The sequence below is a fragment of the Rhodococcus sp. ARC_M12 genome (assembly GCF_022810385.1).
GTDB classification, from domain to species: Bacteria; Actinomycetota; Actinomycetes; order Mycobacteriales; family Mycobacteriaceae; genus Rhodococcoides; species Rhodococcoides navarretei.
The window spans coordinates 1-112845 of the sequence record NZ_JALGQI010000015.1; the positions used below are offsets into that span (position 1 = coordinate 1).

The following is a 112845-nucleotide window of genomic DNA, read 5'->3' on the forward strand; positions in this document are numbered from 1 at the left end:
CGCTTCCGAACTCGGATACAGCGACCTCGCCAACTTCTCTCATGCCTTCAAACGCTGGACCGGGCGCTCTCCGAAAGATTTCCGAAACCCACGACTCTCGGACGACCCGGATTCGACGTAGACCACAGACGGGGTCAGATCGATGCCTCGTTCGTTCGCGGCCTGGTCGATCTTCATCTCGGAGATGTCGGAGACGTCACCGCCTCCCTGCCGTGAGAAGAAGAGTGTGTGCAAACCCGAGTACCAACCACTTGTCACTCGACGGTGTCGGCCGGCACGCGTGCGGTCTCCGATTCGAGAAAGTCGACGAGAGCTTCCAACAGGCTGTCCGCGCGGGTTTCGACATCGGCGAGGACGGAGTCCACTTCGTCGAGAAGACCGTGGGCGTGTCTACGCGCAAGCGTTCCGCGTTCGTAGTAGCCGGGGTCGAGTAGGACCCGCGGTACTGGATCCGGTGCCGCGATCTGCTCCGGATGTTGTGACCGCGCAGTGGGCTGCAGGTGGGTGGGTGCCCGTCCGTCCAGGTGCATTCGCACGATGCCCGCTACCGCACGGGCGGTCAGCGGGGTCGCAGCCAACGGGGTGTGGCCCCACCGGTCGATAGGAGTCGACAGCGGCTGTCGATCGGCCGGATCGAAATACCGGTCGTATCCGCCGAGCCCGGTACCGTCCACGGCATCGAGAGCGTCGGCGAGCATTCGGGTGCTCGCATACCGGGTCTGATGGCCGAGCACCTCACACCAGCGCTGGAACACCGTGCGCGGAGAAATGCCCGTCCCCGCCAGCGCGAGGGAGGTGAGGGTACGAACGCCGCGGCCTGTCTCGACGCGAAAGGCGTCGAGACCCGCATCGGCGGTGACATCGCATGCCCGCAGGGCCGCGATCTGCGTGTACGGCATCCGCAGGTGCCCCAAATCCTCAATGGACGACTCGGCGGGTTCTTCGCCACTTCCTGTCTATGCGGTCATCGCCTCACCATTCCTCGATGTCGCTGAAGACCGGCGTGGCGGTGCCGCCGTCCGCTCGAGGCTCCACCGGCGGGTGGATCGCCGGGATCGGTGCACACGCGGCGGCACCGGTGAGATGCATGCGGCGGGCACGGTTGCGCCGGGCTTTGCGGGTGGCTTTCTGCGAGCGGTCGGTGACCTCGCGCATCTGCTCGATCATCGAAAACAGAGCGCTCTCATCGACGTTCGACCGACCTTGTTCGCGGAGACGGGCGATAGCAGCTCGGTGCTCCCACAGTGTCACCGCGGGATGTGACATCGTCCGGTACGGCACCTCGACATAGCCGGCACCGTCTGGTTCGAGGACCCAGATTCTGCTCAAATCGCGTGGGTCACGTCGTATCACGAACCGCCCCAAATCCTCTCGCCGCGCAACCCACGGTTTGAGCGCGTTCGAGAAGTAGTGCACGTGATCGAGAACGAAGCCCGTCCGCGTCAGACGTCGCCGGATGACGGGAAGAAAGTCCACCAAGAACGCGGTTTCGCCGAGCACCACACGAGGGGCATGACCAACTGCGGCGACCCCACCGGCCCACACGGCGGCCGGAGTGTTCCCGATCCCTGCGTGAACGCTCGCGTGATACGAGGCTATAGCCAGGACCAGCCAACGCTCCAACTCACGCAATGTCAACGCCGCGTGCTTGTCCGAGTCGTAACTTCCTCGGTCCGCTGGGTTCGAGAAGGTGGTCCCAGGCAGCTCGTGCACCGCCGTCATCGCCGTTCCGATGATGCGTTCGACGATCCCGCCGTAGTGCGGTCGGCCCGGAGGACGGTACTCGAGGGTGATGGCGTGCTGGGCGCATCCGCGGCGCAGCGCTTCGCTTTTGAACTCGGAGGCGTTGTCGAGATACAACTGCTTCGGCTTCCCCGCCATCGGCCACTGCACCTGCTCCGCCAGCTCGCATGCCTCCAGCCACGTCTGCTTCCCGCAGCACACGCGGCCCAGGCACAACCCGACCGATATCGACGACGGCGGCTCCAGAGTGACGACGAACCCGAGTACGGAACGGCTGAAGACATCAACGGCGATCGTCAGGTAGGGGCGGCCGATCGGTTACCGCTCTTACTCGTCAACGACCATCAGATCGACGACGGTGTGGTCGATCTGGACCTGATCGAGAATCCCCGAAACCGTCGGTGGAACGTCGCCGGCGGACTGACGTGGGCGGGCGGCATCGGGTCCTCCGCCTGACCTGGCCACCGATGCCGGAGGGAGCGCGGCGATACGCGCAGTGACGGTATTTCTGGCCGGCACCGGCAAACCCGCGCGATGACACGCCAGTGCTATACGTCGGTGCAGCGCAGCGACACTCAGCTTCTGGCGGTGAAGAAAATAGCGGGTGAGATGATCGCCGATCACTTCCTCGACCTCAGCCGCTACTCGGCTGCGGCCACGCCCTCCCGACGAGACCTTCGTCAGAAGATCGGTGACTGTCCCCGTCCCGTTCCTGAGCCTGCCGACCAACGTGTAGACCTGCCGCCTGGACAATCCCAACCGTTGCGCGGCATCGTCGACCGCTTCCGAACGCACCGAATGCATCTCCAGCAAGGGAGCCAGGACAGCGAAACGGGCCTCGGCCTGGGACCACCGCTCCCCCGACGCTGTCAGCACACCGGTCTCCACGACGTCGAGCTTGTCGGGGTCCACCACAAGCCTCCCTGTCACCGAGAGCCGAACGTGCGACCGTGCACCGCACTTCTGACATCAGAATGTCAGAAGACACGTGCACTCACCCTCGAAACGCCTGCAAAGAGTGCAGCCGTCTTCTGAAGTTGACACCTCGGGACAAACAGGGTCGTTCGACGGTCTAGTCGACGTTCATGACTGCCGTGCAGCCCCACCCCCTACTGCAACCCGTACGCGACCCCAGCGGCGGCGACGCGGCAGCGGCGTGGGCGGCGATCGTGCGCGAGGAACCGCGGTATCCGCGAGTGTCGGTATCGGCGAACGTTCGTATCCCGATGAGCGACGGCACAGCGCTGCGCGCGTACGTCGTCCGCCCCGCCGACGCATCGGGTAAGGCGGTGACGGGGAGTTTTCCCACCGTCCTGAATCTGACGCCGTACAACAAGCTGCTGATCAAGAGCATCGACACGATCCTCGAGACCCCTGTTCTCGGTCGTGCGATCAGAGCCTTCTCGTCCGCGTTCGACCTCACCGGAACCCGTTTCGACGGCATCACCGAGATCACCCGAGTGGTTGCAGGCGGGGCGGCGGACCTGCTGTCGGTCAACCGGCACCTCGTCCGCAGCGGGTACGTTCAGATGATCGTCGATGTCCGCGGCACCGGCAGTTCCTCGGGCACCTGGGACGTGCTGGGCACCCGCGAACAACTCGATTCCCTCGAGGTGATCGACTGGGCCCGACGCCAGTACTGGTGCAACGGCAGGGTGGGAATGGCCGGCATCTCGTACTCGGCGATCAATGCGCTGCAGGCCGCAGCCAAGCAACCCGCCGGGCTCGACGCGATCTTCGCCGTCGAGGGCTCGGTGGACATCGTCCGCGAGATCTTCGCAACCGGAGGGGCCACCTCGGCGTTCATCCCGCTGTGGCTCACCGCCGTCAACGCATTGAAGTGGGCACCGGCCATCGGCGGCATCGACACGTTCACCTGGCTCCGCGATCGCACCCTGTCCCCCGCCACCAACCTGTTCGATCTGGCCAAAGGCTTTGTCACAGGACGAGATTCACGAATCTACGACGACGAGTACTACGACACCATCGACGCCGCCATCGAGGACATCGCGGTGCCGACATTCTTGTACGGCTGCTGGCACGACATCTTCGGCGGCTCCGCCCCCGACATCTACAACCGGCTGTCCCTCGAACGCGGATCGAAGCAGTTGCTCGTCGGTGACGGGTACCACGGCAACCCCGGAATCGGGTTCGGCGAACCGGGCTTTCCACCGCGTCTCGATATGCTCGAGCGAGCCTGGTTCGACAAGTGGCTACGCGACATCGACAACGGAATCGAGAACTACGGCCCCGTCACGTTGCGTCAACAGGGCGGCAATTGGACTGCGCACGGCCGCTTTCCGGCTCCGCGGGCGCAACCACGCAGGCTGTACCTGTCGGCGACGCCCTCAGGAACGGCAGCCCACGCCGTAGCCGACGGCAGCCTCACGACCGAACCGGCCACGTCCCGCGACATCCTGACGGTGCGGCCCTCGTTGCGGGCCGTCGTCTCGCGTGACACCACCCAGGTACTCGCCGGCGTGACGGCAGTGTTGGGGGGCGGATTCACCTACGACAACCGGTTCGCCGAAGGTGCCGCAGTCACCTTCACCACCGGTCCGGCCGAGTCGGACGCCGTTCTGTCCGGTCCGATGAATCTGCATCTTCGAGTGGTCTGCCACGCACGGGAAGCGTTGTGGGCCATCATGATCTGCGACGTCGCTCCCGACGGGACCTCGACGGTGCTCAGCAACGGCGCTCTTCTGGCCTCGCGTCGAGCCGTGGACGACGAACGTTCCTTGTTCGCGCCGAACGGCGACTACACCCGGCCCTACCACCCGCTCACCGAAGCGGCGCTGCTTCCGGTACCCATCGGCGAACCCATCGTTCTCGATATCGACATTCTCACCACCGAGGCCGTCATCGCATCCGGGCACCGTCTTCGCGTCAGCGTATTCGCAACCGACACACCACGGTTCATCCCGATCCTGCCGGATCTGGTGCGTACACGACTGCGCAGACAGGACATCGCCATCGACCCACAGAATCCGAGTTACCTGGTGGTTCCGGTACTCGGCGAGCCCGGCTGGTAGGAACGAGAACATGAGAATCGAACAAGGTGTCGCGCCGACGAATTCCGTCGAGATCGCGTACGAGGACATGGGATCGGTCGACGATCCCGCAGTACTGCTCATCATGGGCCTGTCCGCGCAATTGACGTTGTGGCCCATGGACTTCTGCACCCGCCTCGTCGATGCCGGCTACCGAGTGATCCGGATCGACAATCGAGACATCGGGTTGTCCACCAAGATGACCGGACAGAAGGTGCGAGGTTCTCAGATTCTTCGCCTCATCCGGCACGAGTTCGGGATGTCCTCGGACGTGCCGTACACGATCACGGACATGGCGGCCGACGCCGTCGGCGTGCTCGACCATCTCGACATCGACTCGGTGCACGTCGTCGGTGCCTCGATGGGCGGGATGATCACCCAGGTCTTCGCCGGACGCTATCCCGAACGAACGATGTCGGTGGGCATTCTCTTCTCGAGCACCAACGAGCCGTTTCTACCGCCACCCGACCCACGCGCGCTGCTGCCGCTCATCGGCGGCGTCGGGAAGGACGCCACCAAGGACGAGATCATCGCGCACTCGGCGAAGACTCTCGCCGCGATCGGCTCCCCCGGCTACCGCACACCGCCCGAAGAGCAGCTCGAGATCGCGCAGGTGATGTACGAGCGGAACTACAACCCGTCCGGCGTCGTCCGACAGATGGCTGCGATCACCGGCACCGGCAGTCTGCGGCCCTATGCGAAGAAGATCACCGCACCCACCACCGTCATCCACGGCACCGCCGACAAACTGGTGCGGCCGTCGGGCGGGAAGGCCATCGCCCGGGCCGTCCCCGACGCCGAACTGACGCTGATCGACGGTATGGCACACGACCTGCCTGCGGCCTTGCTCGACCGCATCAGCGGCATCATCCTGGCGAACTTCGCTCGGGCAAAGGCTGCCTAGATCCTCGGTCGAGCACGACGAAGGCCGGCCTCCCCAGGGAGACCGGCCTTCGTCAGTAGCTGTCGAATTACGCGTTCGCGTCGTCCTCGAGGAGGTTGCGCGTACGGTTCGGATCGACCTGGACGCCGGGTCCGGTGGTGGTCGAGACGGTGACCTTCTTGACGTAACGGCCCTTGGCCGACGACGGCTTCGCACGCAGGATCTCGTCCAGCGCTGCGCCGTAGTTCTCCACCAGCTTGGTCTCGTCGAACGAGGCCTTGCCGATGACGAAGTGCAGGTTGGCCTGCTTGTCGACGCGGAAGTTGATCTTGCCGCCCTTGATGTCGTTGACGGCCTTGGTCACGTCGTTGGTGACCGTGCCCGTCTTCGGGTTCGGCATCAGGCCACGCGGTCCGAGGACGCGGGCGATACGGCCGACCTTGGCCATCTGATCCGGGGTGGCGATCGCTGCGTCGAAGTCCAGGAATCCGCCCTGGATGCGCTCGATCAGATCTTCTGCACCGACGACGTCGGCTCCTGCTGCCTCGGCCTCTGCAGCCTTCTCACCTGCGGCGAAAACAATAACCCGAGCGGTCTTGCCGGTGCCGTGGGGAAGGTTGACGGTGCCGCGCACCATCTGGTCGGCCTTGCGAGGGTCGACGCCGAGACGCACTGCGACCTCGACGGTGGGGTCGAACTTGCTCGACGCGGTCTCCTTGGCCAGCTTTGCGGCTTCGAGAGGCGAGTAGAGGTTGTCCTGGTCGATCTTTGCGGCCTGCTCGAGGTAGGCCTTGCTGCGCTTTGCCATGTCTTACTGTCCTTCGTTCGAGTTCAGTGTGGTTGACGAGCCTGGCCGGCTCTCCCACGTTCTGTGTCTTTGGTCGCTCCGCAGGCTCCGCTCCTGCTGGAACGGTCGCTCCGCAGGCTCCGCTCCTGCTGGGCGGGTAAATCAGCCTTCGACGGTGATACCCATCGAGCGAGCAGTGCCGGCGATGATCTTCGCGGCCTGATCGATGTCGTTGGCGTTGAGGTCTTCCTGCTTGGTCTTGGCGATCTCGCGCACCTGATCCATGGTCACCTTGGCGACCTTGGTCTTGTGCGGCTCGCCGGAACCCTTGGCCACGCCTGCGGCCTTGAGCAGCAGCTTGGCAGCGGGAGGAGTCTTCAGCTTGAAGTCGAACGTGCGGTCTTCGTAGACCGAGATCTCGACCGGCACGACGTTGCCGCGCTGCGACTCGGTCGCGGCGTTGTACGCCTTGCAGAACTCCATGATGTTGACGCCGTGCTGGCCCAGTGCGGGGCCGACGGGCGGTGCCGGGTTGGCGGCACCGGCCTGGATCTGAAGCTTGATGATCCCGGCTAGCTTCTTCTTCTTCGGGGGCATTTCTTTTTCCTTGTATTCGCTCGGGTTTCTTGCGGTTGCTACTGCAAGTCTGTGCGGTCGGCTTCTAGATCTTGGAGACCTGAGTGAAGCCGAGCTCGACCGGTGTTTCACGGCCGAAGATCGATACCAGCACCTTGAGCTTCTGCTGCTCTGCGTTGACCTCGCTGATGCTGGCGGGGAGGGTGGCGAACGGGCCGTCCATGACGGTGACCGACTCGCCGACCTCGAAGTCGACCTCGATGGTGGGCTTCGACGTGGTCTCGCCGCCCTGCTCGGTCGCGCCTGCGGTCGCTTTCGCGTCCTTCTTGGCACCTTCCTGGGGCATGAGGAACTTGACGACCTCGTTGATGGTCAGCGGCGACGGACGCGAGGTGGCTCCGACGAAACCGGTGACACCGGGGGTGTTACGAACAGCACCCCAGGACTCGTCGTTCAATTCCATACGCACCAGGATGTAGCCGGGCAGAACTTTGCGGTTGACCTGCTTGCGCTGGCCGTTCTTGATCTCGGTGACCTCTTCGATGGGAACTTCCACCTGGAAGATGTAGTCGCCGACGTCGAGGTTCTGCACGCGGGTCTCGAGGTTGGCCTTGACCTTGTTCTCGTAACCGGCGTAGCTGTGGATGACGTACCAGTCGCCCGGAGCGCGGCGGAGAGCCGCCTTCATCTCGGCGACGGGGTCCTCGGGCTCGGCAGTGACATCGGCGTCATCGCCTGTGGCGACCTCGCCGTCTTCGGTGGTCACGTCCTCGCCGGTAGCGGCTGCGACATCGGCCTTGATGGCTTCGTCGGTCTCGCGGTCCTGAGCGGCCTGCTCCGCTTCGAGGCCCTGCTTGGTCGCCTCGACATCGGCGTCGAATGCGGCCACTTCGGTGGCGTCGTTGTGCGGCGTGCTCACGTCAGCACCCTTTCTCTAGTTTCCTGCTCGGTTCGATCGTCGATATGTCACGCAGCTGCGACCGGTCAGCCGAACAACCAGCCGACGCCCTGGATGAAGAGCAAATCGAGGCCACTGATGTACGCGACCATGAACGTCAGGAAGACGAGCACGACGCTGGTGTAGGTGACCATCTGCTTCTTGTTGGGCCAGATGACCTTGCGAAGCTCGGCGACGACCTCGCGGAAGAACTGCAGCAAACGCATGAACACGTTCGGTCGCTTGTCTGCCTTGACGGAGCCCGATCGAGTCCGACCGGGCTTGGCCTTCGCCGATGCGGTGGATGCAGCCGCGGGCTTCGACATCGACACGCCTGCGGCGCTACCGCGGGACCTGCTCGACGATCGCTTACCGGTCGGTACCACTGCGCCTGCAGCAGGCTCACCGGCGGACGTATCAGCATCGGAAGGACGGCCCTCGGAGCCAGGTGCGACGTCGTCTGGAACCGAGGAGTTCTCGAACTCCTCCGATCGACCGTCGCGCTTACCGCGCTCCTCGCTCACGTCGTTCCTCTCAGTTGCTGACACCTTGGGCAGGGGCGACAGGACTTGAACCTGCAACCTACGGTTTTGGAGACCGTTGCTCTACCAATTGAGCTACGCCCCTTCGGCCGAAACTTCTCGGCCGCTCTGGTGTCCATTCGGAACGTACACACGGCCCACACACCCCACGAGAGAGGATGCGGGCAGCGCGGAGCGCCGAATTACCCCAGAAATCTCAGTGTACTGCACACCCTTCGGAACAGATAAATCCCGTCGTCCCGGCCGTGAGCCGGCTCGACCGGATCGATCATGCTCGAGCCAAGCGCACCGTTGCGGTGGCTCGCCCGAAAATCTTCTTGCCCTCGAACTTCGCGACGATGGCGATCGTCGCGGTTCGCTTCTCGGCGTCCATCGACTTGACCTTGCCGGTGAACTCGACCGCCGCCGCAGCGTCCGCGGGGACGTACACCGAACTGGTGAAGCGCACGTTGTACTCGGTGACCGCACCCGGGTCGCCGAGCCACGAGGTGACGAACCCGGCACCGAGGCCCATCGTCAGCATGCCGTGGGCGATCACGTTGTTCAGTCCGGCCAGTTCGACGACTTCGTCGCTCCAGTGGATGGGGTTGGGATCGCCGGACACGCCCGCGTAGTTCACCAGGTCACCGCGGGTCAGAGACACCACTCGCTCGGGCAACTCGTCACCGACCGACACGTCGTCGAAGTTACGAAGCGCCATGCATGATCACTTCCTTGACCGCGTGCGCGATGTTCTCGTCGACCTCGCCACCGGTACGGGCGACGATCGTCGTCCACGTGGTCTGCACGACCTCGCCGTTCTGATCGGTGACGATGTTCTTGGTGGTCATGATGTCGCTGCCGCTCATCTGCCGGAACGACTCGAGGTGCACATCGCAGATCAGCCGATCGCCGACCTGGATCGGACGGTGGAATTCCAACCGCTGATCCGTCTGCAGAATCTGGCTGGGGTCGTAGCCGGTGATGACCTCTTTGAACATCCGCGTCTGAGCGATGATGCCGACCAGTGAAATGAAGGTCAAGGGCGCGAGGAGACCGTCGTATCCGAGGCCCTTCGCTGCGTCCTCGTCGTGGTGCGCGGGATGAAAATCTTGGACTGCACGCGCGTACTCACGAACCTTCTCACGACCGACCTCGTAGAAATCGTCGACGCGATAATGAAAACCGACCATGGATGCCGCGTGAGCGGATACATCCATGGTCGGATCGCCTGATGGTGCTGCAGACACTGTGAAGCCAACCTTTTCTACCCTGGACGCAAGGACCGTTAGGGAGAGAAGTAGAACCTAACGCGAGGCGTCGACCCTGTCGGAAACCTGTGAGTCAGCCGGCCGGACGGACTAGCGAGACTCGCGGTGCGAACGGTGAGTACCGCAGTTGGAGCAGAACTTCTTCAGCTCGATGCGGTCGGGATCGTTCCGACGGTTCTTCTTGGTGATGTAGTTGCGGTGCTTGCAAACCTCGCAGGCCAAGGTGATCTTGGGCCGCACATCGGTGGAGGAGGCCACTGGACGCCTACTTTCGGGTAAATCTGATCAGGGTCAATCAGGACTGTTCGTGGGTGCTGCGGGTCGTGCTTGCCTACTGTGTAGCGGTGACCGGACTTGAACCGGCGACGCAACGATTATGAGTCGTTTGCTCTACCAACTGAGCTACACCGCCTCAGGTGCTCATCGTCCACCATCCCACGAAGGGAACGCGGCGTCGAGCCATCCAATCCAGCGAGCCCCCTAACGGAATCGAACCGTTGACCTTTTCCTTACCATGGAAACGCTCTACCGACTGAGCTAAGGGGGCGTGCAACTGCGCTTGCTGCCGTGCGCTGAAGCCCTCAAGAGGTTACACATTCGGAGCGCCGACTACCAAATTGCGTGGTCAGCGAGCCGTTCATGTCCCTCTCACATGGAAACCCCAGCGAGAGAAATCCTCGCCGGGGTTCCAGGTGTGGCAGATGTAGGATTCGAACCTACGTAGGCATAAGCCGACGGATTTACAGTCCGCTCCCATTGGCCGCTCGGGCAATCTGCCGTGTTGCGATCGAAGTCCGTGCTGGTCTTCGGTGCGGTGAGAAGAATACAACGAACGTCCCCCCGGAACGCAAACCGGGTGGATACGGTCGGTAGCGGGCCGATAAAGTCCCAGCGGGATGTGGACCGACACGAGCGCCACATCAAAGAATCGATTCGACTGGAGAGTGTGAGAAGTGGCTGATTCGTCCTTCGACGTAGTGAGCAAGGTCGACCGACAGGAAGTGGACAACGCTGTCGGGCAGGCCGCGAAGGAGCTGGCAACCCGTTTCGACTTCCGCGGTTCCGACACCAGCATCGAATGGTCCGGCAGCGGCGAGTCGGAGACCATCGTCATCACCTCCGAATCCGAGGAGAAGGTCAAGGCCGCCCTCGACGTGTTCAAGGAAAAGCTGATCCGACGGGACGTCTCGCTCAAGGCCTTCGAGACCAACGATCCCGCCGCGTCCGGCAAGGTCTACAAGGTCACCGGGAAGCTCGTCCAGGGCATCACGACCGAGAACGCCAAGAAGATCTCCAAGAAGATCCGCGACGACGGACCCAAGGGCGTCAAGGCCCAGATCCAGGGCGACGAACTGCGCGTGAGCAGCAAGAAGCGCGACGACCTGCAGGCCATCCAGCAGTTGCTCAAGAACGAGGACTTCGGTATCGCGCTGCAGTTCGTCAACTACCGGTAGAGCGGCTTCTCACCTGGGTCGTTCCGCAGGCTCCACTCCTGCGCCGCATGTGCACGGAAATTCGTAGCCCACTACGAATTTCCGTGCACATGCCGCAGGCTCAATAGGGCCGGTGGCCGGCCATGCGTTCGAGTCGCTCGATCCGGTCGGCCATCGGCGGGTGGGTGGCGAACAGCTTTCCCGCTTTGTCGCCGATGCGGAACGGGTTGGCGATCATCAGATGCGACTCCGCCGCCAGGCGAGGCTCGGGCGGCAACGGTGCCAACTGCACCCCCTGCTCGAGTTTGCGAAGCGCCGACGCCAGCGCCAACGGATCACCGGTCAGCTCGGCTCCGGACTGATCCGCCTGGTACTCACGCGAGCGGGAGACCGCGAGGCGAACCAGGCTTGCCGCAATGGGCCCCAGCATCGACACCAGCAGTAGCGCGAGCGGGTTCGGTCCCCCGCTGCCGCGTCCGCCGAAGACGTTGGCGAAGAAGGCCAGGTTCGCCAGACCCGAGACGACCGACGCCATGGCACCGGCAACCGACGAGATCAGGATGTCCCGGTTGTAGACGTGCGACAGCTCGTGGCCGAGCACCGCTCGCAGTTCGCGCTCGTCGAGGATGCGCAGAATGCCCTCGGTGCAGCACACCGCAGCGTTGCGCGGATTTCGCCCGGTGGCGAACGCGTTGGGATTCTCGGTAGGGCTGACGTACAGCGCGGGCATCGGCTGATGAGCCGTCGTCGCCAACTCCCGCACGATCCGATACATCGCCGGCTGTTCGAGCTCGCTCACCGGCACGGCGTGCATCGACCGTAGAGCCATCTTGGCGCTGTTGAAGTACGCGTAGCCGTTGACACCGACCGCCAGCACGATCGACCCGATCAGAATCATCGAGTTGCCGAACAACGAACCGATGAAGACGATGAGGGCCGACATCCCGACCAGCAGGCCGAAAGTCTTCGCGCCGTTCGCGTAACCGTTCATCCGAAGGTGCCTCCTCGTACCGGGTATTACTACCCGATTCAACGAAAACACCCCGAGCTGCGGTTCCCGGGTTGTCAGCCCACGCGTTCGACGGTGTAGTTCACCAACCGGCCGAGCGCATCGTTGGCCGGACCCTGTGGCAGCAGTGCGAGTTCTGCGTGGGCCCGAGCGGCGTATTCGCCGAGTGTCTTCTTGGCCGAGACCATCCCGGGTGAGCGCTGCAGCAGCTCCAGAGCCTCGGTCACCAGGGCGTCCTCGGTGACCGGCCCGTCCAGGATCTCGCGGAGTCGATCCCCGTCGGCACCCTCTTCGCGCAGCGCGAACAGCACCGGAAGAGTGTGCACGCCCTCACGGAGGTCGGTGCCGGGTGTCTTGCCGGACTGCTCGGTGGCCGAGGAGATGTCGATGATGTCATCGGAGATCTGGAACGCAGTTCCGACGGCGTCACCCAGTCGCTCGAGACGTCCCACGTGCTCGGCGTCGCCGCCGCTGAACGTTCCACCGAAGCGTCCGCACGACGCGATGAGCGACCCGGTCTTCTCCCACACGACCTTCAGGTAGTGCGCGATGGGATCGTCGGTGCTCTTGGCTCCGATGGTTTCTCGCATCTGCCCGGTGACGAGCTCGGCGAAGGTCTCGGCGATGATGCGGACGGCGTCGGGTCCGAGGGTGGACACCAGACGCGACGCGTGAGCGAAGAGGTAATCGCCCGCGAGAATGGCCACACTGTTGCCCCAGCGTGAGTTCGCGCTCTCCGCACCTCGGCGCATCGACGCCTCGTCCATGACGTCGTCGTGATAGAGCGTCGCCAGGTGAACGAGCTCCACGACGGTGGCGGCGGTGACGATCGCCGGGTCGGTCGGCGACGGCCCCAGCTGGCCGGTGAGCACTGTGAACAGGGGCCGAAATCGCTTGCCGCCCGCCTTGGCCAGGTGCAGCGCGGCCTCGGTCAGGAACTCTTCGCCGTCGGAGAGTTCACTGATCATCAGCTCTTCGACGCGTGCGAGGCCGTCCGCGACGGATCGCGCGAGCTCCGGGTCACCCAGGTCGACTCCGGCAACGACCGTTGCTACGGCAGCGTCGTCTGTACTCACGATGTTGGTCCCTGTCCTGTCGTCGACATGCCGGCAGTAGCGGCATCAGCGCCGCTGCTCGCCTCTACCGTAGTGAACCTAGCGTGCACACCGACGGGACGGTGGCACCGACCACAGGTGACGCTTCACTCACCGAGGTTGCCGGACATGACTTGCAGCGTGGCGGCCTTTGTTGCCGACGCCGTGTCACCCACCGCGTCGGTCCGGGCAGCCATCGGCCCCTCGAGCACGATCACAAGCGGAATTCGGCCTGTTCACGCTGGAAACCGAGAACTCGCATGCCCATCACCACGCGTTCGCACAGCGTCGACCGGAGGCCCTCGATGCACCCGCACTCGAAATCGGGATACTGGAGGACGTGAGCACTCCTCTCCCCGCCCCACCCACCTCGACCGACGTTCTGGTCGTGGGCGCGGGTCCCGCTGGATCGTCCGCTGCGGCATGGGCCGCGCGATCGGGCCGCGACGTCGTCCTGGTGGACGCGGCCGTGTTCCCCCGCGACAAGACGTGCGGCGACGGATTGACGCCACGTGCCGTTGCCGAACTCGACCACCTGGGGCTGGGCGAGTGGGTTCGCGGTAAGGCGCGCAATCGAGGACTGCGACTGAGCGGATTCGGCCAGGAACTGCAGCTCGAATGGCCGAGCAGGTCACTGCCGACCGTCGGAAGCGCCGTTCCCCGAACCGAATTGGACGACAGGATTCGCGTCGCCGCGGTCGAATCCGGGGCCGTCATGGCCGAGGGAGCCAAGGCTGTCGGCGTCACCCGCGACGGAAATTCGGTGCGCTCCGTGACCCTCCAGACCGCCGGTGGAACGCACGAGATCTCCTGCCGCACCCTGATCGTCGCCGACGGTGTTCGCTCCACTCTGGGCAAGCAACTCGGGCGTGAGTGGCATCGCGACACCGCCTTCGGCGTCGCCGCGCGCGCCTACATCACCTCCGGCCGCAGCGACGACGAGTGGATCAGCTCGCACCTCGAATTACGAGACGCCGCAGGCACTCTGCAGCCCGGCTACGGCTGGGTCTTCCCGCTGAACGACGGCACCATCAACATCGGCGTCGGCACCTTGGCCACCGCCAAGAGGCCCGCACCGGGAGCCTTGCGACCACTGCTCGACCTCTACACCCAGCAGCGCCGCGGCGAATGGGACCTCAGCGGAGAACTGCGTGCGGTGGCGTCGGCGTTGCTGCCGATGGGCGGCGCGGTCTCCGGAGTGGCGGGCACCAACTGGGCCATCATCGGCGACGCCGCAGCGTGCGTGAACCCACTCAACGGCGAGGGCATCGACTACGGACTCGAGGGCGGCCGCATGGTCGTCGACCTGCTCGATCACCCCGACCTCACCGAGGCCTGGCCGGCCCTGCTGCGCGAGCACTACGGGCAGGCGTTCTCCATCGCTCGACGCCTCGCCGGACTGCTGACCGTGCCGAGATTCCTGCCCGCGGCGGGGCCGGTGGGTATGCGGTCACGGGCACTGATGAAAGTCGCCGTCCGCTGCATGGGCAACCTGATCACCGAGGCAGACAGCGACCTGGTCGCCCGTACCTGGCGGGCATCGGGATCCGGGTCACTGAAAATCGATTCCCGGCCGCCTTTTTCCTGATAGCCGTCAGGCCTCAGGGTCGAGTGGCCTTGTGCAGAGCCACGATTCCACCGGTGAGGTTGCGCCACTGCACGTCCGTCCAGCCGGCGTCGGCGATGCGCTGTGCCAGTTCTTCCTGCGTGGGCCAGGCACGGATGGACTCGGCGAGGTAGACGTACGCGTCGGGGTTACTGCTCACGGCGCGAGCGACTTTCGGTAGCGCCTTCATCAGGTACTCCATGTACACGGTGCGGAACGGGCCGAACACCGGCGTGGAGAACTCCGAAACAACAAGGCGTCCGCCAGGTTTGGTGACTCGGGCGATCTCGCGCAGCCCGGCGTCGAAATCCGAGACGTTACGGAGGCCGAACGAGATGGTGGCGGCATCGAAGCTGGCGTCGACATAGGGCAGGGCCATCGCGTCACCTGCGACCATCGGAACTCCGCGTTGCAGGCCGGCCTGCAACATTCCCTTGGAGAAGTCGGTGGCCACACACCACGCTCCGCTACGACCGAGTTCGACGGTCGAGACGCCGGTGCCTGCGGCGAGGTCGAGTACGCGCTCGCCGGGTTTGAGATCGAGGGCCCGACGAGTCAGCTTGCGCCAACTCCGGTCCTGCCCGAACGACAGAACCGTATTGGTGATGTCGTACCGCCGCGCGACGCCGTCGAACATCGACGCCACCTCGTGGGGCTCTTTTTCCAGGGTTGCGCGCGATGTCGTGGCCACGTGGACCAGCTTACTCAGGCTGCTCTCTGCACCCGTGGTGCTGTGATGCCTTGCACGTCGTAGTAGTGCGAGATCAGCTCGTCGCAGATGGCCGGCCAGGTGCGGTGCAGTACCGACTTGCGGGCTGCGTCACCGAAGCGGGCGCGGGTGGTGGGTTCGGCGAGAGCTCCGACGGCCATGGGAAGCAGTTCGGTGAACTTGTCCACCGGCAGCAGATAACCGTTGCGGCAGTGCGAGACCAGATCGCGCGGGCCGCCTGCGTCGGGTCCGATGACGGGAACGCCGCTGGCGAGGGCCTCCTGAACTGCCTGGCAGAACGTCTCGTGTTCGCCGGGGTGAACGAAGATGTCGAAGCTGGCGTACGCCTGCGCGAGCTCGTCGCCGCCGAGTTGGCCGGTGAAGACGGCGTTCGGCATCAACGCCTGCAGTGCTGCCGTATCGGGTCCGCCGCCGACGATCACCAGCTGGATCGACGGATCTGCGGCCAGCACGGCGAGCCGCTCGACGTGCTTCTCCGGGGCAAGCCTTCCGACGAATCCGACGATCAGCTTCTCGCCGGCTCCCCATCGGCCGCGAAGGGTGGCCGACGCGGCCGAGGGCGCGAACCGAACGGCGTCCACTCCCCTGGCCCAGCGGTGCACGCGGGGAATCCCGTGCAATTCCAACGCGTCGACGGCCGAGGTGGACGGGGCCAGGGTGCGGGCCGCGCCGCGGTGCAGCCTCCTGGTCCACCGCCAGGCCGCCTTCGAGGTGAGACCGAGGCCGTAACTGGCGGCGAAACCGGCGACATCGGTCTGATAGACGGCGACGGCGGGCACGTCGATCCGATTGGCCGCGGCAAGGCCGCCCGCCCCGAGCAGGAACGGGGACGCCAGATGCACGACGTCGGGGGCGAAGGCGCGCATCGCCGACACCATGCCGAGACCGGGGACGCCGACGGGCAGTGAACTGACCTTGGGGACCATGATCGACGGCACCCGGTGCACCGGAACGTTGTCGTGCCACGTCGCGGCTCTGGGGCCCGACGGATTGTCCGGGGCGATCACGATGGCGTCGTGCCCGGTCCTGTCCAGATGTTCGAGGACACGGATCACCGAGTGGGTGACGCCGTTCATGCTGGGCAAGAACGATTCCGCAACGATGGCTACTCGCACGATCCTCAGTGTGGGCGGCCCTGCAGTCGGTCAGGTATGGACAACGTTACGTGTGGGCCAACGTCACACGAATTGCGCGAGCACCCACGACGGATTCGGATTGGTGCGGTGTTCGGAGCCGACGAACACCGTCGGAACCGTCTCGTTGCCGTCGTTGACCGATCGCACTCTGGTCGCCGCAGCGGGATCCTTGCGGATGCTCGTCCACACTGCATTCTTTCCGCGCACCAGCAGCGCCACCCGCAGACGGAGGCAGAAGATGCATCCCGGACGCCAGTAGATCAGCGGCACCGACTTCTCGATCGCCCGCGCTCGTGAGGCGTCGTCGGACAGGGAACGCGGATACAGCACCGGAGTGGTCAGGACGAGCAGGAACACCACCACGAGCACCATCACCACGACCGAGGACGCGATGTTGCCGAAGTTCACCAACGCGAACCCGGCCACTGCGGCGAGAGCGGCGATGCCCCATTGCTTGGCATTACGCACTCCGGGCCTCCTTTCGACGCAACCAGTACAACACGGGGCCTGCGATCAACCACGTGACGACGATGACCGATCCGGCCGGAACGATCGCGACCGCGGCATCACGACCGGCGACTCGAACCAGTTCGACGTCCGGGTCCGCTTTGTAGTACTCGACTTCGATGCGCTGACCCGCGATGAGATTGGTGGGATACAGGACACCGAGCGCCGGGTTGTGCGTCACGCCGTCCGGGGTGATGAAGCTGACGGCCGAACGCAATTTGCCCGCCGAGAGCACCTCGGCCGTGGCGGTGCCCTTGTCGGAGTCGATGGTGACGTCGTTTCGCCAGGCACCCACGACGAGAAGTACGGCCAGGACCGAGATCGCGATGGCCACCACGAGCACGACCAGCCGGGTTCTGTGCAGGGTTCGGCTGCCGCGGGCGGTGTCGGTCACCTCGACAGGTTACTTCGCAGCCGATCCGACTCGGCTCGGGTAGCGTCTGCTGTCATGTCTCGCAGCTTCGAACACACACTCCGCGCGTCCAATCCGCCTTCTGAAGTGCACGCAGCATTGACCAGTGAGGACCAGTGGATGGCACGCTTCGCCAAAGCGAAGAAGACGGACGGGTACGAGCTGACCAAGCACGCCGACGGCGGCCTGACGGTCGACATCTCCGAAGAGGTCGGCACCAACGAGCTCCCCGGATTCGTCACCAAGGTCATCAAAGGCAAGCTGATCGTCTCCCGCACCGATTACTGGGGCCCGCTCGAGGGCGACCACGCCGAAGGAACGCTGACCGGTAGCACCACCGGCCTACCGGCCAAGATCACCGGCACGTTGTCACTACAGCCCGACGGCACCGGCGCGAAGTTGCTCATCAAGGGTGAATCGACGGTCAAGATCCCACTCGTCGGCGGCAAGATCGAGGACCTGATCAACAAGATGATCAAGGACATGATCGATCAGGAAACCGGCGAAACCCTGGAATGGGTTGCCGCGCAGAAGAGTTAGAGACGGGCCCGGATCGCGGCATGTAGGTCGCGCAGGCCGGACCGTTCCGTGGTCACTTCCAGGACTCTGATTCCGGTGGCATGGCCGGTGAGTTCGGTTGCCAGATCGGCCAAGTCGACCAGTCGATGCTCGACGCGATAGGCCCCGCACAACGCCCCGAGATCCATCCCGTGGGGTGTACCGAATACTCGCTCGAACACTCCCGCGTACTGCGGGTCGCCCTGTTCGAGGAGCTCGAAGATGCCGCCACCGTCGTCGTTGGCGACCACGATCGTCAGGTCGTCGGGGCGCGGCTCGCCGGTGCCGATGAGCAGGCCGGCCGCGTCGTGCAGGAACGTCAGATCCCCCAGAAGCGCTATGGTGCGGCGCTTTCCGGCCATCGCAGCACCGATGGCCGTCGAGACGGTGCCGTCGATGCCGGCCACGCCGCGATTGGACAGAACCTTCACACCCGGGATCGGAGTCGAGACCAGGGCCGCGTCGCGCACGGGGTTGGAGGCTCCGAGCACAAGTTGATCTCCGGGCTGCAGCGCGGACATCACCGCGTCGGCAACGTGCAGCCCTGTCGGCTTGGGATGCTCGCGAAGTTGTTGGTGCACAGCCATTTCGGCGCGTTCCGATACGGTGGCACAGCGTGCGATCCACGCGGGATCGGGTGCGCCGGTGGTCACGGCGCGAGTGCCGGTCGCCAGGACGTTGCCCGAGACGTCGGGCCAACGCGGGCCGGTGGTGAGCGCGATGACATCCACCGCCGGATCCGCGAGCAGCGCCGAGACCTGACGATGCAACGTCGGCCGCCCGGTGATGACGGCCTGACGCGGCTTCAACTGCGCAAGAGCCAAGGGATGCAATGCAATTCCGTGCAGAGGTGCCGTCGGCTCGGCGACGGTGGGCAGTCCCGCCAGCTCGGGACGCACAGCGCCGCCATGGCCGGAGACGACCACGGTGTCGATCGTCAGATCCAGTTCCACGGGGACGTCGAGGGTCGCCTGGGTGGTCGAGGTCCACGGCAATCCATCGGGCCGACCCTCCGGACGCGCGCCGGGGTCGCCGATCGCGGGCACCAACGGTTCCCGCAGCGGAATGTCGAAGTGCACCGGCCCGGCGTTGCCGGATCGGGCACCGCGCGCTGCGGCGATGACCCGCGAGACCGCGCTGCGCCACTGACTGTTCTGCTTCGGTCCTTCTTCGGCGAGCCCGAGGCTGATTGTCGCGCGGACCTGCGACCCGAAGAGGCCCAACTGCTCGATGGTCTGGTTGGCACCGGTGCCGAGCATCTCGTAGGGCCGGTTGGCACTGATGACGATCAGCGGGATGCGGGCGTAATTCGCTTCGAGGACCGCGGGCCCGAGGTTCGCCACTGCAGTACCCGAGGTCATCACCACCGGAACGGGCTGGCCGCTGCCCAGGCTCAGGCCGATTGCCAGAAAGCCGGCGGTCCGCTCGTCGATCCGCATGTGCAGCCGCAGGCGCCCGGCCACATCGGCTTCCTGCAACGCGAAGGCCAACGGGGCGTTGCGCGAGCCGGGGCAGAGCACGACGTCTTCGATCCCGCTGCGCGCCAGTTCGTCGACGACTGCGGTGGCCTGGGCGGTGGACGGATTCACAGATTCCAGAGTGTCAGATGCTCCGGTCGGCCGCCGCAACCGGGCTTTGACAGTATTGAGGTGTGCGTACAGTCTTCCGACCCGATGAGGTCACCCCACGTCGCTTCTACCAGCTGCTGACCGCGTCGGTCGTACCCAGGCCCATCGCGTGGGTCTCCACGGTCTCTGCCGACGGTGTGGCGAACCTCGCGCCCTACAGCTTCTTCACGGTGTCCTCCGTGGAGCCGCCGGTCGTGCAGTTCACGTCGGTGACCCGCAAGGACAGTCTGCGCAACATCGAGGCCACCGGCGAGTTCGTCGTCAACCTGGCCACTGCACCGTTGGTCGATCAGGTCAACGGCAGCTCCGCGAGCTTCGACCACGGGGTCAGCGAGTTCGAGGCCGTCGGCATCGAGAGCGAACCCAGTTCGATCGTGACGCCGCCGCGGGTAGCCGCTGCCCCGATCGCCATCGAAGCCACGCTGCACCGCGTCGTCGAAGTGGGTAACTGCTTTGTCGTCATGGGCAGCGTCGTCGCGGTGTCGGTTCGACCCGAATTTCTCGCCGAGGACGGCCTGCCCGAGTTCGAGACCATCGCACCGCTCAGTCGACTCGGCCGTACCGAGTGGGGACTGCCGCCCGAGGTTCGCGAGATCGAGCGACCTTCTTGATTCGCTGGCTGCTGCTGGTTCTCGTCACGGTCGCACTGACCGTCGGGGCCGATGCACTCGGTGTGCCGTCGGCTGCGTTGTTCGTCGCACTTCTGGTGGCGATCGTGTTCGCGCTCGCCGGGTGGGCTCCGACGACCGGAACCGAAAGAGCACCGCTGCCACGCCGACTCGGCATGGCGGCGCAGGCGATACTCGGCGTCGAGATCGGGACGCTGGTGCAGCGCGAGACCCTGAGCTCACTCGGCGATACCTGGCTGCCGGTACTACTGGCGTGCATCGGAACCCTGCTGCTGTCGATCGCGGCCGGCGCGCTGCTCGGGCTACGCAAAGACATCGATTCACTGACCGGCTCCCTCGCCCTCGTGGCAGGCGGAGCGTCGGGACTGGTGGCGATCACGCAGGAGCTCGGCGGCGACGAACGCGTGGTGGCGGTGGTGCAGTACCTCCGCGTCGTGCTGGTGACCACCACGTTGCCACTGGTTGCGACCCTGGTGTTCCAAGCGCAGCCCGGACAATCGCCGGTCACCGCCGATGTGCACGAGGCGCTCTGGATAGATCTCGCCTTCGTCCTGATCTGCGGCGTCATCGGGGTGATGCTGGCGAAGGTGATCCGACTGCCCGCCCCCGCCCTGCTCGGCCCGCTGATCATTGCCACGCTCGCCGACGTGCTCGGGTGGTCGTTCGACGCGTCCGTACCGACCCTGCTGCTGTGGGCGGCCTACATCGTCATCGGCTGGCAGGCCGGTCTGCGCTTCACCGTCGCCAGTTTGAAGTCGATCTCGCGCGTGCTGCCTGCGTCACTGATGTTGATCGTCGCCGTCACGGTCGGCTGCGCGATGCTCGGATTGTGGTTGGCGTCCGCGACGGGGACGAGCGGCTACGAGGGGTACCTCGCGACCACTCCCGGCGGGGTCTACGCGGTGTTGGCCATCGCGGCGTCGACCGGGGCGAACGTCACCTTCGTTGTGGCCGCCCAGGTGATCCGCGTGTTCATGATGTTGTTCGCAGTACCCGTTGGAGCCAAGCTGGTCCAGCGCTATCGACGCGGTAGGTCCGAGTGAGAAAACGACACGACCCCACAGCTACTTGGAGGACAAGGCACGTACGGGGACGGCCCGGAGCTGGATGTGGACTTCGTCGTGCATGGGAGTGGAGCCGGCGGAGCGCCTGGTCACAGTGGTCCGGCGTCGGCGTGGGCTGCTCGGGCGGTTCCAGGCGACCGCGTCGCAATCTTCGACGAAGGACGCATCTACACGTTCGACGGACGATCTAGCTGGCAGTTGCTGGTCGGCGACGAGAGCGCGGCCCCGGCCATACTCGGCATTCTGCGGTCGTCACCGGAGGACGTTCGAGTCAGGGCCTTCATCGAAGTCCCGACCGAGGCCGACATCCAGAAGCAGAACATGCACGCAGGCGTCGAGCCGAACTAGATTGTGCGGCCAATCAGGGACTGGCGACGGGCCTGCGTGGATACCTGGTGAACGAGCGTTCGGTACCCAAGTCGCAGATCTGCTTCACCGGATACTGGAAGTTCGGTAAAGCCGCCCCGTAACGCTCGATTAGTGTCATCTCACATGCCCGGCTTCGGAAAAGGTCACACGGTCGTCACCGACTCGGTCGAGGTCGACGGGGCGGCATTCGCCTCCCTGCGCGCCCGCCCTCTCCCCCGCGCCGAACGCTACGAACTGGGTCGACGCCTGCGCGACAAGGTCCCGCTCGCCTCACTGGGCGAGTGGACGCCGCCGCCGGACCGGCCCGACCCGGTCAAGCAGATCGAGTACTCGCACCAGGGCCGCATCGAATGGCTGATTCCGACGCGCCTCGAGCGCATGATCGAGTCCCCGTACGGATTCCTGCGCGGCACCGCCATCGTCATGGCTCGGGATGTGGCGATGCTGCCGTCGACCGGTATCAATCCGGTGATCAGCGGCGACGCCCACCTGGGCAATTTCGGGTTCTACGCCTCCCCCGAACGCGACCTCGTCATCGACCTGAACGACTTCGACGAGGCACACCCGGGGGCCTGGGAATGGGATCTCCGACGCCTCGCCGCGAGCATCTGGGTGGCGGGGCGGCAGAACGGCCGCAGCGAGGATCAGTGTCGCGATGCCGTCACGGCCTGTGTGTCCGCCTATCGCATCGAGGTGGCCAGACTTGCCGACGAGCCGCTGATGTCCCGGTCGTTCCAGCGACTGACGGCCGAGAAGCTGCAGCGTGACGCCACCGAGGGCTCGCTGCGCAAGGAAATCAAACGCGCCACCAGGAAGGCGCGTCGACGCACCAGTGACCGCGTTCTTCCGCGATTCACCGAGAAGCACGAGGGCAAGCGCAGAATCGTCGAGGAACCGCCGATCACCACGCGTATCTCGGCCGAGGACGAGGACCTTCTCGCCGTCGGACTGGACGAGTACCTGCTCACCCTCACTCCACACTGGCGTCGAGTGCTCGGCGGCTACACCCTGATCGACGTGGCACACCGTGTCGTCGGGGTCGGCAGTGTCGGGCTTCGGGCGTACGTGGCACTACTCGAGGGCACCAGCGAGGACGATGTGGTGTTTCTGCAGCTCAAGCAGGCCAGACGATCGGTACTCGCGCCGTACGTGCACGGCGAATCCGCGTGGCACGACCATCAGGGACAACGCGTCGTCGAGTATCAGCAGGATCTGCAAACCGTGAGCGATCCGCTGCTGGGCTGGACCACCATCGACGGACGGCAGTACTACGTGCGCCAGTTCCGCAACATGAAGGGGACGATCGACCTCTCGTCGATCAATGCGGCGGCTCTGGTGGACTACGCACGCGTGGTGGGCCGACTCCTGGCCAAGGGACACGCGCGAACGAGTGGCGCGTCGATGATCTCGGGATACACCGGCGATTCCGACGCCCTCGAGGTGGCGTTGTGCCGCTTCGCGCAGCTGTACGCGGATCAGACGGAAGCCGACTGGGAGCGATTGAGCGCTACGCGCATGTGAGCGGAAATTCGTAGCAGGCTACGAACTTCCGCGCACATGCGGCGAAGCCGCTCAGGCGTGCTTGGCGACCAGATCGCCGACGCGCGGCAGTGCCTCGGTGACGTTCTTCTTCGCCGAACCACGCAGGCTGCCGTAGAACTTCTTGACGACGGACTTGTCGGTCTCCTCGATGCGAGCATCGGTGACCGAGAGCAACGCGTCGGACGCGGCGTCACCGTTGGCGACGAGGTAGTCACCGAACGTGCCCTGAGGAGCAGCGTTGTACGACTGCCAGAACGGGTCGAGCTTGTCGACGAAATCGGGCCACAGAGCCGAGACCGCATTGTCGATGTACGACGGTCCGACCTTCTTCACCGCGCCGTATCCCCCCTTGACCGCGAGTCCGCTCGCGCCCTTCTTGTCCGCGACCTCGGCGTCGATCAGAGCCAGAACATCGACGCGCAGAGCGTCGGCCTTCGACTCGTCGAGTAGCGAATCCTTGAGTGCAGCAACCACTTCGAGTTTCCTCCCAGATATGTCAGCGGCCCCACGCGGACCGGGCGCAAGACTACCGCAGAAGGGCGTGGCAACGCCGAACTCGTTCGATCCACCACTGTGTGCGATCGGCGTCGGCATCGAGCTCGATCAGCGCTTGCGCATCGGGTTCGAGGATGTCGACCGGGTACGTTCCGTCGATCACCTCGGGCGAGGGTGCGACGTCTCGAACGAACAGTGCGCCCGTTCCGAGACCGCAGGCGAATTCGAGATGCGGCAGCGCAGCAGCTGCGGCCAGCCCCGACGAGATGCCGACCGCCGAGTCCAGAGCACTCGACACCACCACCGGAACGCCGTACTCGCCCAGCTCGCCTGCCAGCTCGAGTACCGCCCGCATCCCGCCGAGCGGGGCAACCTTGAGCACCGCGATATCCGCTCCGCCGGCCCGGACGACCTTCATCGGATCCTCGGCCCGGCGAATGCTCTCGTCGGCAGCGATCCGCACCCCGGGCACCCGACGCCGAACTTCCACCAACTCCGGCACCGAGGCGCACGGCTGCTCCGCGTACTCGAGGGGGCCGTCGGCAGTCAGGGCCGCCAGCGCCGCCACCGCCTCGTCGACGCTCCAGCCGCCGTTGGCGTCTATTCGGACCCGCGGCACCAGCTCGCGAACCGCGCGGACGCGAGCGACGTCGTCGGCCAGGCTCTGCCCCTTCTCTGCCACCTTCACCTTGGCGGTTTCGGCACCGGGAGACCGGCTCAACACCGATGCCACCTCCGAGGCGGCCACGGCGGGAACGGTCGCGTTCACCGGGATGCGTCGACGCTGCGGACTGGGCGGGCCGTCCCACGCGGCCTCGATCGCCGACGCCAGCCACGGGGCCGACTCGACGTCGTCGTACTCGGGAAACGGTGAGAACTCACCCCATCCGGCCGGTCCGCGAACGAGCATCACCTCACGGGTGGTGATCCCGCGAAACCTGGTCCGCATCGGCAACGAGAGCACATGCGCACCGTCCAGGATGTCGTCGATCGCGGGGATCATTGTTGCCCCGGGAGCAGCTGCACCATCAACGCCTCGCAGTCGGCCAACAGGTTGCCGTCCAGATCCGTGAGCCGAGCGTTGATGAACGTCTTGCGTCCCTCGACCCGATCCACCGCGCCCTCGACGATCAGCTCGGTGTTCAGCGGCGTCACCTTGCGGTAGTTGATGTGCAGGTATGCCGTCCGGCTGATGGGCCTGCCGTACGCGTGCTGGACCAGGCCGAAGAGGTCGTCGAACAGCAGCGGCAGCGTGCCGCCGTGTGCGGCGGAGTTTCCACCGAGGTGAAAGCGGCGGAACACGCCTCTGCTTCGCACGCCCTCGGCGTCGATCTTCTCGATGACCCACGGCAGCAACAACAGTGAACCCCGACCGGGTAGCCGCGGAAGTCGTCCGGCGGTCTGCTTCCCCTCCGCGACCACGTGCGGCTCCAACAACTCGATCAATTCCCGAGTCTTGCTCACGGCTGCCTCGGTGACGTCGGCGGGCAACGAGGTCGACACGGCGAGATCCTGCACGGTGCGCAATGCCTCGAGCAACTGTCCGTACTCCGGCCCCACCTTCGCCGGCACGAAACGCGGGAAGCCGCCGTGGTGGTCGTAATCGGGGTCGGATTCGCGGTCGAGCTGCATCGGATCGGTCATGACCTGCACGCTAGCCGTACCGACCGGCCGCCACTGATCCAGCCCTCGCCACCGTTAAGGTGGCGTACGTGACCTTCACTCCTGCACTGTGGCGTCCCGTTCCCGGCTTCGAGGATCTGACCGACATCACCTATCACCGTCACGTGTCCGACGCGACCGTGCGAGTTGCGTTCGATCGTCCCGAGATTCGCAATGCTTTTCGGCCGCACACCGTCGACGAGCTCTACCGCGCCCTCGAGCACGCGCGGGTGAGCTCCGACGTGGGCACGGTGCTGCTCACCGGAAACGGACCGAGCAGCAAGGACGGCGGCTGGGCCTTCTGCTCCGGCGGCGATCAGCGCATTCGCGGACGAAGCGGCTACCAGTACGCAGAGGGTGAAACGGCCGACACCGTCGACAAGGCCCGCGCAGGCCGCCTGCACATCCTCGAGGTGCAACGACTCATTCGGTTCATGCCGAAGGTCGTCATCTGCCTCGTCAACGGCTGGGCAGCGGGCGGCGGCCACAGCCTGCACGTGGTGTGCGATCTGACGCTCGCCAGTCGCGAGCACGCGCGGTTCAAGCAGACCGATGCAGACGTCGGCAGCTTCGACGGTGGATACGGCAGTGCGTATCTGGCGAAGATGGTCGGTCAGAAGTTCGCCCGCGAGATATTCTTCCTCGGCGAGACCTACTCTGCCGAGGAGATGCACCGCATGGGCGCAGTGAACAAGGTGGTCGATCACGCGGAGCTGGAGAACACGGCCATCGAGTGGGCTGCGAAGATCAACGCGAAATCGCCTCAGGCACAACGCATGCTGAAGTACGCGTTCAACTTACAGGACGACGGCCTGGTGGGCCAGCAACTGTTCGCCGGTGAGGCAACGCGTCTGGCCTACATGACCGACGAGGCAGTGGAGGGGCGCGACTCCTTCCTGGAAAAGCGCGAGCCCGACTGGTCACCGTTCCCCCGATACTTCTGATCCACTGGTGAATTCGACGTCGCATCGCACCGGCGGTTCCGCGGGTGCGATGCGGGCCTGGTTCACCGAGCCCTTCGACTACCGCTGGATGGCGGACTTCCTGAACTCCCGTCCCGCCGGAAAGCTCATCCGGTGGGTCATGGCCTGCCTGACGCTCAATTACGGCGTGCTGGCTGTGGTGTCGCTGTTCTCTGCGGATGCCTCACGCAGTCCGGTCGCTGTCGCCTGGAAAGCCTGCCTGGTCGTCTCGGTCGTGGCCGTCAGCGCGGCATGGATCACGAGACCGTTTCCCGGCCGCCTCGGTGTGGTGGCATTCGCCGTCTTCGCAGACCTGGGCACGGCATCGTCTCTGCTGATCAACCCGCTCGTCGACGCACTCCTGACGTGCGCGCTGTTTGCCATGATCGGGACGTTCTGCACGTTCTGCGTCAGTCCGCGCTGGCTGGTGGCGCACCTGATGTTCGCGGTGGCCTGCACTGTCGTTGCCGCGGCGGCCACGTACTCCAGCGGCGGGGTGGACACCGCATCGGTGATCTTCCGGACGAACGTCGTGCTGCTCGCGATCGCCGGAGTTCCACTCGTCTCGCACCTGCTGATCACCCTGCTGACCGACGATGCCCGCAGCTCCTTCCTCGATCCACTCACCGGCCTGCTCAATCGGCGCGGTCTCGACGCGGCCATCGGCGACGTGTGGCCTCGGGGACGAGAGAAGGATCGATGCTCGGCGGCGGTCATGATCGACATCGATCGCTTCAAATCGGTCAACGATCTCTACGGGCACGAGGAAGGCGACGCGGTGATCCGACGTGTCGCCGACCGTCTTCGCACGCACATGGGCCAGTACGGGGTGATCGGCCGCACCGGCGGAGAAGAGTATGTAGCCGTGGTGTCCACCTCACGACTGCACATCGATGCGCTGGTGCACGGGGTACGACGAGCGTTGCGTGATCCCGAGGACACCGTCGCGGTGACGGTCAGTGTGGGAGCTGCGATCGTGCTCGCGGATTCACCGGCGTGGGCCGAGAACACCGACATCGACCTCGTCACGCGAGCAACGCGAGTGGCGGACTCGATGATGTACGAGGCGAAGGCCGCGGGCGGTAACCGAATCGCGACGACCGAACTGTGAGAGGCGCAGGAGTGGAGCCTGCGAAACGACCGGGTGGCAGGAGTGGAGCCTGCGAAACGACCCTTCGGCAGCGTGGAGCCTGCGGAACGACCCTTCGGCAGCGTGGTATCCATGCGGGGTGGACATCCTTGCTTCCAGGACGATTCTCCGCCCGGCCGACTACGAGAAGACTCTTGCGTTCTATCGTGACGGTCTCTCGCTCGCGGTGTGCCGGGAGTATCCCGGCGGCACGGTGTTCTTCGCGGGCCAGGGTCTGCTGGAGGTCGCGGCGCACCATCGCGGCGACGGGCCGGGTTCGTTCTCCGGTGCACTGTGGTTGCAGGTGCGCGACATCGATTCTGCTACCGAGGAATTGACGGCCGCCGGCATCGGAATCGTGCGCGAGGCCAGGACGGAGCCGTGGGGTCTGATCGAGATGTGGATCGAGGATCCGGATTCGATTCCCATCGTGCTGGTGCAGATCCCGCAGGATCATCCGCTGCGACGGGACAACCGCTAGCTGTCCTTCGAGCTGTCGGCGATCGTGCGTAGCACCGCTGTCGCCGACTGAGGACGCGACCACAGGTAGCCCTGTGCAAGGGTGCAGCCCAGCTCGAGCGCAGCGTCGGCTTGTTCGCGGTTCTCGATGCCTTCGACGATCATCGTCAGATCGAGGTCCTTCGCCACTCCGGCCAACGACCTGATCATCGCTCGTCCGGCGACGGTGTCGATGAACCGGGTCAGATGCCCGTCGATCTTGATGCCGTCGGGCTGCAGTGTCACCAGTCGTTCGAGTGAGGACCAGCCCGAACCGAAGTCGTCCAGCAAGACCCGAAAGCCCAGCCGGTGCACGTCGTCGATGTGCCGACGCAGCAGCGGACCCGGCGTCACAGCAGTGGTTTCGGTGAGCTCCAGCGAGATCGACGACGGCGACACCCCGGAGGACGCGATGGCACGCTGGAGCTGACTGACGCCGTCGGGATGCGCGAGGTGGCGTCCCGAAATGTTGACGGTCAGCCGCAGCTCCGGACGATGGATGTGCCACTTTTTCATTTCGGCCGCGGCCTGCGTGAGCACACTGAGGTCGACGTCGATGATCAGTTCGCTGGCTTCGGCGAACGGGACGAAGTCCGCCGGCACCACCATCCCGCGGGTGGGGTGGTGCCAACGCGCCAGTGCCTCGAAGCCGACGATCTCCTCGGTCCGCAGATCCACGATGGACTGGAACCAGGGCACGATGTGACCGTCGGCGATGGAGTCGGCGATGTCGTTGTCGCTGCCCAGCCTGGTGACGCCAGATCCGACGCGGCGATGCAGGTCGAGTTGCTCCTCGAGAACGGACGCGAACTGTTCGAGTTCCTGCATCTGCTCGCCCGAGAGTGGGCGGGGCGTGCGATCGAGTAGGCACAGGGTGCCGATGACCAGCCCCTCTCGCCCGCGCAGAGGAACCGACGCGTACGACGCGATGCCGTTGTCGTCGAGCATGGCACGCTGCCGAGTGGTGGCGCGGATGCGGCCGTGCGCCACGACCGCGGGCTCACCGGAGCGCACCACGTCGTCGCACAGGGTGTCGGCTCGCACGACGGTGGACACCGGCGGCCCACCGACGTTGACCAGCGTGTACTGGGTGTCCTCGTCGAGCACGTTGAGTTGGGCGATGGCGAATCCGACGCTGCGGGCGGCGAATTCGACCGTGGAGCGCAGGGCAGGCGTGGTCGCCTCGACATCGAGGTATCGACGAGCGGAGTCACTCTGACGGCGAGACTGGGAGCGCGCGGTGTCCACGACCTCACCGTCCACCTGTATCTCCTCGCCACGAACGGCCGGGCCCGTACTGGAACCGGTTCCAGGTGAGCTTAACCGTGCCGGATCCTCGGTTTCGACCGATAGCACGTCTCGGCGCGGTCATACCGACGGATAGCGAGTGTGCAGAAGCCGATGCCGCAGCACCGCAGCGGCGAGCCGCTTGCCCTCCTCTGTCGCAACGGCACCGGACACCTCCGTCGCCGACGCGCGGTTCGGTTCCGACTCGAACGCTCCGAGCGCGCTCAGCTCGGCCACCAGCGTCCGGGCCAACGGCTCGGCGTGCTCGGGCGCAGGCTCCTCTCCGGCATGGGTCCATCCTTCGGCCCGCAGCAGCCGCGCCAGGTCGTCGGCCGTCGATTCCACGTCGGCAACATCGTGACCGACGATCATGCGGGCCAGAACCACCTCCGCCGCAATCGTGTCGGGGTGATATTCGGTCCCGACGATGCTTCCGGTGAGCACTCGCCAGAGCCCGTCGGAGCTGAGTTGCCGAGTTCGGGTGGTCGGCACCAACCGCCCGGCGGAACGGCGCAGCAGACGCACTCTCATCAGGAGGCGTCGGACAGTCAGTATCTTCTCGGTGTCGAGTTCGCGACCGACATACGAGGGACGCTCGGCCGGGGGAAAGACCGTGTTGGCGATACTCGCCACCAGCTCGTCCGGTAGGTACCCGGCATCGGTCAACGTGACACCGTCCCCGATGCATCCGATGAAGCTCTCGAGTCTGCGCACGCAGCCGTACACAGGATTCACGGCCTCGTGCAACGCCTCGCGTAGCCCCAGGTAAAGCTCGGCCCGCGGACTGCTGTAGCCGCTCCACAATTCGATGCGGTGGTCGAGAAGCTGCTCGAGCAGCACTGCTTCCGAGTCGTCCCTGCCTCGATCGGATGTCAGTACCGCGTCGGTGACGCCACGTCGACGCATGGCCTGCGCGTTGACACCGAGCGGGCGACCACCGGGCTTCGACGGCTCGAACTCGCCGGCGATGGTCGCCACTTCCAGTGTCTCGCCGATCTTTTCGACGATGGCGCGCTCGACCCCGGTCGGGGCGTCCTGCCAGGTGACGAGCTCGGTGTCGACGGCACCGATGCCCGATTCTTCGGTAGCGGCGCGATAGTGCTGCAGCCACGCGGCGTCGTCCGGTATCCGTAGAAGTTCCGCGGTGACGGCGCTTCGAGCGATCTCCGCGTATCCGACGCGTCCGAGCCGTTCGAGTAGTTCGCCGAGTGCACGGGCGATGTCGACCGCGCGATCGGGCCCCTCGGCGACGTGGCGCAGATGTACCCAGAGGTAGGTCTGCACAGAATGTTGGGTCGGGCCCGCGGGCGGAGACACCTCGACCAGACCGTCCCACCCCAGACGCGCGTCGGCGGCGAGCGCGGGATCGACGGAATCGAAGTACGACAGAGCTGCCCACACCGCGTCGTCCATTCCCGATCCCTTCACGATGTTCCACTGTTCCACAGTGACTCGATGTCGGGTGACGACCGCGGGCGCAGTAGGTCCACCGGTCCGCGATCTAGCCCGGGGACTAGCCTCGAGTCCGTGCTCGAGAGCGTATCCATTCCACCGGGACCCGCCGCGGCAGACATCATGCCGCGGCTGAGCCGCATGCTCGCCGGCGACGGCCCGGCTCTGCTGCCCGTGCCCGCGAACGATCCGCGCGAGACCGAGCGCCTGCACGACGCCTTGGCACCGGGAACCCCGATCGACGACGGCATCGCCCTGGTGGTCGCGACCTCCGGAACGACGGGTGTCCCCAAAGGTGCCATGCTCTCCGCGCCTGCGCTGGTGGCGTCTGCGACGGGCACCGAGGAGCGACTCGGTGGACCCGGGTCGTGGCTGCTGGCGTTGCCTGCGCACCACATCGCCGGGATGCAGGTGCTGCTGCGCAGTGTGCTCGCCGGAACTTCGCCCGTCGTCATGGACGTGTCCGACGGCTTCGACCCCATCGCTCTGATCGAAGCGGTGGGCACGATGTCCGGCCCCCTGCGCTACACGTCATTGGTACCCGGACAGTTGGTGAAGGCATTCGAGATCCCCGAGGCGGTCGCTGCCCTGGCCTCACTGGACGCAGTGTTGCTCGGCGGGGCCGCGACGCCGATTCCGTTGCGAGAGAAGGCACGTGACGCGGGAATCCGGTTGGTGCGAACGTACGGGATGAGCGAAACGGCCGGCGGCTGCGTGTACGACGGAGTTCCACTGCGCGACACGGTAATTCGCATCGACGACGGCCGGGTCGTGTTGGGCGGCAGAACCCTGGCCTCGGGATACCGCGGGCTGCCCGACCACCCGGCATTCGCCGAGCCGGGCTGGTTTCGCACCGACGACGCCGGAGCCGTCGCCGACGGGGTGCTGAGCATTTCGGGACGACTCGACGAGGCCATCTCGACCGGCGGACTGACCGTCGTACCGCAGGTTGTCGAAGCTGCGCTGGCAACGCACCCCGCAGTCCGTGAGTGCGCCGTCGTGGGATTGCCCGACGAGCGACTGGGGCAGAAGGTGGTGGTCGCCGTTGTCGCCTCGACTCCGGTGACGTTGGCGGAGTTGCGCACCCACGTTGCGGCCTCGCTGGACATCACCGCGGCACCCCGAGAGTTGTTCCTACTCGACTTCCTGCCCACCCGAGGTCCGGGAAAACTGAATCGAGCGCAATTGCGGGCGATACTGGGGAAGCGCTGAGCGGTGCCCGTTCGGCGCTGCGGACCTGGTTCGGCGCTGCGGTCCCCGTCGGTTCGGCGCAAACGCGCGCGCATTCGTCAGACGCGAGCGGAATAGATAGCGAGGTCGCGCCGCTTTGGCAAACGCGCGCGCGTTTGCGGACGGTCACCTCAGCGGCGTGCCTTGATGGTGCACCAGTTCCCATCCCGATTCGATGCGACGCCACAGCGATGTTCGACGGGCCAGGATGTCCACAGTTCTCGAAGTCCACTGCACCAGAACAAACTCCGAGCTGAGCCATCGTCCATCGAGCTCTAGTACCTCGATCTCCATGGATTTTTCGCGGCCGAGCAGGTCGAGTATCGACGGCTTGTCCCACACCGCGCCCGAGGCTCCGACTTCGGCGAAGTCGTCGGCGAGCAAGCCTGCGAGTCTCTCGTTGTCGCGTCGACAATCCGACGTTTGCATTTCCCGCTCGAGCTCGAGAACAGTTGCCAGATCACTGTCTTCTTCGAGTCGACGACCGGCCGAGGAAGTTCCCATAGCTCACCGTCTCACGAACAAACGCGCGCGCATTCGTCAGACACGAGCGGAATAGGTGGCGAGGTCGCGCCGCTTTGGCAAACGCGCGCGCGTTTGCGGCAGATCGGGATCGCCTCAGCCCGCCATCTTCTCGTACAACCGTTCCACGTCCGCGTCTGTCCAGTCCGGTGGCTCGAGGATGTCGGCCCACATGTTCACCGCGTCGGCTCCGTAGCTGTGGCCGTGGCCGTCGTCGACGTCCGTGGAGAAGACCTGATCGAACGTCAACTGCCAGAAGGTCACGAACGGGAACCACTGCACTCCTGGATCGACGTCGGCCCCTCGAGGTTCACGTAGCCAGTCGGGGCGATTGAGCACCAGGTCCGGTGACCACCACACGATCGGGTCGGATGCGTGCTGCCAGTACACGATCCGCGGCGCTTCCCATGGCCCGCCGATGTCGAGGTCGCCGGACGAACTCGCGAAGCGAACGTGCTCTCCGCCGTCGACCACGGGCAGGATCTCGCGAGAACCGGCGTCGCGTCCGGCAGTGATGCGCGCCCACTGAGGCGTGAAATTCGGGTTGCCGACCCACAGGGCACCGTCGATGCGCGCGATCATGTCCTGCGCTCCGCTGAACGCGTCCTGCCCGCCGTAGGCTCCGAGACTTTCGCCGAACAACACCAGCTTCGGCCGGGAGTCCTCCGGGAGTTCGCTCCACACCTCGTACACCGCCTCGAACAGGGCCCGCCCGGCATCCTGCGGAGTCTGACGGTCGGCCAGAAATGCCATCGGGCTCGGCAGGAACGAGTACTGCATCGACGCGATGGCCGAATTCCCGTCGTACAGGTATTCCAAAGGGCGAGCGACGTTCTCGTTCACCCACCCCCGTCCGGTGGTGGTCGCGACGCCGAGTACCGCGCGGGAGAATGCGCCGGTGCGGTCGAGTTCGGCCACCACCCGCTCGGCCACACCCTCGACGGTCTCAGCGGACTCGACGCCGGCATACGCGCGGATCGGTTGCACCGCCGGCCTTCCCGTGAAGTCACTGATCTCGTCGGGCGATGCTCCGGAGACGACGAAGCGTCGACCCTCCTGCCCCAGCGATTCCCATTCCTCGTTCGAGGCGTCCGAACCCGAGAGCTCTGCCGCGGTGGGCTTCTCGACGCCCTCGTGATTGCCACGGTCGGCGGTCGAGGCCGACGTCTCCGCGACCGCCACGATGCCGCGAATCAGAGCGCCGTTGACGGCGAACACCACAAGGAGGGCTACGACGATCACGCTGGCGATCCGTGCGACCGGCCGGGGAACGTACTGCTTGCCCCATCTCGTCAATGCCCGAGTCGCCTTCCGCAGCAGACGGGCCAGTGCGAGGACAGCCACCGCAACCACGATCGAGACCACCAACACAGCGACGTAGAGGGGTCGACCCGGATCCTCGACGCCGACGAGTTTCCGCACGATCTGCTGCCACCACGATCCCAGGATCAGAAACAGCGGAATCACCACTGCCGCCACAACGGCCAAAGCCCACCATCCGCGTCGACGCCACTGCTCGGACCAGTCCGGCGACACCCCGCAGAGTCGAATCACCCACGCAACGAGACATCCGACGCCGTATCCGATCGCAACGCTGATTCCGGTGGCGACCGCCTGCAGATACCAGACGCGGGGCAACAGAGACGGGGTCATCGACAGTGCGAAGAACACCACGGCGAACAACAGCCCGACCGGATGCAATGCGCGGCAGTACCGATCCGCTCGTGAACCCTGCCAATACGAACGAACCGAGGCCGACCGCTGTGTGGTCACTCGCAGATCGTATTGGCCCGCCGACTGCGCCGCACCCACTTCGACGTGCAAGCATTCAACGCATGAGTGTTCTGGTCTGCTTCCACGCACATCCCGACGACGAAGTGTTCGGCACCGGCGGAGTGATGCGCCTCGCCGCAGATGCCGGCCATCGCGTCGTCCTGGTCACCGCCACCGACGGCGCTCTCGGCGAGTACCCCGACGGAATTCTCACCGACGGCGAATCGTTGGCCCAGCGCCGACGCGTCGAGCTGGATCGTTCGGCCGCCGCTCTCGGGGTCTCCCGCATCGTTCGGTTGCACTACGCCGATTCCGGCATGGCGGGCACTCCGGAGAACTCCAACCCGGACGCGTTCTGCAACGTCGACGTCGACACCGCAGCGCAACGCCTGGCCGACGTGTTGCTCGAGGAGCGGGCCGATGTCGTGACCATCTACGACCCGAACGGTGGCTACGGGCATCCGGACCACATCCAGGTCCACGTCGTCGGCAAGCGCGCCACCGAGATCGCCGAGACTCGTTTCGTGTACGAGACCACGACCAATCGCGATCACATGCGCCGACTGATGGAGGCAAACCCCCACTGGGGCGAAGAGGCATCACCGCCGGACATGGAGACGTTCGGACTGCCGGAAACCGAGATCACGACGGTGGTCGACGTGTCGAGCGTCATCGCTGCGAAGCGGGCGGCGATGGAAGCGCACGAAACTCAGGTCGGCGATTTCGGACCGTTTCTGAAGATGCCCATCGATCAACTCACCACCGCCTTCGGAACCGAATGGTTCAGGAAGTTGCGCGGTACCGGTGGCGTCGGCCTGACGGAAACTTCGCTCCCACTCTGACCTGGTACGACAGCGGACGCACGCGTCGTGCACGCGATGGGAGCGAGATGGCTGTCGATTCGATTCATCGAACTGACCATCAGATTGTTTTGAGCCTCTAACCAAACCATGAGACGGTACAGTGATCACGTCGCCCGTCCTTGCAGGGCGTGTTCCGTGGACCTGAACACCGTCACCGACATGGAGAGGCCGGAGAAGCGATGCGTTCGTCAGTGGGTCTGTCTCTGGGTACGTGCGGCATTCGCACGGCGCGGACCACAGAAGACGGAGCATGGACCGACGGGCCCCGGTTCGACGACTGGCAACTCTCCCCCACCGCGCAGGACGTCGCGCGGGTCGTTCGGGGCATCGTCGACACTCCGGACGCACCCGAGTCACTCGGCGTCGCCTGCCGTTCCCCCGAAGAACGTACCGAAATCTCCGACGCGCTCGCCGAGGAGTACGTCTCCGACGTCCACCTCATCGACGAGACCGGCGCGGCACTGGCATATCTCCGCCCTGGGCTGCCGTCACACCTCAGGACGATCGCAGTGTTCGACGCGGGCGATTCCGGGGTGGACGTGAACATCGTGGACGTCGAATCCGGTCGCTCCTACGGTTCGACGCGGACCACCGCCATGAGCGGTGCCGCGTTCGACGTGGTGGTCCGCGAGCACATACTCGGTCTCGGCATCGTGCGAGCGCCTCAATCACGAGACGAAGACTCTGCGCTCACCGCCTTCTGCCGCGGAATAAAGGAAGCGCTCTCCTCACACCTGACCACCAGCACACCCGATGGCGAGCACATCCTCCTCGAGCGACACATCTTCGAGTTGTCCATCGCTCGCTCCACGGAGGAAGCAGCCGAGACGGTGCGCCGACTGGGCCTGGAGGCCGAGTTCTATCCCGACGCGGTCGTCGCCATCGGAGGCACGTCCAACATCCCGTTGGTCCGGTCCACCCTCGAACGCTTCCTGCAACTGCCGGTCATCGTCCCGGACAAACCCGAACTCGTCGTCGCCGGTGGTGCCGCGGTGCATGCCACTCACATCGATGCGACGCGCGTGCCGCCTCTCGTGTCGCACCGTCCGGCGTTGGCGCGGTTGGGCATGATCGCGCTGCCGATCGCAGGGGTCATCGCCGCCATCGGGCTGTTCACCGCCCTCGGATCCAGCGACGCGAACCAGCCCTCCAGCACTCCTGCCAACGTCGGTGAGGCTGCGCCGTCGACCATGACACCGGCCACCACCAGCACCACGACTGCGACGGTGTCACCGTTACCCGATATCCCACCGCCCCCGCCGACGACCACCGCGCCTGCACCCGCTGTCGCCGATTCGGTGCCCTATGTGCAGTACCAGCAGCCGCACTACTACCCGCCGCCCCCTCCACCGCCGCCCACCGTGCCACTGCCACAGATTCCCGGTGTCCAGATGCCCGTCATACCGTTGCCGGTGTTGCCGCGCCTGCCGTTCTGACCGGCCGCGTTCTCACCCGTCGGACAGATACGGAAAGATCGTCGCTCATGGCCACCACTGCGCAATGGATCGAAGGTGCGCGACCGCGCACGCTCCCGAATGCGATCGCCCCTGTCCTCGTCGGCACCGGTGCGGCCGTGTCGCTGGACGCAGGCGTGTGGTGGAAGGCACTGCTGGCGTTGATCGTCTCGCTGGCCCTGATCATCGGCGTGAATTTCGCCAACGACTACTCCGACGGAATCCGCGGCACCGACGACGATCGAGTCGGACCCCTGAGACTGGTCGGCTCCAAGGCCGCCTCCGCCGGCGCAGTCAAGAAGGCAGCCATCGCATGCTTTGCCGTCGGTGCCGTGGCCGGTCTGGTACTGGCCGCGACCAGCGCCTGGTGGTTGGTCGTCGTCGGACTCGTGTGCATCGCCGGTGCGTGGTACTACACCGGCGGCTCGAAGCCGTACGGGTACAGCGGTTTCGGCGAGATCGCCGTGTTCGTGTTCTTCGGTCTCGTGGCAGTTCTCGGCACTCAGTTCGTGCAGGCCGGGGAGATCGACTGGGCAGGCGTGCTGGCAGCGATAGCCGTCGGATCGTTCTCCAGCGCGGTTCTGGTCGCCAACAATCTGCGCGACATCCCCACCGACACCGAATCCGGAAAGCTCACGCTCGCAGTGCGATTGGGCGATACCCGCACGCGCTACCTGCATCTTGCGCTACTGGTGATGCCCTTCGCGATGACCGTCGTTCTGATCGCCCGCACCCCGTGGGCACTCGTCGGACTGCTAGCACTTCCCTTCGCCGCCCGCGCGAACTCCCCGGTACGCAAGGGAGCCCACGGCTTCGAACTGATTCCCGCACTTCGTGATTCGGGCTTGGCGATGCTCGTCTGGGGAGCGAGTACCGGACTGGCGTTGGCCTTCGCCTAACGCTTGTCGGGAACGAACGCTCCGAGCAGAAAGTTCACGATCGAGATGATGATCGCGCCCCAGAATGCGGCTGCGAACCCCACGATCTCGAGGCCGTAACCGGTCTGCGACGACAGCCAGCCCGTCAACAAGAGCATCAGCGCATTGATCACGAGAGTGAACAAGCCGAGAGTCAGAATCAGCAACGGCAGCGACAGCAGCTTCACCATCGGCTTGATGAACGCATTGACGATCGTCAACACCGCCGCGATACCGAGCAGAACCACGATGTCCCAGCCGTCGCCGCGCCCCGAGCTGGTGACGGTGATGCCATCGACGAATTCCTTGGCGACCCAGATGGCAACGGCGTTGATTACGAGCCGAATCAAAAAGTTCATGGCGCCATCGTAGGGTCGTGGACGGCTGAGGGCTACGACGTCCGAACGAGGGAGACCATCGATCGCAACTGCTGCAGCGAACAATGCTGCTGCACGAGTTCGGTGAACGTCGGATCGGCACCGCGGACGAGACCGAGAAGGACATGCTCGACGCCTATCTCGCGGTCCCGTCGTTCGACGGCTTCCTCGAGGGACAGCTTCAGCACTTCCTTGGCCGATGCGGCGAACGGGAGGTGACGCGGCAGTGAGGTGTGCGCGCCTTCCAGTGCGCCCGGGCCGAGCGTGGAGTCGATCGTCGACACGATGGTGTCCAGATCGATTCCGAGTGACTTCAGTGCACGCTCGTCTTGTGATCGGACATCCGCAAGAACCCCGTCGACGGTGAATCCGGCTGCCGCCAGGGCCTTCTTCAGAGGTTCGTCGGCATGATCGAGGGCACCGAGAAACAGGTGGACGGGCTCGATCCGGTGCGAATGCAACGCCCGCGCGTGGCCCTGAGCGCCGACGACGACAGCTCTGGCCGACTTGGTGAATCGCTCGAACATGATTGTCTACCTTCCCTTTCCGCCGTGCTTCTTGTGGACGGCCTGCCTGCTGACTCCCAGCGAGTCGGCAATCGCCTGCCAGGCCCAGCCGTTGCGTCGCGCATTGGCGACCTGAACGGCCTCCAGGCGCTCGAGCAACCGACGAAGAGCCGCCACCGCACGCAGCCCCTCCCCCGGATCGGGACTGGCGGCTGCGGCAGCAAGTACGGTCGCTTCGGTCATGATGTCAATTTAGGTTGACAAAGACCCTGTTGTCAACGCGGGTTCACACGTTGAGTGTTCAGCGGGTCAAGGCAATGTCCACGGTGACCCGCCCACGGTCGTCACGAGTGGCCACGGCGTGCCCGGCGTGGTGGACGCCGCCGAGATCGAGGTCGACTCGACCACCGTCGTTCTCGAAATTTCTCCACCAGCTCTTCTTGTCCGGCACAGCCACAGCAACTTTCACGTGATTGCCCGTTCGCCTGTAGGCCACCGGAAGAGAGAACTCCTTGCCGGACTTTCGGCCGGTGTAGGTCACGATTCCCATCGACCGCCCGAGCGCACGGTCTAGCACCGGTGCCTTCATGACGACCATGAAAACCCTGTTGAACGCCGCCGCCGATTTCTGGAAGGTGTTCACTGTGCCGCCTCCGGGGTTGCCCTGCACGTGATGCCGAGCCTAGCGCCGTCGCCGCTCGCCGGAGTCGTCACTGCGAGGACACACCGTCCTCCATCGACTCGGCCAATACGCGCAACGTCCCGAGGATGCGTTCCCGCCATGTGCCCAGTGCGTAGAACATCGTTCCGTGAGCGGAGATCGACATCGATCACCACCTGCTGGCTCTCGATGTCGCCTTGGCTGTTCACTCAGACTGAGTGCCTCGACCAGGGCGGCAGAACTTGTCGGTGGTCGGTTCTACACTTCTCGGCAATGGGGTTGAATACGTGTTCGGCCCTTCGTCGCTGGGGGGTGACATGGGGTTACGCGAGTCGACGTGGATCGCCGACGACCACTCTGCACTCGCCGACGTCCTCGGCGCGCGCCGACGGATCAACGCTGCTGTCGCGTCGGAGCTGGCGCTCATGGACGACTACGTTCGCGGGCGAACGGCGTGCGCCTCGCCGTGGGACAGAGGAGTGACCGAGAAAGACCTCTACAGCTCGGCGATCTGCGAATTGGCCGCGGCTCTGTCGTCCACCTTCGCAGCCGTCAACAACAAGGTACAGATGTGGCGCCGATCGCGGCCCCTGGTGAAGCGTCGGTTCGTCGATGGTTCGCTCGATTTGGAGCGGGTCAGGACGATTCACGATCACCTACTCCATGCCAGGCCGGATACGATCGTCGACATCGAAGCCGAGGTTCTCAAGGCCGCCGCAGAAATGGCTCCGGGCGCTCTGGGTCGCGAAATCGATCGGCTGCTCACCGAAGCCGATCCGGATTGGGACCGGAACGTGCGCGACCGTGCCGCGCGCACGGAGAAGCGAATCCGGGTTCGGAGACGAGCGCGGGGGCTGTCCAGCCTCACCGTGGTGATGACCGATGGCGAAGCCGACGAACAGATTTCACGAATAGACGCCGAGATCGCGCGCCTACACCCGGAGGACCCTCGATCCCCCGATCAACAACGAGGCGAAGCGCACAATGCACTGATGCGCGGGGAGACAGTGGACTGCCAGTGCGCGGCGTGCCTGACCGCTCGTGGTGACGTCGAGGCTCCCGAGGCCGAGACACCGCAGCCGCCCAGCACGACCGCCCGGCCGAATGACGGCGCAGCCACAACGGACGAGACATCCACCGCGAGTTCGGAATCCGAGCCGCAGGGGCCGGCTCGGCCGACCAGGCAACCGCCACCGGCCACGGAACCACCCGAGGACACACCACCACCCGACGTGCCACCGGCGCGATCGCGACCGGGAGGAGGGACGCTGATCGAGCGCTGGCGGGGCATCGTCGAGCGCAATCCTCTCGGTGTGCACGCCCTACACCCCGACGGACACGGAGGTACGACGCTCCCGCCGCCGGGGGCGCTGTCCTACAAACCCAGTAGGTCACTCGCGGCACGAGTGCGCGCCGACCATCCGTATTGCCTCCATCCTGGATGCGACGTGCCATCGGACCGGTGCGACCTCGACCACATCGTCGAGTTCGATCGACAGAATCCGGAGCGAGGGGGCTGGACGATCCCGACGAACATCGGCCCGCGCTGTCGGCTTCACCACAACCTCAAAACGCGCAAACTCTGGCGCACCGAACTGCTACCCGAAGGGGTGATGCACACCGTCGATCCACTCGGACGCCACTACTTCACTGCGCCGACCCTGTGACGTCTCGATCGCATAGGGTTGGTTCGGTGAGCACCGCAAATCTGACCCGTACCGAAACTCGCCGGAGGTCGCGCCACATCGCCGGCGTGAGCTATCGCGTCCACCTGGATCTTCTGCACGCAGAGGACTCCGACGTCGACACTTTCGAGACGGTCACGACCATCGAATTCGATGCAAGCACGGCTGCGACGTGGGTGGACTTCATCGGTGCCGCAGTCGACGAGGTCACCGTCAACGGTGTTGACACACCGATCGACTACGACGGCTCACGCATTCAATTGGTCGGACTCACCGAGCACAACATCGTCCGGATTCGCGCGCACGGAAAGTACAGCCGGTCGGGTGAAGGACTACATCGGTTCGTCGATCCCGTCGATGACAACGTCTATCTCTACACGCAGTACGAACCGGCCGATGCACGACGGGTATTCGCGAATTTCGAGCAACCGGACCTCAAGGCCCCCTTCACTCTGACGGTCACAGCTCCGCCGACGTGGACCGTGTTGTCCAACCGTGAGGGTGTCACCGACGACACGGTCACCACCTTCGCGCCGACTCTGCCGATCTCGACCTACATCACCGCGGTTGCGGCCGGTCCGTATCACCGCGTCCAATCGTCCTGGACGCGAGGAGAACTCACCGTCCCCCTCGGCGCATACTGCCGAGCCTCCCTTGCCGAGTATTTCGATGCCGAGGACATCTTCGACACCACGAAGCGGGGCTTGGACTTCTTTCACGACAAGTTCGACTACCCGTACCCGTTCGGGAAGTACGACCAGATCTTCGTTCCCGAATACAACCTCGGTGCGATGGAGAATCCGGGCCTCGTCACATTCACGGAATCGTACGTATTCCGTTCTGCAGCAACCGAAGCCCAGTACGAGGCCCGCGCCAATACGATCCTGCACGAGATGGCGCACATGTGGTTCGGCGACCTCGTCACGATGCAGTGGTGGGATGACCTGTGGCTCAAGGAATCGTTCGCCGACTTCATGGGCGCGTACGCGTCGGCCGAGGCGACCCGATTCACCGATGCCTGGGTCAGCTTCGCCAACCGACGTAAAGCGTGGGCATATCTGCAGGATCAGCTTCCGACCACCCACCCGATCGTCGCCGACATCACCGACCTCGAGGCCGCCAAGCTCAACTTCGACGGCATCACCTACGCCAAAGGGGCGAGCGTCCTCAAACAACTCGGCGCGTTCGTGGGTGCCGACGCCTTCTTCGCAGCGTCCCGCAACTACTTTCGCACCCATGCATTCGGCAACACCACACTGACGGACCTGCTGAGCGAGATGTCCACCGCGAGCGGACGCGACCTCGACACCTGGGCCGCAGCCTGGCTCCAGACCACCGGCGTCTCGACGCTCAGCTACTCCGGCGATGCCGTCGAGCAGACAGATCCGAAACCGCACCGCATTGCCATCGGACTCTACGATCTCGACGAGGCGGGGAATCTGACGAGAACCCACCGCCGCGAACTCGACATCACCGACGCACGAACTCCGGTAGACCTTCCCGATGCCGCGCTGGTTCTGCTCAACGACGACGACCTGACGTACGCCAAGATCCGATTCGACGAGCGCTCGAAGACCACCGTGCAGGCTTACCTCGATCGCATCGTGGATCCCCTCGCCCGGGGCCTGGTGTGGTCCGCACTGTGGAACTCCACCCGCGACGCCGAAATGTCGGCACTCGAATACATCGACATCGCAACCAGATTCGCACCGAACGAGCCCAAGATCGGCCTACTCTCGGCAGTGACGGCCAACGTGGGGTACGCCCTCGAGCACTACCTGCCGGAGGACCGACGGGGAGAACCCAGCCGGCGGTGGCTCGAGGTCGCGTGGACGCAACTGAACTCGAGCGAACCGGGGAGCGATACCCAGCTGGTGTGGGCGCGCGCCACCGCGGCTGCGGCCCAACTCGACGGGTCGCGCGCAGCCGACCTGCGCGCACTTCTCGACGGCACGGCGACCGTGACGGGCCTACGTCTCGATCCCGATCAGCGGTGGTCGTTCTGGTTGGCTCTCGCCGCCACCGGACACGCGACCGCGGTCGACCTCGATGCAGAACTGGCCTCCGACGACACCTCGTCGGGGCGCACCGCGCACACCGCGGCGTCGACGGCGATACCGGATGCCGAGGTCAAGGCGAGGGCGTGGACTGCCATCACCGAACGCGACGACGCATCGAACGACGTCCTCGACGCGTTCATCACCGGCTTCGGGGCCGGGCACCGACCGGAGCTGACTCAGCCGTACGACAATCGGTATTTCGAAGCCATCTCCTCGCTGTGGACCTCCCGCAGCATCGAGATCGCCAGGCGAATCGTGGTCCGACTATTTCCGCAGCAGTCGTCGACGGAGTCCGCGGACAGCTGGCTCGCCGAGCACGAGTGGGCACCGGCTGCCTTGCGGCGCTTGGTTATCGAGCAACGAGACCACCTGGCGAGGGGCCTGCGGGTTCAGGCGCGGCTAGGGTGACGATCATGCCCACCACCGATTCTCGTCACGCGCTCGCCACCTCCGCACTCGCTGCAGGCGGTCTGCTCGGGGGCTTCGCCGTTGCCCGGCAGTCCCATAATCGTCAGCTCGGCGGGGCGGTACTCGCAGCTGTCGGCGTGGCATGCACTACGCGGTGGCAGAAGTCTTCCGGTTCGGCCCGCGCCGGTGTACTGCTGGGAACGTACCTCGTCGCGTTCGGTGCCTCGCACCCGCTCGCCAAGAAGATCGGTGCCTGGCCGGCGGTTGCCGCGGTGTCCGCTGCAACTGCAGCGGCATCGATGGCGGTGGCCACGTAGGCCTCAGAGCACCCCGGTACGGATGAACCCGTCGAGAGCTGCTGTCGGTTCCTCGAGATCCATCCCTTGGCTCGCGACCCAGGCGTCGTCGAAGTAGGTCTGCGAGTACCGATCTCCGCCGTCGCACAGCAGTGTGACCACGCTCCCGCTCCGGCCTGCGGCGATCATCTCCGCGATCAATCCGAAGGCTCCCCAGATATTGGTACCGGTCGATCCGCCCACCCGTTTTCCGAGTGCCTCCGAGGTGAATCGCGCCGCAGCAACCGAGGCTGCGTCGGGCACCGCGATCATGCGGTCGATCACCTGGCCGACGAACGACGGTTCCACTCGCGGTCGGCCGATGCCCTCGATGCGAGACGACAGGCCAGTTTCGAAGCCGGCATCTCCGGTCTCGTAACCGCCGATGAACGCCGAATTCTCGGGGTCCACAACAGCCAATTGCGTTGCATGCCTGCGGTATCGAATATAGCGACCGATGGTGGCGCTGGTCCCTCCGGTCCCTGCACCCACCACCACCCAGTCGGGAATGGGGCATTCTTCGAGCCGAAGCTGGTCGAAGATGGACTCGGCAATGTTGTTGTTTCCGCGCCAGTCGGTGGCTCGCTCGGCGTGCGTGAACTGATCCATGTAGTGGCAGTCGGGCTCGGCCGCCAGTCGATGTGCTTCGGTGTACATCTCCCCGGGCTGATCGACGAAGTGACATCTCCCGCCGTGGGACTCGATGAGTGCGACCTTGGCCGAGCTGGTACTCCGGGGCATCACCGCGACGAACTTCAATCCGAGCAACCCGGCGAAATACGCTTCACTGACGGCGGTGGAGCCCGACGAGGCCTCGATGACCGTCGTACGCTCGGTGACCCAGCCGTTGCAGATTGCGTACAGAAACAACGACCGAGCCAGCCGGTGCTTGAGGCTGCCGGTGATGTGAGTGGACTCGTCTTTCAGGTACAGCGAGATACCCCAGGCCGCGGGGAGCGGGTACCGCAGCAAGTGCGTGTCGGCGCTGCGCTGGGAATCCGCCTCGATCAAGCGAACCGCGTTGTCGACCCATGCCCGCGATCCGGAGTGGTCGACCGACCTGGTCATTTCTTGCCGTCTTCACCGCGCAGCTTCGACTGCAGGTCCGCGCGCGCAGCGCGTCTACCCTCGTCGACTGCCGCGATGGACTCGTTGACGCGGATGCGCATGTTCTTGAACAGGAGCAGCGACAGCGGTAGCGAGATCAGCACCGAGAAGATTGCCGCCACGAGCACCGGGACCTCGACACCGAACAGTAAACCGACGCCGACGATGACGGCCGCGATCACGACGACGAGCGCAAGTCTGGCGAAGGTGTAGACGCCGAGGTTGACGGCGAGGGACTTCTTCGCCGACCTGCCTGTCGCGGCATTTTCGCTGGTCGGATCGTTGCTGTCGGCGTTCGTCGCGTCACTCACGGGTCCCAATCTACCGGGCGCGTCGATCGTTCCGACCCACCCCCGGCGTGACCGATTTGTCCATTACCTCCCCTTTACCAACCTTGTATCAGTCGAGTACCTAGGGGTTCGAGTGCAACCATGGGGTCCGAACGCAGCAGACCGATATCTCCGGTTCGACGCACATGCGCCGAACCGCTTCGTAGGAGGACACGACAGATGAGCGCACCCACTTTCCACAAGGCTCAGGACTCACTTCTCACTCCGGGTCAGGTAGCCGCGCTTTTTCACGTCGATCCCAAGACAGTGACACGCTGGGCACATGCCGGACGCCTCGGATCGCTCCGCACTCCGGGCGGCCACCGTCGATTCCGTGAGACCGAGGTCATGCAGTTGCTGACCTCTCTGACGACGGAAGCCGGCGCACACCACTGATTTGGGAGTCCCGAACAACGATTCATCGGCGGAATCCGCGCCCCGTACGAACTCATCGAACATTCTCAGGAATCTTCGACGCTCGACGGGTGCGGAGGCCATTGCATCGCGGCTACCCTCGTAGTAGGAGGTGCGTCGTGATTTATCTATTGGCGTTGATCGGCTTGGTGGCAGTGATCGTTCTGTTCTGGAAGGCATTCGGACCCAGCGCGCAAGCTGCACCCACCCGCACTGTCGGACCCGATGACGATCCGGATTTCCTGTGGCGACTCAACCGTGAAGCTCGCCGCGGCGGAAAAGACGGAACCGAGGCCGGCACCGAACCCAGCGAATAGGGTCCGGGAGTTCTCAGTCGCGGCGGTGAGCGGTGGGCGCATCAGGGAAACCTGCCGCCACCGTCGCCGCTACTTCCAATAGCGCCTTTCGCGTGCGACCACGAAGACGATCCAGTTCGATTTCCGCACCTTCTTCGAGATGCGGATCGAATGGAATCGTGCGGACGTGAGCGCACCGCTGCTCGAAGTGCTCGACGACTTTCTGCAGGTCGACTTTCCCCGCCCTCGGCCGTACTCCGTTGACCACCGCCACCGACCTTGCCACCAGCTCTCGGTAGCCGTGTGCATCGAGCCAATCCAACGTGGCCGACGCGCTCCGTACGCCATCCACCGAGCTCGAGCTGACGACGACGAGAGTGTCGGCCCCCTCGAGGATGCTTTCCATGGCCGAGTGCATCAGTCCGGTGCCGCAGTCGGTGATCACGATGCTGTAGAACTTCTCCAACAGTGCGACCGCCCGGTCGTAATCCTCGCCGCTGAATGCCTCGGACGTCGCCGGATCCGAATCCGACGCCAACACCTCCAGTCGGTGGGCGTTCTGCGACGTGTAGGGCCGGACATCGCTGTAGCGGTCCAGAGAATGCATGTCGCGCAACAGGTTTCGGACAGTGGCGGTGGTTTCGGAGGGAACCTTCTGCCCCAGGGTTCCACGATCGGGGTTGGCGTCGATCGCGATCACCCGGTCACCTCGAAGCTCGGCGAAGGTCGAGCCGAGCGTCGCAGTCGTCGTCGTCTTACCCACACCCCCCTTCAAGGAGAGCACCGCGACGCGATAGCACCCGACGAGAGGCCGACCCACCTGCGCGGTCAGCGCCAGACGCCGCTGCTGGGCTGCACTGTTGCCCACATCGATGCGACCGCCGGACATCAGGTACAGCGCCCGACGCCACCCGCTCATCGGCGGCACACTCCCCGACCGTACGAGCAACGAACTACCGAGATCGAACGGCACCGGCGGTGGGCCGGGTTGAAGACCCGGCCCACCCGCCCCGCCCGGGCCGTCGGCCGGCACAGCTCCGGGCGCGACAGGTGCATCGCCGGGGCCATGCCCGATCATCGGTGGCCGATTCGGATGCATCTGGTTCTGCTGCGGCGGCTGAGGCCACTGGCCGGGCTGCGGTGCCCATTGACTCTGCGGACGCCATTGCTCCGGAGGGGCCATCTGCCCGCGCGGTGCGCCCTGATTCTGCGGTACCCACTGGTTGTGCGGTCCCCAGTTCTGCGGTCCCCAGTTCTGCGGTGCCGAGCTCTGCGGTCCCCAGTTCTGTGGTGCCCAGTTCTGAACCGGTAGTGGTCCAGCTCCGACGGGGGTGCCCTGAGTCGGTTTCGCCTCGAGCGGCAGAGGACCTGGACTGCGTTCTACCGTCGACACCGCAGGATTCGTTGCGGTGTCGACCACCCCCGCAGGGGTCGGGACGGCCGTGCCATCGTTGTCACCGTCGGCAGGTACGGACCCTGTTTTCGACGGGGACTCGGCGGCTCGCGCCGCGGGAGCCGCGGGAGCCGCGGCCTCGGGCGGCAATACCGTCGGGATGTCGACGCTCTCGGGCGGCATCGTGATGGGGGTCGAGCGAAAGGGCTCCCGCGGCGGTTCCGGCTCGGCCACCACCGCCGTTGCGACGACGACCGGCTCGGGTCCGTCGGGCGAAGCGACATGTTCTTCCGGCACATCGTCGTCCAAGGGCCGGACGGGTTGCCAGTTGTTCTCGTGCCGATCGGCCATGACCGATTCCCCCCAGTTTGCGTCCCACATCGAAGATCCAGGCTCGGATGTCTCCCCCATCGAGCCGGATCGGACGCTACCAGCTGGCAGTCCCGTGCGGAGCCTGCGCAGCTGCCGAAAACTAGTTCAGACCCGCGTAGCTGTGCAGTCCCGAGACCACCATGTTGATGATGAAGAGGTTGAAGAGCATGGCGGTGAATCCGGCGATGTTGATCCAGGCCGCGCGAGTGTTGCGCCATCCCGAGGTGGCCCGGGCGTGCAGGTAAGCGGCGTAGATGATCCAGGTGATGAACGACATCGTCTCTTTGGGGTCCCAGCCCCAGAAGCGGCCCCATGCCGCTTCGGCCCAGATCGCGCCGAGGATGACGCCGGCCCCGAAGAGCGGAAAGGCGACGATGGTCGTCTTGTAGGCAAGCCGGTCGAGGGCTTGGGCGTCGGGCAGCTTCGAGGCGAATTTGCCCCAGAATCCCAGGCTTTCCTCGCCGAGGGGCTGCTTGATGCGCAGCAGGAACAGCAGGCTTGCCACGCCGGAGACAAGGAGGATGCCGCTGCCGACGCTGACGATGGTGACGTGGATGGGCAGCCAGTACGAGCGCAACGCGGGGACGACCGGAGCGGCGTCGGCGTAGAGCTTGGTGGCGGCGAAGAACATGAGCACGATGATCGGAGCCAGGACGAACACCAGCATCGGGCGCATCGTCTTCTTGCGCAGCGCGATCACCGAGGTCAGAGCCGCGGCTGCGGTGGCCATGGTCACGAACTCGTACATGTTGCCGAGTGGGAATCGGTGGGTGGCGAATCCGCGGAGGACGACCGAGGCGATATGCAGCGCGAGGGCCGGGGCGAGCAACGCGAAACCCATGCCTGCGAGTCGATCGGAGAGCGGTCGCTTCGGCGTTTCGACGACGCGGCCCGGCCGGCTGTCGGCAACCGGGGCTCCGGCGCCGACGAGTTCCTTGGCCTGGACGGCCGTCGCCTTGGCGGAGGCGTACTGGGCGATGAGCAGGACGAATGCGAGCACGTAGATGGTGAACGCTGATTCGAAGGACCAGTCGCTGTACTGCGAGAGGGTCTCGTTGATCGGCATCGGTCAGTTCTCCTGTTTCGAGGTGTCGCCGAGCAGGCGGGTGCACAGGCGGTCGAACTCTTCGCCCCACCCCGCCTGATCGGTGCGTGCAAGTCCGCCGAGGTCTACTACAGTACGTCGTGACTGCGCGTCGGCGGTGAGCCGGACCCAGATTCTGCGACGCTTGATCACCAGTGAGACGAGCAGTCCGCCCATCATCGTCAGCGCGAACACCAGGACCCAGGTCTGGGCCGGGTCGTGCGAGACCTGCAGATTGACGAATTCTTCCGCTCCGTCGAACGTGACGACGGTTCCATCGCTGAGCGTCGCGGATTCTCCTGGCATCAGGTTGACGCGGTCCTGCTTCACGAGCCTGCCCTGGGCGATCATTTCCTGATCGAGCGAGAAGATCGACTGCGGCAGTCCGGTGTCGAGGCCGGTGTCTCCCTTGTAGATGTCGATGGCGACGGCGGGGTCGTTCATCGCCGGGAAGCTCGACGACAGCAGGCTGCCGTGGAACGACGCGGTCGGCGCGAACAGTCCCTCGATGGCGATCTGATTCTTCCGTCGGTCCAGCGGGTCGGGATAGAGGCCGCCGGGCGGATCGACGCGCAGCACTCCGCTGGAGAGGAATGTCGTCGCGTCGGTCGGCTGCCACTGGATGGTGTCGGTACGGGTTTCACCGTTCGGGAACGTCACGGTGAAGGTGGGCGCATAGCCGTGGCCCTGCAGGTAGACGCGATCGCCTGCGACGCGTAGCGGGTGGTTGACCTGCAGCTGATCGTCGCGCCAGACGTTGTTGGTCAGGTCGTCGCCTGCCTGGTATTCGATGTTGGAGGTGAACATCTCGGCCTGGCCGTTCTCGAGGTAGTCGGCCGTGAAGTCCTCGACGCGCACGCACAGTGGTTCGAGGTCGGTGCCGTCGACGAGGTTGCCCGCGCGGAAGGAGTCGTAGTTGGCGGGGGTCGAGGTGCAGAATCCGGGTCCGTCGTCGGCGATGACGATCCGGTTGCCCTCGTAGCCGAGCAGCTTGCCCATAGCGATCGCGGCGAGCAGTCCGACGAGCGAGAGGTGGAACACGAGATTTCCGAGTTCGCGAACGTAGCCCTTCTCCGCCGACAGCGTCACTGCTCCGCCGTCCTCGGACCGCTGGGCGACGCGCCAGCCACGCAACTGAGTGCGTACCTGCGCCGCCGTCTCCTCCGGCGTTCCGTCGACCTCGTAGCGGCTGTGGTGCGGCAGGCGGGAGAGGTTGCGGGGCGCGCGAACGGGCTTGGTGCGCAATTGCTTCGCGTGCTCGATGCAGCGCGGCAGGATGCAGCCGATCAGCGAGACGAACAGCAGGGCGTAGATCGCGGTGAACCAGAAACTGCCGAAGACGTCGAACAGTTCCAGCTTGTCCATGATGGGGCCGAGGGTCGGGCGGTTCGCGATGTACTCGTCGACCTTGCCCGCGTTGAGGCTGCGCTGCGGCACCAGGGCACCGGGCACCGCGGCAAAGGCCAGCAGGAACAGCAGCACCAGCGCGGTCCGCATGCTGGTCAGACCACGCCAGGTGTTGCGGATCAGAGCCACTCCCCGACCGAGCGGAGACTGCTTGCGGGGAGCCCCGGTGCGCTCTTCGAGATCGGCGGTCATATCGGCAACACCACATCGGAGACGAAGGCGTCGCGCACCCAGCCGACGAACTGATCCCAGGCACCGGTGACCAGTGCAATTCCTACTGCTATCAACATGATTCCGCCGAACACCTGTATCTGTCGTGCATGTGTACGTAGCCAGCCGACGCCTCGCAGCGCGCTGACCGAACCGAACGCGAGGATCACGAACGGCAAGCCGAGGCCGAGGCAGTACGCCACGATCAGGACGACGCCGCGCGCTGCCGTCGTGCCGTCGGTACCTGCGGCCAGTGAGATGACACCTGCGAGGGTCGGCCCGAGACACGGGGTCCACCCGAGTGCGAACACGCCGCCGAGCAGCGGCGCTCCGGCCAGTGAGCCGATCTGCTTCGGCTCGAAGCGCACGTCGCGTTGCAGGGCCGGGATCAGTCCCACGAACACCAGGCCCATGGCGATGGTGACGACGCCGCCGATCCGCATGAGCAGTTCGCGGTTGATCGCCAGAACGGAGATCGCTCCGAACACCGATGCGGTGGCGAGAACGAACACGACGGTGAAGCCGAGGACGAACAGTCCTGCCGCCCCGGCGACCCGCAATCGGCCACTGCGGACCTTGGTCTTGACTGCTGCTTCGTCGGCGCTGACGGCCGGGGCGTCCGCTCCGACCACGCCGGCGAGGTACGAGAGATATCCGGGCACCAGGGGCACCACGCACGGCGACGCGAAGGAGACGAGCCCGGCCAGGACGCAGGCTCCGAGGGCCAGGATCAGCGGCCCTGAGGCCGCAGCTTCCTGGAAACTCGCGCCGACCCCGGCTAGGTACATCTCGCTCACGGCTGCACTGGCTCCTCGGCTGCGACGCGTTCGACGACGGGCTGCAGGTCCTCGGCGAGCAGCTCACGCAGGAACACTGCAGCGACGCGGTGCTGTCGGTCGAGCACGATGGTCGTCGGGATGACGGAGGTGGGGACGCCACCGAGCGCGTTGAGGGTGCGCATCGGCGGGTCGTAGATCGAGGAGTAGCTCACGTTGTTGCTGACGACGAAGTCCTGGGCGGCGGTCTGCGACTCGTCGCGCACGTTGATCCCGAGGAACTCGACGCCGAGGGACTTGGTGGCCTCGTAGACCTCTTCGAGGTCGTCGGCTTCACCGCGGCACGGTCCGCACCACTGACCCCAGACGTTGAGAACTACGACGTCACCGTCGTAATCCGACAGGGAGGTCGTCTTGCCCTCGGTCATCAGGTCGGGCCCGGACAGCTCGCCGATGGTGCCGCGCTCGTCGGGCTCGTAGAAGATGTCGGTCTTGCCACCGGGCGAGACGAACTGGAAGGTGCCACCCTGAGCAACCGCGTCGGTGCCGGTCGAACATCCCGCGACCAGGGCCACTGCGAAGAGCGCGAGCAGAAGCCTACGCACCGGAGATCCTCGGATCGGACGCTCCCGCTGGCTCGGAGTAGACGAGGTCGACGAGCTGGTCCCCCTCGTAGACCAACGAGGTCAGCGACGCGAGACCGCATTGACGATTGCGCGGGTCGTGCCAGAGCCGGTCGCCCTGCAGGAAACGGCGCAGGGTCCACACGGGTAGTTGGTGGCTGACGCAGACGGCCTCGTGCCCGACGGCTTCGACGCGGGCCGCGTTGACGGCGGCGAGCATGCGGTGCGCGATCTGCAGGTACGGCTCGCCCCACGACGGGGTGAAGGGATCGCGAAGCTTCCACCAGTGCCTGGGCCTGCGAAGCGCTCCGTCACCGACGGCGACGCGCAGCCCCTCGAATTCGTTGCCTGCCTCGATGAGGTTCTCGTCCTCGGCGATGGTCAGGCCGTGAGCCGCGGCGATGGGTCCGGCGGTCTCCTGGGCGCGCAGGAGCGGCGATGCAACGACGTGGGTGATGTCGTGGCCGGCGAGAGCGTCCGCGACCGACCTGGCCTGAGCCTGGCCGGTCACCGACAGCTTGAAGCCCGGCAACCGCCCGTAGAGGATGCCCTTGGGGTTGTGCACCTCGCCGTGCCGGAGGACGTGCACGATGGTGCGCGTCGTCGAGTGCGGATGTGCTGCGGGGGCCTCGGTCACGTCGGGGTCCTGTTTCTCGGTAGTCGGGTGGTGAATCAGTTCTGGGTGGACGTCACTGGGGAGCCGTGGCGGCTGCCGCAGCCTTCGCGGCGGCGGGGGCGGCGTCGGCGATGATCTCGAAGGCGCGGTCGTCGAGGGCCGCGGAGACGAACCAGGCCTCGAATGCGCTCGGCGGCGGGTACACGCCGCGGGAGAGGAAGGCGTGGAAGAACGCCGGGTATCGCCACGTCTGCGCGGCCTTGGCCTGCGCGTAGTCGGTGACGGGTCCATCGGCGAAGAACACACTCACCATAGTGCCCGCGAACTGGACGTGATGGGTGACGCCTTCGGCGGTGAGGGCGTCGCCGAGCAGTGTTCCGAGTCGCTGCGAGTTGTTCTGCAGCTTCTCGTAGACGGCTGCGTCGGCCAGTTGCAGGCTCGTCAAACCGGCGGCGACGGCGACGGGGTTACCGCTGAGCGTGCCCGCCTGGTACACCGGTCCGGCCGGCGCGAGGTAGGCCATCACGTCCGCTCGACCACCGAATGCGGCGGCCGGAAGCCCGCCGGACATGACTTTGCCGAACGTGTAGAGGTCGCCTGCGACGCCGTCGATGCCGTACCAACCGGCTGCGCTGACGCGGAATCCGGTCATCACCTCGTCCATGATCAGCAGTGCGCCCTGCTCGGTCGCGAGGCGGCGCAGGCCCTCGTTGAACCCGGTGACCGGCGGAATTGCGCCCATGTTGCCCGCGGCTGCCTCGGTGATGATGCATGCGATCTGGCCGGGGTTGGCCGCGAAGGCAGCAGTCACGGCATCGAGGTCGTTGTATGGAACGACGATGGTGTCCGACGCCTGAGCGCCGGTCACTCCGGGTGAGGTCGGCAACCCGAGCGTCGCGAGCCCGGAGCCTGCGTCGGCGAGGAGGGCGTCGACGTGGCCGTGGTAGCAGCCGGAGAATTTGAGGATTTTCGTGCGGCCGGTGAACCCGCGGGCCAGGCGCACTGCGCTCATGGTCGCCTCTGTGCCCGAATTCACAAGGCGAACCTGGTCGACGGGGCCGACTCGACGCACAATTTCCTCGGCCAGTTCGATTTCACGCTCGGTGGGCGCACCGAACGACAGACCGGTCGATGCCGCTTTCTGGACGGCCTCGACGATGGCCGGGTGGGCGTGTCCGTGGATCATCGGGCCCCAGGACGAAATGAGGTCTACGTAGGACTTCCCGTCGGCGTCGGTCATCGTGTATCCGCTGGCGCGGGTGATGAATCGAGGCGTTCCGCCGACCGACGCGAATGCACGCACCGGGGAGTTCACGCCGCCGGGGATCACCTCGCTTGCACGGGCGAACAGCTGGGCCGATACGGGGGCGTCGTCGCCGGGAGAAACAGTCACATCGTCCAGTGTCCCAGGTTCGGCGAAATCACCAACTACAGGGCGTAATAATGGGCTCGCCCGACGGCATCAGTCCTCGTCGGCTTTCTTGTCCTCGGGCATGAACACCATCGCGATCAGGATGACGCCCCAGATGCCGAGCGGCCACAGAGGCCAGTAATTAGTCGGCTCGCCATCGGAGATCCACTGAACGGCCCAGATTCCGTTCATGATGACGGCACCACCGAACCACCAGCGCCATTCGTCGAGGTACTCGCGCCACTCGCTCGTCGTCTGGGAGACGTCCGTTGCCGTCGATTTCTCGGCGGCAGGCAAGTCGCGAACGACCTCGGCCAAGTCACCGCGAGTCCTGGACGCCCACACCGCGTCGAGGCGTTGTTCGTACTCGACCAACGTCAGGCGGCCCTCGCCCATCGCCAGTCCGAGTGTGTCCACGACGACCTCACGTTCGTCGTTACTCACACGCAGGTCCAGCCGGTTGTCCTTGTCGAGATTCTTCGCCATCCGCAGGCTCCTCACCACGAAGTCCGTTTTGCCAGTTTATAGGTTCGGCAGTCAGAACACCGGGTAGTCGGTTTGGATGACAAATACAGACCATGGCACCGACGGCGTCACCAAAGTCGCCGAATTGATGTCCGAAGCCGGACTCTGCATGTTCACCACCGTCGGCCGAGACGGCCATCTCATCTCGCGTCCGATGGCGCTGCAGGAGGCCGAGTTCGACGGCGATCTGTGGTTCTTCGCCGCCCATGACTCCCGCAAGGTGCGCGATATCGCGGCGAACCCGACGGTCAACGTCTCGTTTCAATCCGGTGAGGGTTGGGTGTCGTTGTCCGGCACAGCGGCCGTGGTCGAGAACGACACCAAGGCCGAAGAGCTCTGGAACACCCGAGCGGCCGCGTGGTTCGAGAAGAACCCCGATTCACGCGAGGTCGCCTTGATCCACGTGGCCGCCGAGGGAGCCGAGTACTGGTCCACCCCTGGGTCGAAGGTGTCGAACCTGTTGGCCTATGCCAAGGCGAAGATCACCAACGAGCGGCCGGACCTCGGCGAGCACGAGGTCGTCGAACTCGAGTTGCCGCACACTTCGACCGACTAGTTCTACTGGTGCCGGGCTGCCGTCGGGGGCACGTCCGGATTGCCGGTCACGGCCGGTTCACCTGCTTCGATCCGGTCGACATTCGAACTCCGGGCTATCTCCGACGGCAGCAGCGTCTCGCTGTCAGTTCGTGCGGTGGTGTCCGTTGTCCCTGCGTGGGTCGACGGTGTCGCGAACCTTTTCCCCGGTGCTACGCGGGTCGGTGCTCGTGTGCGCGTCAGCATCGTGAGCAGCGGTGTTTCGTGCCCCGGCGTTGTGCTGGCCGGGGTAGGTCTCGTTGATGTCTGCCCCGCTGTGGTGCGCCTGCCCGTGATCGTCGAGCCGGCCGGTGTTGTCCGTGTGTGCGGCCTTGGCACCCGATCGATGATCGACGTCCGGATCGAGTTCGTTCGCGCGAGCGAATTCGGCGTCCAGCTCATCGCGCGACTGCGCCGCAACACCCTGATGAGAGTGAGCCTGCTGCGCGAGCTTGTCGGCCTCGGCCGCTTTGACGTCTGCTTCGGCCTGGGCCCGGCGCGCCTTGGCCTCGCTCTCCCTGGCCAGCAACTCACGTTCCTCGACGAGTGCTGCCTCGTCGGCTGCCTTCTCGCGAATCTCGTTCGCTTCCAACCTCTTACGTTCCTTGCCCTTACGTGCCACGACGACGGCGAGGGCAACAACCACAAGTACGACGACTACTGCAACGATGATCCATACGGTGGTGCTCATTGGCGTACTCCCATGTTCTCGACTGCCGAACCGGCAGAAGATCTATGCCGGGTACCCGAGTAAAGAGTCGACAAACTCACCGAGAGCTCCGCAGGCGAGGTCCGCGAACTCGCTCGACGCCAGTTCACCCGCCCCCTCCGGAATGCAGGCCACGAGCTCGAGTCCCGTCACGAGCGGCAACTCGTCGAGGTTGACGTGTGCCGCCAGGCTCGGTTCGGCGGGCCACGAGCCGACCACCAGACCTGCGCACTCGATGCCCGCCGCCCGTACTGCGGACACCGTCAGAGCGCTGTGGTTGAGCGTCCCCAGCTCCGCGCCGGTCACGATCAGAACCTGTGCCTCGACCGCGCCTGCTGTGTCGAGCACGGTGAACCCGTCTGCGCCCAGGCGCACCGCAACCCCGCCCGCACCTTCGACCAGAACGAGGTCGTGGTCTGTCTCTAGGTCGCGCACCGCGTCGATGACAGTGCCGAGTTCGAGCATCGGCAGTCCCGATCGGCGGGCCGCGACGTCCGGAGCCAGCGGCTCCGGGTACCGCGCCAGCTCGACTCCGACCACCCCCGAAAGGCGGCGCACCACATCGATATCGGCTTCGTCCGGGTAGTCACCTCCGACGCCGGTCTGCGCCGGCTTGCACACCGCCACCGTCCACCCGCCTGCCCGCGCGGCCGCTGCGATCCCCGCCGTCACCACGGTCTTGCCGACGCCGGTGGACGTTCCGGTCACGACCAGAACCGTCATCGCAGCACCTGCGCCAGGACCGACGCGGCACGGTCGATGTCGGAGTCGGTGAGATCGGCGCGCGCGGTCAGTCGCAGTCGAGACCCGTCGGCCGGAACCGACGGCGGCCGAAAGCACCCGACGCGGACGCCGAGGCCGAGGCAGTCACCGGCCGCGCGTACCGCCCGCTGCGCATCGCCCAGAATCACCGGAACCACCGCCGATGTCGTCGGTTCGACGCCCGCTGCGGCGGCCAGTTGCGTTGCTCGCACCCCGATCGAATGCACCCGGTCGGGTTCGCCGCGCAGGACGGTCAGCGCGGCCGCCGCTGCGCCGACGGAGGCGGGCGCGAGGCCGGTGTCGAACACGAAAGTGCGCGCACCGTGCAGTACCTGATCGCGAACTGCTGCCGACCCGAGAACGACGCCACCCTGCGATCCGAGGGCCTTGGACAACGTTGCGGTGATCACCAGGTCGGGTGCTCCGGCGAGACCTGCCTCGTGGACGGCTCCCCGGCCGCCGTTCCCGCGAACGCCCAATCCGTGCGCTTCGTCGACGACGAGCACGGCGTTGCGTCTCCGACACACCGCGTACAGCTCGGCCAGTGGCGTGAGATCGCCGTCGGCGCTGAACACCGAATCTGTCACCACCAGGGCCCGCTGTTCGGGACGCTCCCGCAACAGCTCGTCGACATGGTCGGTATCGCAGTGCCGAGCGACGGCCACTCGTGCCCGGGACAGGCGACAGGCGTCGATCAACGAGGCGTGCGACGCGGCGTCGGAGATCACCAGCGAATCTCGGCCCGCCAGCGCCGTCACGGTTCCGAGATTCGCGGTGTAGCCGGAGGAGAACACCAGCCCGGCCTCGGCTCCGACGAACTCCGCGAGGTCGCCCTCGAGGCGTTCGTGCGCCGTCGTGGTGCCGGTCACCAGCCGCGATCCCGTGGATCCGCCGCCCCACCGGCGCACCGCGGCGCAGGCTCCGTCGATGACGGCCGGATGCCGGGACAGGCCGAGGTAGTCGTTCGATGCCAGATCGAGGATCGATTCCTCGGCGGCGGCACGGGCGACGACGACCCGCTCGAGGCCGGCCTGGCGCCGGGCGTGTGCGGTGTCGTCGAGCCAATCGAGAGCGGTCATGGCAGCGACCATACTTGAACGCTGTTCAAGTATGGTCGCGCGCCACCGCCACCATGGCGTCGGCGATGGTCGCCACCTCGGCATCGGTGCAGATGAACGGTGGCATCGCGTACACCAGCCGCCCGAACGGCCGCAGCCACACTCCCGCATCGACGGCCGTAGCCGTGGCCCGTGCCATGTCAACCGGACGATGCATCTCGAGGACGCCGATGCCGCCGAGAACGCGCACGTCGGCGACCCCCGCGAGCGCCCGGGCGGGCGCGAGGCCGTCGACCAGGCCCGATTCCAGCCCGGCGACCTCGCCGCGCCAGCCCCGCGAGAGCAGCAGCTCCACCGAGGCCACCGCGATCGCGCACGCCAGTGGATTCCCCATGAACGTCGGCCCGTGCATCAGGCCTCCGGCCTCGCCGCCCGAGACCGTTTCGGCGACCTCGGTGGTGCACAGCGTTGCCGCCAACGTCAGATATCCACCGGTCAGCGCCTTGCCGACGCACATGATGTCGGGTGCGACGCCGGCGTGATCGGCCGCGAACAACTCCCCGGTTCGACCGAATCCGGTCGCGATCTCGTCGAAGATCAACAGCACGCCGTACTCGTCGGCCAGGCGGCGCAGTTCCCGCAGACAGCGCGCGTCGTGGAAGCGCATCCCGCCGGCACCCTGCACGATCGGCTCGACGACGATCGCCGCCAGTTCGCTCGCGTGCGCGCTCAGTATCCGCTCGAATTCGGCGATGTAGCCGGCATCGAACTCCGCGGGCGGCGCCGGAGCGAACACCTGTTTCGCCAGTACATCGGTCCACAGTGCGTGCATCCCGCCGTCCGGATCGCACACGCTCATCGGGGCGAACGTGTCGCCGTGATAGCCGCCGCGCCAGGTCAGCAGCCGAGTGCGACCGTTCTCGCCGCGTCCGCGCCAGTACTGCAACGCCATCTTCACCGCGACTTCCACCGAGACCGATCCCGAATCGGCGAGGAACACCTTGTCGAGGCCCGCGGGGGTGATCTCGACCAACAGCTCGGCCAGCCTGGCGGCGGGAGCGTGCGTCAAGCCGCCGAACATGACGTGACTCATTCGGCCCAGCTGATCGTGCGCGGCGGCGTCGAGCACCGGATGCCCGTAGCCGTGCACTGCCGCCCACCACGAGCTCATGCCGTCTATCAGTTCCCGGCCGTCGGCCAAGGTCAGCCGCACCCCGGATGCACGCTCGACCACCAGTGGCGTCGTGGTCGCCGGAAATCGGCTGTACGGGTGCCACAGATGATCGGAGTCGATTCGGCGAACGTCTTCGGAAGTCAGCACGCCACAGCACACTGCCACAGCGCCCGACAGCCGATCCCGACACTGGACCAGAGGCGAAATGTCCGAATCCATTAGCATCGCAACATGACGACGCGCACCATGACGAGACTCGTAGGGGCAGCCGCGGCGGCAACCCTGACCCTCGCCGCCTGCGGAGGCACGTCCTCAGCGCCCGTGTCCACCACGACCGCTCCGGCGTTCGTCGTGGACACCTCGACTCCCGTCGGGGCGCTCAACGACCGCATCCTGCAGTGGATCAACGCCGAGGATGCGCCCGACCCTGCCGAGGTCGAGGCCGTCACCGGTCCCGAGCTCGCCGAGGCTGTTGCACCGCTGGGCGGACTCGTCACACCACTCGAACAGTTGCGCGCCGGTGCACCGAATGTCGCCACGGGTTTCGAGGCCGGTCCGGATTCCGGCGTCCTGCACTTCACCACCGCCGGCATACCGGCCACGATCACGACGTCGATCGATGCCGAAGGCAAACTCGGCGGCTTCCTGGCTCGGCCGGACACCCCCACGATCTCGTCGTTCGACGATCTCGATGCTGCGCTGTCCGAGGTGGCTCCGAACTACTCCTACAGCGCGTCCCGGCTCAACGGCGGTGACTGCGAATCGATCTACTCCACCAACGCGGACTCGATGCTCCCCCTCGGGTCGGTGTTCAAGCTGTACGTCCTCGGCGCGCTCACCGACGAGATCGAGGCAGGCACCGTCCGATGGGACGAACAGCTCACCGTTCGTGACGCCACCAAGAGTGCGCCCTCCGGCGAGCTGCAGAATCTGCCCGACGGCACGACGGTGCCGGTCCGCGACGCGGCCGAGAAGATGATCTCGTTGTCCGACAACACCGCGACCGATCTGTTGATGGATCACCTCGGCCGCGAACGCGTCGAGCGTCAGCTTTCGATCATGGGTCATCACGATCCGTCGGTGATGACCCCGATGATGGACACTCGACAGTTCTTCGTCATCGGTTTCGGCGATCCGAATCTTCGATCCGAATGGGCCGATGCGGACCCCGACGGACGCGAGAAGCTCCTCGCGCAAGCCGATTCCCGGCAGCTGGACATCGACCTCGAGAACTTCCTCGACAATCCGGCGTCGGCCGACGGCGTGGAGTGGTTCGCCAACGCGCAGGACGTCTGTGCCGCGATGGGTTACCTGGCCACCGGCCCGGCAGCGGAGGAGAACCGTCGCATCCTGGCGATGAACCCGGGCGTGCAGCTCGACGCGGCGCTGTGGCCGTATTCGGGGTTCAAGGGTGGCAGTGCGCCCGGCGATCTGGCCGGCGCGTTCCTCGCCACCGACGCCTCCGGTCAGGACTGGATCGTCACCGAGCAGTTCCGCGCCGACGGTGCCATCGATCTGATTCCGTCGAGCTATGCGTTTCTCATCGCCCAGGAAGCCTTCGCACTGCTGAAGTGAGTGGGATTTGTAACATCGATGTTACTGCTGCATTACACTCGCGGTCGTGGAAGCACAACACGAACCAGCCCACTACGCGTGGCCGGCGGGCTTCAAAGAGTTCCTGGTCGGTGAGTTCACCGACTTCAGCCCCCTGGTGAACAGGGCTCTGGAGGACAACTGCGCGTCGCTGTTCCACGACGGTCCGTACGCGAAATCGGGCTTCTGGCGGTCCTGCCGGGCAGTGTTCCGAGAATTCGTCTGGCCGGTCTGACCTTCCGGCCTTCACCAGCGGCCGCAAAAGGTTACCGTCGAGTATGGCAACCACAACGGATCACCTTCGGAACACTCTGGACGGCCGCTGGCGAGATGTGAAGAACGAGGCGCGTCGGCAACTGGCCCGCGACGAATTCCGCCCGCACTACACGCCGAACACCGTCATCGCTCGCACCAAGGCGATGGAGCAGCTCAAGTTGCTCGCTGCCGCCGGTGCCGCCGACAACGGCTTCAAGAAGGAACACGGCGGAACCGGTGACGTCGGTGCCGCGGTGACGATGATCGAGATGCTCGCGATGAGCGATCTGTCTCTCATGGTCAAGGCAGGCGTTCAGTGGGGACTGTTCGGCGGTGCCATCGAGAATCTCGGCACCGAACGCCACCACGAGGCCTACGTCCCCAAGATCATCAGTCTCGACCTGCTCGGGTGTTTCGCCATGACCGAGACCGGACACGGCAGCGACGTGCAGTCGCTCGAGACCACCGCCACCTACGACCCGAAGACGGACGAGTTCGTCATCAACTCCCCCACGCCGTCCTCGCGCAAGGACTACATCGGCGGCGCTGCCGAAACCGCGACCGTCGCCGCCGTGTTCGCCCAGCTCATCACTGCGGGCCCGGGCGAGGAGCCAGAGGGCCACGGCGTGCACTGCTTCTTCGTTCCGCTCCGCGACGAGAACGGTGACGACCTACCCGGTGTCACCACCTCGGACTGCCAGTACAAGGGCGGTCTACCCGGAGTCGACAACGGCCGCCTCATGTTCGATCACGTTCGCATCCCGCGAGACAACCTGCTCAACAAGTACGCCGACGTGTCCGACGACGGTACGTACTCCTCCCCCATCGAGAACAAGTCTCGACGGTTCTTCACGATGCTCGGCACGTTGATTCGCGGTCGTGTCACAGTGGGCGGCAGTGCCGCCGCGGCCGCCCGCGTCGCCCTCGACATCGCCACGCGATACGCGTTGCAGCGCAGGCAGTTCGCCGCACCCGACTCCGATCAGGAGGTCCTGATCATGGACTACCTGGTGCATCAGCGTCGACTGTTCCCGCTCATCGCCAAGTCCTATGCGCTGCAGTTCGCGCAGAACGAGCTCGTGTCGAAGATGCACGAGCTGCAGACCGCGGACAGTCCGGACGCCGAGGAGCAGCGCGAGCTCGAGTCCAGGGCGGCAGGTCTCAAGGCCGCGAACACCTGGCACGCCACCGCGGCCATCCAGGAAGCTCGCGAAGCATGCGGCGGCGCAGGCTATCTCGCCGAGAACCGGCTGATCTCACTCAAGGCCGACACGGATGTGTTCACCACGTTCGAGGGTGACAATCATGTGCTGACGCAGCTGGTCGCCAAGGAGCTGCTCACCGCGTACGCGGACGACGTCAAGTCCATGAGCCCGGTCGAATGGGTCAAGTTCGCCGCCGACATGGTGGGCGACCGCGTCGTCAAACGCACTGCGGCCCAAGCGATCATGCAGACCATCCTCGATCGGCGCCAGGACAACGAGGAAGAGGGCTCGCTGTTCAACCGCGGTACCCAGGTCAAGATGTTCGAGGATCGCGAGGAGTACCTGCTCTCCACCGTCGCACGCCGGCTGCAGTCCAAGTCCAAGGAGACCAGCCCGTTCGAGGCGTTCAACGCGGTGCAGGATCACGTGCTCCATGCCGCGAGCGCGCACATCGACCGCATCATCTTCGAGGCGTTCATCGCCGGCATCGAATCGTGCGAGGATCCCGCCACCAAGGACCTGCTCGACGAGGTCTGTGACCTGTACGCGCTGTCGGTGATCGAGGCGGACAAGGCCTGGTTCATCGAGCACCGCTACCTGTCCACCGAGCGATCCAAGGCCGTGACCCGCGCCATCAACGAGCGGTGCCGGACGCTGCGTCCGCACGCCGAACTACTCGTCGACGGCTTCGGAATTCCCGACGCATTGGTCGGTGCCGCGATGCTCGGTGAGCCCGGTGCAGGTAGCGAGGAAGAGCCCGCCTCGAACCCCAGCCACGCGCACTGACGCGTAGCCGGGTTCAGCCGGGAACTACCGCGAAGACCCGGCAGGGACCGCCGGTCGCGCCCGCGTGCTTCGGCGCGCCGACGACGACCGTCGCCCCTGCCGGGGGCACCGCATCCAGATTTGCCAGTGCTTCGAGTCCGTATCGGCCGGCTCCGAGAACGGCTGTGTGCGCCGGGTATTGACGGTCGGTCATCCGGTCGAGGCTGAGTGTGTCGACCCCGATTCCGACGACGTTTCGCTCGTGCACCAACATCTGCGCCGCGTCGCCACCGAAGCCGGGGCCAGCACGCTCGGCAAGCCTGTGCTGCCATCGACTGTGCATCACCACCAACGCTCGGTCCGGAATACGGCCGTGCTCGCGTTCCCACTGCGCGATGTCCTCGGTCGTCACCACGGCGTCGGGATCAGCGGCCGCCCTGGCCGAGATGTCGACCACGACCAGCGGGGCGATCAGATCCGCCAGGGGCAGGACATCGGCTGTCGCGCCGCCACGAACGCGGTGCGCCGGGGCATCGATGTGCGTGCCGGTGTGCTCCCAGTACGAGAGCTTGTTGACCAGGAAGCCACCCAACTCGTAGGCCGCGACCGGACGCATCGAGAACGGTTCGTTGCCCGGCCACACCGGAAACGTCGGGCTCAGGGTGTGGGTCAGGTCGATCAGTCGGCCCGCCGGAATTGCCGACGCGACAACCGGTTCGGCGCGAACCGCTCCGGTCGCCGCGACGGTCAACGCGGCGGCTCCCAACGACCCGAACAGTGCCCTACGGCCGATTCTGCGGTGAACCGTCTCGATGACTTCCGGCCCGCACATCAGTCGGCAGCGGGGGTGACGAGCAGAACCTTGTCGTCGGATCCGTTGTCGGTGGTCAGCAGGAATGCTCCCGCGTCACCGAAGCTGGTGAGCGAGCGCAGTCGGCCGTAGGTGCCCACCAGAGCGTCCGCCTCGTCGACGTACTCCGTCCCGTCCTCGGAGAGCTTGAGAAACACGAGCTTCTCGTCCTGCTGACTCGATATCACCGCGGCCCCGTTCCAAGAACCCCATCCCGGGCCGTTCGTGAAGGTCAGGCCGGGCGTTGCGATGGCGGGGCTACCCGAGCTCCACACGGCGGCGAGCGCTCCGGGCACGCGGGTCGGATCGGTCATCGGTACCGACTCGTCGTAGATGAACGGGAGACGATCGGGGCGGTACCCGTAGTTGCCACCGGGCACCAGCAGGTTCATCTCGTCGTCCCGGCTGGTTCCTTGCTCCACCTCGTAGATCTGGCCGGTACCGGGCCGGATCGCCAAGCCCTGCACGTTCCGATGTCCCAGGGTGAAAATGCGATCCGGCGAACCCGCGGCGGCCGAACCGTCGGCGTCGATGTGCAGAACCTTGCCGCCCAACGAGTCCCGATCCTGCGGAACCGTCGGCGACGCAGTGTCTCCGGTACCGATGTACAGGGTGCCGTCGGGATGGGCCAGAATTCGGCAGCCGCCGTGACGACCGCCGTCGGCGACGGGAATGTCGTCGACGAGGGTGCCGGTGCGCGTCAGAGCGGTCCACTCCGGGTCGACGGTCCACGAGAGGACGGCGATGTGGTTGTCGCTGCCCCCGCCTGCACTACCGGTCCCGGCGCTACCGGTGCCGCCTCCGCCACCCTGTACGCCCTGGCATGTGTAGATGGTTCTGGATGCGGCGAAATCCGTCGCCAGGGCAATGCCCATCAGGCCGGTCTCGCCGGACGCGTACAGATCGTCGAGGTCCGCGGCGAGCTCGCGTGTCTCACCGTCGACGTCGCGGATTACGAACCGGCCGGCACGCTCACCGGTCAGCACCGTTCCATCCGGAGCAACCACCGCATCCCACGGTTTCGCGAGTCCGTCGAGCACCGTGGTGACCGTCAGACCGGGGAGCGGATCGGGCTGTGCCGTTGCGGCTGTCGAAGAGGCCAGCGTCAGGAAGACGCTGGCGGCGAGTACTCCGGAACTGGACACCAGCTTGTTCATCCACACTCCTGACGACGATCGGCGACCGGCCCGATATGACCGGTATCACATGATCTTAAACACACTCCGGAGGTGCCTCGCCGACTCACGACGCGATTCGTCACGCCCATCGGCAACCTCGGTTCAGCCGATCTCGGGCGTGACGAGCAGTACCTGATCGTCGGATCCGTTGTCGGTGGTGAGCAGGAAGCCGCCGTCGCTTCCGAAGGGGGTAAGCGAACGCAGCCTGCCGTAGGTGCCGTCCAGCGCCTCCGCCTCGGCGACGTACTCCGTTCCGTCCTCCGACAGTGCCAGGAAGACGAGTTTCTCGCCCTGCTGACTCGAGATCACCGCGGCACCGTTCCAGGAGCCCCACTGCTCACCGTCGGTGAACGTGACGTCGGGGGTGGCGATGGTCGGATCGCCCGAACTCCACACTGCAGGCAGGGCACCGGGAACCCGATCGGGGTCGGTCATGGGGACCGATTCGTCGTAGACCGACGACCGTCGATCGGGGCTGTAACCGTAATTGCCGCCCGGCACCAACAGGTTCAGCTCGTCGTCTCGTCTGGTCCCCTGCTCGACCTCGAAGATTTGATCGGTTCCGGGACGGATTGCCAGTCCTTGCACATTGCGGTGCCCGAGCGTGAAGATGCGATCCGGTGCATCGGCCGCGGCAGTGCCGTCTGCGTTGACGTGTAACACCTTGCCGCCCAGCGAGTTTCGATCCTGAGGCACACTCGGGCTCGCAGTGTCCCCGGTGCCGATGTACAGCGTGCCGTCGGGGTGAGCCAGGATGCGGCAGCCACCGTGACGCCCGCCGTCGGCGACGGGAATATCGTCGACGAGGGTTCCGGTTCGCGTCAGAGCCGTCCACTCCGGGTCCACGGTCCACGACATCACGCCGATGTTGTTACCTGCGTCGCCGCGCACACCCTGACAGGTGTAAATCGTTCGCGACACGGCAAAATCGGTGGCCAGTGCGATTCCCATGAGCCCGGTCTCACCGGCCGCGTAGAGATCGCCGAGGTCCGCGTCCAGTTCACGCTGGACTCCCGCCGAGTCGCGGATGACGAACCGGCCGGAGCGCTCCCCGGTCAGCACCGTGCCATTGGGAGCAGCCACCACGTCCCAGGGTTTGTCGAGACCGTCGAGCACGGTGGTGACCGACAGGTTCGGCAGCGGTCCGGCAGGCGCGCCCGGGGAGGGAGCAGCGTCGGAAGAAGAGCCCTGCGACGACGAGGTCGCGGACGACTCGGTCGGCTCTGCGCTATTACCCGGTTCGGAGGTGTCCGCCGAACAGGCCGCAACCAGGGCGACGCTCATGGCGATGACCACTGCGCCGGTGACCGGTTTCTTCACGAGCGCTCCTGACGATGTTCGGTGAGTCCCATTCTTCCGGTATGACCGTTTTCGAGACTTCCGAACCACCGAAGGAGCGCAGTCGTGTGTCAGGACACCAGTCGATACCCGGCTTCGGCCACGGCTGCGTCCACCGTCGCGGTATCGAGTGTCGAATCGCTGCTCACCACGACCGCACCGGAATCCACATCGACGTCGACGCCGGTGACGCCTGCGATCTCCGATACTTCTTCTCGCACCGACGTTGCGCAATGTCCGCACGTCATGCCCTCGACCGAATACGTCGTCTGCATTGTCGATCTTCCCCTCTTCCGTCAGGAACGAACCAGGCGCGCGATGGCCTCGGACGCCTCTTTCACTTTCGCGTCGGCTTCCGGCCCGCCGTGCCTCGCGGCCTCCACGACGCATCCAGCGAGGTGGGCGTCGAGCAGCTTCAGCGAGACCGATTGCAGCGCCTTGGTCACCGCGGACACCTGGGTGAGGACGTCGATGCAGTACCGATCGTCGGCGACCATCCTCGATATCCCGGCCACTTGGCCCTCGATGCGACGCAATCGCTTCAGCAGGTCGTCCTGCTCGGCGCTGTAGCTGCTCATAGCGCCAACTATACCCCTACCCGGTATGGGGTGCACGACCCGTCAGGATACGGCGGATGCCGTCGACGATCAGCAGTCCGGCCACGATTGCCGACAGACTGGCCAACGCGATCCAGGACCCCGAGTAGAACGTCCCCGAATAGGCCGGGGACACGTCGGGGACAGCGGGGAACTCACTGGTGCGCACGCCCGCGTTCCAGCACGCCACGGCTCCGATCACCGCGAGCAGTGCCAGCACCAGCTCCGCCCACCCGAGGGACTTCCTCACAGGTACTCCTGCTTCGCCGTTTCGAGAGCCGCACGCAACCCGTCGTCGTCCTTGGCCCACGCCTGCACCAGTCCCCCGCCCACCAGACGCAGCCCGATGCCGTGCCGCTTGCGCGGTACACCCGACAGTTCACCGAGCACCCGCGCGGTCTCCCACCTCTTCGGCTCGTAGTCCCCGTCGGCGTACTCGGCCGGCGGCAGTATGGCGTCGATCTCGGCAAGGTCGACGGTCTCGGTGCCCTGACGCAGTTGCCGGGTGGTGAGTTCGACGCTGACGTGCATCCTCGCGGCCCGCAGCTGGACGTACGTGAGACCGACGAGGATGAGCGAGAACAGCGCGAGGGCAAACCAGTGGATCACCGGGCCGGATGCGAGCTCCACCGCGAGCACCACGAGGCAGAACACCGGGCCCCAGGCCAGCATGCGCCACCGACCACCGGGCTCGTGGAAGAGCACGGGATCGTCGGCGGAGGTCTCACTGTTCACGGATGAACCACTCACGGGCCGACGGTCGGTAGACCAGGACCGCTGCAACCACCAGCGCGACGGTGATCACCAGCAGCACGAACGGGAACACCAGCGCGGCGAACGTCAGCAGCAGTGCGACGGCTCCGGACAGAGCCACCAGCGCCCGTCGGAACCTGCGGTCTCCGCCGCGGACCGGGCCCGACATCAGGCCGACCGCCAAGCCGACCACTCCGAAGATCACGCCGAGTCCGCGAAAGACCGTCAGGAACGAGTCGATCTGCTCGTCCGTCGCGCCGCCGGTGGTGAAGGACGCCCGGATCTGGTCGGCGGGGAGCGTGAGGGCGATCATGCAGACGACGATCAGCAGCACCGCAGAGGCGAGCCACAGCCAGTAGGCGACCGAAACCACTCGGGGCCGGGCGATCGGTGCGTCGGTGTCTGAGCTCACGCCAGACATCCTGCCACCGAGTGCGGGTCGGGCGTTCAGCCGGCCGAAATCCCCAGCGCCATGATCGCGATGGCCGCCGAGACGGCGAGCAGTAATCCGAGCAGCGCCCAGCCGGGACGACCGTTCTCGGCCGGACAGGGTTCGCGGTCGACTGCCGGTGCAGCAGCCGGCTGCGTGATGCTCGCTGCTGCAGGGGTGCTCTCTGCCATATCGGATCCGATCACTCGAGAAGATATCGAGAGTGATGCTAGTCACACGACAGGGCTGCAGCCGAGAACACGCCCGAAACTATCGTTTCTGCGAGGCGACGAAGTATTCGTTGGATTCCCGGCGGTGCATCAGATAGATCGCCCCGGCGGCCAATACACCCTGCCCGATGCCGAGCACACTCATCACGACGTTCATCGCGCCTGCGCTCGACGCAATCGAGAACAGCTCGAGAATCGTGGTGAACACGGTGAACGATCCGATGACGGTGAGCAGCATGCGCGCCCACAGTTTGCCCGCACGCATCCGCTTGACCCAGAACAGGAACAACGCCCCGAAACCGAGCACGGCGAACACCGTGACGACGAGCATCACCGTCACCATCGACTGCGTGGACTCCACCGTCATGTCGGCGGCAGCGTCCTGCGCTGCGAGATCGTCGAGCAGGGACTGCGCAAATTCCTCGCGCGCCCCGAACAGCGTCCACACCGAGAACAGCGCCGAGAGCGCACCGATCAGCGCCACGCCCCACCACAGGTGGCGGGCGGTTTCGACGTCGACGGGTGCCGGACGCGGCGTCGGTTCGAATTCCGGGGCGCTCTGCGGAAACCCGTGCTCGATCTCCCAACGCTGCCAGTCGGGCTGCGGCGGTGGGTTGCCCGGAACGTTGCTGTCGGGGTTGTTGCCGTCCGGGTTGTTGTTCGGGGGGAGATCGTTCACAGCCAGCCCGCCACTTCGGTAGCCCAATAGGTCAGTACGACGTCGGCACCGGCTCGCCGGATCCCGACGAGCGATTCCAGTACTGCGGCGTCGCGATCGATCCAGCCGTTCTGCGCGGCGGCGGTGATCATGGCATATTCCCCGGATATCTGGTACGCCGCAACCGGAACCGGTGACATCTCGGCGACGTCGCGCAGAATATCGAGATACGACATCGCGGGCTTGACCATCACCATGTCGGCTCCCTCGGCGAGGTCGAGCTCCACCTCGTGGGTTGCCTCGCGACGGTTGGCCGCGTCCTGCTGATACGTGCGGCGATCGCCCTGCAGCGAGGACCCCACTGCTTCGCGGAACGGACCGTAGAACGCCGAGGCGTACTTCGCCGAGTACGCCAGCTGACCGACCTCGACGTGGCCGGCGGCGTCGAGTCCGGCGCGGATCGCACCGACCTGCCCGTCCATCATTCCGCTCGGTCCGAGCAGGTGCGCACCGGACTCCGCCTGCGCGACGGCCATGTCGACGTAGCGCAGCAGGGTGGCGTCGTTGTCGATCGAACCGTTCTCCCCCAGGACTCCGCAGTGTCCGTGGGAGGTGAACTCGTCCAGGCAGGTGTCGGCCATGATGACCGTCGAGTCACCGAGGTCGGCTTTCAGACGGGCCAGGCCACGGTTGAGAATTCCGTCCGGATCCGTTGCGCCCGAACCGTTCTCGTCCTTGTCCTCGACCTTGGGGACACCGAACAGCATGATGCCGCCGACACCGGCCGCCACGGCCTCCTCGGCCGCAGCACTCAGCGAGTCGAGCGTGTGCTGATGCACCCCGGGCATCGAGCTGATCGCCCGCGGCTCGGAGATGCCGTCGGCCACGAACATCGGCAACACCAGATGCCGTGGCGCGAGGGAGGTTTCGGCCACGAGCCGACGCAGTGCCGGGGTACGGCGTAGGCGTCGGGGACGGTCGGTGGGGAACAAGCGAACTCCTTACGGACCGGGTGTGTCGATCGTGAGATCCGCGACCGGGTTACCGGCGGCGCGACTTCTTTCGCGGCGGGGGCAGTGCACCCTCGGCCCGCAGGCGAGCCGCGTGCTCGGCGAGAGCCTCGACCAGCGGTCCGACCTGAGCCGACTCGGGCTGCACATCCACGCGCAGACCGAATTCGACGGCCGTCTCGGCGGTCTTGGGGCCGATGCACGCAACGAGGGTGCGGGCGTGCGGCTTTCCGGCGATGCCGACCAGGTTCCGGACGGTGGAACTCGACGTGAAGCACACTGCGTCGAAGCCGCCGGTCTTGATCATCTCGCGGGTCTCGGCGGGGGGCGGTGCTGCCCGGACGGTGCGGTACGCGGTGACGTCGTCGATCTCCCAGCCCCGCTCGCGCAGACCCTCGGCGAGAGTTTCGGTGGCGATGTCGGCACGTGGCAGGAGAACTCGGTTGACCGGGTCGAAGACTTCGTCGTAGGGCGGGAAGTCCTCGAGCAGACCCAGCGAGCTCTGCTCACCCGACGGCACGAGCTCGGGGTTGATGCCGAACGAGCGCACCTTCGCTGCGGTGGCCTCGCCGACGCAGGCGATCTTGACGCCCGAGAACGCACGAGCGTCCAGCCCGAACTCCTCGAACTTCTCCCATACGGCGCGAACGGCGTTGGTGGAGGTGAACACGACCCACTGGTAGCGGCCGTCGACCAGGCCCTTGACGGAGCGTTCCATCTGGGCCGGGCTGCGCGGAGGCTCGACCGCGATGGTCGGGACCTCGATGGGGATGGCCCCGTGGGTGACGAGTCGATCGCTCATCTCCCCTGCCTGATCCTTGGTGCGCGGCACCAGCACGGTCCAGCCGTACAGTGCGCGAGACTCCCACCAGGACATCTTGTTTCGGCCCGAGACGACCTTGCCCACGGTGACGACGAGGGATCCGACGAGCTCGGAACCGGCATCGTTGAGGGTGGCGAGGGTGGCCTCGACGGTGCGCTGCTGACGGGTGGTTCCGCGGACGGTGATGGCCGCGGGCGTCTGGGGAGCGAGTCCGTGTTCGACGAGGGCACTGGCGGTTTCGGCCAGGTGGCCCGAGGTTGCGTGCAGCACCAGCGGGCCCGGAGCAGCAGCGAGTGCGGCCCAGTCGACCTCGCCGCGGACGTCGGCCTCGGTGTGACCCGAGCCGAGTGCCATTCCGGCGTAGCTGGGCACCGCAGATCCGGACGGCAGGCCGGGGAGCACCTCGAACGGCACGTGCGTGCGAGCGACGGCGCTGACCTCGGCGATCACCGAGTCGGTGGTGAGCGGATCACCGGACACCAAGCGAACCACGTCGTGGCCGTTCTTGGCTTCGGCAAGAAGCGTTTTCGCGACCTCGGCGGGTTCGCCGAGTGCCGGCCGAACCTCGACACCGTTCTCGCCCGTCTCCGGGTCACGCGCAACGTCGGCACCGACCAGGGCGGTGACGCCCTTGTCGACGTCGGGATCGGTGAATGCGAGCTCGGCCGCTCCGAGCACTTCCCGTGCCCGGACCGTGAGCAGAGCCGGGTCACCGGGCCCGGATCCCACGAACAGGATCCGTCCGTTGGTGTTCTTGCGGACTGGGCTCATCGGTTGTTCTCCAGTGCTGTCTTGTGTGGGTACTGCAGTTCTATCGGGGTTGCGGTGCCCCGTTTCGGAATCAGTCGAGCGGTGGCGATCGACTCTCTTCGCACCACCGGACGGGTCGCCGTGCGTTTGGCGCGTCCGCGGACGGGTGCCGTTATGGCCCTAGACATGAGATCCACCCTGTACCTGAGAACCTGCCTGCGCTGGTTCGGTGACTGAAACGAGTTCGCGCGCACCGAGATCGAGTAGTTCGCGGGCAAGTTCCCGGCCCAGCTCCTCGGCTCGGTCGGGTGATCCGACGATCGACGCGCGGATGGTGTCGCTGCCGTCGATGGCAGCGACGCAGCCACGCAACGAGAGTTCGTCGAAGATGCGGCCGTCCTCGTCGATGGACTCGACGACCTCTGCGATCGCCCCGACCGGCGCGGTGCAGCCGGCTTCGAGTTCGGCGAGCAGTCCGCGTTCGGCTGCCACGGCGGCGCGTGAGTGGGCGTCGTCGAGAGTGGCGATGGCCGCCGCGAGATCGGTGTCCTCGACGCGACATTCAACGGCCAGCGCGCCCTGAGCCGGTGCCGGGAGCAACTGCACCGGATCCAGGGCCTCGGTGACGACATCCAACCTGCCGATGCGGGCCAGTCCGGCGCGAGCGACGATGACGGCGTCGAGCTCACCCGACGCCACCTTCCCGATCCTGGTGTCGAGGTTGCCTCGCAACGGCAGAACGTCCAATCCCTGTCCGAGAGCACGCAATTGAGCGATGCGTCGGGGCGCGGACGTACCGACCTTCGCCTCGGCGGGCAACTCGCCGAGCACCAGTCCGTCACGGGCGACCAGGGCATCGCGCGGATCCTCGCGAGCGGGAATCGCGGCGATGGTGAATCGATCGTCGGCCGCCGTCGGCAGGTCCTTGTACGAGTGCACGGCGATGTCGCAGGTGCCGTCGGCCAGCGCCTCACGGAGCGCGGCGGTGAAGACTCCGACGCCGATCGTCTGCACGGGCGCAGCGGACAGATCGCCTGCAGTCTTGACGATCACCAGCTCGGCTTCGACTCCGGCTGCCGCGAGGGCCACCCGGACGGTGTTGGCCTGAGTGGTCGCGAGAAGGCTTCCGCGAGTACCGATCTTGACGATGTCGGTCATTCGACACGCTCCTGACCGGTGGTTCCGCCGGGGTAGGAGTCCGAGCGCGGATCGGTGCGACTGGCGGTGAAATCGTCCACCAGTTCCAGCGAGCCGATCTCCATCGGCGTGGCGACAGCGTCGACCGAGCCGGGGCTCAGCTCGAACAGTTCACGCAGCGCAGCGGCGTAGGAATCTCCGCCCGGGGTGCTGGCGAGTTGCTTGACGCGCACGGTGGGCGAATGCAGCAGCTTGTCCACGACGCGGCGCACGGTGCGGGCCACCTCGTCGCGTTGCGGCGAGTCGAGCCCGGGCAGCCGCGATTCGAGACGCAGCAGCTCGCCCTCGACCACCTCGGCAGCACGTTGACGCAGTGCCGTGACGGTGGGGGTGACCTCGGCAAGTCGTTGTCCGGCAAGGTAACCCGAGAGTTCACTCGACACGATCTCGCGAGCGGCGGACGCGTCGTTCGCCGCGGCACCGGCAGCGGGATCGCGCTGCAGGGACTCCATGTCGAAGACGGTGATGCCCGGCAGACCCGAGACCGCGGCGTCGACGTCACGCGGCAGGCCGAGGTCGCAGATCACCAACGGGCGTTCGGAACCGCGGCGAGCGAGTGCGAGGTGGGCGTCGGCGATGGAGACCACGGCCCCCACCGCTCCGGTACAGGTGAGGAGGATGTCGGCCTCGGCGACTGCGTCGGCCAGGCTTTCGAGGGCGACCGAGGTTGCGGGGATGCCGTTGGAGACGGCGTTCTCGGCCAGGTGGTCGGCTCGCTCGCGAGTGCGGTTGACGACGGTCAGTGCACCGATGCCTGCGCGGCCGAGATGTGCGACGGCGAGTCCGCCCATCGCTCCCGCTCCGAGGACCACGGCCTTGCGGCCGGCGAGGGAACCGTCGAACATGTCGGCGGCGCGGTCGAGGGCCACCGAGACCACCGAGGCTCCGGCGGCGTCGATTCCGGTTTCGCTGTGCACGCGCTTGCCGACGCGGAGGGCCTGCTGAGCCAGTTCGTGCATCACCCGGCCCGAGGCCTGCTGCCCGTCCGAGGCGGCGTAGGCCGAACGGATCTGGCCGAGGATCTGCTGCTCGCCGATGACCATCGAGTCCAGGCCGCTGGCAACGGCGAAGAGGTGCTCGACGGCCGCCTCGCTGTAGCGGACGTACGCGTGCCTGGTCAGGTCCGCGATCTCCAGCCCGGAATGTTCACCGAGAACCTCGCCGACGGCGGTCAGCGCGCCGTGGAAGGCGTCGACGACGGCGTAGATCTCGACGCGATTGCACGTGGACACCACCATGACCTCGGAAATGCTTCCGCTGGCCATCAGCTTGTCGGTCAGTTTCGGGCGATCGGTGTCCGTGATGGCGACACGCTCGAGGACTGCGACGGGAGCGCTACGGTGCGATATCCCGACGAGAAGGACACTCACGGTGCAATCACCGATCCGTTTCTTGTCGAACTGTTGACTGGGTTTGGGTTACCGGCGATACGCGGGCCGTGACTGCGGCCGAGGCGTGCCGTGGACGTGAGCGGTGACGACGTCAGTGGGGGCGGCGAGACCGGCCGGGGCGCGACGACGATGGCCGGATCGGTGATACCCGCAGGCCCGGAGACGTTGCGCGAGCTGTTGAAGGAGAGCACCTGCATCTCCACGGCCAGGTCGACGCGCCGCACCTCGACGTGGTCCGGGACGTCGAGAACCATCGGCGAGAAACTCAGGATGCATTCGACGCCACCGTCGACGAGCTGCTCGGCGACGCCGTGCACGGCCTCGTCCGGGGTGGCGATGACGCCGATGGTGGCTTCGAGTTCGCGGCAGGCGACGACGAGTTCGTCGACGTGCCGGACGGTGAGGCCGTCGATCTCGGTGCCCACGCGCGCCGGGTCACTGTCGAACAGGCCGACCATCGTGAAGCCGCGTCGGGCGAATCCGCCGTAACCGGCCAGGGCCTGCCCCAGGTTGCCGACTCCCGCCAGGACGACGCGGTGGCCGCGATCGAGTCCGAGTGCGCTGTCGATCTTCGCGCGCAAGCGGGCGACGTCGTAGCCGACTCCGCGAACGCCGTTGGGGCCGAGGAAGGAGAGGTCCTTGCGCAGCTTGGCCGATCCGACTCCTGCTGCGGTGGCCAGTTCTTCGCTGGAGACGATCAGAACGCCCTCGTCCGCGAGGATCGAGAGGACCCGCAGGTATGTCGCCAGACGGGTGACCGTAGCCTGAGGGATGACCCGCTCTACGCCGCTGGGCGACGGGCGCTCTTCGGTCACGTCTGGGGCTCCTCGTCCGAACGGCAACGACGGCCGATCTTCACGCTGATCCTGCGTTCGTGTCTTGTTCACGGACGCTGTTCACACCACGGTAACCGCTTGTGAACGAATGAACAAAGTTGCGCACACCGGCCTTCACCTGCACACGCGAGAGCAATCACACGTTCTTAGGGTGCCCTGCCCGGGTGAGATCGGCCCGCAATCGCGGCACGTCTACCTCCCAGTAACTGTGTTCGATGCCGTCGAGGAGCACCACGGGCACTCGATCGCCGTACTCCGCACGCAGGTCAGGCGATTCCGCTGCCGCCTCGTCGACGTCGACGACCGTCACGGCCACGCCGAATTCGCGGCACACCTCGCTCAATACCTCGAAGGCGTGGGTGCAGGAATGGCAGCCTGCGCGCGTGAGAAGAGCCACGCCGGTGGGGGTCGTCTGCATGCGTCCACTGTGACACGACTGCAACGGAGACGAAGGTCACAGTCCCCGGTCCGGTCGGGGGGCGTCGAGTGCTGCCCTTCGCCTGCCTTCCGAGCAACCCCGACTAGGCTTGCGGCGAGCGACTCGACTGGGAGGAGGACGGACGTGAGTGACGGGGGAACAGACCTGCCGATCGAGAACACGCCCGATATCGACACGGTCGATACGAACGATCCGAGCGGAGACAAGCAGTTCAAGCGCCGTATCCGCAGAATCCGCAATCCGTTCGGTCCGACGGACGCCGAGGTACGCGCCAACGTTGCAGGTCAGGCCAGTGCCGATGCCGCTCTGGCGTTGCAGATCGAGTCCGAGGGTGCCGTTCCGCGAGATCTGACTGCTGCGGCTTTCTTCGACGTGGACAACACGATGGTGCAGGGCGCGTCGATCATTCACTTCGCTCGCGGGTTGGCCGCCCGCAAATACTTCACCAGCGGTGATCTGGCTCAATTCGCTTGGCAGCAGGTCAAATTCAGGGTCAGCGGGAAAGAGAACAGCGAGGACGTGGCGAGCGGACGAGAGAAGGCGCTCTCGTTCATCACCGGCCGTCCCACCTCGGAGCTGTCCAGTCTCGGCGAGGAGATCTACGACGAGGTGATCGCGGACAAGATCTGGGCCGGTACCCGAGCTCTCGCCCAGATGCACCTGGACGCCGGTCAGCAGGTCTGGCTGGTGACGGCCACTCCCCTCGAGCTGGCTCAGATCATCGCCAAACGCCTCGGCTTGACCGGGGCGCTCGGAACGGTCGCCGAGAGCAAGGACGGGGTGTTCACCGGTCGTCTCGTCGGCGACATCCTGCACGGCATCGGCAAAGCCCACGCGGTGCGCTCACTCGCGGTGCGGGAGGGTCTCAATCTCAAGCGCTGCACCGCGTACTCGGACAGCCACAACGATGTCCCGATGCTGTCGCTCGTCGGCACTGCCGTAGCGATCAATCCCGATACCGATCTGCGTGAGCTGGCCAAGAATCGCGGTTGGGAGATCCGCGACTACCGCACCGGACGTAAGGCCGCCAAGATCGGTGTCCCGACTGCGTTGGCCTTGGGCGCGGTGGGCGGCGGGCTGGCCGCCGTGATCGGCCGCCGCAAGGGGTGATCCCCTTGGCGGTCGCAGGTCACAACGTCAGTTGCATCAGCGTCAGGTCCAGCCACCGACCGAATTTGACGCCCACCTGCGGCATCTGTCCGACCGTGACGAACCCGAACTTCTCGTGCAGTGCGATGGACGTGGTGTTCTCGGATTCGATGAACCCCACCAGTACGTGCACGTCGCCGGCCTCGGCGCGCGCGATCAATTCACTCAGCAGGGCGCTGGCCAGGCCGCGCCGGTAGAAATCTCGGTGGATGTACACCGAGTGCTCCACCGAGTGCCGGTACCCGCTCTTGACCCGCCACTGCCCGTACGACGCGTATCCGGCCACCTGTCCGTCGACCTCGGCCGTCAGGACGGGGTATCCCGCGGCGATGCGACCCTCGAACCACGCTGTGCGGTCGGCGAGGTCGACCTGTTCTTCGTCCCAGATGGCCGTGGTGTTGGCGACCGCATCGTTGTGGATGTCGAGAATCTCGGGCAGGTCGTCGACGGTGGTATCGCGAATGAGCACGGCCACACAATAACCCGGCGTGCCGGCTATCCCAGAAAGACGTTGCGTCTCTTGGCAAGCAGTCGGTAGAGCGTGTGCTGAATGGTTTCGCGGACGTGGTCGGTCAACTCGAACAGCACCATCGGATCCTCGAACGCGGTGGAGTCGTACGAGTCGGTGTGGATCGGCTTGCCGAACTCGATGTACCACTTGGACGGCAACGGGATCAGCCCCAACGGACCGAGGTGCGGAAAGAACGGCGTGACCGGAAAGTACGGCATCCCCATCAGTCGTGCCAGCGGAGCGATGTCGCCGATCTTGGGGTAGATCTCCTCCGACCCGACGATGGAGCACGGGATGATCGGTGCGCCCGTTCGCAGCGCAGCCGAGACGAAACCGCCGCGACCGAAGCGCTGCAACTTGTACCGCTCGCTGAACGGCTTGCCGATCCCCTTGAATCCCTCGGGGAACACCGCGGCCACCTCGCCGGTGCGCAGCAGTCGCTCGGCATCGGGATTGCACGCCAGGGTGTGCCCGGCCTTGCGCGCGATCGTCCCGACTCCTGGCATCTCGAATGCCATGTCGGCGGCCAACATTCGCAGTGGGCGGTGGGCCGGGTGATGATCGCGCACGGCAACCGAGGCCATCAGCGCATCGACCGGCACGACGCCGGCGTGGTTGGCGACGACGAGCGCGCCGCCGTCGGACGGGATGTTCTCGATTCCCTTGACCTCGACGCGGAACCACTTGTCGAACAGCGGTCGCAGCAACGGCAGCCAGACGGCGTCGGCGAAGTGCGGGTCGTAGCCGAACTCGTCGACGCTGTAGTCACCGGCAACACGCCTGCGCACGAACTCCGCGACCGAGGAGATCTGGTCGACGATCGTGGTCTTGGTGTCGTCGATCATCGACAGCAACGGTGCTGCTGTCGCTGCCGTTACGGCCGCCGCGTCGACCGGGGCCGGGTCGAGCAACGGCGTCGGCTCCCGAGGTTCTGCGTACGCGGAGGGGTGCCGTTCACGCGAGCCCTGTGCTGCTCGGGCCGCGCGACCGGTGGTGCCACCGTGCAGTGGAATCACTTTGGCCACGTCCCTCACCCGTCCCCTCCCGAACCAGGCACTGTTTCCCGACTACGCAGCGACGCCAGTGCGCGCGCCGTCGACGCGCCGGTTTCGACGGCCGCGACCATACGTTCCTCCACGCTGTCGACCCACTCGGTTCTGAGGACCGGGCGCAGCGCGGCACCTTTGACGAAATCGTCGAACGCCTGAACCGTGGTCCACCGCGGCTCGAAGCCGAGGACGGACCGCATACGGGTGGTGTCGAGTCCGCAGCCGAAGTGGAAGTAGTCGAGTTGCTCGGTGGTGAACTCGCGCATCATGCCGCCCATGAGGGCGCGGCCGACACTCTTGAACAGTGGGAACGGCACCGGCACCTGAACTCGGCCGGCACGACGAATTGCCTGGGAGAGCATGATCGTGCCGTCGGCTCCGATGTTGAACGTGCCCGCCGACCCGCCGATGGTCGCGCGTTCGAGCGCGGCGAGGGCGTCTTCCTCGTGCAGCAACTGCATGCGCGCGTCGCGGCCGACGATGCTCGGGATCAGGGGCGAGGTCATGTACCGCGAGATGGTGCCGTTCAATCGTGGGCCGATCAGCGGAGCCATCCGCAGAATCGACACCGCGATGTCCGGTCGTCGACGGCCGAGTCCGCGGATGTATCCCTCGATGTCGATGGTGTCCCGTGCGTAGGCACCGCTCGGTGGGCGTCGAGCACTCATCTCCTCGGTGAATTTCACCGGGTCCTTGGCGCTGCAGCCGTACACCGAGGACGACGAACGCAGAACCACTTTCTCGACGGTAGGCGACTTCTGGCAGACGGCGAACAGCTGCATCGCGCCGATGACGTTGAGATCCTTCATCGTGGCCCGACCACCGGACTTCGGGGGCTTGGCCACGGTGGCGGCGTGTACGACGGTGTCGACCCCCGCATTGCGGATCACTTTGCCGATCAGCGGATTACGGATGTCGGCGCGGACGAATTCTGCGCGACCCATGCGACGCAGCAGGTCCTTGCTCGGAGACTTCGCATCGACGGCGATGACCCGTTCGATCTGCGGGTTCTGGGCGAGCCTGGTGACGAGGTAACCGCCGAGAAATCGACTCGCTCCGGTCACCAGAACCACTCGGGGCGCGGCCATGCCACGATCGCTCGGACTCATTGCGCACCCCCAACATCGGTTCCGCCGCAAAGCCTACTGGATCGGCAGGAGTTCGCGCGGGCGAGAAGCAAAGCCGTCTTCGAACGGAAGAAGCCCGCCACCGAGGGGTGACGGGCTTCGCCGTGAAGCAGATGACGGCAGGCTTATTTGCCGAGTTTCCTGCGCTGCACGCGGGTACGACGAAGCAACTTGCGGTGCTTCTTCTTCGACATGCGCTTGCGACGCTTCTTGATCACTGAACCCATGCGGGTGTCCTCACGTTCTTCTCTAGCGTTTTCGCGCACGCCGTTTGCGTACGCCTACCTGACAACCAAGCCCTGGGGCTTCGGTCACCGAGCTGGCGCTGGGGCCACGTACTCGCCCACGGCTACACACCGGCTGGCTGGCACGACGATCGCCAATCCTACCGGTGTGAACCGGTAGTTACGAAACCGGCCCCGCGTGCACTACTAGCCTGCGTCGAAGTACGAGGTCTCGAGATAATCGTGCACCGCCTTGGCGTGCACACGAAAAGATCGACCCACCCGTACAGCGGGCAATTCTCCGCCGTGCACCAGTCGGTACACGGTCATTTTCGAAACCCTCATCAGCGTCGCCACTTCGGCGACCGTGAGGAACTGCGTTCCGGCCAGAGCCGGTTGACCGTCCGGGGACGAACCCTTGGACGGCTTGTTTATAGACGCCATCAATCCACATACCTCCGGCACGTCTCATGCGGCAGGCTTCCCCTCCTGCCGAACAGACACGCACGTGCTGCCCCCGAGCCTATAGGGACAGATGGGGTTACTGCGACAGGTGTGGGGAAAAGATTTTTTATTCTGCTGTGATGCCCATCTCAACGGATCGGGTGTTGGCGGCACCGAGCGCATCGAAAAACGCTGCTCGGAGGCCGTTTCGTTCCAATTCACGCACGGCAGCAGCGGTCGTTCCGCCCGGAGAGGTCACTGCGTATCGGAGCTCGCTCGCGGTCTCGTCGGAGCGATCGAGCATTGCTCCCGAGCCCACCATCGTCTGCACCACGAGCGCCGACGCCACCTCGCGGCTCAATCCAAGGCCCACTCCCGCGTCGATCATGGCCTCTGCCACCAGGAAGAAATAAGCAGGACCCGACCCGGACACGGCTGTCACGGCGTCGAGCTGGTTCTCCTTGACCACCACCACCTTGCCGACGGCCGAGAGGATCGAGCGGACGAGCTCGAGATGCTCCGCGCGGGCGTACTTGCCCGGAGCCAACACGCTGACACCCTCCCCCACGAGCATCGGAGTGTTGGGCATGACCCGAACGACAGGGAAGCCGGCGGGGAGCTTGGGCTCGAACTTGTTGGTGGGGACGCCTGCGGCCAGTGAGACGATGAGTTGTTCGCGGTCGCCGTCGAGTTCGATCTTGGTGATCTCGGTCAGTGCCCCTTCGACGTCGGCCGGCTTGACCGCCAGCACGATCACGTCGGCTCCCTCGGACGCATCGCCGACGGTCGTGGTGAGGACGCCGAACTCCTTCGCGATCTCCTTGGCGCGGTTCTCCGACTTCTCGGCCACCACCAGATCGCGTACCGCGTGCCCGGACTCGAGGAGTCCCGCAATCAACGCCTCGCCGATCCGTCCGCCGCCGATCACTGCAATTCTTGTCATGCGGCCAAGCCTGCCATGTCAGTTCGAGCGCGGCACCATCGCCAACTGTCTGCTCTGCACCACCACGGCACCCGTCGAATCCACCACCACGTGGTCCTCCTCGAACCAGGTGTTGCCGATGACGGTGCTGGTCGCAGCCACCCGCAGCCACCCCGGTGCCGGACGGCGGCGCAGGTAGGTCGTCAACTGCACGGTCGGAGCCCAACCGAACATCCCACGGTTCATCGTCACCGGGGCCGAGATGTCGCCGGTCATCAGTGCGAACAGCACTGCGGTGTCGACGTCGGCCTCGTCCCCGGCGAAGGGACGCACCCACAGCCGGATCTCCGCCTCACCCTGCTGACCGGTCAGGAACGACGCCGACGTGGCGTCGATTCGCATCTCGCAGCCCTTGGCGACGTGCACGATCGACGCCATCGGATGATCGCCTGCCACCGCGAGCGTGTCGGCGGGAGGCTCGACGGCCATCTGCGCCAGCGACGTCGGCGTCTCGTGGTGCGGATTCTCGGAATCCGGTCGACCCAGGGTGACCACCGCTCGCACGGCAACGCGTCCGGCCTGGGTGAGCTCGACGTCGACGTGCGAGACCTGGCGACCCCGTTTGCGCACGATCGTCGTCAGCGCGACCTCGCCGGGATCGGGAGCGGCCAGGTAGCTGACGCTCACCGCGAGCGGCTGGATCTCGGCCTGCTCCGGGTCGGTCGAGACGATGTGCCTGCGCGCTGCCGCCGCGCAGACGGCGAGCATGGCACCGCCGTGCACTTTCGGACCGATGGTCCAGGTGGAGTCGATCGCGCCCGCGAACGACGCGGTGTCGGCGGCGACCTCGAGCGCGGTCAGGGTGGTAGCGGCTGTGAAGGGGCTGGCAGAACTCATTCCCGACAACTTACCGTCGGCCTCAGGACAGGTGTGCGCGGGCGAACTCCAGTGCCTGCCCGAGCATCGACGACCGCTCGGGGACCGTTCGCGCATTCTGCGTGTTGATCTCGATCACCGCCTGCCCCTCGAAGCCGCGGCGGACCAGTTCGGTGCACACCTCCACGCACGGCTGGCTGCCGTGGCCGGGGATCAGGTGCTCGTCGACCGATGCGCCCCTGCCGTCGGCCAGATGCAGGTGCGCGAGGCCCTCACCCATCCGGTCGAGCATGTCGAGCGCGTCGGAGCCCGCGGTGGCCGTATGGGAGAGGTCGAGCGTGTAATGACCGTGGCCGACGTCTGTCGGGTCGTAGGACGGTGAGAACGCCGACAGTGCCGCTCCGGGGCCTCCGCGTCGTTCGAGGCGCTGCGCGGATTTCTCCTTGCGTCCGAAGAAGCGGTCGGCCCGCATCGGGAACATGTTCTCGACGGCGACCACCACGTGCGAGTTCGATTCGAGTTCGGCGACCTGATCGGAGAAGCCGTCGCTGTACTTGCGTTGCCAGCGGAACGGCGGATGCACCACGACCGTCGCCGAGTCCAGTTTCTCGGCCGCCTCGACCGAGCGGGCCAATTTGGCGATCGGATCGGATCCCCACACCCGCTGCGAGATCAGCAGGCACGGCGCGTGAATCGCCTGCACCGGCATGGAGTACTCCCGCGACAGAGCAGCCACTGCGTCGACGTCCTGGCTGACCGACTCGGCCCACACCATCAGTTCGACGCCGTCGTAGCCGAGATCGGCGGCGTAGCGAAACGCCGCCTCGGTGTTCTGCGGGTACACCGAGGCGGTGGACAGCCCGATCGGTATTCGCTTGGTGGCCATCGTCGGTCGAGCTCAGCCGGTACTGAGCTGGAAGGCGAGCGGACCAAGAGTGACGAACACACCCACGGCGATCGCGATGACGATGGATATCAGATCGTCGGTGCGCCGCAGAATTCTCACCACGGCGACGAGTCCGACGATGACCAGTACCGCGAGCACCAGTGCGACCCACGGCAACACGTCCCACAGTTGCTCGAAACCCTTGAACAGCAATGCGCCGACGACGATGGACACCACGGCCTGGCCGATGAGCGCCAGCCACTGGCGGACGGCACCGCCCTTGCTCTTGACGGCCGACGCGCGGCGTCCGGAGCGAGTTGCTGCACCCGTGTCGTTCGCCTCGGCGTCGGTTTCGGTCTTGTCGCCGGTCTTCGGCTTGTCGCCGGTCTCGGGCTTGTCGCCGGTCTTCGGCTTGACGAGGTCGACGGTTTCGGTGGCGGCGGGGGGCGTGCTGCCGGCCTCCTCGTCGGTCGAGTTCGCTCGGTCGTCGTCGCGCTTGATGCGCGGAGCCACCGCCGTCTTGGCCAGATCGTCGACGTCGATCACTGCGGCTCGCGGGGCGACGTCCGTGTTCGGCTCGGCCACCTCGACCTGTCGCGGCGGCGCGAATCCTGCAGGCGTGCGGGCCCGGCCCTGCTCGGCCGACTTCGAGCCGTACGGCAACCGTTCCGGCGTGGTGGGCGCAGCCGGCCGCAATCCGCGTTCGGTGTCGTCGTGCGAGCGGTTCAGCAGGTCCCCGGCAACCGTGGTGGAGCCGGACAGCAATTCGGGCTCGGGCTGCTGCTTCTCGCGCCTGCCTGCGGGTTGGAACGGAGTCGGGCGTGCACCCTGCGGCCGGGCCGGTTGAGGGCGGGAGGAGACAGCCGCGGATGCATCGTCGCTGTTCCGGGGCTCTGCCGGTGCGACGTCGGGTGTCTCGGGCTCGGAGGCGTCGACCGCAGGCGTCTCGACCACCGGGGCGCTGCGGTTACCGGGCTCGTCGCGCACGACGGGTATCTCACCGGTCAGTTCGGCGACGGAGATCCCGCCGGTGACGCCACGGCGACGGCGTCCGCCTGCGCTCAGGTTCGTCTTCTGGCCGTTTCGGGCCAGCAACTCGGCAACCGAGATCTGTCCGGTGTCTTCCGGGTTGGCGTCGCTCATATCGAACTCCCCACCACATCGCCGTCGATTACGGTGTCCAGCTTCCTCACGATCAAACCTTCCCTCAGCGCCCACGGACGGATCTCGAGCGACTGCACCGTCGATGCCCGCATGTTCGCCTCCGCTACCGGAGCCACGGCCACCGGTCGTGGTGACCTGTCAGCCCTGACGCCTTCCAATTCTGCACGGTCGACTGCCGTCATCCGCGATCCGAAGGCCATGAGTTGCCTCGAGCCGCTCGCGGTCTGTGCCCGCGTCGCCCTCGGACCGGCCCCGGAAGGCGCTGCACCGGTCGAGCGAGCCAACGAACGACACCCCGTCGAGGTTCCCACGCCACGGTGGGCATCCTCCACGAGCACCCCTAATCGCACAGACCCACGGTACTGGGTCTACCGTCGTCCTTTGTGACATCAGGTCGTGAGCAGCAGTCGTTCGCTGCAGAGGTCGAGATGGATTTTCCCCGAGAATGGGTCGAGTTTCCGGACCCCGACAATCCGGAACACCTCATCGCCGCGGATCTGACGTGGTTGCTGTCCAACTGGACCTGCGTGTTCGGCACTCCGGCGTGTCAGGGAACCGTCGAAGGTCGGCCGGACGACGGCTGCTGTTCGCACGGTGCATTCCTGTCCGACGAGGACGACAAACGCAAGCTCGACGAGTCGGTGAAGTTGCTCACCCCACAGGACTGGCAGCTCATGGACAAGGGTCTGGGCAAGAAGGGATACGTCGAATACGACGATCTCGACGACGAGCAGTCCCTCCGTACGCGGCGCTACAAGGGTGCGTGCATCTTCCAGAACCGACCCGGGTTCGAGGGTGGCATCGGGTGCGCCTTGCACTCGATGGCACTGCGCAAGGGCATCGAACCGCTCGAGGTCAAGCCCGACGTGTGCTGGCAGCTGCCGATCCGACGCACCCAGGATTGGGTGACGCGGCCCGACGGCTCCGAGATCCTCAAGACCACCATCGGCGAATACGACCGACGCGGCTGGGGCGAGGGTGGACTCGATCTGCACTGGTACTGCTCGGGCTCGCCAGACGCGCACGTCGGTGCCAAGCAGGTGTTCGAGTCCTACAAGCCCGAATTGACCGAACTGCTCGGCAAAGCCGCCTACGACGAATTGGCGTCGCTGTGCAAGCGTCGCCGCGGCCTCGGTCTGATCGCCGTACATCCCGCCACTCGTGAAGCTCAGCGCCGATAGAGCGGCTGCGCCGCACGTGCACGGAAATTCGTAGCCCACTACGAATTTCCGCGCACGATAACCCTGGAGTCAGGGAACGATGACCGCGCGGCCCTTGATTTCTCCGGCGTGCAACTTGTCGTATGCCTCGGTGGCCTCGTCGAGGCTGTGCCGCTCGACGTGGATCTCGATGGCACCCCGCTTCGCGAGTTCGACCACCTCGATCAACTCGGCACGCGAACCCCAGTTGATCGCACGGCCTGTCACATCGAGCGGCACCGTGCGCTGGCCGATCTGGACTGCGCCGCTGGCAACCCCCACCACCACAACGTGGCCTGCGGTGGCCACCATGGCCGCGGCGAGGTCTGCGGTGGGCTGAATACCGACGAAATCGAACACGACGTCTGCGCCGAGTCCACGAGTCAGACCTTTGACCGAATCGGCTGCACCGGGCTCGGACCGGTAGACGTGGTCCGCACCGACTTCGGTGGCGAATTCGAGTTGCCTGTCGCCGAGATCGAGGGCAACGACGGTCGATTGGGTCAGTGCCTTGAGCAACTGGATCGCCACGTGGCCCAGTCCGCCTGCACCGATGACGACGGCAGTCGTGCCCGGCGTGAGTTTGTCCAGTGCCGACTTGACTGCCCGGTACGGCGTCAAGCCTGCATCGGTCAGCGAGACACTGGTGACGGGATCGAGGTCGCCGAGCGGGACCAGATGGCGGGCGTCGTCGACGATCATGTATTCGGCCATGCCACCGTCGCTGAAGATGCCGGGCGCGCGCATCCCCTTCTCGCAGTTCATCTCGTCACCCTTGGCGCAGTGGTAGCAGCGGCCACAGCCCCACGGTCCGTACACGAGGACCGACTCGCCGATCTCGACGTCGGTCACGCCCGCACCGATGGCTTCGACGACGCCCGCCACCTCGTGGCCCAACGTCAGCGGAACCGGCTTGAAGAAGTACTCCTCCTCGGAGACGCCCATGATGAACTCGTCCGAGTGACAGGCTCCTGCGGCCGTCACGCGCAGCAGGATTTCCGATGCTGCGGGCGTCGGCTTCTCGATCTCGACCAGTTCCGGGCGTGAGCCGATGGTTCGATACTGCAAGGCCTTCATGCAATCACTTCCCTTGTCACAAGATTCGTCGTTAGTACTTGAATCTTAAACTTCGGGGGAAGTCGACCAGATCGCTACCCTTCGAGCTTGTAACCGAGTCCGCGCACGGTGACGAGGTGCTCCGGCTTGGCCGGGTCCGCCTCGATCTTCGAGCGCAGTCGCTTGACGTGCACGTCGAGTGTCTTCGTATCGCCCACGTAGTCGGCTCCCCACACGCGGTCGATCAGCTGTCCGCGGGTGAGCACTCGGCCGGAGTTGCGCAACAGGTATTCGAGCAGGTCGAACTCCTTGAGCGGCAACGTGATCTGGTCCGACCCGACCATCACCACGTGACGTTCGACGTCCATTCGCACCGGGCCCGCTTCGAGCACCCCGGTGTCGACTCCACCGTCGACCTCGGCATCGGAGCCGCGGCGCAGAACCGCGCGGATGCGGGCGATGAGTTCGCGTGCCGAGTACGGCTTGGTGACGTAGTCGTCGGCACCGAGTTCGAGGCCGACGACCTTGTCGATCTCACTGTCGCGCGCGGTCACCATGATGACGGGAACGCCTGAGCGTGAACGCAATTGCTTGCACACGTCGGTTCCGCTCATGCCGGGGAGCATGAGGTCGAGCAACACGATGTCGGCTCCTGCACGATCGAATTCCGCGAGTGCCGAGGGTCCGTCTCCGACGACGGTGGCCTCGAAACCTTCCTTGCGAAGCAGGAAGGCCAGCGGATCGGCCAACGACTCTTCGTCTTCCACGATCAGAACGTTGGTCACTGATTCTCTCTTTCTGTAACCGAGGCGTCGTCTTCTTCTTCGAAGTACGCAGGGATCTGGAGGGTGAAGGTGGATCCGGTGCCCAGCTTGCTCCACAGCGAAATGCTGCCGTTGTGGTTGGCTGCGACGTGTTTGGCGATGGCCAGGCCAAGGCCTGTGCCGCCGGTTGCCCGCGACCGAGCTTTGTCGACGCGGAAGAATCTTTCGAAGACGCGTTCCTGGTCTCCCTTGGCAATGCCGATGCCGCGATCGGTGACGGCGAACGCCACATTGTCTCCGCGTAGGGCTCGGCTCACCGACACGGGCGCACCGTCCGAGGAGTAGGCGATGGCGTTCTGGATGAGGTTGGCCAGGGCCGTCACCAGCAGCGCCTGATCGCCGAGAACTTCGAGACCGCTCGGGTGGTCGGTGGTGACGGAGATTCCGGCGTTCTCGGCGGCGAGCTTCGACCGGTCCATCGCTTCGTTGACGACCGTGTCGACGTCGACGACCTCGAGATCGGGCAGCTTCTCGGCCCCTTGCAATCGCGAGAGTGCGATCAGTTCGGTGACCATGTTGCCGAGGCGTTTGGACTCGGCAACGACCTTGCCGCCGAAGTGCCGGACGGAATCGGGATCGTCGGCCGATTCGAGAAGCGCCTCGGCCAGCAGACTCATCGCGCCGACGGGCGTCTTGAGCTCGTGGCTGACGTTGGCCACGAAGTCCCGACGCGTCGCCTCCATCCGGACCTGCTCGGAGTCGTCGTCGGCGAACAGCACCACGAAGCGCTTGTCTTCTTTGCTCAGCAGACGCGCGACTCCGCGGACGGCGATCTTGTCGCGGCCGGTTCTCGGATTCTTCGAGCTGAGGTCGACTTCGACGGGGTTGCCGTCGGCGAGGACTTTGAGCGCGGCATCCCAGGCCCGGTCGTCGATCAGACGGTTACGCACCAGGCCCAACTCCTCGGCGCGTGGGTTGAACAGCACCACGTCGTGAAACTGGTCGACAACGGCGATACCGCTCTCCGACGCGAGGACGATCAGGTCCAGTACCTGCGACATCGTCAGACCGGACGTGGCGCGACGACGCTCCGAGTGTCGAGTATTGAGGTAGGGAATCAGAACACCGCCGACGAGGTATCCCACGAAGGCCGCGGCGATAGCCAGCAGTACGGCCGATGCAACACTCACACCGGAATCGTACGTTCGATGGACAGCTCACATACGCAGGGTGCAGGCATTTCCCTGGTCGTCATAGTCCTCGTCGGCAGTGTTCTTCGATCGTTCACCTGCAGTTACGACAAAAGGTCGGTTTGTCGGAGGTGAAGCTACTTACCGCCCTGGTTTGCCACGGCGGCTGCACCTGCAGCCGCGGCTTCCGGGTCGAGATACGTCCCGCCGGGGTTGGTGGGCTTCAACTTGCCGCCCGATTCGGTGAGGTCGTACTGCAGCGGGATTCCGGTGGGGATGTTCAGTTCGGCGATATCGGCGTCGGAGATCTCGTCGAGGTACTTCACCAGCGCGCGAAGCGAGTTGCCGTGCGCAGCGACGAGGACGTTCTTGCCTGCCTTCAGATCGGCGACGATCGTCTCCTCGAAGTACGGGATGAGCCGCTCGACGACGTCTGCGAGGCACTCGGTCAGCGGAACGCTGTCCAGATCGGCGTAGCGGGGATCGGCATCCTGACTGAACTCGCTGCCGACCTCGATGGCGGGCGGCGGGGTGTCGTAGCTACGACGCCACAGCATGAACTGCTCGTTGCCGTACTTGTCCTTGGTCTCGGCCTTGTTCAGACCTTGGAGCGCGCCGTAGTGCCGTTCGTTCAGACGCCAGTCGCGGACCACCGGGATCCAGTGCCGGTCGGCCGCGTCGAGTGCGAGGTTGGCGGTGCTGATCGCGCGGCGCAGCAGCGAGGTGTAGAGCAGGTCGGGCAGGACGCCCGCCTCGGCCAGAAGCTGGCCGGCACGCTTGCCCTCGGCCTCACCCTTCTCGGTCAGTCGCACGTCCACCCAACCTGTGAACTGATTGGAGGCGTTCCATTCGCTCTCGCCGTGGCGAAGCAGGATCAATGTTCCGATACTCATGTGGCCAGTTTCTCATGCTCGTCGCTGGTTGGCCCGCGTGCGACGAGGACGCCGACCATGATGATCATGACGACTGCCGTGAGGGTGATCGGGATGGGGATGATCGGGTCGAACAACACGAGCACAGCACCGACCGGAACTGCGATGTTGACGACGCGGTCCGCGTGGGCGCGGATGGCGATCAGCCAGACACCGAGCACGAACACCGCGATCGGGATCGTGACGGTGAACGACGCGGCTACGTCGCCGAGCGCGCTGTGCTCGGTCAGCACGTCGATCTCGACCTCGATGCCGGCCGAGAACGCACCCGCTGCCGCGAAGATGAAGTAGTGCGCGTAACCGTAGACCACCGAGTTGCCGAACATTCCGATCGCCCGGTGATGCGGGGGCCAGAAGTAGATCCACCACAGGCTCGCGGTGACGATCACGGTGAGGATCGAGATCGAGATCAACGGTGCCAGTGCAGTTTTGTCGTGCAGCGCTTCGATGATGGCGTTGGCCGAGGCCAGCAAACTCTCTCCGAGCAGGATCAGGGTGAACAGTCCGTAGCGCTCGGTGATGTGGTGCGGATGCCAGGGGGTGGTTCCCTTGCGCTCGGCGATCAGGGGCACCGACATCTCGACTGCGGCCAGGGCGAGGAACACCACGACGGCAGTGGTGCCGTCGAGCAACAGCACCCAGAGAATCCACAGAACCTGCACTCCCGCAATGCCTGTCGCGTAGGTCAGCGCAGTCTTGCGAAGTTCGTCGTGTCTCGACGCCCTCAGCCATTGGGTCACCATGGCGATGCGCATCACGATGTAACCGATCACGACGATGGTGAAGTTCTTGTCGTTGAACGCCGAGTCGACTCCAGCGGCCAGGACCAGAACTCCGGCCATCTGTACGACGGTCAGCGTGCGATAGAGCCAGTCGTCGGTGTCGAAGGAGGTGGCGAACCACGTGAAGTTCATCCACGCCCACCAGATCGCGAAGAACACCAGTAGGTAGCTGATGATGCCGTCGCGCACGTGATTCTCGGTGAGGGCGTGATGGAGTTGCACCGCGGCGATGCTGACGGCGACCACGAACACCAGGTCGAAGAACAACTCGAGCGGGCTCGCGGAGCGATGCGGTTCCTTCGGGTCGCGCGGTCGCATCCGAACCAGCCGTGCCGTGGAGAGATTCACGAAGGCAGAGTAAGGCATCCGATTCGCGAATGTTGTCTCGATTGTGTTGCAGGAGTTGGCACTACGGACATTTCAGACACTGTTCGACGCTTCGTCGCGTTGATCTACGGGACCTCACACCCTTTGTGCCGACCGAGCGCCTGGGTTCACGTCATAGCGGGGGTGTGAGGTGTGCAGAAAAGGTGTGAGGTTGCGGACTCACTCCCCCAGGCCGGCCCCGATACCGCCGATACGAGCGCCCACACTCCGATCGAGCTCTTCGGTGTCGACGAAATAACGCTTGAACACCGACCGCATCAGTTCGATGACCTCGATGTGCTGCCTGATCGCGACAGCCGCCGACCGCTCTTCCCCATCGGCGACTCGCTTGAACTTGCGCCCCAGCTGTCGAGCTGAAGGAAGCGTGCCGAATGCCTCGAGATCGACGAGAAACTCGGTCTTTTGCACCATGCCCTCCAGATGGGCGATGTACGTGACGCATGCAGCGTCACACTGCGCCGCAACATCTTCCGGTATCTCCAGAATTCCGGCTCCGGCCTGATCCGACATATGTCGCCAGTACTGCATCGAGTCGAACAGATCCCCAGAGTTTTGTCCCACAGTCATCCCCTCCAGTTCAGCTCGAAATAGGTGGGAGCGATGCGCGCGTGGTGCGCGCAATATTCTCGATTTCCACACACGGATCTATTGCTGGCTCGCTCGCCGCGCGAGTGTCGAGGACGAAATACACCAGACCCTTCTCCACCTCGAATGCCATGCCACAACTTCGTCCGGACGGACGGTCGGCGCGCAAGAACTGGTAACCGCCGAGGTCGTCGACCTTCGAGAACTGGCCGAATCGATCATTTCGTCGCAGATCGTCCAGTGAGTGGAAGCCCGAGAACATGCCCAGGAAGTACCACGACCCAGGCTCGGGGTCCGTCCAGATGCAGGTCATCCAGTCGGTGGACAGCGGCGCTTCTCCGAACAGGTTCGTACTCTTGCTCCCCACATCCAATCCCGCTGCCTCCACTGCACTGTCCGGAATCGTGCAGGGATCCCATGGCTTCTCTGCCAACGGCGTCGCAACCACCGAGCTCGTTGCCGACTCTGCGACCGGCGCATCCTCCGTCGCCCCGCCACATCCAGCGACCGACACCATCACGCCGACCACACCCGCCACCCACCACCGCGTTGCACTCACATCTGGTTGGACGCAGCGAACATCGCCTGGGTTCCACGGCAACCTCACACCCCTGTTACCGACTGCGCGCCCCCGCTCACTTCGGAGCAGGGGCGCGCGGTCTGCACACTGGGTGTGAGGTCACGACGGGCGAAAGGCGTCAGCCACAATTCGACGGTGCCGGCTCACCTCGGAATCGGGCGTCCACGTAGGCGTAGGCCTCGGGCAGTCCGACGAGCGATCCGCTGAAGTGCTCCGCGAGTGGATACGCCCTGAACTGCACCGTGGCACCGGCTGCGCAGTATCGGTCGACCGTCTCCTTCATCGGCGCGAACGGGGTGATGAAGTCGTTGATTCCGTGCCAGATGTACACCGGGGCCGAGGGCACGCCCTCGTAGTCGACGAGACTGTTCTTCTTCAATACCGCCTGCGCCGAGGGCAGCGAGGCGATGTCGACGTTCGACAGGTCCCGGGCGCTCTTGAACGCTCCACCGATGATGATGGGGCGCCGGCATTCGTTGCTCACGCGATCTCGCAGCGCCAGGCCCGCCGCATTGAGGTTTTCCGAGACGGGGAACTCGGTCGGGTATTCACGTTCGAGTCCGAGCGATGCCGCCAGCGCCATTCCGAAGGCCGGGTGCGGAATCGCGCTGTAGCCCAGGTTCTTTGCGATCAACCCCAAGTCGGCGGGCGTTCCACCGTGCACGCTGGCCACGATGTTCAGCTCGGGGGCGTATGTGGGTGCCATCGCACCGGCCCACGATGTCGCCAGTGCACCTCCGGAGTAACCCAGCAGTGCAACGGGGCTGTCCTTCAGCGGTAACTGCTCGAAGTTCTGCACGGCCCGAACGCCGTCGAGCGTCAACCGACCTTCGTACTCGGCAGCGCCGTAGGCACCGGTCGGTCCGAGGTAATCCGGCACCGCAACCGCCCAACCGCGGGCCACCATTCCGAGGTACAGGCTCGGGGCTTCGCCGATCTCGTACGTGAAGAGACCATGCGACGGTGCACATTTGACGCCCAGGGCATTGATCACTGCCTGATACGACACGAGTGGCGTTCCCGCACCTCTACCGCGGGGCATCAGCACGGTGGTCACGGCGGCGACGGGGGCACCTGCGGAATTGGTCGACCGGTACTTGAGTTGCCAGATGTCGGTATTGGGATACATCCATGCGTCGGCCCGACGGCTGGCCAGGATGTCACCCGGCGCGTGATCGGCGATGTCGGCCGGTGCCGCGTAGAAGATGTCCGGATCGGGGATCGTCGGCGTGGGATCCGCCGAAGCTGTTGCGCCCGTTGCGAACAGGGACGCGCAGAGTGCCACCAGAATGGAGCCAAGGGCAAGAAGTTTTCGGATCACGGCGAGCCTTTCGGAGAAATCGAATCGAAGTGTCACGGCACTGTGGGCAACGAGAATTGGTTGATCGGATCCGCCGAGGAGACGGTCACGTCCGCTGGACCCGGCCCACCGGCGAAGGACGGATCCGACGCGGTGATCTCGACCCCGACGCGATGACCGCGGTCGAATCGATGAACGATGCTGGGCAGCGAGATCGTCACCGGGTCCCCAGATCCGGTGAGTACGGCCGGTGCGACGAGTCCGTGAATCGGGCTCCGCACACCGTTCGGTGCCACGTCGAGGACGGTGACGAAGACCGTCGCGGGACCGGACACCGTGGGACCGATGGACAACTCCGGTGAGCCGACCACGTCGACGGGTTCGGTGAGCGGCGCGGTTGTCCAGGACGCGGCAGAACCGGGTAGCGAGACCCGCGGCACAGGCAATTCGGCCGCGAGATTCGGGAGTCCGAACGTGGTGGGCATCGACGCACCTGCACCCCGAATCGTCTGCGTCCACGCATCATTCGTCGAATCACCCTCGGACAGCACTCCATTGGACAATCGGAACGCGCGGCGGGCACCGACGGGGAATGTCTCGGATTCGACGTAGGCCGGCGACGCGACGCCGGTGTAGGGCACCCAGTCCCGGAAATAGGTGAATGCCGGGCCCGGGTCGACGTCGCGATCTTTGAGGTGTCGGTCCAGCCAGTTGCCGACGAGGGCCGCCTCGTGCTGGGCGAACGGGTCGGGTGCCTTGATGTCGAACTCGCCCGGATAGCCCTTGCGATCGTTGTGACCCCACGAATGCCAGATCATCGACGTCTCCACCCCGCGCGACCGCAGCGCCTCGAAGGTAGCGGCGGCTTCGTCGAGGCCGAACAACGAATCCTTCTGCCCCTGGGCGAGCAGAACCGGAACGTCGACACGATCGAGATAGTCGACGGGTGAGACATGACGCATGGCCGCCAGAGTTGCCGGGCCCGGCTGCCGGTTCGCAGCAAAATCGAGTGCCGCGTCGCACACCCACTCGGCATAGTTCGGGCACCCCGCCGCCCGTGCCGGATCGGCGGCGTAACCGAGCGGACCGGTCAGGATCGCTCCGGCCGCCAGAAAGGCCGACCCGAACACGCTCTTGATCGGCCCCACCGGCCGTCGGCCGGTCGCCTCCGGTGCCAGCGAACGCGACAGGTCGTTCCAGGTGATCATCGACGCCACCGTGTCCAGTCGCGAATCCATCGATGCGGTCGCCAATCCTGTTGCGCCGGCGTAGGACCCACCGAGATACCCGACGCGGGGATCCTGCGGAGCATCGAGGCGAACCACATCGAGAGCGGGAGCTTCCGCAGACAGAGCAGCGTCGGTGAATACGCCGTCGTTGTCGCCGGCAAGGTAGCCGATCAGCGCCGACGCGGCCATGCCGTCGTAGTCGGGATCCGCGAAGTAGATCTTGCATGTCGAGCCACCGAAACCCAATGCGGAGTAGGACAGAACCACGTAGCCGTGAGTGGCGAATCTCGCCGCGGCACCCGATTGGTCGTCCTTGGACCCCCCGAACCCGTTGCTGGTCAGGATGGCCGGGGCGCGGCGCTCCGGTCCGAGCCCGGCCGGAACGTAGATGTCACCCACGACGGTGCAGTGCTGATCACGTTCGGGGCCCACTGCGACGTCGAAGTAGCGAGTCTGCACCGAGAAGTCGCCGAGCGACTGCGGTGCCAGCACCGGAAGTTCCGCTGCATGAGCAGGCGTGGTGGACACGACCAGAGCGGTGGTCGCAGCAACCACGGCACGTGCGAACAGTCTCATCGGATGCAGTTCGTCGGCGGTGCGACACCCCGAAACCTGTTGTCGAGGAACGTCAGAGCTGCCGGCAGTCCCTCGAATGCGGCCTGAATGTGCTGCGGAGCATGCACGACGTCGAACTGCAGGGTCGCCCCACTGGCGCAGTACCTCGCCGCGGTGTCACGCAATGCAGTGATCGGAATGAGCGGGTCGTTGTCGCTTCCCCACAGAAGCGTGGGTGCGGTGGGAACACCCGGATACCGCACCAAACTGTTCTCGTCGATGATCTGCTGCGCCTCCGGACTGTCCACCAGCGACGTCGTGGTGGAGACCGCCAGGGCGCTCTTGAAGGCTCCGGTCGCCAGGATCACCGGTGTGCACGCGTTCGAGACCTGATCCTTCAGCGCCAGGCCTGCGGGATTGAGCTGCGCGGTGATCGGCAGACGATCGGGGTATTCGCGTTCGAGGCCGAGAGCGGCAGCAAAGGCGAGCCCGAATGCCTGGTGCGGCTGGAAGCCGAGCGAGCGAGCGATGTTGTCCAGGTCCGCCGGAACACCACCGGCTGCGGCACCGACGATGTTCAGCTCGGGCGCATAGCTCGGAGCGAGCGCTGCAGCCCAGGCCGTCGCCATGCCACCACCGGAGTACCCGGCCATTCCTACCGGACCGGCCGACAGCCCGAGCTCGGGAACTCGCTGCGCGGCGCGAATACCGTCCAGCGTGATCTGACCACCCAGTTTTGCTGCGCCGTAAGCACTGTCGGGTCCGAGGTGGTCCGGCACCGCGACCGACCAACCTCGCATCAGTGCCAGGTTGAGAAACTCGCGCTCCTGAACACCGGTCGTCGGATCGGCACCGAACAGTGATTCCGACGGTGCGCACTGCAACCCGAGCGCGTTGACGAACGGCTGATAGGACAGCAGAGGGCCACCGGGTACGCGGTTCGCAGCTGCGAGGACGGTCGTCACCGCAGCGATCGCGTCGCCCCTGGAGTCGGACGAGCGATACTGGATCTGCCAGACGTCGGCTCCGGGATACAGCGGACTCGAAAATCGCCTGGTATCGAGGACGTCACCGTTGCTGGTTCCGGACAGATCCGGTACCGACGCGTACAGGGTGCCGGACACCGGTGTCGGACCGGTGGGCGCAGCCGACGCCTGAGGTGCACAGACGAGCAACATCGACATCAGCCCGACGACGAGCGTAGAGGTCACGAAGGTGCGAAGCATGGTGTAACTCTTCTCGATTTCGATCGGCCCGAACACCTGATTCGGGTGAAACAGTGGGTGATTGCGTTGTTGCTCAATTGTTTTCGGAGGCATCACGGTGCACCGGCGGAGACCATCGATGGGTCGCGGTCGGCAGGCCTGCGATCGCCTCGCGGTAGAGCGGCCGCGATCATCGTGGCCACCACCATGGTCGCGGCCAGACCGAACAGCACCGTCCGCTGCGACGCCAGGTAGTCGGCAGCGACCGGCTCCGAGGGAAGCAGAGCGAAGTACACGGCACCGGTCGTTGCGGTTCCCACCGCCGATCCCACTTGTTGGACGGTCGGCAGAATTCCCGAAGCCGAGCCGAGCGAGTGCGGCTCGACCCCAGCGACGATGGTGCTCTGCAGCGGTGCGATCACCGAGCCCAAGCCCGCACCGACCAGAATCAGAGGGATCGCCATCCACCAGGAAAAGCCGGCTCGATCGAGGTAATCCGTGGTGACGCCGAGGACGAACAGCGATATCCCCATCGCCGCCGCGCCCGCCGCCACGACCCGAGAATCCCAGCGCCGGAACGACACCGGCGCGGCCACGGACGCGACGACGGCCCCGAGCGCGAAGGGGACGGTGATCGCTCCCACCGTCGACGCGCTGTTCCCCAGGCCGGTCTGCAGAGTCACCGACATCGTCAGGATGAATCCGGTGAACGTGCCGTACACGAGAGCCGAGACGGTGCAGCCCAACGAGAATCCGCGCTCACCGAATACGCCGATGTTCACCATGACGTGCGCTCCGGCTGCCCGTCGTCGCCGTTCCCACACCGTGAATCCCGTCAGTGTTGCCAGACCGAGCACCACGGCGGGTAGAGCAGCAAAGAAGCTCGAACTCGCCATGACGGGATAGACGATCAGCAGTGCGCCGATCGACCACAGGGCAGCACCGACGGGGTCGAACCGCCCACCGCTACCGACTCGAACATGCTCGGAACCCGGGGAGACGAACCGTCGGCCGATCGCAACAGCGGCCAGAGCGATCGGCGCGTTGATCAGAAATAGTGCGCGCCAGCCCGTTCCGAAGATGTCGAGGTGCAGCAGCAGTGCGCAGATGGACGGTCCGGCGAGTCCGGCCAGCCCCGCGGTGCCGCCGTACAGCGCGAACGCGATGGTGCGCCTGGTGCCGGAGTACGCGGCGGTCACGATCGCCACCGTCTGAGCCGACATCGCCGCTCCGGCAAGCCCTTGCAGCACGCGACCGAGGACGAGCAACTCGACGGTGGGCGCGTACGCGCAGAGCATCGATGTCACCGCGAACAGTGCAGTCCCGGTGACGAACACGGTTCTGCGCCCGAACACCTCCCCCACCCGGGCCATCGTCAGGAGCGCGCATGCGAACGCGAGTAGGTACGCCGTCGGAATCCAGACCTGCTGTGCGCCCGATGCATCCAGATCACGACCGATCGACGGCAACGCCACGGTGACGGCGGTGACGTCGATCATCTGCATCGTGACCGCCAGCAGACATGCGCCGAGCGTGAGCCACGAACCGCGGCGCGGGTGCGTCATACCCTGCTGACGTCCGGGAGCTCGTGCGTGAACACGCTCGCGATCTGCGGCGTGTAGTCGCCCGATTCGACGACGGCCGTGAAGATCTCGGCGATCTTCGAGAAGTACAGGTCGATCGATCGGTCGGCCTCGTCGGTGCCGGGGTAGAGGAACTCGACACCCGTGTGGTCCTCGAAGCGGTTGATCCACATGAAGACTTCCTCGGAGCTGCCGCGGTTTCCGTACAGACCGGCCCCGGCCGCATCCAGTTCGGCTTCCCCGGGAAGCTTACGAACGTCCACGTAGGAGATCATCGGTGCAGTCCAACCGGGCTGCGTCGTGATCCCGTGCTCCGGCTGCGCCAGTTCGAGTACCCGGTGGTACGAGGTGTTCGCGAGCAGCTTGCCGGAGTCGAACGCCTGTTGCGCGAGGACTGCGAGGGTCAGAAACGTCGGCTGCGCGCCGAGATCGAAACGCACGGGAATCAGGCTCGAGTACCACCCGATGGACGCGAATTCACCTGGCGTCGACCGCGTGCTCTTGGGCGTCAGGCCCAGGTAGCTGCTCCGGCCGGCCAGCTCGTACTCCGCCAGGGCTGCTGCGGCGAAGATGCCGCCGATGAACTTGACTCCCACGGCTGCACACGCCTCGTCCACGGCCCGCGCCCTCGCGCCGTCGAACAGCGGGAACGAGCTGTGAGACGTTCGTGTGTAGTCGACACTGCTGCGCCCCAACGGGAGTGGGAACGTCGGAAGATCTCCACCGTTGTCGGTGACCAGGTCGATCCAGGTCTGGACCGCAGGACTGTCGAGGGTTGTGGCGTCGCTCTCCAGCCGTTCGCGCCGGCAGTACTCGAGATAGCTGCCGGGGGTGAACAGTCCGTCGGACTCCCCCGTCACCGCGTTGCGGTAGAGCTGGCGCAGTTCGTAGTACGTCAGCGCCTGCGAGATGCCGTCGGTGTCGAGATGGTCGACGGCGGCGTACACCACGAAGTGGTCGTCGTGCTCGATCGTCCCGAAGGAGAAGCAATCCCAGCTGTCGGGGCCGGGCGTGCTGTCCTGCACATGACGCCGAATGGCCTCGGAGTCCGAGGGTACTCCGAAATCGGTTGGCTCGAGCGCGATGTCGGCGGCATCGACGAGGTGGCGCGTCGAACCCTCGGCCGTCGTGGAGAACCAGCTGCAGAAGGAATCGTGTCGGGTGACGAACGTATTGAACGCCTGGCCCATCGCCGAGCGGTCCAGTGCGCCTTCGATTCGGAACGTCACCAGGCACAACCGGGAGAAGCGGAACGACGACCCCCGGTTGCGGTAGGCAGCTTCCAGGTACGCCTGCTGGATGTGCGAGGGGGGTGCCGGGTGGGCGGGCGCAGCCGCGGCGGCAGCTCGTGAGGCGACGGTGGGCGACCACGTGGTGAGCGGTCCTGGAGCCGGCTTCCACTCGTCGATGAGTCCGAATGCGACCACGACACAACCTTTCGAAGGAGACAGAGCGATCCGACACGGTGAAGTGCGTCGGAGGAGTCAGTGCATCATTCGAGCCGAATCGAAGAAACCCCGTCGACGGGCATTCTGGAAAATCGACAACAATTCGCGAGATATCTGTGTCAGAAATGAAGGATCGTCAGCATTGTTGTCGATCGCAGTGATTCGCTCTACCGTCGGTGACACATCGCGCCCGCCGTATCCCGTGCTGGGCGCTGCTCCCTCGATGTCAGGAACGGTTGATGCGCAGTCGATTTCGCCTTCGTCAGGCGACGGTGTCGACTCTCGGCGTGCTCGTGACCGTCGTCGTGCTCATGTCGGGCTCAGCCACTGTGGCCACGGCAGGCCCGGAGTCGTCGATCGTCGCCGTCGACAGCGCCGGTGTGCGCCGCGACGTCGTGCAGGTTCACTCCGCGGCGATGGACCGCGAGATCACCATCGACGTGTTCCGGGCAGACGCGTCCGGTGCGCCCACCCTCTACCTGCTCAACGGTGCCGCCGGCGGAGACGGCGGAAGCAGTTGGTTCGATCAGACCGACATCGCCGGATTCTTCGGAGCCAAGAACGTCAACGTCGTGGTGCCGCGGGGTGGTGCCGCCAGCTACTACACCGACTGGTTGCGAGACGACCCGGTTCTGGGCCGAAACAAGTGGTCCACGTTTCTCGGTCTCGAACTTCCACCACTGATGAACACGCTGCTCGACGGCAACGGTGTCAATTCGGTCGCCGGTATCTCGATGGCCGGAACGTCGGTACTTCAGCTCGCGATCGCTCATCCTTCGGTGTACCGCTCGGTCTCCTCGTTCAGCGGTTGCGCGCGCACCAGCGACCCGGTCGGTGCGATGTATGTCAGATCCGTTGTCGAAGCCCGCGGCGGTGGATCGACCACGAACATGTGGGGGCCTCCCGGCAGTGACGGCTGGGCGGCCAACGACCCCTACGTCCATGCAGAGGGACTGCGCGGCATCGCCGTCTACATATCGAGCGGAACGGGAGCTCCGGGCGCATTCGACGTGCCCGGTGGCCCCGGCATCGGCAGCGACTACGGCAAGCTCGCGCAGCAGCTGGCCGTCGGCGCGGTCATCGAGGCGACCACGGACAACTGTTCCCGCCAGATGCAGCAACGGTTACAGGAGCTGAACATCGCGGCCACCTACAACTTTCGACCCACCGGAACCCACTCATGGGGCTACTGGGAACAGGATCTGCACGACGCGTGGTCGGTGATCGCGCCATCCATGGACCTGCCGACGGGCACCCGCTGAATCCGTGACGTATCGCGCGACAACGAAGGAAACTCGATGAACCGATTCGACGCTGTCGGCACACCCGCCCTTGCCGCCACCTGGGTCCGACCTCCGTGGCCGCTCGCGGACCTCGTTCGGGCCAAGCGTGGTCGGACGGTATCCGTGGTGCTTCCGGCGCTCGACGAGGAGGACACCGTCGCCTGCGTCATCTCGTCGATGACTCCGCATCTGGGCAGCCTGATCGACGAGTTGGTCGTACTGGATTCGGGGTCGTCCGATCGCACAGCGCAACGAGCGCGCAGCGCCGGTGCCACCGTGGTGTCCAGGGAGGAGGCGCTCCCGGGCGTACCCGTCGTTCGCGGCAAGGGTGAAGTCCTGTGGCGAGGAGTGGCGGCCACCTCGGGCGACATCGTGGTGTTCGTGGATTCCGATCTGGTGGAGCCGGGTTCGCACTTCGTTCCCGCGTTGGTCGGCCCGTTGCTGATGACAGAGGACATCGAGCTGGTGAAGGGGTTCTACCGCCGTCCACTGACGATCGGCGACAGCACCGACGAGGACGGTGGCGGCCGAGTCACTCAGCTGACGGTGCGGCCCCTGTTGACCGCGCTGGTTCCGGAACTCGCGGGAGTGTTCCAACCGCTGGGCGGCGAATACGCCGCTAGCAGGCAACTGTTGGAATCCCTCCGGTTCGCCCCCGGCTACGGTGTCGAAATCGGTCTGCTACTGGACACCTACCACCGCCTCGGCGCGGCCGCGATCGGACAGATCGGCCTCGGGACCCGTCGGCACCGAAACCGGCCGACCTCCGAACTTGCTGTCATGAGCCGCCAGATCATCGCCACGATGTTCTCGCGGTTGGGCCTGCACGACTCGGGTGCCGGATTCACCACGTTCGCAACAGCCGGAAATCAACTCTCTACGACCGTCGCACCGCTCTCACTCGTCGACCGGCCACCGTTGATCACCCTGGAGAAGTACGCCAGCGCCATTCGACACCACGCGATGAGCCAGCCCTTCTGACACGGTCGGGACACCAGCTGTGAGGTTCGGACCTACTCCCCACAGCTGAGTCCACTCCGATTCGGGCTCCGTGTCGTGGTGGGCAGCGCGGCTGACCGCCGATGTGCACAGGAACCTCACACCCCCACTGTCGACCGCGCGCCCGTATTCGCCTCTGATCAAGGCCGCGCGGTCGGGAAAAAGGGTGTGAGGTTCCCGAACCGCACACGAAAAACACCCCGCCCCACTCAGTGTGGGACGGGGTGTTGTCGTGCAAACGGAGTGTTACTTTCCGGTCTCCGCGGCCCGCAGGTCCTTACGCAGAATCTTGCCCGCTGCAGACTTCGGCACGATGTCGATGAACTCGACGCGTCGCACCTTCTTGTGCGGCGACACGCGCTCGGCGACGAAGGCGATGATGCCTTCCTCGTCGATGGTGGCACCCTGCTGGCGGACGACGAATGCCTTGGGGATTTCCTCGCCCTCGTCGTCGAGCACACCGATGACGGCGGCGTCGGCGACCTCTTCGTGCGTGAGCAGCAGTGCTTCGAGCTCGGCCGGGGGCACCTGGTACCCCTTGTACTTGATCAGTTCCTTGAGGCGGTCGACGATGTAGACGACACCCTCGGGATCGACGACGGCGATGTCGCCGGTGTGCAGGTAACCGTCGGAGTCCAGGGTTTCCGCGGTGGCGGTGGGGTTGTTCAGGTACCCGACCATCACGTTCGGTCCCTTGACCCACAGCTCGCCCGGCTCGCTCAATCCCTCTGTGGGCAGGTCGATCTCGTTGCCGGTACCCGGGTCGACGAGCTTGTTCTCGGTGTTCGCCAGCGGCTGGCCGACCGAGCTGAGCCGCATGTCGTCGCGATCGAACGGGATGGCGTGGCTGACGGGGCTGAGCTCGCTCATGCCGTAGCCCTGACGCACCCGTGTGTTCAGACGCTTGGCGACGGCCTTGCCCAGTTCCTCGTCCAACGGTGCGGCACCCGAGAAGACGGTGTGCACGCTGGACAGGTCGTATTCGTCGATCATCGGATGCTTGGCGAGCGCGACGGCCACCGGCGGTGCGATGAACAGGTAGGTCAGCTTCTGATCCTGAATGATCCGCAGGAATTCGACGAGATCGAACTTCGGCATCGTCACCAGGTGCGCACGCAGCTTCAGAGCGATGTTGAGCAGCACGGTCAGGCCGTAGATGTGGAAGAACGGCAGCAGCGCCAGAATGGCGTCGTCGCTGTCGATACCCACGCGCGGTTCCATCTGTGCCACGTTCGCGACGAGGTTGCGGTGGGTGAGGATGACGCCCTTCGGCACACCCGTCGTGCCGGACGAGTACGGCAGCACTGCGACGTGCGTGGCCGGATCGAACGAGACCTCGGGGGCAGGCGCACCCTGGGTGAGCAGATCGCGCAGGTTGGGGTGGCCCTCGGCACCGTCGAGCACGATCACGTGATCGGCGTCGATGCCGACCTTCTCCGCGGCTGCCTTGGCCTGCGGGTACAGCGGCGAGACGGTGAACAGGAACTTCGCGCCCGAGCCGGTGAGCTGCTTGGCGATGTCCTCGGCGGTGTACAGCGCGTTGATCGTCGTGGCGGTTCCGCCTGCGCGCAGGATGCCGTGCAGCACGGACGCGAACGCGGGCACGTTCGGCGAGTGGAGTCCGACGACGTCACCGACCTCGAGTCCACGCGCAGCCAGAGCACCTGCGATCGCGTCGATCTGACCGATCAGCGTCTTGTAGGTGGTGACGTCACCCGAGGTGCCGTCGATCAGTGCAGGCTTGTCGAGGTCGGACTCGGCGATGGAGCCGAACAGGAAGTCGTAGACGCTGAGTTCGGGAATCTCGACATCGGGAAAGGGACTGCGGAAGCTCATGGCTCTCCTTCGAAAAACTGCGGCAACAATGACCGAACCCTACAGTGAAAGCGGTCACAACGGACAGCGACCCTACCGGTGAGTCAGGTAGCGCGGGCGCTAACTTCGGGACGCATACGGTTTGCCCGCCGCGGCCGGCCCTCGGACGTGGCCCACCAGGCCCGCAACGGCGAAAATGGTCACCACGTACGGCAACATCAGCATGAACTCACTGGGGACCGGAGACCCGATGATGCCCAGCACGTTCTGCAGATTCGACGCGAATCCGAAGAGCAGCGCGGCCAGCGTCGCGCGTACCGGATCCCAGCGACCGAAGATCACGGCGGCGAGAGCGATGTAGCCGGCACCGGCCGTCATCTCCTTGCCGAACGCTCCGACCGAGCCGAGCGTGAAGTACGCGCCACCGAGTCCGGCGATGGCACCGGCGAGGCAGACGTTCCAGAATCGCGTGCGGGCGACGTTGATTCCGACGGTGTCGGCAGCTTGCGGATGCTCGCCCACGGCACGCAGTCGCAGACCCCACTTGGTGTGGAACAGTCCGAAGAACACGAGCGCGACGGCGATGTACATCAGGTACACGATCAGCGTCTGCCGGAACAGCACCGGACCGAGAATCGGAATCTGCGAGAGCACCGGAATGTCGATGCGCGCGAAGCGCGGTGGTGAGTTCAGCGTCTCGGCGTTCTTGGTGAGCACCACCGAATACAGGAAGCTCGTCAGTCCGACGACCAGCACGTTGAGCACCACACCGACAATGACCTGATTGACGAAGTAGCGGATCGAGAACACCGCCAACAGGGACGCTGTCAACGCGCCCGCGACCAGGGCGGCGAGAAGCGCGACGTAGGCGGAGCCGGTGATCGACGCGACGACGGCGCTGACGAAAGCACCCGCGAGCAACTGTCCTTCGATGGCGATGTTGATGACGCCGACGCGTTCGGAGATCACGCCGCCCATGGCTCCGAAGATCAACGGGGTGCTCAGCGCGACTGCCCCGATGAGCAACCCGGGAACGGGGATGGTTTCGCCGTCCGCCGCCCAGGCCAGGAATCCGAACACGAACAGCACGGCGAACACTGCCGACAGCCACAGGGGCGTCGAGCGGTACTGCGAGGCCAGCAGCGACGAGTAAGCGGTGACGACGGCCAGCAGTACGACCACGACGAGACCGGTGCCGTACGACGGCACACCCACAGCAGGCAGCGCGAAGAAGTCGTCCTCCGACGCCAGCGCGAATGTGCTTGTCCCCGAGCCCTTGTTGACGACGAACAGCACCAGAGCGAGCAGTGTCGCGACCCCGAGAATCGACGGGGCCTTCCAGCTGCGACCGAGTACCGCCCCGGCGGGGGCGTCGACGGAGGTGGTCACAGTGCACCCACCTTCGCGGTCTCGGCCTTCGCGAGTTTCTCTTCACCGGGTTTGGGCAATCGGAACACGGCTCGGACCAGGGGCGGCGCAGCGATGAACAGCACGATCACCGACTGCACGACGAGCACGATGTCGATGGGTACGCCTTCGGCTGCCTGCATGGCGAACCCGCCGGCCTTGAACGCGCCGAACAGGATTCCCGCGAAGAACACACCCCACGGTTTCGATCGGCCGAGCAACGCGACGGTGATGGCGTCGAATCCGATGCCGGCATCGATGTCGGCACTGAAGCCGGTGGTGACGGTGCCCAGCACCTGCGCCACTCCGGCCAAGCCGACCAGGGCACCCGAGAGGATCATCGCGTACAGGTAGATCCGGTTGACGTTCATGCCTGCGACGCGCGACGCGTGTGGATTCTCGCCGACGGCGCGGAAGCGGAATCCGAGACTCGATCGCTCGAGCAGCCACCACACCGCGATCGTCACGAAGATCACCAGCACGAATCCGAGGTGCAGGCTGTAGCGGTCACCGAAGAGCTTGGGAAACACCGCAGTCGACGCGATGGGCGCGGTCTTGGGATTGTTCGATCCCGGTGCCTGCAGCGCGCCGGGGGTACGCAGCAGATACGCGACGAGATAGAACGCGATGTAGTTGAGCATGATGGTGACGATTACCTCGTGAGCGCCGGTGCGCGCCTTGAGGAATCCGGCGATGCCACCCCACACCGCGCCGCCGAGGACACCGGCGAGAACGGCGACCAGCAGGTGAATGCCGGCCGGCAGGTTCACCCCGAAACCGACCCAGCCTGCGCATGCTGCGGCGATCAGCATCTGACCGCGACCACCGATGTTGAACATACCGACGCGAAAGGCCAGTGCCACACCGAGTCCCGCGACGATCAGCGGGGTCGCGAACGTCAGCGTCTCCATCAACGGCCTGATGCCGTTCTCGAATCCGGGGCGACGGAAGTTGTACACCGAACCCTGGAACAACGAGGAGTACGCCCCGGCAACGGAATCCCAGATCGCCGTCAACATGTCCGAGGGACGGGAGAAGAAGTACCCGGCCGATTCCTGCACGCCCGAGTTGGTGGCTGCGATGAGCACCGCACCGACGATCAGCGCGAGCAGTACCGCGAGAACCGAGATGATGGCGCTTCCGGTGAAGATCTGCCGCAACACGACATGAGATTTCGAGGGCTGCTGGGCCTCACTCACCGCGCTCACCGCCCATCATCAATCCGAGTGTTTCGCGGGACGTATCCCCGGGGACGATTCCCACGATTGCTCCTCGATACATGACGGCGATGCGGTCGGCCAGTGCGGCCACCTCATCCAGTTCGCTCGACACCACGATGACCGGGATCCCCGAATCCCGGGTGGCGACGATGCGCTTGTGCACGAATTCGATGGACCCGACGTCGATTCCGCGAGTCGGCTGCGCAGCGACGAACAGCCGCAGATCACGGCTCAGTTCTCGCGCGAGCACCACCTTCTGCTGGTTGCCGCCGGACAACCGTCCGACCGCGGTGCCGATCCCTGGTGCGCGAACGTCGAATTCACTGAGCTTCTCCGCCGCGAACTGACTGAGATACTCACGTTGCACCGCGCCGCGCCGCACGAACGGCATGCTGTTGGAGCGATCGAGCATGAGGTTCTCGGCGATGGAGAACTCGCCCACCAGGCCGTCGACGGTGCGATCCTCGGGCACAAAACCGACGCCTGCGTCGAGCACGTCCTGCACCGTCGCCCCGACGAGCGAATTGCCGTCGAGGCTGATCGTGCCGGTTACGTTGCCCTGCAACCCGAGTAGGGCTTCGACCAATTCGGTCTGACCGTTGCCCTGCACCCCGGCGATGGCAAGGATCTCTCCCGCCGCGACCTCGAGGCTGACGTCGTCGACGGTCTTGTTGCCCTGGGCGTCGAACACCGACAGGTTCTCGACCACCAACGCCGCAGCACCGGGCGTGGCCGGGTCCTTCGAAACGGTCAGCTGCACATCTCGTCCCACCATCAACGCAGCGAGCTCGGTGTTGCTGGCGGTCGGCTTCGCTTCGCCGACGACCTTGCCGAGCCGGATGACGGTGATCTTGTCGGCTACTTCGCGCACTTCGCGCAGCTTGTGGGTGATGAACACAATCGTGGTGCCCGACGCCGCGAGTTCCCGCATGATCCGCATCAGATCGTCGGTTTCCTGCGGCGTCAGGACGGCGGTGGGCTCGTCGAACACGAGCACCTTCGCCTCACGAGAGAGTGCTTTGACGATCTCGACCCGCTGCTGCACGCCGACGGGAAGATCGTCGACGAGGGCATCGGGATCGAGATCGAAGCCGAACCTCGCGGAGATCTCGCGCACCAGCTTCCGCGCTGCCACGAGGTCGAGTCGTCCACCGAGCGAGGTGGTTTCGTTACCGAGCACGATGTTCTCGGCCACGGTGAACACCGGAATCAGCATGAAGTGCTGATGCACCATGCCGATTCCGGCGGTCATGGCCTCGCCCGGTCCGGCGAAGTTCTGCTCGACGTCGTCGAGCAGGATCTGGCCCTCCTCGGCGCGATACAGGCCACTGAGCACGTTCATCAACGTGGACTTGCCTGCACCGTTCTCGCCGAGGAGGCAGTGGATCTCGCCGGATTCGACGCTCAGATCGATATGGTCGTTGGCGATCAACGAACCGAATCGTTTGGTGATTCCGCGAAGTTCGAGCTTCATGAACTACTTGGGTGCAGACGGCGACTCGACGGTGATGGACCCGTCGATGATGCCGGCCTTGATCGTGTCCAGCTCGCCCTGCAGTGCGGGGTCGACCTCGGACTCGAAATCGTGGAACGGTGCGATACCGACTCCGTCGTTCTCGAGCGTGCCCACGTAGGGAGTGTTGTCGAACGCATCGGCACCGGAGTTGGCGACGACCTCGTCGACGCTGGTCTTGAGGCCCTTGGTCACCGAGGTGAGCAACAGGTCACCGACCGAGGGGTCGGATTCGAAGACGTCGGCGTCGGCACCGATGAGCGCGACGGGACGCGAGGAGTCGCGAATGGCCTGTGCCGCACTCTGATAGATGGGACCGCCGACCGGGAAGATGACGTCCGCGTTCTGGTCGATCAGACCCTGGGCGGTGTTCTTCGCGACCTCGTTCGCGGTGAATCCACCGGTGAACGAGCCGTTCTGCGAGGGCACGTCCCAACCGATGACGCGGACTTCCTCGCCCTTCTGCTCGTTGAAGTAGTTCACGCCGTCGGCGAAGCCGTCCATGAAGATGGTGACGGTCGGCAGCTGCGATCCACCGAACGTGCCGACCACACCGGTGGTGCTGTAGCTCGCGGCCGCGTAGCCGGCGAGGAATGCGGACTGCGACGCGTCGTAGGTCAGCGGTTTGACGTTCGGCAGGTCGATCGAGGAGTCGTCGATGATCGCGAAGTCGATGTCGGAGTTGGCCTCGGCGGCCACCTTGGTGGCGTCGGCCAGATCGAATCCGACGGTGACGATGAGGTTGCAGCCCTGATCGACGAGGTTGTTGATGTTGGGGCCGTAGTCGGTCGGCGATGCGGACTCCACGGTGCGTGGCTCGACGCCGAGCTCTTCGGAGGCCTCGGTCAATCCCTCGAATCCGAGCTGGTTGAACGACTTGTCGTCGAATCCGCCACTGTCGGAGACCATGCAGGGCAGGAAGTCACTCGATCCGCCTCCGCCCGATCCTTCGTCTTCGGGAGCAGATCCACAGCCTGCGATCAGGGCGATGGCACCGAGCGACGCGACGCCGCCGAGTGCTGCCTTCCGCGTGCTCGTGCGGGTGACGAATGACAAGATGTCCTCCAATTTAGATGTGTTTCTTCTGGTCCGGGACGGTACTCGTGCGCGCGGGGGCGCGCAGGATTTCACTCAGGCATCCTTGTCGGGCACAGCCTTGTCGGGCACAGCCTCTTCGGGCACAGCCTTGTGGGGCAAGGTTCCGCCTTCGCCGAGCACCTTCGCTTCGTCCTCACGCACCATCACTGCGGGGCCCGCTGCCACCACCGATGGGTTCGATGGCGTACCGGGCTTGACTACGTTGAAGAATACGTTGAGCACCACCGCGACGATGCTGGCGGCACTGATTCCGGAGTGGAAGATCGTCACGAACCAGTCCGGGAATTCGTCCCAGAAGTCGCTCGCGACAACAGGTATGAGGCCGAACGCCAAGGTCACCGCCACGATAACGACGTTGGTGTTGTTGTCGTAGTCCACTTTGCCGAGGGTGCGGATACCGCTGGCGGCGACGGTTCCGAACAGTGCGATTCCCGCACCGCCGAGAACCGGAAGCGGGACGACCCCGACGACGGCCGCGAGGATCGGTGAAAGGCCCAGTAGCGCAAGCACGCCGCCGCCCACCGCGACGACGAAGCGGCTCTTGATGCCGGTCATCGCGACCAGGCCGACGTTCTGGGCGAAGGCCGTGGCCGGGAAGGTGTTGAAGATCGGGGCGACGGCGGAGGACACCATGTCGGCACGCAGGCCGTCACCGACACGCTTGGAGTCGACGTCGGTTCCGACCACTTCGCCGACGGCGAGGATGTCGGCGGTGGTCTCGACCATGATCACCAGGATGACGATGGTCATCGACACGATCGCGCCGACGGCGAATATCGGTGACCCGAAGGCGAAGGGTGTCGGGACGGCCACCACGGACGCGTCGGCGACGCCGCCGAAGTCGGTCTTGCCGACGATCAGTGCCGCGATGGTGCCGACGACCAGTCCGAGCAGGATCGACAACCGCGACAGCCCGGGGATCTTGGTCATCACCAGCACGGCGAGGAGGGTGAACATCGCCAGCCCGATGTTGCCGGGGTCCAGATAGTTCGGGTTCGGCGCACCGCCCACCATCTCCTGGCCGGTGATCCAGCGTGCCGCCACCGGCATCAACGACAGCCCGATGACGGTGATGATGCATCCGGTCACCAACGGCGGGAAGAACCGAACGATCTTCGAGAAGAACGGGGCGATCGCCAAACCGATCAGCGCGGCCACCAGAACGGCACCGAGCACGGTGCGCAGTCCGGTCCGTCCGTCCTCGGCACTGCCGATGATCGTGAGAACCGTCGACACCGACGCAAACGAAATGCCCTGCACCAACGGCAGTTGCGAGCCGAAGAACGGGACGCCGATCGTTTGCAACACAGTTGCCACGCCGCTGACGAACAGCGCGCACGAGATCAACAGAGCCTGATCGGCCCCGGAGAGTCCGGCAGCTCCCCCGACGATGATGGGAACGGCGATGACGCCACCGAACATCGAGAGAATGTGTTGCAGGCCGTAGCCGAACATCTGTAGCACCGGTGGGCGAGCGTCCTCTGGCCTGGTCATTGCTTCAGGCTAGGAACCGGACGTTACCGACAGCCGCTCCGACCCATTTCGAGCGAGTTACGCTTCCCGCTTGTCCACCAGGTGCTCGAATGCCTTCAGGTTCGCCAACGATTCGCCGCGCGAGACGCGCCACGCCCATTCGCGTTTGATGGACTCGGCGAATCCCAATTCGAGCAGCACGTTGAAGTCGCCGTCGGCGGCCTCCAGTGTCTGCCCCAGGACGCGATCGAGTTCGTCACCGTTGACGGCGTGCAACGACATTCGGCCCACGAGGTAGATGTCCCCGACCTTGTCGATCGTGTAGTGAACCCCGTAGAGGCGACGGTTGCGTCGCAGCAGGTACTTGTAGACGCCCTCGAAGTTCTCGTCGGGCTTGCGGCAGACGAACGCCTCGATGCGGACTCCGTGATGCCCGACGGTCAGCATCGTCGTCGTCTTGAGCTTGCGTTCCCCCGGCAGTTCGACGGTGAACACGTCGCCGCGCCGGGTGTAGTCCAGCTCGCGTTCCTTCAGTGCCCGGTCGATCAGTTCGGCGGTCTCGCTCATGCAGTCACAGCTCCTGATCTGCGTAGTTTCGACAATCCTCGGACGCGTCGCGGAGAGAACTCGCTCGGCCCCTCGCCTCGATCGAAGTGAAACTTCGCCTGCCGGTAGCTCTCGATGAGCCCGTCGGCGGTGTGCTCCCACGAGAAGTTGCGGGCATGCCGCGGTGCAGCGGTCGCCATGTCGGCCAATGCAGCTCGATCCGAGAACATGCCCGCGAGAGCATCCGCCCAATCCTCGGTGCGGTGGCCCTGCACCAGCCGTCCGGTCTCGCCCGATCGCACCGCCACGCCGAGTCCGCCGACGTCGGCGGCCAGGACCGGAGTTCCGCAGGCCTGGGCTTCGATCGCGACCAGGCCGAACGATTCGTTGTAGCTCGGCACGGCGACGATGTCCGCGGCGCGGTAGACCTGCGCGAGGCGCGCCGACGGTTGCGGCGGCATGAACGTCACGTGCGGGGTGATTCCCAGGCCCTCGGCCAGATCGATGAGGCTGTCGGGTCGGTCCAATCCGCTGCCCGACGGCCCGCCGACGATGAGGACGCGCAGTGGAGTCGTCGGATTGCGCTGCAGCACTTCGGCAGCCGCGGCGATCAGCACATCGGGGGCCTTGAGCGGTTGGATACGTCCGACGAAGGCCACGATCGACTCGTCGGGATTCAACCCCAGTTCGGCACGCGCCGCGCGCTTGTCTCCCGGATTGTATTGCGCCAGATCGGCTCCCGGCGCAACCACGTCGATCGAACTCTGCTGCGCCCCGTAGATCTCGACGAGAGACTTCGCTTCCTCGGTGGTGTTGGCGATCAGCCGGTCCGCCTCGGCCACCACTTGCTGCTCACCGATCTGACGCGCGGCGGGCTCGGGCGAGTCGCCCTGCGCCAGAGACGCGTTCTTGACGGCAGCGAGCGTGTGCGCGGTGTGCACCAGCGGCACTCCCCAGCGATCGCGTGCCAGCCAGCCGACCTGACCCGAGAGCCAGTAGTGCGAGTGCACCAGGTCGTAGTAGCCGGGTTCGTGCCGAGCTTCCTCGCGCAGCACCCCGGCTGCGAATGCGCACAACTGAGTGGGCAGGTCGTGCTTGTCCAACCCCTCGAACGGGCCGGCGACAATGTTGCGCACCAGCACGCCGGGAGCTGCCTCTACGACGGGAGCGTCGGTGGACGCCGTCGCGCGCGTGAAGATCTCGACCTCCACGCCCCGCTTGGCCAGCTCTTTCGCGCTCTGCAGCACGTAGACGTTCATGCCGCCCGCATCGCCCGTTCCCGGCTGCGCCAGCGGGGAGGTATGCAAGGACAACACAGCGACCCTGTTCAGCTGGCGTCCAGTCACTTCTTCAGTGTGCACGCCTCCACATTACGTCTCGATAACTACCCCATCTCACGGCCCGGCTCGTCACCCATCGAGGCCGTCGACGAATTCGGACACCTCGGTGAAGAATCGCTGCGGGTCGGCCACGAACGGGCCGTGGTCGACGCCTTCCCAGTACGACGCGACGGCCGTGGGAATGAGCTCCGCGGCGTGCCGTCCGGCAGAGACGTCGACGACGGTGTCCTCGGTTCCGTGCAGCACGAACGCCGGGATGTCCAGGCTGCGCAGCAGGTCGTCGTGCCCGATTGCGCGATCGAACAGGGCAGCACGAACCCGTGGCCGCGTGGCCAGCGTCAACCCGAACAACGCCTGTGCCTCCGTGCCCTTACCTTCCGTCGGCCCGGTCAGCGCGTGCCCGAAACTTCCGAGTGCCTTGATCGCGACGCGGGGCTCCTCGGCCATCGCACCGGGGATCGCCGCACGCATGGCCGTCCCGACGCGGCCGCCTGCCTCTCCCCTGCCGATGCTGGTGATCGCACCGACGAGCACGATGCCCGCCACCGCGCCCGTGCCGTGTTCGGCGAGGTAGTCGCAGATCACCAGTCCGCCGTACGACCACCCCAGCAGCACCGCGTCGGCGGTGATGCCCTCGGCGGCGAGCACCGCGTCGACATCGCCCGCCCAGATTTTCGGATCGTCGTAACCGGCCGCCGGGGCGTCGGAGTAGCCGTGTCCGCGGAGATCGACGGCGAGAACGCGGTAGCGCTCCGCCAGCTCGGCCAGCAGTCCCTCGCCCCAGCACGCCGAGCTCTGCGCCCACCCGTGCAGCAGGATCAGGGGCCGCGCCGCAGGGTCACCGGTGACGCGGTAGACGATGTTGGCTCCGTCGACGCCGGTGGCCTGGCGAACCGGTCCTGCTGCGGGGGTTGTCGTATCGAGGCTGCTCATGTCGGATCAACCTACGCCGCGGCCCTGCGCATCGAGGCGAGCGGATCGGCGTACAGAGCGCTGAGCGAGACCACCGTCGCGGCGTGTTCTTGCACTCGGTCGCCGAAGCCGGTGACCCGAATATCTGTGCGCGGCAATGTCGAATGAGCCGCGAAGGCCTGACCCACATGCGGAATTCCGGCCGGGTACGCGGTGAACGCCTGGCCTCCGAGTACGACGCGGTCCGGATTGAACATGTCGCGCAGCAGCGCCACTGTCCGACCCAGAATCTGCGCCCGCTCGACGAGTAGTTCCCGCGCCGCCCCCGAACCACCCTGTGCCGCCCGGTACACAGCGGCGACGCTCGGGCGGGGCTGCGGGGCAACGATGTTACGCGCCACGGCAGCAGCGACCACCGCTCGATCGCTGACGGAGGCCTCGAGGCATCCTCGAGCGCCGCAGCCGCACAGCGCCGACGATCCGGTGGGTAGGTGCGCGATGGAGCCAGGACCGCTCGCGGGGGTGTGCACGCGGCCGTCGATGGTCAGCGCCATGCCCGCCGTCTCGCGTGTGTAGAAGTACAGCGAGGTTCCACTGTTGCTCGGCGCAGCAGCACTGTCCGACAGGCGCGGCGCGAGGAGCAACTCGGCGGCCGCCATCGCGTCGACGTGCCCGGAGACCGAGATCGGTAGCCCCAGTCCGCCGCCGATGATGCCGCCGACGCGTCCGTTCTCCCACCCCAGCCGCGGATGGTCCACCGTGCCGCTCGCGGTGTCGACGCGTCCGCCGATCGCTACCCCGACCCACAGTGGGGTGCGGCGATGCCAACGTCCGGCGAAGGCACCGGCGCTGCGGGTGACGGAGGCCAGCGCTGCCTCCGAAGATCCAGCGGGTGTGGGGATCTCGACGGCACCGAGGATCCGTCCACGCAGATCGCTGACGACGATGCCCGTGACGATGGCTCCGATGTGGATGCCGATGGTCGAGAACGGTTCGTGGTTGATCTCGAACGGTACTCGGGGACGTCCGATCGCCCCCGGTGCCACCAGGTCTGCGCGCTCGCGGAGCAACCCGACACCGAGCAGGGCAGACACCTGACGGTTGACCGTTGCGATACTCGATCCTGTTGCGCGAGCAGCACGCTCGCGTGAGATCGGGCCTTCGACGCAGGCCACCCGAAGCACCGACGCGGCGG

General features: G+C 65.6%; 118 protein-coding genes, 4 tRNA genes and 2 pseudogenes (1 of these 124 only partly in view). 30 read left to right on the top strand and 94 right to left on the bottom strand.

Going from position 1 to position 112845, the window contains the following annotated elements; genetic code table 11:
* The coding region (locus tag MTX35_RS18505; protein ID WP_243596519.1) for an AraC family transcriptional regulator at window positions 1-121 on the top strand (121 nt) is incomplete at its 5' end.
* Window positions 122-254: 133 nt separating this feature from the next.
* On the opposite strand, the gene MTX35_RS18510 is transcribed toward MTX35_RS18505, so the two are convergent.
* A complete protein-coding gene (locus tag MTX35_RS18510; RefSeq protein WP_068046090.1) occupies window positions 255-899 on the bottom strand; it encodes a hypothetical protein in 645 nt (214 codons plus the stop codon).
* Window positions 900-972: 73 nt separating this feature from the next.
* Window positions 973-2655 (bottom strand): annotated as a pseudogene (locus MTX35_RS18515) (Mu transposase C-terminal domain-containing protein).
* Window positions 2656-2828: 173 nt separating this feature from the next.
* On the opposite strand from MTX35_RS18515, the gene MTX35_RS18525 reads away from it, so the two are divergent.
* Complete coding sequence (locus MTX35_RS18525) at window positions 2829-4775, top strand: CocE/NonD family hydrolase (protein WP_243596381.1); 1947 nt, start codon at window positions 2829-2831, stop codon at window positions 4773-4775.
* A gap of 10 nt (window positions 4776-4785) precedes the next feature.
* Entirely contained in the window at window positions 4786-5697 is a 912-nt protein-coding gene (locus MTX35_RS18530) for an alpha/beta fold hydrolase (RefSeq protein WP_243596382.1), read from the top strand.
* A 67-nt stretch (window positions 5698-5764) separates the two neighbouring features.
* Here the strand turns inward: MTX35_RS18530 and rplA are convergent, their stop codons facing one another.
* From rplA to MTX35_RS18585, 11 genes are all read right to left on the bottom strand, one after another.
* Complete coding sequence (rplA, locus tag MTX35_RS18535; protein WP_027498276.1) at window positions 5765-6484, bottom strand: 50S ribosomal protein L1; 720 nt, start codon at window positions 6482-6484, stop codon at window positions 5765-5767.
* Window positions 6485-6625: 141 nt separating this feature from the next.
* A complete protein-coding gene (gene rplK / locus MTX35_RS18540) occupies window positions 6626-7060 on the bottom strand; it encodes a 50S ribosomal protein L11 (protein WP_008713829.1) in 435 nt (144 codons plus the stop codon).
* A 64-nt stretch (window positions 7061-7124) separates the two neighbouring features.
* Window positions 7125-7958: a transcription termination/antitermination protein NusG gene (nusG, locus tag MTX35_RS18545; protein ID WP_008713827.1), complete on the bottom strand. Its 834-nt coding sequence runs from the start codon at window positions 7956-7958 to the stop codon at window positions 7125-7127.
* A gap of 65 nt (window positions 7959-8023) precedes the next feature.
* Window positions 8024-8500, bottom strand: coding sequence for a preprotein translocase subunit SecE (gene secE / locus MTX35_RS18550; RefSeq protein ID WP_008713825.1), 477 nt, complete (start codon window positions 8498-8500; stop codon window positions 8024-8026).
* Window positions 8501-8530: 30 nt separating this feature from the next.
* Window positions 8531-8603 (bottom strand) — tRNA-Trp (locus MTX35_RS18555).
* 183 nt (window positions 8604-8786) lie between these two features.
* Window positions 8787-9218: a (3R)-hydroxyacyl-ACP dehydratase subunit HadB gene (gene hadB, locus MTX35_RS18560; protein WP_008713823.1), complete on the bottom strand. Its 432-nt coding sequence runs from the start codon at window positions 9216-9218 to the stop codon at window positions 8787-8789.
* Window positions 9205-9717 carry a (3R)-hydroxyacyl-ACP dehydratase subunit HadA gene (gene hadA, locus MTX35_RS18565; protein ID WP_051047916.1) on the bottom strand — a complete coding sequence of 171 codons (513 nt, stop codon included), beginning with the start codon at window positions 9715-9717 and terminating at the stop codon, window positions 9205-9207. The genes hadB and hadA overlap by 14 nt, the downstream gene beginning before the upstream one ends.
* Before the next feature lie 141 nt (window positions 9718-9858).
* Entirely contained in the window at window positions 9859-10026 is a 168-nt protein-coding gene (gene rpmG, locus MTX35_RS18570) for a 50S ribosomal protein L33 (protein ID WP_008713819.1), read from the bottom strand.
* A gap of 81 nt (window positions 10027-10107) precedes the next feature.
* Window positions 10108-10180 (bottom strand) — tRNA-Met (locus MTX35_RS18575).
* A gap of 62 nt (window positions 10181-10242) precedes the next feature.
* Window positions 10243-10315, bottom strand: a tRNA-Thr gene (locus tag MTX35_RS18580).
* 148 nt (window positions 10316-10463) lie between these two features.
* Window positions 10464-10546: transfer RNA gene (locus MTX35_RS18585), tRNA-Tyr, on the bottom strand.
* Between the two features lie 175 nt (window positions 10547-10721).
* Here MTX35_RS18585 and MTX35_RS18590 point away from each other — a divergent pair.
* Window positions 10722-11222, top strand: a complete 501-nt coding sequence (locus MTX35_RS18590; RefSeq protein ID WP_008713817.1) for a YajQ family cyclic di-GMP-binding protein — start codon at window positions 10722-10724, stop codon at window positions 11220-11222.
* Window positions 11223-11322: 100 nt separating this feature from the next.
* Here the strand turns inward: MTX35_RS18590 and htpX are convergent, their stop codons facing one another.
* A complete protein-coding gene (htpX, locus tag MTX35_RS18595) occupies window positions 11323-12192 on the bottom strand; it encodes a zinc metalloprotease HtpX (protein WP_008713816.1) in 870 nt (289 codons plus the stop codon).
* 74 nt (window positions 12193-12266) lie between these two features.
* The gene (locus tag MTX35_RS18600) at window positions 12267-13286 is read right to left on the bottom strand and encodes a polyprenyl synthetase family protein (protein ID WP_243596383.1); all 1020 of its coding nucleotides are present in this window, start codon (window positions 13284-13286) and stop codon (window positions 12267-12269) included.
* A gap of 358 nt (window positions 13287-13644) precedes the next feature.
* Between MTX35_RS18600 and MTX35_RS18605 the strand changes: the two genes are divergently transcribed.
* Window positions 13645-14892 carry a geranylgeranyl reductase family protein gene (locus MTX35_RS18605; protein WP_243596384.1) on the top strand — a complete coding sequence of 416 codons (1248 nt, stop codon included), beginning with the start codon at window positions 13645-13647 and terminating at the stop codon, window positions 14890-14892.
* Between the two features lie 13 nt (window positions 14893-14905).
* Here the strand turns inward: MTX35_RS18605 and MTX35_RS18610 are convergent, their stop codons facing one another.
* From MTX35_RS18610 to MTX35_RS18625, 4 genes are all read right to left on the bottom strand, one after another.
* A complete protein-coding gene (locus MTX35_RS18610; protein ID WP_008713811.1) occupies window positions 14906-15601 on the bottom strand; it encodes a demethylmenaquinone methyltransferase in 696 nt (231 codons plus the stop codon).
* 14 nt (window positions 15602-15615) lie between these two features.
* Window positions 15616-16755: a glycosyltransferase family 1 protein gene (locus tag MTX35_RS18615; RefSeq protein ID WP_243596385.1), complete on the bottom strand. Its 1140-nt coding sequence runs from the start codon at window positions 16753-16755 to the stop codon at window positions 15616-15618.
* A 63-nt stretch (window positions 16756-16818) separates the two neighbouring features.
* Window positions 16819-17244, bottom strand: a complete 426-nt coding sequence (locus MTX35_RS18620; RefSeq protein ID WP_243596386.1) for a glutaredoxin domain-containing protein — start codon at window positions 17242-17244, stop codon at window positions 16819-16821.
* Entirely contained in the window at window positions 17237-17677 is a 441-nt protein-coding gene (locus MTX35_RS18625) for a DUF3592 domain-containing protein (RefSeq protein WP_243596387.1), read from the bottom strand. Before MTX35_RS18625 ends, MTX35_RS18620 begins: the two co-directional genes overlap by 8 nt.
* 54 nt (window positions 17678-17731) lie before the next feature.
* Between MTX35_RS18625 and MTX35_RS18630 the strand changes: the two genes are divergently transcribed.
* On the top strand, window positions 17732-18235 hold the full coding sequence (locus tag MTX35_RS18630; RefSeq protein ID WP_243596388.1) for a DUF2505 domain-containing protein: 504 nt from the start codon (window positions 17732-17734) through the stop codon (window positions 18233-18235).
* Here MTX35_RS18630 and menD read toward each other — a convergent pair.
* The gene (gene menD, locus MTX35_RS18635) at window positions 18232-19842 is read right to left on the bottom strand and encodes a 2-succinyl-5-enolpyruvyl-6-hydroxy-3-cyclohexene-1-carboxylic-acid synthase (RefSeq protein WP_243596389.1); all 1611 of its coding nucleotides are present in this window, start codon (window positions 19840-19842) and stop codon (window positions 18232-18234) included. The genes MTX35_RS18630 and menD overlap by 4 nt on opposite strands.
* A 62-nt stretch (window positions 19843-19904) precedes the next feature.
* On the opposite strand from menD, the gene MTX35_RS18640 reads away from it, so the two are divergent.
* The 4 genes from MTX35_RS18640 (at window position 19905) to MTX35_RS18655 (ending at window position 23464) form a co-directional block, all read left to right on the top strand.
* Window positions 19905-20492 (top strand): flavin reductase family protein, encoded by a 588-nt coding sequence (locus tag MTX35_RS18640; RefSeq protein WP_008713801.1) that lies wholly within the window; start codon window positions 19905-19907, stop codon window positions 20490-20492.
* Window positions 20489-21553 (top strand): AbrB family transcriptional regulator, encoded by a 1065-nt coding sequence (locus tag MTX35_RS18645; protein WP_008713799.1) that lies wholly within the window; start codon window positions 20489-20491, stop codon window positions 21551-21553. Before MTX35_RS18640 ends, MTX35_RS18645 begins: the two co-directional genes overlap by 4 nt.
* 66 nt (window positions 21554-21619) lie before the next feature.
* Window positions 21620-21922, top strand: coding sequence for a siderophore-interacting protein (locus tag MTX35_RS18650; RefSeq protein ID WP_243596390.1), 303 nt, complete (start codon window positions 21620-21622; stop codon window positions 21920-21922).
* A 144-nt stretch (window positions 21923-22066) separates the two neighbouring features.
* The gene (locus MTX35_RS18655) at window positions 22067-23464 is read left to right on the top strand and encodes a DUF2252 domain-containing protein (protein ID WP_243596391.1); all 1398 of its coding nucleotides are present in this window, start codon (window positions 22067-22069) and stop codon (window positions 23462-23464) included.
* A gap of 51 nt (window positions 23465-23515) precedes the next feature.
* Here the strand turns inward: MTX35_RS18655 and MTX35_RS18660 are convergent, their stop codons facing one another.
* From MTX35_RS18660 to MTX35_RS18670, 3 genes are read right to left on the bottom strand one after another with little or no spacing between them, the layout of a single operon-like run.
* The gene (locus tag MTX35_RS18660; RefSeq protein WP_008713795.1) at window positions 23516-23959 is read right to left on the bottom strand and encodes a hypothetical protein; all 444 of its coding nucleotides are present in this window, start codon (window positions 23957-23959) and stop codon (window positions 23516-23518) included.
* A 52-nt stretch (window positions 23960-24011) separates the two neighbouring features.
* A complete protein-coding gene (locus MTX35_RS18665; RefSeq protein WP_243596392.1) occupies window positions 24012-24983 on the bottom strand; it encodes an o-succinylbenzoate synthase in 972 nt (323 codons plus the stop codon).
* Window positions 24980-25624 carry a PaaI family thioesterase gene (locus MTX35_RS18670; RefSeq protein WP_243596393.1) on the bottom strand — a complete coding sequence of 215 codons (645 nt, stop codon included), beginning with the start codon at window positions 25622-25624 and terminating at the stop codon, window positions 24980-24982. Before MTX35_RS18670 ends, MTX35_RS18665 begins: the two co-directional genes overlap by 4 nt.
* Window positions 25625-25692: 68 nt before the next feature.
* Between MTX35_RS18670 and MTX35_RS18675 the strand changes: the two genes are divergently transcribed.
* The 3 genes from MTX35_RS18675 (at window position 25693) to MTX35_RS18685 (ending at window position 28214) form a co-directional block, all read left to right on the top strand.
* Window positions 25693-26586 carry a 1,4-dihydroxy-2-naphthoyl-CoA synthase gene (locus MTX35_RS18675; protein ID WP_243596394.1) on the top strand — a complete coding sequence of 298 codons (894 nt, stop codon included), beginning with the start codon at window positions 25693-25695 and terminating at the stop codon, window positions 26584-26586.
* A 7-nt stretch (window positions 26587-26593) separates the two neighbouring features.
* The gene (locus MTX35_RS18680) at window positions 26594-27715 is read left to right on the top strand and encodes a diguanylate cyclase (RefSeq protein ID WP_243596395.1); all 1122 of its coding nucleotides are present in this window, start codon (window positions 26594-26596) and stop codon (window positions 27713-27715) included.
* A gap of 118 nt (window positions 27716-27833) precedes the next feature.
* The gene (locus tag MTX35_RS18685; protein ID WP_243596396.1) at window positions 27834-28214 is read left to right on the top strand and encodes a VOC family protein; all 381 of its coding nucleotides are present in this window, start codon (window positions 27834-27836) and stop codon (window positions 28212-28214) included.
* Here the strand turns inward: MTX35_RS18685 and MTX35_RS18690 are convergent.
* Both MTX35_RS18690 and MTX35_RS18695 read right to left on the bottom strand, forming a co-directional pair.
* Window positions 28211-29494, bottom strand: coding sequence for an EAL domain-containing protein (locus tag MTX35_RS18690; RefSeq protein WP_243596397.1), 1284 nt, complete (start codon window positions 29492-29494; stop codon window positions 28211-28213). The two genes, MTX35_RS18685 and MTX35_RS18690, sit on opposite strands and share 4 nt — an antisense overlap.
* Before the next feature lie 105 nt (window positions 29495-29599).
* Complete coding sequence (locus MTX35_RS18695) at window positions 29600-30946, bottom strand: hypothetical protein (RefSeq protein WP_243596398.1); 1347 nt, start codon at window positions 30944-30946, stop codon at window positions 29600-29602.
* Window positions 30947-31093: 147 nt separating this feature from the next.
* On the opposite strand from MTX35_RS18695, the gene menE reads away from it, so the two are divergent.
* Complete coding sequence (gene menE / locus MTX35_RS18700; RefSeq protein WP_243596520.1) at window positions 31094-32182, top strand: o-succinylbenzoate--CoA ligase; 1089 nt, start codon at window positions 31094-31096, stop codon at window positions 32180-32182.
* Window positions 32183-32326: 144 nt separating this feature from the next.
* Here menE and MTX35_RS18705 read toward each other — a convergent pair whose 3' ends face one another.
* Together MTX35_RS18705 and MTX35_RS18710 are read right to left on the bottom strand one after the other, a co-directional pair.
* Entirely contained in the window at window positions 32327-32704 is a 378-nt protein-coding gene (locus MTX35_RS18705; RefSeq protein WP_243596399.1) for a DUF4440 domain-containing protein, read from the bottom strand.
* Between the two features lie 114 nt (window positions 32705-32818).
* On the bottom strand, window positions 32819-34495 hold the full coding sequence (locus MTX35_RS18710; protein ID WP_243596400.1) for an alpha/beta-hydrolase family protein: 1677 nt from the start codon (window positions 34493-34495) through the stop codon (window positions 32819-32821).
* Window positions 34496-34557: 62 nt separating this feature from the next.
* On the opposite strand from MTX35_RS18710, the gene MTX35_RS18715 reads away from it, so the two are divergent.
* From MTX35_RS18715 to MTX35_RS18725, 3 genes are all read left to right on the top strand, one after another.
* Window positions 34558-35337, top strand: a complete 780-nt coding sequence (locus MTX35_RS18715) for a PIG-L family deacetylase (protein ID WP_243596401.1) — start codon at window positions 34558-34560, stop codon at window positions 35335-35337.
* Between the two features lie 200 nt (window positions 35338-35537).
* The gene (locus tag MTX35_RS18720; RefSeq protein WP_243596402.1) at window positions 35538-36794 is read left to right on the top strand and encodes an Hsp70 family protein; all 1257 of its coding nucleotides are present in this window, start codon (window positions 35538-35540) and stop codon (window positions 36792-36794) included.
* Between the two features lie 47 nt (window positions 36795-36841).
* A complete protein-coding gene (locus tag MTX35_RS18725) occupies window positions 36842-37711 on the top strand; it encodes a 1,4-dihydroxy-2-naphthoate polyprenyltransferase (RefSeq protein WP_243596403.1) in 870 nt (289 codons plus the stop codon).
* On the opposite strand, the gene MTX35_RS18730 is transcribed toward MTX35_RS18725, so the two are convergent.
* From MTX35_RS18730 to MTX35_RS18745, 4 genes are read right to left on the bottom strand one after another with little or no spacing between them, the layout of a single operon-like run.
* Window positions 37708-38088 (bottom strand): phage holin family protein, encoded by a 381-nt coding sequence (locus tag MTX35_RS18730; RefSeq protein WP_032380413.1) that lies wholly within the window; start codon window positions 38086-38088, stop codon window positions 37708-37710. The genes MTX35_RS18725 and MTX35_RS18730 overlap by 4 nt on opposite strands.
* Window positions 38089-38120: 32 nt before the next feature.
* Window positions 38121-38633: a Clp protease N-terminal domain-containing protein gene (locus MTX35_RS18735; protein WP_243596404.1), complete on the bottom strand. Its 513-nt coding sequence runs from the start codon at window positions 38631-38633 to the stop codon at window positions 38121-38123.
* Window positions 38634-38639: 6 nt separating this feature from the next.
* A complete protein-coding gene (locus MTX35_RS18740; RefSeq protein ID WP_243596405.1) occupies window positions 38640-38855 on the bottom strand; it encodes a helix-turn-helix domain-containing protein in 216 nt (71 codons plus the stop codon).
* Window positions 38856-38913: 58 nt separating this feature from the next.
* The gene (locus MTX35_RS18745; RefSeq protein ID WP_243596406.1) at window positions 38914-39255 is read right to left on the bottom strand and encodes a nitroreductase/quinone reductase family protein; all 342 of its coding nucleotides are present in this window, start codon (window positions 39253-39255) and stop codon (window positions 38914-38916) included.
* A gap of 335 nt (window positions 39256-39590) precedes the next feature.
* Between MTX35_RS18745 and MTX35_RS18750 the strand changes: the two genes are divergently transcribed.
* Genes MTX35_RS18750 through MTX35_RS18760 form a run of 3 tightly spaced genes read left to right on the top strand, consistent with a single transcriptional unit; the run spans window position 39591 to window position 43743 of the window.
* A complete protein-coding gene (locus MTX35_RS18750; protein ID WP_243596407.1) occupies window positions 39591-40940 on the top strand; it encodes an HNH endonuclease signature motif containing protein in 1350 nt (449 codons plus the stop codon).
* A 26-nt stretch (window positions 40941-40966) separates the two neighbouring features.
* Window positions 40967-43426, top strand: a complete 2460-nt coding sequence (gene pepN, locus MTX35_RS18755) for an aminopeptidase N (RefSeq protein WP_243596408.1) — start codon at window positions 40967-40969, stop codon at window positions 43424-43426.
* 5 nt (window positions 43427-43431) lie between these two features.
* Window positions 43432-43743 (top strand): hypothetical protein, encoded by a 312-nt coding sequence (locus MTX35_RS18760; protein WP_243596409.1) that lies wholly within the window; start codon window positions 43432-43434, stop codon window positions 43741-43743.
* Between the two features lie 3 nt (window positions 43744-43746).
* Here MTX35_RS18760 and MTX35_RS18765 read toward each other — a convergent pair whose 3' ends face one another.
* Window positions 43747-44829: a PLP-dependent cysteine synthase family protein gene (locus MTX35_RS18765; protein WP_243596410.1), complete on the bottom strand. Its 1083-nt coding sequence runs from the start codon at window positions 44827-44829 to the stop codon at window positions 43747-43749.
* Entirely contained in the window at window positions 44826-45179 is a 354-nt protein-coding gene (locus tag MTX35_RS18770) for a DUF4229 domain-containing protein (RefSeq protein ID WP_243596411.1), read from the bottom strand. The genes MTX35_RS18765 and MTX35_RS18770 overlap by 4 nt, the downstream gene beginning before the upstream one ends.
* Before the next feature lie 198 nt (window positions 45180-45377).
* Here MTX35_RS18770 and MTX35_RS18775 point away from each other — a divergent pair, with 198 nt between their 5' ends.
* Window positions 45378-45593: a BldC family transcriptional regulator gene (locus tag MTX35_RS18775; RefSeq protein WP_037187021.1), complete on the top strand. Its 216-nt coding sequence runs from the start codon at window positions 45378-45380 to the stop codon at window positions 45591-45593.
* A gap of 137 nt (window positions 45594-45730) precedes the next feature.
* A complete protein-coding gene (locus tag MTX35_RS18780) occupies window positions 45731-45928 on the top strand; it encodes a hypothetical protein (RefSeq protein WP_243596412.1) in 198 nt (65 codons plus the stop codon).
* 13 nt (window positions 45929-45941) lie between these two features.
* Here the strand turns inward: MTX35_RS18780 and MTX35_RS18785 are convergent, their stop codons facing one another.
* The 8 genes from MTX35_RS18785 to MTX35_RS18820 all read right to left on the bottom strand — a co-directional run bounded on the left by MTX35_RS18785 (window position 45942) and on the right by MTX35_RS18820 (window position 54285).
* Complete coding sequence (locus MTX35_RS18785) at window positions 45942-47327, bottom strand: MinD/ParA family protein (RefSeq protein ID WP_374230332.1); 1386 nt, start codon at window positions 47325-47327, stop codon at window positions 45942-45944.
* Window positions 47328-47772: 445 nt separating this feature from the next.
* Complete coding sequence (gene ccsB / locus MTX35_RS18790) at window positions 47773-48738, bottom strand: c-type cytochrome biogenesis protein CcsB (protein WP_243596413.1); 966 nt, start codon at window positions 48736-48738, stop codon at window positions 47773-47775.
* 3 nt (window positions 48739-48741) lie between these two features.
* Window positions 48742-50355, bottom strand: a complete 1614-nt coding sequence (locus MTX35_RS18795; protein WP_243596414.1) for a cytochrome c biogenesis protein ResB — start codon at window positions 50353-50355, stop codon at window positions 48742-48744.
* Window positions 50352-51161 carry a cytochrome c biogenesis CcdA family protein gene (locus MTX35_RS18800; protein WP_243596522.1) on the bottom strand — a complete coding sequence of 270 codons (810 nt, stop codon included), beginning with the start codon at window positions 51159-51161 and terminating at the stop codon, window positions 50352-50354. The genes MTX35_RS18795 and MTX35_RS18800 overlap by 4 nt, the downstream gene beginning before the upstream one ends.
* Before the next feature lie 5 nt (window positions 51162-51166).
* Window positions 51167-51754, bottom strand: a complete 588-nt coding sequence (locus MTX35_RS18805) for a TlpA disulfide reductase family protein (protein WP_243596415.1) — start codon at window positions 51752-51754, stop codon at window positions 51167-51169.
* Window positions 51747-52409, bottom strand: a complete 663-nt coding sequence (locus MTX35_RS18810) for a histidine phosphatase family protein (protein ID WP_243596416.1) — start codon at window positions 52407-52409, stop codon at window positions 51747-51749. Before MTX35_RS18810 ends, MTX35_RS18805 begins: the two co-directional genes overlap by 8 nt.
* A gap of 52 nt (window positions 52410-52461) precedes the next feature.
* Complete coding sequence (gene hemL / locus MTX35_RS18815; protein WP_243596417.1) at window positions 52462-53781, bottom strand: glutamate-1-semialdehyde 2,1-aminomutase; 1320 nt, start codon at window positions 53779-53781, stop codon at window positions 52462-52464.
* A 69-nt stretch (window positions 53782-53850) separates the two neighbouring features.
* The gene (locus tag MTX35_RS18820; RefSeq protein WP_243596418.1) at window positions 53851-54285 is read right to left on the bottom strand and encodes a DUF1707 domain-containing protein; all 435 of its coding nucleotides are present in this window, start codon (window positions 54283-54285) and stop codon (window positions 53851-53853) included.
* 76 nt (window positions 54286-54361) lie between these two features.
* Between MTX35_RS18820 and MTX35_RS18825 the strand changes: the two genes are divergently transcribed.
* On the top strand, window positions 54362-54880 hold the full coding sequence (locus tag MTX35_RS18825) for a pyridoxamine 5'-phosphate oxidase family protein (protein ID WP_243596419.1): 519 nt from the start codon (window positions 54362-54364) through the stop codon (window positions 54878-54880).
* Between the two features lie 123 nt (window positions 54881-55003).
* Here MTX35_RS18825 and MTX35_RS18830 read toward each other — a convergent pair whose 3' ends face one another.
* Genes MTX35_RS18830 through MTX35_RS18845 form a run of 4 tightly spaced genes read right to left on the bottom strand, consistent with a single transcriptional unit; the run spans window position 55004 to window position 58747 of the window.
* Window positions 55004-55588 (bottom strand): hypothetical protein, encoded by a 585-nt coding sequence (locus MTX35_RS18830; protein WP_243596420.1) that lies wholly within the window; start codon window positions 55586-55588, stop codon window positions 55004-55006.
* 42 nt (window positions 55589-55630) lie between these two features.
* On the bottom strand, window positions 55631-56329 hold the full coding sequence (bioD, locus tag MTX35_RS18835) for a dethiobiotin synthase (RefSeq protein ID WP_243596421.1): 699 nt from the start codon (window positions 56327-56329) through the stop codon (window positions 55631-55633).
* Window positions 56326-57447: an 8-amino-7-oxononanoate synthase gene (locus MTX35_RS18840; RefSeq protein WP_243596422.1), complete on the bottom strand. Its 1122-nt coding sequence runs from the start codon at window positions 57445-57447 to the stop codon at window positions 56326-56328. Before MTX35_RS18840 ends, bioD begins: the two co-directional genes overlap by 4 nt.
* Window positions 57448-57472: 25 nt before the next feature.
* Window positions 57473-58747 (bottom strand): adenosylmethionine--8-amino-7-oxononanoate transaminase, encoded by a 1275-nt coding sequence (locus tag MTX35_RS18845; RefSeq protein WP_243596423.1) that lies wholly within the window; start codon window positions 58745-58747, stop codon window positions 57473-57475.
* Window positions 58748-58831: 84 nt separating this feature from the next.
* Here MTX35_RS18845 and MTX35_RS18850 point away from each other — a divergent pair, with 84 nt between their 5' ends.
* From MTX35_RS18850 to MTX35_RS18860, 3 genes are read left to right on the top strand one after another with little or no spacing between them, the layout of a single operon-like run.
* Window positions 58832-60175, top strand: coding sequence for a serine hydrolase (locus MTX35_RS18850; RefSeq protein ID WP_243596424.1), 1344 nt, complete (start codon window positions 58832-58834; stop codon window positions 60173-60175).
* Between the two features lie 46 nt (window positions 60176-60221).
* Window positions 60222-60428 (top strand): inositol 2-dehydrogenase, encoded by a 207-nt coding sequence (locus MTX35_RS18855; protein ID WP_243596425.1) that lies wholly within the window; start codon window positions 60222-60224, stop codon window positions 60426-60428.
* Window positions 60429-60471: 43 nt separating this feature from the next.
* The gene (locus MTX35_RS18860) at window positions 60472-62439 is read left to right on the top strand and encodes an acyl-CoA dehydrogenase (protein WP_243596426.1); all 1968 of its coding nucleotides are present in this window, start codon (window positions 60472-60474) and stop codon (window positions 62437-62439) included.
* Window positions 62440-62452: 13 nt separating this feature from the next.
* On the opposite strand, the gene MTX35_RS18865 is transcribed toward MTX35_RS18860, so the two are convergent.
* From MTX35_RS18865 to MTX35_RS18945, 17 genes are all read right to left on the bottom strand, one after another.
* Window positions 62453-63250, bottom strand: coding sequence for a cyclase family protein (locus tag MTX35_RS18865; protein ID WP_243596427.1), 798 nt, complete (start codon window positions 63248-63250; stop codon window positions 62453-62455).
* Window positions 63250-64425, bottom strand: coding sequence for a sorbosone dehydrogenase family protein (locus MTX35_RS18870; RefSeq protein ID WP_243596428.1), 1176 nt, complete (start codon window positions 64423-64425; stop codon window positions 63250-63252). The genes MTX35_RS18865 and MTX35_RS18870 overlap by 1 nt, the downstream gene beginning before the upstream one ends.
* A 123-nt stretch (window positions 64426-64548) precedes the next feature.
* Window positions 64549-65766 (bottom strand): sorbosone dehydrogenase family protein, encoded by a 1218-nt coding sequence (locus MTX35_RS18875; protein WP_243596429.1) that lies wholly within the window; start codon window positions 65764-65766, stop codon window positions 64549-64551.
* An 89-nt stretch (window positions 65767-65855) separates the two neighbouring features.
* Window positions 65856-66059 (bottom strand): heavy-metal-associated domain-containing protein, encoded by a 204-nt coding sequence (locus MTX35_RS18880; RefSeq protein WP_243596430.1) that lies wholly within the window; start codon window positions 66057-66059, stop codon window positions 65856-65858.
* 21 nt (window positions 66060-66080) lie between these two features.
* Window positions 66081-66362 (bottom strand): metal-sensitive transcriptional regulator, encoded by a 282-nt coding sequence (locus MTX35_RS18885; protein WP_243596431.1) that lies wholly within the window; start codon window positions 66360-66362, stop codon window positions 66081-66083.
* 16 nt (window positions 66363-66378) lie between these two features.
* The gene (locus MTX35_RS18890) at window positions 66379-66630 is read right to left on the bottom strand and encodes a hypothetical protein (RefSeq protein ID WP_243596432.1); all 252 of its coding nucleotides are present in this window, start codon (window positions 66628-66630) and stop codon (window positions 66379-66381) included.
* The gene (locus MTX35_RS18895) at window positions 66627-67052 is read right to left on the bottom strand and encodes a hypothetical protein (protein WP_243596523.1); all 426 of its coding nucleotides are present in this window, start codon (window positions 67050-67052) and stop codon (window positions 66627-66629) included. The genes MTX35_RS18890 and MTX35_RS18895 overlap by 4 nt, the downstream gene beginning before the upstream one ends.
* 52 nt (window positions 67053-67104) lie before the next feature.
* Window positions 67105-67545 carry a hypothetical protein gene (locus tag MTX35_RS18900; protein ID WP_243596433.1) on the bottom strand — a complete coding sequence of 147 codons (441 nt, stop codon included), beginning with the start codon at window positions 67543-67545 and terminating at the stop codon, window positions 67105-67107.
* A gap of 35 nt (window positions 67546-67580) precedes the next feature.
* Window positions 67581-67754 carry a hypothetical protein gene (locus MTX35_RS18905; protein ID WP_243596434.1) on the bottom strand — a complete coding sequence of 58 codons (174 nt, stop codon included), beginning with the start codon at window positions 67752-67754 and terminating at the stop codon, window positions 67581-67583.
* Between the two features lie 79 nt (window positions 67755-67833).
* Complete coding sequence (locus MTX35_RS18910) at window positions 67834-68472, bottom strand: hypothetical protein (protein ID WP_243596435.1); 639 nt, start codon at window positions 68470-68472, stop codon at window positions 67834-67836.
* The gene (gene hemB, locus MTX35_RS18915; protein WP_243596436.1) at window positions 68469-69443 is read right to left on the bottom strand and encodes a porphobilinogen synthase; all 975 of its coding nucleotides are present in this window, start codon (window positions 69441-69443) and stop codon (window positions 68469-68471) included. Before hemB ends, MTX35_RS18910 begins: the two co-directional genes overlap by 4 nt.
* 49 nt (window positions 69444-69492) lie before the next feature.
* A complete protein-coding gene (locus tag MTX35_RS18920) occupies window positions 69493-71055 on the bottom strand; it encodes a bifunctional uroporphyrinogen-III C-methyltransferase/uroporphyrinogen-III synthase (protein ID WP_243596437.1) in 1563 nt (520 codons plus the stop codon).
* Window positions 71052-71222, bottom strand: coding sequence for a hypothetical protein (locus tag MTX35_RS18925; RefSeq protein WP_155289207.1), 171 nt, complete (start codon window positions 71220-71222; stop codon window positions 71052-71054). Before MTX35_RS18925 ends, MTX35_RS18920 begins: the two co-directional genes overlap by 4 nt.
* Window positions 71215-72183: a hydroxymethylbilane synthase gene (gene hemC / locus MTX35_RS18930; RefSeq protein ID WP_243596524.1), complete on the bottom strand. Its 969-nt coding sequence runs from the start codon at window positions 72181-72183 to the stop codon at window positions 71215-71217. The genes MTX35_RS18925 and hemC overlap by 8 nt, the downstream gene beginning before the upstream one ends.
* Window positions 72184-72188: 5 nt before the next feature.
* Window positions 72189-73601: a glutamyl-tRNA reductase gene (locus MTX35_RS18935; RefSeq protein WP_243596438.1), complete on the bottom strand. Its 1413-nt coding sequence runs from the start codon at window positions 73599-73601 to the stop codon at window positions 72189-72191.
* Entirely contained in the window at window positions 73598-74437 is an 840-nt protein-coding gene (locus MTX35_RS18940; RefSeq protein ID WP_243596439.1) for a redox-sensing transcriptional repressor Rex, read from the bottom strand. The genes MTX35_RS18935 and MTX35_RS18940 overlap by 4 nt, the downstream gene beginning before the upstream one ends.
* Window positions 74438-74594: 157 nt before the next feature.
* A complete protein-coding gene (locus tag MTX35_RS18945; protein WP_243596440.1) occupies window positions 74595-74876 on the bottom strand; it encodes a glutaredoxin family protein in 282 nt (93 codons plus the stop codon).
* A 189-nt stretch (window positions 74877-75065) separates the two neighbouring features.
* On the opposite strand from MTX35_RS18945, the gene MTX35_RS18950 reads away from it, so the two are divergent.
* Window positions 75066-76007 (top strand): HAD family phosphatase, encoded by a 942-nt coding sequence (locus MTX35_RS18950; RefSeq protein ID WP_243596525.1) that lies wholly within the window; start codon window positions 75066-75068, stop codon window positions 76005-76007.
* Between the two features lie 19 nt (window positions 76008-76026).
* Here MTX35_RS18950 and MTX35_RS18955 read toward each other — a convergent pair whose 3' ends face one another.
* From MTX35_RS18955 to MTX35_RS19000, 10 genes and pseudogenes are all read right to left on the bottom strand, one after another.
* Window positions 76027-76515, bottom strand: coding sequence for an N-acetyltransferase family protein (locus MTX35_RS18955; RefSeq protein WP_308198144.1), 489 nt, complete (start codon window positions 76513-76515; stop codon window positions 76027-76029).
* A 26-nt stretch (window positions 76516-76541) separates the two neighbouring features.
* Complete coding sequence (locus MTX35_RS18960) at window positions 76542-77591, bottom strand: lysophospholipid acyltransferase family protein (protein ID WP_243596442.1); 1050 nt, start codon at window positions 77589-77591, stop codon at window positions 76542-76544.
* Entirely contained in the window at window positions 77588-78715 is a 1128-nt protein-coding gene (locus MTX35_RS18965) for an NAD-dependent epimerase/dehydratase family protein (RefSeq protein WP_243596443.1), read from the bottom strand. Before MTX35_RS18965 ends, MTX35_RS18960 begins: the two co-directional genes overlap by 4 nt.
* A gap of 143 nt (window positions 78716-78858) precedes the next feature.
* Entirely contained in the window at window positions 78859-78960 is a 102-nt protein-coding gene (locus MTX35_RS18970) for a 30S ribosomal protein bS22 (RefSeq protein WP_003402602.1), read from the bottom strand.
* A gap of 204 nt (window positions 78961-79164) precedes the next feature.
* Window positions 79165-79401 carry a helix-turn-helix domain-containing protein gene (locus tag MTX35_RS18975; RefSeq protein WP_008713658.1) on the bottom strand — a complete coding sequence of 79 codons (237 nt, stop codon included), beginning with the start codon at window positions 79399-79401 and terminating at the stop codon, window positions 79165-79167.
* Window positions 79402-79528: 127 nt separating this feature from the next.
* Window positions 79529-80344 (bottom strand): pyrroline-5-carboxylate reductase, encoded by an 816-nt coding sequence (gene proC / locus MTX35_RS18980; RefSeq protein ID WP_243596444.1) that lies wholly within the window; start codon window positions 80342-80344, stop codon window positions 79529-79531.
* Between the two features lie 18 nt (window positions 80345-80362).
* Entirely contained in the window at window positions 80363-81220 is an 858-nt protein-coding gene (locus MTX35_RS18985) for a thioesterase family protein (protein ID WP_243596445.1), read from the bottom strand.
* A gap of 22 nt (window positions 81221-81242) precedes the next feature.
* Window positions 81243-82085 carry a sugar phosphate isomerase/epimerase gene (locus MTX35_RS18990; RefSeq protein WP_243596446.1) on the bottom strand — a complete coding sequence of 281 codons (843 nt, stop codon included), beginning with the start codon at window positions 82083-82085 and terminating at the stop codon, window positions 81243-81245.
* 12 nt (window positions 82086-82097) lie between these two features.
* Window positions 82098-83228 (bottom strand): hypothetical protein, encoded by a 1131-nt coding sequence (locus tag MTX35_RS18995; protein ID WP_243596447.1) that lies wholly within the window; start codon window positions 83226-83228, stop codon window positions 82098-82100.
* Window positions 83225-83566, bottom strand: a pseudogene (locus MTX35_RS19000) (hypothetical protein); the annotation flags it as partial. The pseudogene MTX35_RS19000 and the gene MTX35_RS18995, both read right to left, overlap by 4 nt.
* A 111-nt stretch (window positions 83567-83677) precedes the next feature.
* Between MTX35_RS19000 and MTX35_RS19005 the strand changes: the two are divergent.
* Window positions 83678-84430, top strand: a complete 753-nt coding sequence (locus MTX35_RS19005) for a hypothetical protein (RefSeq protein ID WP_243596526.1) — start codon at window positions 83678-83680, stop codon at window positions 84428-84430.
* Window positions 84431-84499: 69 nt separating this feature from the next.
* On the opposite strand, the gene MTX35_RS19010 is transcribed toward MTX35_RS19005, so the two are convergent.
* From MTX35_RS19010 to MTX35_RS19065, 12 genes are all read right to left on the bottom strand, one after another.
* Window positions 84500-85525, bottom strand: coding sequence for an NAD(P)-dependent alcohol dehydrogenase (locus MTX35_RS19010; protein WP_243596448.1), 1026 nt, complete (start codon window positions 85523-85525; stop codon window positions 84500-84502).
* Window positions 85526-85599: 74 nt separating this feature from the next.
* Window positions 85600-86289: a response regulator transcription factor gene (locus MTX35_RS19015; RefSeq protein WP_243596449.1), complete on the bottom strand. Its 690-nt coding sequence runs from the start codon at window positions 86287-86289 to the stop codon at window positions 85600-85602.
* Window positions 86286-87458, bottom strand: coding sequence for a cell wall metabolism sensor histidine kinase WalK (locus tag MTX35_RS19020; RefSeq protein ID WP_243596450.1), 1173 nt, complete (start codon window positions 87456-87458; stop codon window positions 86286-86288). The genes MTX35_RS19015 and MTX35_RS19020 overlap by 4 nt, the downstream gene beginning before the upstream one ends.
* Before the next feature lie 137 nt (window positions 87459-87595).
* Complete coding sequence (locus MTX35_RS19025) at window positions 87596-88351, bottom strand: phosphoglyceromutase (protein ID WP_243596451.1); 756 nt, start codon at window positions 88349-88351, stop codon at window positions 87596-87598.
* Window positions 88348-89490, bottom strand: coding sequence for a low temperature requirement protein A (locus tag MTX35_RS19030; RefSeq protein WP_243596527.1), 1143 nt, complete (start codon window positions 89488-89490; stop codon window positions 88348-88350). Before MTX35_RS19030 ends, MTX35_RS19025 begins: the two co-directional genes overlap by 4 nt.
* A gap of 228 nt (window positions 89491-89718) precedes the next feature.
* Window positions 89719-90126, bottom strand: coding sequence for a hypothetical protein (locus MTX35_RS19035; protein WP_243596452.1), 408 nt, complete (start codon window positions 90124-90126; stop codon window positions 89719-89721).
* Window positions 90127-90136: 10 nt separating this feature from the next.
* Window positions 90137-90703 (bottom strand): DUF3558 domain-containing protein, encoded by a 567-nt coding sequence (locus tag MTX35_RS19040; protein WP_243596453.1) that lies wholly within the window; start codon window positions 90701-90703, stop codon window positions 90137-90139.
* Window positions 90704-90842: 139 nt separating this feature from the next.
* A complete protein-coding gene (locus tag MTX35_RS19045) occupies window positions 90843-92015 on the bottom strand; it encodes a lipase family protein (protein ID WP_243596528.1) in 1173 nt (390 codons plus the stop codon).
* Between the two features lie 62 nt (window positions 92016-92077).
* Window positions 92078-93829: a CocE/NonD family hydrolase gene (locus MTX35_RS19050; RefSeq protein ID WP_243596454.1), complete on the bottom strand. Its 1752-nt coding sequence runs from the start codon at window positions 93827-93829 to the stop codon at window positions 92078-92080.
* Complete coding sequence (locus MTX35_RS19055; RefSeq protein WP_243596455.1) at window positions 93826-95034, bottom strand: lipase family protein; 1209 nt, start codon at window positions 95032-95034, stop codon at window positions 93826-93828. The genes MTX35_RS19050 and MTX35_RS19055 overlap by 4 nt, the downstream gene beginning before the upstream one ends.
* A 92-nt stretch (window positions 95035-95126) precedes the next feature.
* Window positions 95127-96578: an MFS transporter gene (locus tag MTX35_RS19060; RefSeq protein WP_243596456.1), complete on the bottom strand. Its 1452-nt coding sequence runs from the start codon at window positions 96576-96578 to the stop codon at window positions 95127-95129.
* Window positions 96575-98023 (bottom strand): condensation domain-containing protein, encoded by a 1449-nt coding sequence (locus MTX35_RS19065; RefSeq protein ID WP_243596457.1) that lies wholly within the window; start codon window positions 98021-98023, stop codon window positions 96575-96577. The genes MTX35_RS19060 and MTX35_RS19065 overlap by 4 nt, the downstream gene beginning before the upstream one ends.
* 260 nt (window positions 98024-98283) lie before the next feature.
* Between MTX35_RS19065 and MTX35_RS19070 the strand changes: the two genes are divergently transcribed.
* Window positions 98284-99306 (top strand): alpha/beta hydrolase family protein, encoded by a 1023-nt coding sequence (locus MTX35_RS19070; RefSeq protein ID WP_243596458.1) that lies wholly within the window; start codon window positions 98284-98286, stop codon window positions 99304-99306.
* Between the two features lie 36 nt (window positions 99307-99342).
* On the top strand, window positions 99343-100308 hold the full coding sequence (locus tag MTX35_RS19075; protein ID WP_243596459.1) for a glucosyl-3-phosphoglycerate synthase: 966 nt from the start codon (window positions 99343-99345) through the stop codon (window positions 100306-100308).
* A 264-nt stretch (window positions 100309-100572) separates the two neighbouring features.
* Here the strand turns inward: MTX35_RS19075 and MTX35_RS19080 are convergent, their stop codons facing one another.
* The 10 genes from MTX35_RS19080 to MTX35_RS19125 form a co-directional block, all read right to left on the bottom strand.
* Window positions 100573-102162: an AMP-binding protein gene (locus MTX35_RS19080; protein ID WP_243596460.1), complete on the bottom strand. Its 1590-nt coding sequence runs from the start codon at window positions 102160-102162 to the stop codon at window positions 100573-100575.
* Between the two features lie 99 nt (window positions 102163-102261).
* The gene (locus MTX35_RS19085) at window positions 102262-103530 is read right to left on the bottom strand and encodes an ABC transporter permease (RefSeq protein ID WP_243596461.1); all 1269 of its coding nucleotides are present in this window, start codon (window positions 103528-103530) and stop codon (window positions 102262-102264) included.
* On the bottom strand, window positions 103527-104747 hold the full coding sequence (locus MTX35_RS19090) for an ABC transporter permease (RefSeq protein ID WP_243596462.1): 1221 nt from the start codon (window positions 104745-104747) through the stop codon (window positions 103527-103529). The genes MTX35_RS19085 and MTX35_RS19090 overlap by 4 nt, the downstream gene beginning before the upstream one ends.
* Window positions 104740-106242 (bottom strand): ABC transporter ATP-binding protein, encoded by a 1503-nt coding sequence (locus MTX35_RS19095; protein WP_243596463.1) that lies wholly within the window; start codon window positions 106240-106242, stop codon window positions 104740-104742. Before MTX35_RS19095 ends, MTX35_RS19090 begins: the two co-directional genes overlap by 8 nt.
* A 3-nt stretch (window positions 106243-106245) precedes the next feature.
* Window positions 106246-107337, bottom strand: coding sequence for a BMP family protein (locus tag MTX35_RS19100; protein ID WP_243596464.1), 1092 nt, complete (start codon window positions 107335-107337; stop codon window positions 106246-106248).
* 75 nt (window positions 107338-107412) lie between these two features.
* A complete protein-coding gene (locus tag MTX35_RS19105; RefSeq protein WP_243596465.1) occupies window positions 107413-108873 on the bottom strand; it encodes a nucleobase:cation symporter-2 family protein in 1461 nt (486 codons plus the stop codon).
* Between the two features lie 57 nt (window positions 108874-108930).
* Entirely contained in the window at window positions 108931-109419 is a 489-nt protein-coding gene (locus tag MTX35_RS19110; protein WP_243596466.1) for a YbjN domain-containing protein, read from the bottom strand.
* Window positions 109416-110744: a D-inositol-3-phosphate glycosyltransferase gene (gene mshA / locus MTX35_RS19115; protein WP_243596467.1), complete on the bottom strand. Its 1329-nt coding sequence runs from the start codon at window positions 110742-110744 to the stop codon at window positions 109416-109418. The genes MTX35_RS19110 and mshA overlap by 4 nt, the downstream gene beginning before the upstream one ends.
* 63 nt (window positions 110745-110807) lie before the next feature.
* Window positions 110808-111671, bottom strand: coding sequence for an alpha/beta fold hydrolase (locus MTX35_RS19120; protein ID WP_243596468.1), 864 nt, complete (start codon window positions 111669-111671; stop codon window positions 110808-110810).
* Window positions 111672-111682: 11 nt separating this feature from the next.
* On the bottom strand, window positions 111683-112845 hold the 3' portion of the coding sequence (locus tag MTX35_RS19125) for an ROK family protein (protein ID WP_243596469.1). It continues 91 nt past the right edge of the window; the window shows 1163 of its 1254 coding nt (coding positions 92-1254); the start codon falls outside the window, past its right edge — the gene reads right to left on this strand; its stop codon occupies window positions 111683-111685.

Excerpts from the sequence above, each read along its gene's own strand:
- MTX35_RS18510 (WP_068046090.1), bottom strand. The coding sequence starts at position 899 with ATGCCGTACACGCAGATCGCGGCCCTGCGGGCATGCGATGTCACCGCC.
- MTX35_RS18525 (WP_243596381.1), top strand. The coding sequence starts at position 2,829 with ATGACTGCCGTGCAGCCCCACCCCCTACTGCAACCCGTACGCGACCCC.
- MTX35_RS18530 (WP_243596382.1), top strand. The coding sequence starts at position 4,786 with ATGAGAATCGAACAAGGTGTCGCGCCGACGAATTCCGTCGAGATCGCG.
- rplA (WP_027498276.1), bottom strand. The coding sequence starts at position 6,484 with ATGGCAAAGCGCAGCAAGGCCTACCTCGAGCAGGCCGCAAAGATCGAC.
- rplK (WP_008713829.1), bottom strand. The coding sequence starts at position 7,060 with ATGCCCCCGAAGAAGAAGAAGCTAGCCGGGATCATCAAGCTTCAGATC.
- hadB (WP_008713823.1), bottom strand. The coding sequence starts at position 9,218 with ATGGCGCTTCGTAACTTCGACGACGTGTCGGTCGGTGACGAGTTGCCC.
- hadA (WP_051047916.1), bottom strand. The coding sequence starts at position 9,717 with ATGGATGTATCCGCTCACGCGGCATCCATGGTCGGTTTTCATTATCGC.
- htpX (WP_008713816.1), bottom strand. The coding sequence starts at position 12,192 with ATGAACGGTTACGCGAACGGCGCGAAGACTTTCGGCCTGCTGGTCGGG.
- MTX35_RS18630 (WP_243596388.1), top strand. The coding sequence starts at position 17,732 with ATGTCTCGCAGCTTCGAACACACACTCCGCGCGTCCAATCCGCCTTCT.
- MTX35_RS18655 (WP_243596391.1), top strand. The coding sequence starts at position 22,067 with ATGCCCGGCTTCGGAAAAGGTCACACGGTCGTCACCGACTCGGTCGAG.
- MTX35_RS18665 (WP_243596392.1), bottom strand. The coding sequence starts at position 24,983 with ATGATCCCCGCGATCGACGACATCCTGGACGGTGCGCATGTGCTCTCG.
- MTX35_RS18670 (WP_243596393.1), bottom strand. The coding sequence starts at position 25,624 with ATGACCGATCCGATGCAGCTCGACCGCGAATCCGACCCCGATTACGAC.
- menE (WP_243596520.1), top strand. The coding sequence starts at position 31,094 with ATGCCGCGGCTGAGCCGCATGCTCGCCGGCGACGGCCCGGCTCTGCTG.
- MTX35_RS18705 (WP_243596399.1), bottom strand. The coding sequence starts at position 32,704 with ATGGGAACTTCCTCGGCCGGTCGTCGACTCGAAGAAGACAGTGATCTG.
- MTX35_RS18715 (WP_243596401.1), top strand. The coding sequence starts at position 34,558 with ATGAGTGTTCTGGTCTGCTTCCACGCACATCCCGACGACGAAGTGTTC.
- MTX35_RS18720 (WP_243596402.1), top strand. The coding sequence starts at position 35,538 with ATGCGTTCGTCAGTGGGTCTGTCTCTGGGTACGTGCGGCATTCGCACG.
- MTX35_RS18725 (WP_243596403.1), top strand. The coding sequence starts at position 36,842 with ATGGCCACCACTGCGCAATGGATCGAAGGTGCGCGACCGCGCACGCTC.
- MTX35_RS18730 (WP_032380413.1), bottom strand. The coding sequence starts at position 38,088 with ATGAACTTTTTGATTCGGCTCGTAATCAACGCCGTTGCCATCTGGGTC.
- MTX35_RS18735 (WP_243596404.1), bottom strand. The coding sequence starts at position 38,633 with ATGTTCGAGCGATTCACCAAGTCGGCCAGAGCTGTCGTCGTCGGCGCT.
- MTX35_RS18740 (WP_243596405.1), bottom strand. The coding sequence starts at position 38,855 with ATGACCGAAGCGACCGTACTTGCTGCCGCAGCCGCCAGTCCCGATCCG.
- MTX35_RS18750 (WP_243596407.1), top strand. The coding sequence starts at position 39,591 with ATGGGGTTACGCGAGTCGACGTGGATCGCCGACGACCACTCTGCACTC.
- MTX35_RS18760 (WP_243596409.1), top strand. The coding sequence starts at position 43,432 with ATGCCCACCACCGATTCTCGTCACGCGCTCGCCACCTCCGCACTCGCT.
- MTX35_RS18765 (WP_243596410.1), bottom strand. The coding sequence starts at position 44,829 with ATGACCAGGTCGGTCGACCACTCCGGATCGCGGGCATGGGTCGACAAC.
- MTX35_RS18775 (WP_037187021.1), top strand. The coding sequence starts at position 45,378 with ATGAGCGCACCCACTTTCCACAAGGCTCAGGACTCACTTCTCACTCCG.
- ccsB (WP_243596413.1), bottom strand. The coding sequence starts at position 48,738 with ATGCCGATCAACGAGACCCTCTCGCAGTACAGCGACTGGTCCTTCGAA.
- MTX35_RS18795 (WP_243596414.1), bottom strand. The coding sequence starts at position 50,355 with ATGACCGCCGATCTCGAAGAGCGCACCGGGGCTCCCCGCAAGCAGTCT.
- MTX35_RS18800 (WP_243596522.1), bottom strand. The coding sequence starts at position 51,161 with ATGTACCTAGCCGGGGTCGGCGCGAGTTTCCAGGAAGCTGCGGCCTCA.
- MTX35_RS18820 (WP_243596418.1), bottom strand. The coding sequence starts at position 54,285 with ATGGCGAAGAATCTCGACAAGGACAACCGGCTGGACCTGCGTGTGAGT.
- MTX35_RS18825 (WP_243596419.1), top strand. The coding sequence starts at position 54,362 with ATGACAAATACAGACCATGGCACCGACGGCGTCACCAAAGTCGCCGAA.
- MTX35_RS18830 (WP_243596420.1), bottom strand. The coding sequence starts at position 55,588 with ATGAGCACCACCGTATGGATCATCGTTGCAGTAGTCGTCGTACTTGTG.
- bioD (WP_243596421.1), bottom strand. The coding sequence starts at position 56,329 with ATGACGGTTCTGGTCGTGACCGGAACGTCCACCGGCGTCGGCAAGACC.
- MTX35_RS18840 (WP_243596422.1), bottom strand. The coding sequence starts at position 57,447 with ATGACCGCTCTCGATTGGCTCGACGACACCGCACACGCCCGGCGCCAG.
- MTX35_RS18850 (WP_243596424.1), top strand. The coding sequence starts at position 58,832 with ATGACGACGCGCACCATGACGAGACTCGTAGGGGCAGCCGCGGCGGCA.
- MTX35_RS18860 (WP_243596426.1), top strand. The coding sequence starts at position 60,472 with ATGGCAACCACAACGGATCACCTTCGGAACACTCTGGACGGCCGCTGG.
- MTX35_RS18865 (WP_243596427.1), bottom strand. The coding sequence starts at position 63,250 with ATGTGCGGGCCGGAAGTCATCGAGACGGTTCACCGCAGAATCGGCCGT.
- MTX35_RS18870 (WP_243596428.1), bottom strand. The coding sequence starts at position 64,425 with ATGAACAAGCTGGTGTCCAGTTCCGGAGTACTCGCCGCCAGCGTCTTC.
- MTX35_RS18880 (WP_243596430.1), bottom strand. The coding sequence starts at position 66,059 with ATGCAGACGACGTATTCGGTCGAGGGCATGACGTGCGGACATTGCGCA.
- MTX35_RS18885 (WP_243596431.1), bottom strand. The coding sequence starts at position 66,362 with ATGAGCAGCTACAGCGCCGAGCAGGACGACCTGCTGAAGCGATTGCGT.
- MTX35_RS18895 (WP_243596523.1), bottom strand. The coding sequence starts at position 67,052 with ATGCTGGCCTGGGGCCCGGTGTTCTGCCTCGTGGTGCTCGCGGTGGAG.
- MTX35_RS18905 (WP_243596434.1), bottom strand. The coding sequence starts at position 67,754 with ATGGCAGAGAGCACCCCTGCAGCAGCGAGCATCACGCAGCCGGCTGCT.
- MTX35_RS18920 (WP_243596437.1), bottom strand. The coding sequence starts at position 71,055 with ATGAGCCCAGTCCGCAAGAACACCAACGGACGGATCCTGTTCGTGGGA.
- MTX35_RS18925 (WP_155289207.1), bottom strand. The coding sequence starts at position 71,222 with ATGTCTAGGGCCATAACGGCACCCGTCCGCGGACGCGCCAAACGCACG.
- MTX35_RS18945 (WP_243596440.1), bottom strand. The coding sequence starts at position 74,876 with ATGCAGACGACCCCCACCGGCGTGGCTCTTCTCACGCGCGCAGGCTGC.
- MTX35_RS18965 (WP_243596443.1), bottom strand. The coding sequence starts at position 78,715 with ATGAGTCCGAGCGATCGTGGCATGGCCGCGCCCCGAGTGGTTCTGGTG.
- MTX35_RS18970 (WP_003402602.1), bottom strand. The coding sequence starts at position 78,960 with ATGGGTTCAGTGATCAAGAAGCGTCGCAAGCGCATGTCGAAGAAGAAG.
- MTX35_RS18975 (WP_008713658.1), bottom strand. The coding sequence starts at position 79,401 with ATGGCGTCTATAAACAAGCCGTCCAAGGGTTCGTCCCCGGACGGTCAA.
- proC (WP_243596444.1), bottom strand. The coding sequence starts at position 80,344 with ATGACAAGAATTGCAGTGATCGGCGGCGGACGGATCGGCGAGGCGTTG.
- MTX35_RS18985 (WP_243596445.1), bottom strand. The coding sequence starts at position 81,220 with ATGAGTTCTGCCAGCCCCTTCACAGCCGCTACCACCCTGACCGCGCTC.
- MTX35_RS18990 (WP_243596446.1), bottom strand. The coding sequence starts at position 82,085 with ATGGCCACCAAGCGAATACCGATCGGGCTGTCCACCGCCTCGGTGTAC.
- MTX35_RS18995 (WP_243596447.1), bottom strand. The coding sequence starts at position 83,228 with ATGAGCGACGCCAACCCGGAAGACACCGGACAGATCTCGGTTGCCGAG.
- MTX35_RS19005 (WP_243596526.1), top strand. The coding sequence starts at position 83,678 with ATGGATTTTCCCCGAGAATGGGTCGAGTTTCCGGACCCCGACAATCCG.
- MTX35_RS19010 (WP_243596448.1), bottom strand. The coding sequence starts at position 85,525 with ATGAAGGCCTTGCAGTATCGAACCATCGGCTCACGCCCGGAACTGGTC.
- MTX35_RS19025 (WP_243596451.1), bottom strand. The coding sequence starts at position 88,351 with ATGAGTATCGGAACATTGATCCTGCTTCGCCACGGCGAGAGCGAATGG.
- MTX35_RS19030 (WP_243596527.1), bottom strand. The coding sequence starts at position 89,490 with ATGCGACCGCGCGACCCGAAGGAACCGCATCGCTCCGCGAGCCCGCTC.
- MTX35_RS19035 (WP_243596452.1), bottom strand. The coding sequence starts at position 90,126 with ATGACTGTGGGACAAAACTCTGGGGATCTGTTCGACTCGATGCAGTAC.
- MTX35_RS19050 (WP_243596454.1), bottom strand. The coding sequence starts at position 93,829 with ATGAGACTGTTCGCACGTGCCGTGGTTGCTGCGACCACCGCTCTGGTC.
- MTX35_RS19055 (WP_243596455.1), bottom strand. The coding sequence starts at position 95,034 with ATGCTTCGCACCTTCGTGACCTCTACGCTCGTCGTCGGGCTGATGTCG.
- MTX35_RS19060 (WP_243596456.1), bottom strand. The coding sequence starts at position 96,578 with ATGACGCACCCGCGCCGCGGTTCGTGGCTCACGCTCGGCGCATGTCTG.
- MTX35_RS19070 (WP_243596458.1), top strand. The coding sequence starts at position 98,284 with ATGCGCAGTCGATTTCGCCTTCGTCAGGCGACGGTGTCGACTCTCGGC.
- MTX35_RS19075 (WP_243596459.1), top strand. The coding sequence starts at position 99,343 with ATGAACCGATTCGACGCTGTCGGCACACCCGCCCTTGCCGCCACCTGG.
- MTX35_RS19080 (WP_243596460.1), bottom strand. The coding sequence starts at position 102,162 with ATGAGCTTCCGCAGTCCCTTTCCCGATGTCGAGATTCCCGAACTCAGC.
- MTX35_RS19095 (WP_243596463.1), bottom strand. The coding sequence starts at position 106,242 with ATGAAGCTCGAACTTCGCGGAATCACCAAACGATTCGGTTCGTTGATC.
- MTX35_RS19105 (WP_243596465.1), bottom strand. The coding sequence starts at position 108,873 with ATGACCAGGCCAGAGGACGCTCGCCCACCGGTGCTACAGATGTTCGGC.
- MTX35_RS19110 (WP_243596466.1), bottom strand. The coding sequence starts at position 109,419 with ATGAGCGAGACCGCCGAACTGATCGACCGGGCACTGAAGGAACGCGAG.
- MTX35_RS19120 (WP_243596468.1), bottom strand. The coding sequence starts at position 111,671 with ATGAGCAGCCTCGATACGACAACCCCCGCAGCAGGACCGGTTCGCCAG.